The organism is Rhizobium sp. FG96 (genome assembly GCF_057808655.1).
Map to the genome: position 1 here is coordinate 115344 of NZ_JBMDIL010000013.1, position 99786 is coordinate 215129.

The window sequence follows — 99786 nt, forward strand, 5'->3', positions numbered from 1 at the left end:
GCCATGGGGATGAAGGTGGTGGACAATGTCACCGCGTTCTTCGAGGGCAGGGAGCCTGCGGATCGGGTAGTTTGAGGGTTTCGGTAGGCCGGTAGGCGTCGAGCAAGCTCGCCCCCCTCTGCCCTGCCGGGCATCTCCCCCACAGGTGGGGAGATGACTCGTGGCGTGCGCATCGCATTCATTGAACCAATGTGCTCTCAGCTTCGATTTCTGGATGGCAAGGCGAGCGGGTGCGCCCAGCCAATCTCCCCACCTGTGGGGGAGATGCCCGGCAGGGCAGAGGGGGGGCGAGCTTGCTCGAAGTCTAAGACTCAAGCGACCCCAACCTCACCCCTCATGCAACACATGCGCCGCCTTCACCGCGGCCGACGCCCGGTTTTCCACGCCGAGTTTCACATAAATCTGCTCCAGATGCTTGTTCACCGTCCGCGCCGAGAGCCCCAGGATCTCGCCGATATCGCGGTTGGCCTTGCCCTTGGCGATCCACAGCAGCACTTCCGACTCCCGCTGGGTCAGCGAAAAATGTTGGCGCAGCACCGCGTCGTCGCTGCGCTGGCTGATTGCCGTCAGGCGGAAGAGGTATTCGTCGGGGCCGATGGTGCCGAGGAAGGCGAGCTGGAGGGCGGGTTGGCCGGCGTGGCTGATCGAGAAGGCGGCGTCACGGCCGGTCGCCATGCGGTCCTTCATCCAGGCGGCGATATGGGCCGTGACGGTCGCGAGCGCATCGTCGCTGCCCATGGCGGCGTTGACGAGGCGGGTTGCCTGCGGGGTCGACCAGTGCACCTTGCCGTCGCCCTTCACCGCCAGCAGATGACGGCCGGCGGCGTCGAGGGCGACGCGGGCGCTTTGCGTCGAGCGGGCGTTGCGCAGGTGAACGCGGATGCGGGCGCGCAGCTCGTCGATATTGATCGGCTTCGTCAGATAGTCGACGCCGCCGGATTCCAGCGCGTGGACCACATGCTCGGTTTCCGTCAGCCCGGTCATGAAGATCACCGGCACCTGGCTGACGGCGGCGTTCTCTTTCAGCTTGCGGCAGGTCTCGAAGCCATCCATCGAGGGCATGACGGCATCGAGCAGGATGAGATCCGGCGTGATGCGCTCGACGATATTGAGTGCCGCCGAGCCGGAGGTGGCGATCAGCACGGAGAAGCCGGATTGCTCCAGCGCATCGGTGAGAAAGCCGAGCGCCTCGGGCGAGTCGTCGACCAGCAGCACGATATCGCGGGGGTGGGCCTGATCAGCCAATGGTTTCCACCTTTTCGTTGAACCGGTGCAGGAAAGTCATGCAGCCGTCGAGATCGAACGCCGCCACATAGGCGCGAAGTTCCTCGGTAAATGGCTGATTTGCCTCGTCCTTGGCAAGGTCGTTGAGCTTGGCTTCGATACCCCTGATGTAGCCGATTTCGCAGAGCCGCATCAGTTCCTCGACATGGGCGATGCCGGGGCTGACGAGCGGCGGTTTTGGCGGCGGAGCGGGCACCGCCGCCGTGTCCGCGTAGGTCCATTTCAGGCCGAGATGCAGCGCCAGCTTGTCGCGCAGCTGCCTGATGTCGACGGGCTTGCCGATCGCGTCATTATGGCTGTCATCGCTTTCGGCTGTCGCTGCGGCATCGCCGATATTGGCGGACAGCATGACGATAGGCGAGGTCTGGCCGTTTTCGCGCAGGCGCGAGGCGAGTTGCCAGCCGCTCATGCCGGGCATCGAGATATCGACCAGGAAGAGATCGGGCTGGATGCCCTCGATCAGCGTCAGGCAATCGGTGCCGCTGGCTGCCGTCAGCACGACGAAATCGAGCGGTGCCAGGATTTCCCGCATCATCTCGCGGTGATCCTCGTTGTCGTCGACGACGACGATGGTGCGGCGCGGGCCGTCGTAGCTGACGATCTTCTTCTCCTGCGGCGGCGCCGTCATCTCGCGCATGACGGCCGAGAGCATCAGGCGGACGCGGAAGGTCGAGCCCTGGTCCTTCTCGCTCGTCACCAGGATTTCGCCGCCGAGCGTATTGGTCAGAAGCCGGGTGATCGTCAGGCCGAGGCCGAGGCCCGGCATCGGGCGGATGCTGTCGGCCTCGCCGCGCTGGAAGGGTTCGTAGATGCGGCTCAAATCCTTCTCGGCGATGCCGCGGCCGGTATCTGAAACGGTGAAGGTCGCGACCTGGCTGCGATAGCCGACATCGAAGGTGACGCTGCCCTCGTCGGTGAACTTGATGGCGTTGGAGAGCAGGTTGACGAGGATCTGGCGCAGGCGCTTCTCATCGGTGCGCACGAATTGCGGCAGCGACGGCGTGCGGTCGTGAATGAAGGCGAGGCCCTTGGCCTGCGCCTGCGGACGGAACATGTCGACGATCTGGTCGAGGAAATCCTGAATGTTGATCTCGTTGGAATAGACCTGCAGGCGACCGGCCTCGATCTTTGAAATATCCAGCAGCCCGTCGATCAGACCGGAGAGATGCTCGGCCGAGCGGCGGATGACCTTGATCGAGGATTGGCGCGGCGGCGGGATGGTCTCGTCGCGCTCGAGGATCTGGGCATAGCCGAGCACGGCATTGAGCGGCGTGCGCAGCTCATGGCTGAGGCCGACGACATAGCGGCTCTTGGCGCGGTTGGCGGCTTCGGCGGTTTCCTTGGCGTTCTGCAGCGCAGCGTCGGTCTTCTTGTGGGCGGCGATCTCTTTCAGGAGCAGCGTGTTCTGGCGCGAGGATTCCTCCTCGGCGACGACGCGGCTGTCATGGGCGAGCACATAGAACCAGCAGACGACGCCGGCGATGACGGCGAAGACGAAGAAGACGATCAGGATGGTGCGGTTGACGACTTCGGCCGTCTCCGGCGAGGCGGAAGCCACCTGATGGGCAATCATCGCCAGGATCGCGCCGACCGCGGTCAGCGCCAGCACCACGGCGATGCCGTAGCGTCCCAAGCGGGTCGTCAGTTTCTGCACCACGGTTTCCGGCAGCACGGCCTTGGCGACGGTGCCGACCTGGGCATTCAGCCGCGCCTTCGGCTTGCACATGTCGTGGCAGCGGCTGTCGAGCGAACAGCAGAGCGAGCAGATCGGCGCGGCATAGGCAGGGCACCAGGCCATGTCCTCGGGCTCGAACGGGTGTTCGCAGACCGAGCAGGTGATGCTTGTCAGGTTCTTCCAGCTGTGGCGCGGCTTGCGGGCGAGGTAGAACTTGCCCTTGGTCGCCCAGGCGATCAGCGGCGAGGCGGTCAGCGCGATGACGAGGGTGATATAGGGCGCGAGCGAGGCGGCGATCGGGCCGAAGGCGCCGAAATGGGCGATCAGCGAAATGCCGGCCGAGAGCGTCATGGCGCCGAGGCCGACCGGGTTGATATCGTAGAGATGGGCGCGCTTGAACTCGATACCGGGAGGGGCGAGGCCAAGCGGCTTGTTGATGAAGAGATCGGCGGAGATCGTGCAGAGCCAGGCCATGGCGATGATCGAGAAGATGCCGAGCGTCTCCTCCAGCAGCCGGTAGATGCCGAGCTCCATCAGGAGGAGCGCGATCGCCACGTTGAAGATCAGCCAGATGACGCGGCCGGGATGGCTGTGGGTCAGGCGCGAGAAGAAGTTGGACCAGGCGAGCGAGCCCGCATAGGCGTTCATGACGTTGATCTTCAGCTGCGAAACGACGACGAAGGCGGCCATCAACAGCAGGGCGGCATTGTGCCAGGGGATCATGTAGCCGAAAGCGGTGAGATACATCTGCGCCGGATCGGCGGCGCGGTCGACGGGCACGCCGGCCGTGAAGGTCAGCACGACGAGAAAGGAACCGGCCAGGAGCTTCGGCGCGCCGATGATCACCCAGCCGGGGCCGGCGAGGAAGACGGCGAGGCGGTGGCGCCACTTGCGCTGCCCATCCGGCGGCAGGAAGCGCAGGAAGTCGGCCTGCTCGCCGATCTGCGACATCAGCGCCAGGATGACGGCGGAGGCGGCGCCGAATTCCACCAGGTTGAAATCGGCGACGGTGCCTGGCGGTCCCGAGGCATGGCGGATGCCGGCGAAGGCGCGCCAGACATCGAATTTCTCCCAGTCGAGAAAGGCGATGAAGATGAAGGGCAGGACGTTGAGGATGATCCAGAAGGGTTGGGTGACGAGCTGGAATCGGCTGATCAGCTTGACGCCGTGCGTCACGAGCGGGATCACCATCACGGCGCTGATGATATAGCCGATCCAGAGCGGAATGCCGAGCGTCAGCTCCAGCGCGCCGGACATGATCGAGGCCTCGATCGCAAACAGCATGAAGGTGAAGCTGGCATAGATCAGCGAGGTGATGGTCGAGCCGATATAGCCGAAGCTGGCGCCACGCGTCAGAAGGTCGATATCGACGCCGTGGCGGATCGCGTAGCGGCTGATCGGCAAGCCAATCATGAGCATGGCAATCGAGGCGACGATGATGGCGAAGAAGGCGTTGGTCGTGCCGTAGGAGAGCGTGATCGCCCCGCCGATCGCCTCCAGCGCCAGGAAGGAGATGGCGCCGATCGCCGTCTGCGAGATGCGCTGCGAGGAAAACTGTCTTGCGCTCTTTGCGGTGAAGCGCAGCGCATAGTCCTCCAGCGTCTGGTTCGCGACCCAGCGGTTATACTCGCGCCGGACCGGAATGATGCGTTGCCGCGCTGCCATGCTGCTCTGCCGGTCCCTTCGTTCCCCTTGTCACACTTCCGTAACATGGATGGCCGGAGCGCTTAAGAGTGCAGCGCAGCAATCGCGTGCAGATTTCGCCCCGGTGCCTACGTCATATTACGTATGTGTTTTTGCAGTGCAGCACCGGATAGTCCCCTAAGCAACAGTTAATTTTTGCCTTCCGGCCTGTTGTCGAACAAGAAGAGGGGATCACAAGATGAATCTGCGATCATACGTTTCAGGTGCCGTTCTCGGCGCCGTCATGTCGGCCACGGCCGCATTCCACGGAGCAGTTGCCGCCGACGACACGATCAAGGTCGGCGTTCTGCACTCGCTCTCCGGCACCATGGCCATCTCCGAGACGACGCTCAAGGACGCCATGCTGATGCTCATCGACGAGCAGAACAAGAAGGGCGGCCTTCTCGGCAAGAAGCTCGAAGCCGTCGTCGTCGACCCGGCTTCCGACTGGCCGCTGTTTGCCGAAAAGGCACGCGAGCTGATCGAAAAGGACAAGGTCGCGGCCGTTTTCGGTTGCTGGACCTCCTCGTCGCGCAAGTCGGTTCTGCCTGTTTTCGAAGAGCTGAACTCGATCCTGTTCTACCCGGTCCAGTACGAGGGTGAAGAATCCTCGCGCAACATCTTCTACACGGGTGCTGCTCCGAACCAGCAGGCGATCCCGGCGGTCGACTACCTGATGGAGAAGGAAGGCGTGAAGCGCTTCGTTCTCGAAGGCACCGACTACGTCTATCCGCGCACCACCAACAAGATCCTGGAAGCCTATCTGATCTCGAAGGGCATTCCGAAGGAAGACATCATCGTCAACTACACGCCGTTCGGCTTCTCCGACTGGCAGACGGAAGTCTCCAAGATCAAGGAATTCGGCGCCGCCGGCAAGAAGACCGCCGTCGTCTCGACGATCAACGGCGACGCCAACGTTCCGTTCTACAAGGAACTCGGCAACCAGGGCGTCAAGGCAACCGATATCCCCGTCGTCGCCTTCTCGGTCGGCGAAGAAGAACTTGCCGGTCTCGACACCAAACCGCTCGTCGGCCACCTCGCTGCCTGGAACTACTTCGAGTCGGTCGAAAGCCCGGCGAACAAGAAGTTCATCAAGGAATGGCACGCCTTCACGAAGAACGACAAGCGCGTGACCAACGACCCGATGGAAGCTGCCTATATCGGCTTCAACGCCTGGGTTAAGGCCGTTCAGGCCGCCGGCACGACCGACACCGACAAGGTTCTCGACACCATCATCGGCGTCTCCGTTCCGAACCTCTCCGGCGGCACGGCAACCGTCATGCCGAACCACCACATCACCAAGCCTGTCCTGATCGGCGAAATCCAGGCCGACGGCCAGTTTGAAATCGTGCAGCAGACGCCTGCCGTCGTCGGTGACGAATGGTCCGACTACCTGCCTGACTCCAAGGACCTGATCTCCGATTGGCGCAAGCCGATGAACTGCGGCAACTTCAACGTTGCGACCGGCAAGTGCGGCGGCAAGGGGTCTTGAGTTAGCCGATCCGATACCTGCCTGATGACTTCCGTCCGGATCCTATCTCCGGGCGGAAGCTCCGTCCCAAACGGTTGCTGCCCAAAAGGCCAACGATAGTCCAGGCGAGAAAGCCGATGTATCGCGCCCTCAAGCTTATCCTTCTTACCCTCTGCCTCGCGGCTCCGATGCTTGCATCGCCGCTGAAGGCGCAGGAAGACATTCATGCCCTCGTCAACGCGCTCGGCGAAGGCGATTTCGATCAGCGCGCCGAAGCCATCAAGGCGCTCGTTGCCTCCAAGGACCCGCATGTCGGCCAGATCCTGCAGCAGCTCAGCGACGGCCAGCTCTACGTGAATTCGGAAGAGGGCGGCCCGGTGCTGCTCCAGGGCGGCGCCGAGGACGAGCCGACCTTTTCCGATCCGATCAGCGGCGAAGCCGTCGATGGCGTCGACGCCGATTACATGTCGAAGGTGAAGATCAACAATTCCCTGCGCGGCGCGATCGCCAGCGCCATGAGCACGCTGACGCTGCTGAGCCCGGATCGTTCCGCGCGGCTTGCAGCGGCGCAAGGCCTGCTGCGCGATGCAGATCCCTCCAATCTCGAGCTTCTGAACTCCGCGCTTGCGGGCGAGAAGGATGCCGAGGTCAAGAACACGATGGAAGCCGCGCGCGCCGTGATGATGCTGAAAAGCGATGTCAGCGCCGAGGACAAGAAGGCCGCCATCGACACCATCGCCGCCCGCGGCGACCGCAACGCGCTGACGATCCTGACGACGGCGATGGAAACCGCACCCGATGATCTGAAGCCCGCCATCCAGTCGGATATCGATGGCATCAAGCGCAACCTGGCGGTCTGGGATGTGGTGCAGAACGTCTGGTACGGGCTGTCGCTCGGTTCCGTGCTGCTGCTGGCAGCCATTGGCCTTGCGATCACCTTCGGCGTCATGGGCGTCATCAACATGGCGCATGGCGAAATGGTGATGATTGGCGCCTACACGACCTATGTCGTGCAGGAATATATCACCGCCAACTTCCCCGAGATGGCCAATTACTCGCTGGCCTTCGCCGTGCCCGCCGCCTTCGTCTTCACCGGCTTCGTCGGACTGATCATCGAGCGCCTCGTCATCCGCTATCTCTACGGCCGGCCGCTGGAAACGCTGCTGGCCACCTGGGGCGTGTCGCTGATCCTGCAGCAGGCGGTGCGCACGATCTTCGGCCCGACCAACCGCGAGGTGCGCAATCCGAGCTGGATGTCGGGCGCTTTCGAGCTCGGCGGCCTGTCGATTACCTGGAACCGCCTCTGGATCATCGTCTTCTCGATGGCGGTGTTCGTGACGCTGCTGATGTTGCTCAAACGCTCCGCCTTCGGTCTGCAGATGCGCGCCGTCACCCAGAACCGCCGTATGGCCTCATCGATGGGGATCCGCACCGGCTGGGTCGATGCCTTCACCTTCGCGCTCGGCTCCGGCATTGCCGGCATGGCGGGCGTCGCACTCAGCCAGATCGACAACGTCTCGCCGAACCTCGGCCAGAGCTACATCATCGACAGCTTCATGGTCGTGGTCTTCGGCGGCGTCGGCAATCTCTGGGGCACGCTGGTCGGCGCTCTGTCGCTCGGCGTCGTCAACAAGTTCCTGGAACCCTTCGCCGGCGCCGTGCTCGGCAAGATCCTGGTGCTCGTCCTCATCATCCTCTTCATCCAGAAGCGTCCCCGCGGGCTCTTCGCACTCAAAGGAAGGGCGGTGGAAGCATGATTACGGCCTTCCTTATCCGGTCTCTCGATCGCAAGATCTCCATTGCCATCGCCATCCTGCTCATGGTCGCCGTCCTCGTTCCGGTTCTCAACCTGATGACCGACCCCGAGAACCCGCTGCACATCCCGACCTACATCATGGCGCTGTTCGGCAAGTATCTCACCTATGCGCTGCTGGCGCTGGCGCTCGATCTCGTCTGGGGCTTCTGCGGCATTCTCTCGCTCGGCCACGGCGCTTTCTTCGCGCTCGGCGGCTATGCGATGGGCATGTATCTGATGCGCCAGATCGGCTCGCGCGGCGTCTATGGCGATCCTGTTCTGCCCGATTTCATGGTGTTCCTGAACTGGAAGGAGCTGCCCTGGTTCTGGTACGGCTTCGACCAGTTCTGGTTTGCGGCGCTGATGGTTCTCCTCGTGCCCGGCCTGCTTGCCTTCGTCTTCGGCTGGTTCGCCTTCCGCTCACGCGTCAACGGCGTCTATCTCTCGATCATCACCCAGGCGATGACCTACGCGCTGCTGCTTGCCTTCTTCCGCAACGACATGGGCTTCGGCGGCAATAACGGCATGACCGACTTCAAGGAAATCCTTGGCTTCAGCGTTCAGGCCGACGGTACGCGCGCCAGCCTGTTTGCCGCGACCGCGATCTTCCTGGCGCTGTCGCTGATGATCTCCTCGGCGATCGTGCGCTCCAAGTTCGGCAAGGTGCTGGTCGGCGTGCGCGATGCTGAAAGCCGCACGCGCTTCCTCGGCTACCGCGTCGAGCATTTCAAGCTCTTCACCTTCGTCGTCTCGGCGATGATGGCGGGCATTGCGGGTGCGCTCTACGTGCCGCAGGTCGGCATCATCAATCCTGGCGAATTCGCGCCTGCAAACTCGATCGAAGTGGTCATCTGGACGGCTGTCGGCGGCCGGGCGACGCTGATCGGGCCGATCCTTGGCGCCATCCTCGTCAATGGCGGCAAGACGATCTTCACCGGCCTCTTCCCAGAGTTCTGGCTCTTTGCGCTCGGCGGTCTCTTCGTGCTCGTCACGCTGTTCCTGCCGAAGGGCATTGTCGGCACCATCGCCCAGTATTTCGGCCGCAAGAAGCCGCGGACGGAAGCGACGCCTCCCTCGCTCGAGGACGGCGTCGATGCGAAAATCCAGCCAGCGGAGTGAGCGCCGATGATCCCCGACGTCAAACCCAACAGCGTGCTCTATCTCGACGGCGTGTCGGTGTCCTTCGATGGCTTCAAGGCGCTGAATTCGCTGTCGATCGTCATCGAACCCGGTGAGCTGCGCGCCATCATCGGCCCGAACGGCGCCGGCAAGACGACGATGATGGATATCATCACCGGCAAGACGCGGCCCGACGAGGGCGCCGTCTTCTTCAACGGCCAGACCGACCTGACGAAGCTCGACGAGGCCGACATCGCCCAGCTCGGCATCGGCCGCAAGTTCCAGAAGCCGACGGTCTTCGAAAGCCACACGGTCTGGGACAATCTGGAACTGGCGCTGAACCGCCGCCGCGGCGTGTTCTCGACGCTGTTCTACCGGTTGTCGGCAGAAGACAAGGCACGCATCGAGGAAATCCTCGAGACCGTTCGTCTGACGCATCGTCGCGACGAGCTCGCCGCCAATCTCTCGCATGGGCAGAAGCAGTGGCTGGAGATCGGCATGCTGCTCGCCCAGGAGCCGAAGCTGCTGCTCGTCGACGAGCCGGTCGCCGGGATGACCGATGCCGAAACGGCGGAGACCGCGATCCTGCTCAAGGAAATCGCCAAGACCCGCTCGGTGGTCGTCGTCGAACACGACATGGGCTTCATCCGCGACCTCGGCGTCAAGGTGACGTGCCTGGCCGAAGGCTCGGTGCTGGCCGAGGGGTCGATCGATTTTGTCAGTTCCGATCCGAAGGTGATCGAGAACTATCTGGGGCGGTGAGGGATGAGCAAATTGTCTTCGAAGGCCAAAACCCCTCCCCAACCCCTCCCCACAAGGGGGAGGGGCTTAACCAAGGCGGCCTCTCCTTGCCAAGCTCTCCCGATCTTCAATGGGGTGATATTTTCTGAGGCGGCTGCGCCGTGTCAGTCCCTCCCCCTTGTGGGGAGGGGTTGGGGAGGGGTCTTTGCATCCGCACTTCGCCAGGAGACGGCATCATGCTGACAGTCGAAAACGCAAACCTCCACTACGGCGCGGCACAGGCGCTGCGCGGCATCTCGATCAAGGCCGAGATGGGCAAGATCACCTGCGTGCTTGGCCGCAACGGCGTCGGCAAGAGTTCACTGCTGCGCGCCGTCACCGGCCAGCATCCGCTGTCTGCGGGCAGCGTCACCTTCAACGAGACGAGGCTCAACGGCCTGCCGCCCTTTGCGCGGGCCAAGCAGGGCATCGGCTATGTGCCGCAGGGGCGCGAGATCTTTCCGCTGCTGACGGTGAAGGAAAATCTGGAGACCGGCTTTGCTCCGCTTGGCCGCCGCGACCGCAACATCCCCGATGACATCTTCAGTCTCTTCCCGGTGCTGAAGTCGATGCTGTCACGTCGCGGCGGCGATCTTTCCGGCGGGCAGCAACAGCAGCTGGCGATCGGCCGGGCCATGGTGACGCGGCCGAAGATCCTGGTGCTCGACGAGCCGACCGAGGGCATCCAGCCGTCGATCATCAAGGATATCGGCCGGGCGATCCGTTATCTCCGGGATTCCACCGGCATGGCGATCCTGCTGGTCGAGCAATATCTCGATTTCTGCCGCGAGCTTGCCGATTACGTCTACATCATGGACCGTGGCGAGATCGTCCATGAGGGTCTGGCCGAGACGCTGGATACCCCGGAGGCACGCCGCCATCTGACCGTCTGAGCGGCAAATGCCGCTTTTGCGGGCAATCCTGCCATCGACGATCGGCTGTCCGTCCTGCCGTTGCGGGCGGGATGGGCGGCATGAGAATTGCTTGCTTTCATTTGTTTGGACTTATTGAATGGCGGCGGCCGGTAACCGGCGGCTGTTTGCAGGGGATGGAATGACGAGCGCAGCGGCGACGACCAGACCGCAGAGAGCCGAGGGACGGGGACATCTGGCGGCGAGCATGCTGGATGGCCGCACGCGGCTGCGCGAGTTCTATCAGGAGGGGGCGGCAAAGATCCGCCTGCCTCAGACCTTCGACGCCTCGATGGAGGCCGTCATCATCAACACCGCGGGCGGGCTGACGGGCGGCGACCGGATAAACTGGAGCGTCGCGGCCGGGCCCGGCACCCGCATCGACGTCACCACACAGGCCTGCGAGAAGATTTACAAGGCATCGGCGGGCACTGCCGAAGTCACCACGCGCATCGAGGCCGGCGCCGGCGCCCGCGTCGACTGGCTGCCGCAGGAAACCATCCTCTTCGACCGCGCCTCGCTCTTCCGCCGCCTCGACGTCAATCTCGACGAGACCGCCGAGTTCCTGGCCGTCGAGGCGATCCTGCTCGGCCGCAAGGCGATGGGCGAGGCGATGGTGACAGGCCTCTTCCGCGACCGCTGGCGCATCCGCCGCGCCGGCCGGCTGATCCATGCGGAGGAACTGAAGCTCGAGGGCGAGGTATCGGCGCTGACGGCTAGGCAGCCGGTGCTCGGCGGGCAGGTGGCGTTCGCGACGCTTCTCTATGCCGGGCCGCTCGCCGAGAGCTATCTTGCCAGGGCGCGGCCGCTGCTTGAGGGGTACATGGCGGGCGCCAGCGCCTGGAGCGGCAAGCTCGTCATCCGCGCCGCGGCACCCGATGGCTTCGCGCTCAGAAAAATCCTGATCCCGGTCATATCGGCCTTGCGCAACGGCGCCCCGGTGCCGAAAGTCTGGAACCTGTAATTCAGCTGGAATGGAAGAACGATGAACCTCACTCCGAGAGAAAAAGACAAGCTGTTGATTTCCATGGCGGCGATGGTGGCGCAGCGGCGGCTCGATCGCGGCGTCAAGCTTAACTATCCGGAAGCGATCGCGCTGATCAGCGATTTCGTCGTCGAAGGTGCGCGCGACGGCCGCCCGGTCGCCGAGCTGATGGAGGCTGGTGCCCACGTCATCGGCCGTCACCAGGTGATGGAGGGCATCGCCGAGATGATCCACGACGTGCAGGTGGAAGCGACATTTCCTGACGGTACCAAGCTCGTCACCGTCCACGAACCGATCCGCTGAGCTGCGTGAGGAGGAAGACATGATCCCAGGCGAAATCATTGCCGCGAGCGGCGATATCGAACTCAACTCCGGCGCTCCGACCATCACGATCGATGTGTCGAATACCGGCGACCGGCCGGTGCAGGTCGGCAGCCACTATCATTTCGCGGAGACCAATGGCGGCTTGGCCTTCGAGCGCGAGAAGGCGCAGGGCATGCGCCTCGACATCCCGGCGGGCACTGCCGTGCGTTTCGAGCCGGGCCAGACCCGCTCGGTGACGCTGATCCCGCTCTCGGGCAAGCGCGAAGTCTACGGCTTCCGCCAGCTCGTCATGGGCAAGCTTTAAAACACAAGAAAATAACGGAAGACGGGAGGAAATGATGCGTTTGGTGATTGGCCTGCTGGCGCTCGCGGGCGGCGTGATGATGGCTTCGGGTGTGTTCGCGCAGGAGGAGACCGACTGCAAGAACCCTGAGACCCAGGCGGAGATGACGAGCTGCGAGCAGGATCGATATGGCGAGGCCGACAAGGCGCTGAACGCCCAGTGGAAGGAAACGCGGGCTGCCGCGGCTGCGACCGACGAGGGTCTGGACGAGAGCGATCGCGGCGCCGAGAAGGCGCTGCTGACGGCACAGCGTGCCTGGATCTCCTATCGCGATGCGCAATGCGAGGCCGAGGGCTTTCAGGCGCGCGGCGGGTCGATGGAGCCGATGCTGGTGGCCGGCTGCCTCGCCAATATGAGCGATAACCGCACGAAGGAGCTCAAGGCTCTGGCGGATGCAATGGGCGGCAATTGAGGTGGCACAGAAGGTGATGATCGTCGGCAACGGAGATGTGGGTGAGGAGGGACGCGCGGCGATCGCCGCCGCCGACTTCGTCATCCGTTTCAACGAATGCCGCTCCTACGCTTCGAGCCCCGGCCGAACCGATGTCGTCGCCGTCTGCAATACCGGCCGTCCCGGCAAGGCGATGACCGGCGATACCGGCTGGCGGACGTTGCCAGGCGTCGTCGAAGCCTCGGAAATCTGGTGCGTGCGCGATCCGGAAAAGTTTGCCGAAATGCGCGGCCCGCTCGCCGTCTCGCATCCCGAGCTCGACGATTTCTGCGACGATTACACGAGTCAGTTCAAAGCCTTCTGCAAGGAAGCTGGCAAACGGCATGTGGTCGTTGAGAAAGTGATTCATGAGGCGGTGGACGAGGCGCTCTCGGCCTATGGCCCGGCACCCTACGTCGTCCCCAGCACCGGCCTCATCGCCATCGCCGAAACCTTCCGCCGCTTCCCCGACGCCGAGACCGGCCTTGCCGGCTTCGGCCACGCCGGCTGGGACGGCCACCCCTTCGCCGCCGAACGCCAGCTCGTCGACCGCTACATCGCCGAAGGGCGGCTCGTTCGTTATGCCGCCGACCAGTCTCATTCTTCCTCCCAAGGAGCCTGACAGATGCCCCACAAGATCTCCCGCGCCGCTTATGCCAGCATGTTCGGACCGACCGTTGGCGACAAGGTGCGGCTTGCCGATACCGAGCTCTTCATCGAGATCGAGAAGGACTTCACCACCTATGGCGAAGAGGTGAAGTTCGGCGGCGGCAAGGTGATCCGGGATGGGATGGGGCAGAGCCAGGTGACGCGTGCCAATGGCGCAGTCGATACCGTTATCACCAATGCCGTGATCGTCGATCACACCGGCATCGTGAAGGCCGATATCGGGCTCAAGGGCGGGCGGATCGTGGCGATCGGCAAGGCGGGCAATCCGGATACGCAGCCGGGCGTCAATATCATCGTCGGCCCGGGCACGGAGGCGATTGCGGGCGAGGGCAAGATCGTCACGGCCGGTGGCATGGACAGCCATATCCATTTCATCTGCCCGCAGCAGATCGAGGAAGCGCTGATGTCGGGTCTCACCTGCATGCTGGGCGGCGGCACGGGCCCGGCGCATGGCACTCTGGCGACGACCTGCACGCCGGGACCCTGGCATATCGCCCGGATGATCGAGGCCGCCGATGCCTTCCCGATGAACCTTGCCTTCGCCGGCAAGGGCAATGCCTCGCTGCCCGGCGCGCTGGAGGAAATGGTGCTTGCCGGCGCTACCTCGCTGAAGCTGCATGAGGACTGGGGCACGACGCCCGGCGCCATCGACTGCTGCCTGACGGTTGCCGATCAGTATGACGTGCAGGTGATGATCCACACCGATACGCTGAACGAGAGCGGCTTCGTCGAGGATACGATCGGCGCCATCCGGGGCCGCACCATCCATGCCTTCCATACCGAAGGTGCGGGCGGCGGACATGCGCCTGACATCATCAAGATTTGCGGGCAGCCGAACGTTATCCCATCCTCGACCAACCCGACGCGACCCTATACGGTCAATACCATCGCCGAGCATCTCGACATGCTGATGGTCTGCCACCATCTGTCACCGTCGATCCCAGAGGATATCGCGTTTGCCGAAAGCCGCATCCGCAAGGAGACGATCGCTGCCGAAGACATTCTCCACGATATCGGCGCCTTCTCGATCATCTCGTCGGACAGCCAGGCCATGGGCCGCGTCGGCGAGGTGGCGATCCGCACCTGGCAGACCGCCGACAAGATGAAACGCCAGCGCGGTCGCCTGAAGGAAGAGACGGGCGAGAACGACAATTTCCGTGTGCGCCGCTACATCGCCAAATACACGATCAACCCGGCGATCGCCCACGGCCTCAGCCACGAGATCGGTTCGGTCGAAGTCGGCAAGCGCGCCGACCTCGTGCTCTGGAACCCGGCCTTCTTCGGCGTGAAGCCTGATATGGTGCTGCTCGGCGGCTCGATTGCGGCGGCGCCGATGGGCGATCCGAATGCCTCGATCCCGACACCGCAGCCGGTGCATTACCGTCCGATGTTTGCCTCCTACGGCAAGAGCCTGACGAACTCCTCGGTCACCTTCGTCTCCCAGGCGGCACTCGATGGCGGGCTGAAGGGCAGGCTCGGCGTTGCCAAGGATCTGCTCGCGGTGAAGAACACCCGCGGCGGAATCTCCAAGGCCTCGATGGTCCATAACAATCTGATGCCGCATATCGAGGTCGATCCCGAGACCTATGAAGTGCGGGCCGATGGCGAGCTCCTGACCTGCGAGCCGGCGACCGTTCTCCCGATGGCACAGCGCTACTTCCTGTTCTGAGCGTCGCCGTCTCGGGGAAGCAATTCGTTAACGCCGATTCTCTGCCCGGTTGTATTTAGCCGGGCAGATTTTTTTGGGTGGATTTGCGGCGTTGCCGACCCATCAAAATTTACTGATATAAATGTCGCATCAAACGCTTAATCAGTTTTTTATCAGTTCCGATTCAAGTTGAGCATTGCTGCAGCCTGCACGCGAAAATGCAAGTTTGTTAAATCGGGCAAATTCGATCAAATCTTAACGATCGGCTTAAGACCCCGGCAGCAAATGCATTCTAATCAAATGCCATGGGGTGCCGGGCTGGAGGTCGATTCGGATGAAAAGTTGGATGTCGCTCCAGACGGAGATGGGCAATTTTCAGCATCGCGCCACCATCATCAGCTTTGCGCTGAAGATGAGCTTTTCGGCCGTCATTCTTTCGGCGCTGATCATGCTGATCGTGCTGCCGCCGCTCTCCTATCTCGACCTTCTGCCGCTGTCGCTCGCCCATTCGCTGAGCCTCGGCATCGTCTTTGCCTGGATCGTCGGCGGGGCGGCCTGCGGGCTGCTGTCGCTGATCGCCGGTTTCGCGCTGCATCAGCTGACGGTCTCGCGGGCCGAGTTCGAAAAGCTGAGCCGCACCGACATGCTCTCCGGTCTCCTCAACCGGCGCGCCTTCACGGCGGCGCTGGCGGATGCCGATGGCGATGCCTCGCTCGTCATCTTCGACGTCGACCGCTTCAAGGCGATCAACGACCGCTTCGGCCATGCCTGCGGCGATGCGGTGATCATCGCCATCTCGGCCATCCTGGCGGCGGCCTTCAATGACGGCTCGGTTGTCGCGCGTCTCGGCGGCGAGGAGTTCGGCGTCATCGTCACCGGCTCGCCGCTGTCGGCCCGGCTGGAACAGGTAGAGCAGGTGAAGGCGCAGATCGCCCAGCAGCCTATCATCGCCGATGGCTGCAGCATCGCCATCACCATTTCGGCCGGCATCGCCGATCTGGAGACGGGGCGCAGCAAGGAGGCCGTCTATGCCTCGGCGGACAAGGCGCTCTATCTGGCAAAGGCGCTCGGCCGCAATCGCGTCATCCATGAGAGCGAGGGGCTGCATCATGCCTGGCACAGCCGCCTCGTCGAAAGCGGGCTCGGCGTGCAGGGCGATGCTGCCGATCACGACGAGCCGCAGCGCGCCTACGGCATTTAGCCACTGCGCGGATCCGCATTGGCGCTTGCGCGTCCTTCCGCTATTTTGCATGGTCGAAGTCCCATTGAAACGGACATGCCCATGCAACGCGTCACATCCTATCTCCCCGCCGGTACGCCGTCCTCCCACCCGATCGAGCAGGTGAAGCTGCCGCACGATCTGCGCCATCTCAGGCGCAAGCTGCTGCATCTGGAGAGCGGCGGCATGGTAATGCTCGACCTCAAGGACCCGGTGCTGTTTGCCAATGGCGATCTCCTGGTGCGCGATGACGGCGAGCTGATCGAGATTCTGGCGGCCGACGAGAAACTGTTCGAAGTGCGCGGCAAGGACCGGGTGCATCTGACCGAGCTTGCCTGGCATCTCGGCAACCGGCATCTGGCGGCGCAGATCGAGGAAGACCGCATCCTGATCCTGCGCGACCATGTGATCCGCACCATGCTGCAGGGTCTCGGCGCCCTCGTGCTCGATGTCAACGAGCCCTTCCAGCCGGCGCGCGGCGCCTATCATGGCCATGGACATGATCATCACGCTCATGACAACCACGATCACGGCCATCACCATTCTCACGACCATGACCACAAGCATGAGCATGGCCACGATCATGATCATGACCATCATGATCACGACCACAAGCATGGTGACGGGCACCATCACTCTCACGACTGAGCGGCGATGACGGAAGCGGATGATCTCCAGGCGCTGCTGCGCCTGATGGCGTGGCTGTCGCCGGCCTTCCCGGTCGGTTCCTTTGCCTATTCGGGCGGTCTGGAGCGCGCGGTCCACGATGGCCTCGTGACCGATGCCGCGGGCCTGGAAACCTGGATCTCGACGCTGCTGACGCACGGCAGCATCTGGAACGATGCGGTGATCTTCTCCGCCGCCTGGCGCGGGCAGGGGGATGCCGCCGAGATCGGTGATCTCGCTGCACTTGCCGAGGCGCTTGCCGGGTCGCGGGAGCGGCATCAGGAGACGATGTTGCTCGGCGATGCCTTTCTGACGGCAGCGCGGGCCTGGGCTGATCCTGTGTTCGACCGGCTGCCGCAACAGGCAGCCTATCCGGTTGCCGTCGGCGCGGTCGCGGGCGCCCATCAGGTTCCACTCGACAAGGCGCTGGCCGCCTTCCTGCATGCCTATGTCTCGCAGGCCGTCTCTGCCGGTATCCGCCTCGGCGTTGCCGGTCAGAAGGATGGCGTCGGCACGCTGGCGAAGCTCGAGCCGCTGATTGCCGGGGTTGCCCGGAAGGCGTCGGCGGCGACAACCGACGATCTCGGCTCGGCGGCCGTCCAGGCCGATATCTCTGCGCTGCGGCACGAGACCCAGAGCACCAGACTTTTCCGCTCGTAAGGCCGGCATCTGCGTCATTTGCCGGTGGCAGGCGTCATAGCCGGGCGCTATCATCGGGCGGATTGGAGTGACATATATGAAATCGAGAAACGGACCTCTCCGCGTCGGCATCGGCGGGCCTGTCGGCTCCGGCAAGACGGCGCTGACGGAGAAGCTCTGCAAAGCGATGCGCGACGATTATTCGGTCGCTGTCGTCACCAACGACATCTACACGACCGAAGATGCCGAGGCGCTGATGCGCATGCAGGCGCTGCCCTCCGAGCGCATCGTCGGCGTCGAAACCGGCGGCTGCCCGCATACCGCCATCCGCGAGGACGCGACGATCAATCTGCAGGCGATCGCCGGTCTCAATCAGCGCATCCCCGATCTCGACGTCGTCTTCATCGAATCCGGCGGCGACAATCTGGCCGCGACCTTCTCGCCTGACCTTGCCGATATCACCATCTACGTGATCTCGGTCTGCCAGGGCGAGGAAATCCCGCGCAAGGGCGGCCCGGGGATCACCAAGTCGGACCTTCTGGTCATCAACAAGAAGGACCTGGCGCCCTATGTCGGCGCCGATCTCGACGTCATGGACCGCGATGCGACGCGCATGCGCGCCACGCGCCCCTTCGTCTTCTCCGACATGAAGCGCGGCGACGGCATCGGCCCGATCGTCAGCTTCCTGAAGGAGCATGGTGGGCTCTGAGCCCGCCCCCTGCCGTCCAAATTGACGCGGCTTGCGGCCGGGCGTTGCATTGCGTCCGTGCTGCGGCTAGTTTGGCCGCGATGGGGATGGAGTGCCCCCGAAACCGCCGTGATGGCTGATGACTCCTACCGCGATTTAATCGACGGTGGGAGTGTGTCTACTGCCCGCCGAAACAATGAGGCGTGCATGTCACTCTATACCTGCTTGATCATCATGGCCGGAGGCGCCCTAGGCACCCTGGCGCGCTACCTGATTTCGGTGCTGGCGGCGCCGATCAGCGGCAACCTGCCCTGGGGCACGATCATCATCAACATCACCGGATCCTTCATCATCGGCCTGTTTGGTACGCTGACGCTGGCGCATGGCCGCTTTCCGGTTTCGGAAAACATGCGGCTCTTCGTGATGATCGGCCTCTGCGGCGGCTACACCACCTTCTCGTCCTTCAGCCTGCAGACGCTCGATCTGATGCGCTCGGGCGCGGTGACGCGGGCGGGGGTGAATATCGCCGCTTCGGTGGTGCTGTGTGTGGCCGCCGTTTCGGCGGGGCACCTGATTGCGTCCTATTTCAATGGCGGGGAGAAGCAGGTGGCGCAGTTGCGGGTGGAGGAGGAGGTGTAGGGGGCGTTGGAGGGCCTGTCCTGTGCTTGGTATGCCGTCAAACAGAACGGCATGACAAAATAAAAACGGCCGGGGAATACCCGGCCGTTTTGCTTAGAATTCAGCGAGACGCCTACTCCGCCGCAAACGGCGGTAGCCGCAGGACGTTCTTGCCGTTGCTGTTGGCGTTCTTCTGCTTGGCTTCCGGGTTCTCGATCGCGGTGACGCGGTCCTTGAGGGAGCCGACGGCGTCGGTCAGCTGCTCGCGGGACATGGCGAGCTGCTCTTCGTCCTTCTTGCCGACCAGGCGGCCGAACATCCAGCCGAGCAGGCGGGAGAGGTCGTCCATGATCAGGAAGAACGAGGGCACGACGACGAGCGACAGGACCGTCGAGACGATGATGCCGCCGATGACGGCGATTGCCATCGGTGCGCGGAACGAGCCGCCTTCGCCGACGCCGAGTGCGGAGGGCAGCATGCCAGCCGACATGGCGATCGAGGTCATGATGATCGGGCGGGCGCGCTTGCGGCCGGCTTCGACCATGGCTTCGACACGTTCCATGCCGTGCCGCTTCATCTCGATCGCGAAATCGACGAGCAGGATGGCGTTCTTGGTGACGATACCCATCAGCATCAGGATACCGATCAGCACCGGCATCGACAGCGCGTTCTGCGTGATGATCAGCGCCACTGCCACGCCGCCGATCGCAAGCGGCAGCGAGAACAGGATGGTGAAGGGCTGGATGACGTCCTTGAAGAGCAGGATCAGCACGACCAGAACCAGCATCAGGCCCATCAGCATGGCATTGCCGAAACTCTGGACCATTTCGCCCTGAACCTTGGCGTCACCGCTTTCGGCCAGATGCACGCTTTTCGGCAATTCGGTCGCCGCGACGATGCGCTTGAATTCGGCGCTCGCCGTATCGAGCGCCGTGCCGAAGGGCACGTCGGAGCCGATGGCCACGACGCGGTTGCGGTTGTTGCGCTTGATCGAGCTCGGGCCTTCCGAATAGTCGACATCGGCGACGCTGTAGAGCGGAACGCTGGCGCCGCTCGCCGTCTTGATCTTGATGGCGCGGATGGAGGCGAGATCGCGGCGGACATCGAGCGATGCCTGCACGCGGATCGGGATCTGCCGGTCGTCGAGCGAGATCTTGGCGAGGTTGGCGTCGATATCGCCGATGGTGGCGACGCGGACCGTCTCGGAGATCTGCTGCGGGGTGATGCCGAGGCGCGAGGCTTCGGCCATGCGCGGACGGATCTGCAGTTCCGGACGGGGCAGGGCGCCTTCCGAGGACACGTTCGCCAGGATCGGCGAGGCGCGCAGCTTCGATTCCAGCAGGCTGACGGCCTCGTTCAGATCATCCTCGTTGGAAGAGAGGAAGTTGAAGGAGAGGTCGCGCTCGGCGCGGTCGTTGACCTTGGAGATGCGCACGTCGGGGATATCGCGCACGGCGGCGAAGATATCCTTCTCGACATCCCACTGCGGACGCGTACGGCCGTGATCTTCCATCTTCGGCACGAGGTTGCCGATAACAGGCAGTCCGCCGAGGCCCTTGTTGACGAGGGTCTTCAGCAGCGAATGATCGATATTGCCGAGGATGACGCGAACGGTGGCGCGGCGCAGCTCCAGATCGCCCTTGGGCGAGGCGCCGCCGAGAACGAAAACGCTTTCGACGCCGTCGATCCCGCGCACGGCATCGTAGACCTTGGTGGAGGCGGCGGCAGTGTCTTCGAGCGTGGCGTTCGGCGGCAGTTCCACAGACAGGACGACACGCGAGGAATCGTCCGGCGGCATGAAGCTGCCGGGCACGCGGCTCAGCAGCATCATCGAGCCGATCAGGAAGGCGATGGCGCAGAGCAGCGTGGTGTAGCGCCAGTACCATTTGCGCGTCGTGCCCGTCACGAGACGGGTATAGCCGCGCATGATCCAGCCGTCATTGTCATGATGGTCTTCCATGCCGTCTTCGGCGCGCATCAGGTAGGCGGCCATCAGCGGGGTGATCAGACGCGCCACGACGAGCGAGAAGAAGACCGAGAAGGCGACCGTCAGGCCGAACTGGATGAAGTACTGGCCGGCAATGCCCGGCATGAAGGAAACGGGCACGAAGACGGCGATGATCGTGAAGCTGGTGGCGATGACGGCGAGGCCGATTTCGTCAGCGGCTTCAAGCGATGCCCTGTAGGGCGTCTTGCCCATCTTGATATGGCGGGCGATGTTCTCGATCTCGACGATCGCGTCGTCGACGAGAATACCGGTTGCCAGCGTCAGCGCCAGGAAGCTCACGAGATTCAGCGAGAACCCCATGATATCCATGATCCAGAAGGTCGGAATGGCCGACAGGGGGAGCGCCACGGCGGCGATCAGCGTCGCACGCCAGTTGCGCAGGAACAGGAAGACGACGATGACGGCGAGGATCGAGCCTTCGATCAGCGTATGAAGGGCCGCCTCGTAGTTGCCATAGGTGAAGTAGACGCTGTCGTCCACCATCTCGATCTTGACGTTCGGATTGGCCTTGCGGATCTCGTCGAGGCTGGTGGCGACGGTCTCGGCGACCGAGACTTCGCTGGCGCCCTTGGCGCGGAACACTGCGAAGGTGACCGTCTGCGTGCCGTTGAAGCGCGAGAAAGACTTCTGCTCCTCGTAGGTGTCGTCGATGCGGCCGAGTTCCGAGAGCTTCACGAAGCGGCCGTTCGGCAGGCTGATGGTGGTGGAATTGAGCTGCGAGACGTCGCGCGTGTCGCCGAGCGTACGGATCGTCTGCTCGTTGCCCGCCACCTGGCCGCGGCCCGAGCCGAGGTTGACGTTGGTGCCGCGCAGCTGCTGGTTCACGTCGGTCGCGGTGATGCCGTAGGCGTCGAGCTTGCCGGGATCGAGCGAGACGCGCACTTCACGGTCCGCACCGCCGTAACGGTCGATACGGCCAATGCCGGGCTGGCCCTGCAGGGCGCGCTTGACGGTGTCGTCGACGAACCACGAGAGCTCTTCCAGCGTCATGTTGGGGGAGGAGACGGCGAAGGTCTGGATCGCCTGTCCTTCGACATCGACCTTGCTGACGATCGGTTCCTCGATGCCGGCGGGAAGGTCGCTGCGGATCTTGTCGATCGCGTCCTTGGTGTCCTGAACGGCTTCGGCGGTCGGCTTCTCGATGCGGAAGACGACGACCGTCTGCGACTGGCCGTCGGTCACCGTCGACTGGATTTCATCGATGCCGCTGATCGAGGCGACAGCGTCCTCGACCTCCTTAGTCACCTGCATTTCGAGTTCGGCCGGCGAGGCACCGCTCTGGGTCACGGTGATCGAAACGACGGGAACGTCGATATTCGGGAAGCGGGTGATCGGCAGCTTGTAAAATGCCTGGATGCCCACGAAGAGCAGCAGCGCGAAAGCGAGCAGCGGCGCAATCGGATTTCGGATGGACCATGCAGAGAAATTCATGGATTAGCCCCGGTCAGTTCGATTGTGCCGATACGGCTTCGGTAACAGCTGTGATCTTGTCGCCGTCGCGAACGAAGGCGCCGGCCTTGGCGACAACGGTGTCGCCTTCCTTGAGGCCGTCGGCGATCTCGACGAAGCCGCCGTCCTGGATGCCGGTCGTGACCTTCACCTGCTTGACGATGCCATCCTCGACCTTTCTTGCGGTCGAGCCATCGCGGCCGGTGGTGACGGCAGACAGCGGCAGGGCGATATCGCTCTTCTCGGCGACGATGATCTCGGCGCTGGCATACATGCCGGAGCGTGCCGCGCTCTCGTCATCGATCGAGATGTGCACGAGGCCGAGGCGGGTTGCCTGATCGACGGTCGGAGAGACGATCCTCACCTTGCCCTCGATCTTCGTGCGGCTGCCCGACAGCGTGACGATGGCGCGCTGGCCGACCGCGATCTTCTGGATATCGGTTTCGGAGAGCTCGGCGACCAGTTCGATGGCGCTATCCTTGATGACGGTGAACATCGGATCGCCGTTGCCGGCGGCAATGGCGCCGATGCGGGCGTTCTTGGCGGAGATGACGCCGGAAACCGGGGTCTTCACATCCGTGCGCGCCAGCTTCAGATCGGCATCGGCGATCTGGCTGTCGGCGACCTTCAGATCGGCGATGGCAACTTCGATCGCCTGCTCGGCAGAGCTCACGCGGGCGTTGGCGGTGGCGGCGGCGGCATCGGCCTGCTCGACCTGCGCGGTGGAAACGGTGCCCTTCTTGCCCATTTCGGACGAACGGGTCTGCTGCAGACGGGCCTGCTCGGCGGTCGCCTTGGCTTCCAGAAGCTGGGCGCGCAGCTGGGCGAGGCTTGCCTCACCCTTGGCCTTGGTCGCCATCATTTGCGCCTTCTGCAACAGGAGGGCGTCTTCGTTCAGGGTCGCCAGCGTGCTGTTGGCTTCAACCTTGTCGCCGACATCGACGTTCAGCGCGCGGATCGAAAGACCTTCCACCTGCGGCTGAATATAAACTTCTTCGACCGGGCGGATGGTGCCGGTGCCGATCACGCGGTCAACGAGGGCGCGCTTCGTAGCGGTCGTGACGACGATAACGGGCAGGTTCTGCTGCGCCTTCGGCGGCTGGTTTTCCTGCGCAAACGCAACGGGCGCGGCAAGAATGCCGGCGATCAGGAGGGTGGAGGCGCGTAGTATTTCAAGCGTGCGTGCCATGCGTCATCATCCAGTTATGTCAAATGGTCGGCCAAAAACGCGCAGCTATGCTGCAGCTTGCGAACAGGCCATTCCCGTCTCTGTGCTCTCAGAGGTATTCCCGCATTATTTGCCGTCTCTCTTACAGAGAAGTCCCCCGAACGGCAAATCCGGTGATGTACGTGGTAGCGATTTGCGCAACGTACAAGACCGGCAGAAAATAATTCCCCGTGGGCGCACATTAATTACCGTTTACGTATAGATCAATCACCGGCTGGTTATGTTTGCATTCCGATGATTGATCGCAGCGTATAAGCCAAAGACGATTGAAGCAGGGCTGATCCGACATCGCCTCTCGAAAAAATCGCCGTTGATGCTTAAAAAGCAGAAAACGCGCGGATTTCTCCGCGCGTCCCCGTGATTTCAGACCGGCCGCTTACTTGGCTGCAGCGTCGGTGATGTCGTGCGTCCAGGCGCCCGACGGCTCCTTGCTGATGATCTTCTGGTCGAGAAGAGCCTTGGCCGTACGGTCGTAAAGCGTGGTGTCGAGCTTGCCGCTGCCGTCGCCGATCAGCTTGGCCACTTCGCCCATCATGCGCTTCTGGTGATTTTCGTCCTGGCCGCCGGCATCGACGACGATCCCGGCTGCTTCATCCGGGTTTTCGGTGGCGTATTTCCAGCCCTTCATCGAAGCCTTGACGAACTTGACCATCTTTTCCTTGAAGGCCGGGTCCTTCAGCTTGTCTTCCATGGCATAGAGGCCGTCTTCCAGGAGGTCGTTGCCCATGGCCGTGTAGTTGAAGACGGTGAGATCTTCCGGCTTCAGGCCGGCATCGATTGCCTGCCAGTATTCATTGTAGGTCATGACGGAGATGCAGTCGGCCTGCTTCTGCAGCAGCGGCTGCACGTCGAAGCTCTGCTTCAGGACGGTCACGCCATCGGCGCCGCCATCGGTCTTCAGGCCGAGCTTGTTCATCCAGGCGAAGAACGGATATTCGTTGCCGAAGAACCAGACGCCGAGTGTATGACCCTTGAAGTCGGCTTCGGTCTTCACCGGGCCATCCTTGCGGCAGATCATTTCCATGCCCGACTTCTGGTAGGGCTGGGCGATGTTGACGAGCGGAACACCCTTTTCGCGGGCAACCAGCGCGCCGCCCATCCAGTCGACGATCACGTCGGCGCCGCCGCCGGCAATGACCTGCTCGGGCGCGATGTCCGGGCCGCCCGGCTTGATATCGACGTCGAGGCCTTCTTCTTCGTAGTAACCCTTGTCCTTGGCGACGTAATAGCCGGCGAACTGGCTCTGCGTGACCCACTTCAGCTGCAGCGTCACCTTGTCGGCCGCCATCGCGTGAGCGGCGGCAAGCGACATGGCGCTCGCCATCATTGCAACCATCAACTTCTTCATTTTCTTTTTTCCCTCTGAAGTTATGCCCCAGACCCATTTGCGGGAATAAAGCGACGTCTAACCACCACGGATAGACGGATGCCAGAAAGTCACCGCCCGTTCGGCAAGGGCGACGACCCCGTAGAAAACCGAGCCAGCCACCGCCGCGACGGCGATTTCGGCCCAGACCATGTCGACATTCATGCGGCCGATCTCGGTAGAGATGCGGAAGCCCATGCCGACGATAGGGGTTCCGAAGAATTCCGCAACGATGGCACCGATCAGCGCCAGCGTCGAGTTGATCTTCAGTGCGTTGAAAATGAACGGCATTGCGGCCGGAAGCCGGAGCTTCAGGAGCGTCTGCCAATAGTCGGATGCGTAGGTGCGCATCAGGTCCCGTTCCATGGCGCCGGAGGCGGAAAGACCGGCCACCGTGTTCACCAGCATCGGGAAGAAGGTCATGATGATGACGACGGCGGCTTTCGACGGCCAGTCGAAGCCGAACCACATGACCATGATCGGTGCCACGCCGATGATCGGCAGCGCCGAGACCATATTGCCGATCGGCAAGAGGCCGCGGCGCAGGAAGGCGACACGATCGGCGAGGATCGCGACGATGAAGCCGGAGGCGCAGCCGACGACATAGCCGAACAGCACCGCCTTGAAGATCGTCTGGCGCACGTCCTCGCCGAGGATCGGCAGGGAGTTGACGATGCGCAGGCCGATGGAGCTCGGCGGCGGCAGGATGACGAAGGGGATGCCGCCGGCGCGGGTGGCCGCTTCCCAGAGGATCAGGATCCAGGCGCCGAAGATCGCCGGGATCAGGAGCCGCAGGAAGGATTTGCCGGTGTTCGAGACCGGCCGCACTTCCGACAGCAGGCTGACGGAGCGCCAGGCGAGCAGCCAGCAGGCGGCGATCAGCAGGAAGAAGGAGCGGGTCGCCAGCCCCTCGTTGCCTGCGATCCCCGACAAAAGCAGCCAGGCGGCATCGAAGGAGGCAAGCAGCAGCACCGTTGCCGAATAGAGCAACGGCAGCGCCGTCAGCGACAGGATGGCGGCGGCGGCGACCAGCAGGATGACGAGCGTCGTCGTCTGGCTACTGAAGGGAGCGGGGGCGGCTTCCGTCAGCAGCGGCAGAGAGAAGAGCGCTGCCAGACAGAGGATCAGCGCCAGTGCGCTTTGCCAGGAGAAGGTCAGGTACTTCATGCCGGCCTCCCGCCCATGGCGCGATCGACGATCCTGGCGGCGAGCCCGACGATGGCGACGAGGAGGGCCGCCAGCACCGAACCGGCGACGAGCGCGGCCCAGATATCGATCGTCTGGCTGTAATAGGAACCGGCGAGCAGCTTGGAGCCGATCCCGGCGACCGCACCGGTCGGCAGTTCGCCGACAATGGCGCCGACGAGGCTCGCGGCAATCGCCACCTTCATCGAGGTGAACAGGAAGGGCACGGAGGCGGGAACGCGCAGCTTCCAGAAGGTTTGTGCGGCGCTGGCATTATAGGTGCGCATCAGGTCGAGATACATGACCTCGGGCGACCGCAACCCCTTCACCATGCCGACGGCGACTGGGAAGAAGGAGAGATAGGTGGAGATCAGCGCCTTGGGGATCAGCCCGGTGATGTTGATCGAGCCGAGAACGACGATGACCATCGGCGCGATCGCCAGGATCGGCACCGTCTGCGAGGCGATGATCCACGGCATCAGGCTGCGGTCGAGCGCCTTGATATGAACGATGCCGACGGCGATCAGGATGCCGAGCACGGTGCCGAGCGCAAAGCCGAGCACCGTGGAGGATAGCGTGACGCCGGCATGATAGACGAGGCTGCGGTTGCTCGAGAGTTTTCTGAGAAACGTATTCTCGAAGACATTCTGCGCCACCTGATGCGGGGCGGGCAGGATCGGCTTCGGCTGGGAGAGTGTCGCGGAGATGAACTCGGAGGTCGTCGGCGTGATGTTGTTGCGCGTGTCCATGTCGCGCTGGAACGGCGCGTTCATGAAGACGGCGGCGACGTACCAGATGACGACGAGGGCCGCGAGAATGGTGAGGACGGGGCCGATCTTGTCCTTGAGGGTGTCGGGTTTCATGCGGCCTCCCGATGGGTTGGGAGGGTGGGGTTACCCCCCTCTGTCCTGCCGGACATCTCCCCCACAGGTGGGGAGATTAGCTGGGCGCACCCGCTCGCCACGAGTCGATCTCCCCCCTTGTGGGGGAGATGCCCGGCAGGGCAGAGGGGGGCAGCCGCGGACTGAAACATCAACTCACTCATAACTATGCCCCGCTCTCAAGCCATCGCGCACCCGATGGGCGATCTCCAGGAACTCCGGCGTCTCGCGGATATCGAGGGGGCGTTCCTTCGGCAGGGTCGAGTCGATGATATCGGTGACGCGGCCGGGGCGGGGGGACATGACGACGATCTTGGTGGAGAGGTAGACGGCCTCGGGGATCGAGTGGGTAACGAAGCAGATCGTCTTGTTGGTGCGCGACCAGAGCTTCAGGAGCGCGGCGTTCAGGTGGTCGCGGACGATTTCGTCCAGCGCCCCGAAGGGCTCGTCCATCAGGAGCAGATCGGCGTCGAAGGCGAGCGCGCGAGCGATCGAGGCGCGCTGCTGCATGCCGCCGGAAAGCTGCCAGGGGAATTTCTTGTCGAAGCCGACGAGCTCGACGAGTTCGAGCGCCTCGGAGATGCGCTTCTTCTGCTCGGCCTTGGAATAGCCCATGATTTCAAGGGGAAGGGCGATGTTCTTCTCGATCGTGCGCCAGGGATAGAGGGCGGCGGCCTGGAAGACATAACCGTAGGCGCGCGCCTTTCGAGCCTCTTCCGGCGTCATGCCGTTGACGCTGATTTCGCCCGAGGTCGTCTTCTCCAGATCGGCGATGACGCGCAGGAACGTCGTCTTGCCGCAGCCGGAGGGGCCGATGAAGGAGACGAAATCGCCCTTGTTGACATCGAGATTGACATTGCTCAGCGCATGCACCGGCCCGTCATTCGTCTGGAAGGTGAGACAGAGATCCTTGGCGGATACGACGGAGGCTGCTTGCATCGATAGGTTACCAGTCCTGTTTTCCCCGCAGCGGCGCGGTTTGCATGTTATGATGCTGCCCGGTTGCAAAGACCGCGGCAAAGTCCATGGAGGATGAGAATGGACGCGAAGTCAAAGCCCACCTGCCACATTGTTCGTCCCAGCCACGCCTATGACGGCAAGCAGGGGCTCAGCTATTTCGAGGGCATTGCCGCGGAGACGGTCGGCGCGAAAGGCATCTGCATGCATCTTCTGACGATTCCGCCCGGCGTGCGCGCCAAGGCGCATCTGCACGAGGCGCATGAAACGGCGATCTACATGCTCTCCGGCGAGGCTCATACCTGGTATGGCGACGAGCTGGAGCATCATGTTGTCGTCCATGCCGGCGAACTTTTCTACATCCCGGCCGGCGTTCCGCATCTGCCCGCCAATCTCAGCAGCACGCCCTGCACGGCGATCATCGCGCGGACAGATCCCAACGAGCAGGAGAGCGTCGTTCTGCTGCCGGAACTCGACAGCCGCGTGCCGGATTGAGCCTACTTGCATAGCGGCAGCGGCCCCCATTTGATGCCCGCATCCGAGGCAAGGCCGATCGTGTAGCCCTTGGGGCCGGAGGTGATCTTCGCCGTATCCTCGCTCTCGCCTTCCTCACCCTCGGCCTGGCAGGAGACCGTGGCGGTGAAATTCTTGCCCTCGGTCTTCACCAGCTTCTTGATCTCGCAATAGGAAGCGGCCGTGGTGATCGCCTCGGAGGTCAGCAGGAAGAAATTGTCGGAGCCGGTGCTCTCGCCCGACTTGGCATAGGCGCAGCCATCCTTGTTGCCGTAGCTGCCCTTGATCGGCAGCGTATCGGCCCATACTGCAGCAGGAAGCGCCGCGGTGGAGAGCGCGGCCAGGGAGACAATCGTCAAAATCACATGGCCGCGCATCGATGTCACACCCCGCTTGCCGGGATGCCGGTGCGTTCGACCTTGCGCGGAGCGGTCAGCTCCTTCCAGGTCGAGAGCGCCTTGTTGACCGCCTGGAAGGGTTCGCGCTTGACGAACTGGCCGTGGCCCTCTTGCGTCTTGATGGTCGACTCCTCGATGGCGACGACGCCGCGGGTCAGCGTATAGCGCGGCAGGCCGGTGACTTCCTTGCCCTCGAAGACGTTGTAATCGATCGCCGACTGCTGGCTCTTGGCCGAGATCGTCTTGGAGCGCTTCGGGTCCCAGACGACGATATCGGCATCGGCGCCGACGAGGATCGCGCCCTTCTTCGGATAGACGTTGAGGATCTTGGCGATGTTGGTGGAGGTGACCGCGACGAACTCGTTCATGGTGATGCGGCCGGTCGCGACGCCATAGGTCCAGAGCATCGGCATGCGGTCTTCGAGGCCGCCGGTGCCGTTCGGGATCTTGCGGAAGTCGCCGAGGCCGGTGCGCTTCTGGTCGGTCGTGAAGGCGCAGTGGTCGGTCGCCACCACCTGCAGCGAACCGGCGGAAAGGCCGGCCCAGAGTGAGTCCTGATGCTGCTTGTTGCGGAAGGGCGGGGACATAACGCGGCGGGCGGAGTGATCCCAGTCGCGGTTGAAATATTCGCTCTCGTCAAGTGTCAGGTGCTGGATCAGCGGCTCGCCATAGACGCGCATGCCGTTCTGGCGGGCGCGGCGGATCGCTTCATGGGCCTGTTCACAGGAGGTGTGGACGACATAGAGCGGCACGCCCGCCATGTCGGCAATGATGATGGCGCGATTGGTCGCTTCGCCTTCGACCGAGGCCGGGCGCGAATAGGCGTGTCCCTCGGGTCCATCATTGCCCTCATCCATCAGCTTCTGCTGCATGGCTGCGACAACATCGCCGTTTTCGGCATGGACGAGCGGCAGCGCGCCGAGTTCGGCGCAGCGTTGGAACGAGGCGAACATCTCGTCGTCGTTCACCATCAACGCGCCCTTGTAGGCCATGAAGTGCTTGAAGGTGTTGATGCCCTTTTCCTGCACGATGGTCTTCATGTCGTTGAAGACCTGCTCGCCCCACCAGGTGACGGACATGTGGAAGGAGTAGTCGCAATTGGCGCGGGTCGATTTGTTGTCCCAGCGCTTCAGCGCATCGAGCAGCGACTGGCCGGGATCGGGAAGGCAGAAATCGACGACCATCGTCGTGCCGCCGGCGAGAGCGGCGCGCGTGCCGCTTTCGAAGTCATCGGAGGAGTAGGTGCCCATGAAGGGCATTTCGAGATGCACATGCGGATCGATACCGCCGGGCATGACGTAGCAGCCGGAGGCGTCCAGCACTTCGTTGCCAGACAGGTTCGGCCCGATCTCGACGATCCTGCCACCCTCGATCTTAACGTCCGCCTTATAGGTCAGGTCAGCCGTGACGATGGTTCCACCCTTGATGACTGTGCTCATGATCGTTCCCTATTTTCTTTGTGAGACGAGGGACACCGTTCACGGTGCCGTCGCGCCGTGCCGAGCAGTTTAATCGCTTTCAGATGTCTCCCCGGACGAGAATCCCGGCAATGCTTGTTCAGGCCTCGACGAGACCGAGCCTGCGTTCGACGCGGTCAAGCCGTTCATCGATGCGATCCACGCGTCGCGAGATGCTGGCATATTGCTGTTCAAGGAAACCGATCCGTTCCTTGGTCTCGAGATGGTATTGGGTGTGGAGCGCAAGAGTTTCCTGCATCCGCTTGAGCGTCTCGTAGATAAGTTCGTTCGTGACCTTGTCGGACATTGCTCAATCCCTTCGATATGAAAATATAAGGGAGCATTCGTCATCCGGCAATCTCCGCCGTCTCCACCACCGCATGGAACAGCACGTCCGCGCCCGCGGTTGCCCACTCCTTGGAAATCTCTTCGGCCTCGTTGTGGCTGAGGCCGCCGACGCAGGGGCACATGACCATGGTGGAGGGCGCCACCTTGGCGGCCCAGCAGGCGTCGTGGCCGGCGCCGGAAATGATGTTCATGTGGGAGTAGCCGAGCTTTTCGGCGGCGTCACGGACGCGGCCGACGAGGACCGGGTCGAAGGTCACGGGGTCGAAATGGCCAACGGCCTCGACGGAGCAGCCGACGCCGAGCGCTTCGCAGATCTTGGCCGCTTCGGCCTCGATCTTGGCGCGCATGCGGTCGAGCTTTTCCTGGGAGGGCGTGCGGATGTCGACGGTGAAGACGACCTTGCCGGGCAGGACGTTGCGGGAATTCGGCGAGAAGAACACCTGGCCGACACCGCCGACGGCGCCGGGCTGTTCGCTCATGGCGACGCCCTGGACCATTTCCAGGATGCGCGACATGGCGAGACCGGCATTGACGCGCATGTTCATCGGCGTCGAGCCGGTATGGGCTTCGCGGCCGGTAAGGGTGAATTCCAGCCACCACAGGCCCTGACAGTGCGTCACGACGCCGATCTGCTTGTTTTCGGCTTCGAGGATCGGGCCCTGCTCGATGTGATATTCGAAATAGGCGTGCATCTTGCGGGCGCCGACTTCCTCGTCGCCGAGCCAGCCGATGCGCTTCAGCTCGTCGCCGTAAGTCTTACCCTCGGGGTCCTTGCGGCCATAGGCATAATCCATGCTGTGAACACCGGCGAAGACGCCGGACGCCAGCATGGCGGGCGCGAAGCGCGCGCCTTCCTCATTGGCCCAGTTGGTGACGACGATGGGGTGCTTGGTCTTGATGCCGAGGTCGTTCATCGTGCGCACGACCTCGAGGGCGGCGAGCACGCCGAGCACGCCGTCATACTTGCCGCCGGTCGGCTGGGTGTCGAGATGCGAGCCGACATAGACCGGCAGGGCATCGGGATCGGTGCCGGGGCGGGTCGCGAACATCGTGCCCATCTTGTCAACGCCCATGGTCATGCCCGCGGCATCGCACCATGTCTTGAAGAGGCTGCGGCCCTCGCCATCGGCGTCGGTCAGCGTCTGGCGGTTGTTGCCGCCGGCAATGCCGGGGCCGATCTTCGCCATGTCCATGAGACTGTCCCACAGACGGTCCCCGTTGACGCGCATGTTTTCGCCTGGTGCTGCCACCATATCTGAAAGTCCTCGCCTGTTTTCATCAGTCATGCCATCAGCATGTCCGGTCTGCTCCCTTGGTCAATTCCCGGCGCGATTATTTGTTTTCTTTGCGCTGGAAAATCCGCCGTTGCCTTTATTTTGCATCTGACGGATAATTTGACCGATTGGTAAACATTACAGCTTCCGTCGCTGGGCTCAAGACGTAAAACAGCAAAAATGCCGACAAAATTGCGGGTGGGGACCTGCTTCCGAAAACTTGATTGAAGCAGTTGAATTTGTGAGGGAAACGACAGCCATATGGCCATTCCGAGAGCAGCCAGGACGCAGCGCCGGACGCGCATCCAGGAAGAGAAGGAAGAGCAGATTCTCGAAGCGGCGCTCGACGTGTTTTCGGTCAGCGGCTTCCGTGGTTCCACGATCGACCAGATCGCCGCCGCTGCCGGCATGTCGAAGCCCAATCTCCTCTATTATTTCCGCACCAAGGAAGCGATGCACCGCGCGCTGATCGACCGGGTGCTCTACACCTGGCTGGAGCCGCTGCGCGCCTTCAATGCCGAGGGCAATCCGGAATCGGAAATCCGCAGCTATATTCGCCGCAAGCTTGAGATGGCGCGCGATTTTCCGCGCGAGAGCAGGCTCTTCGCCAACGAAGTGCTGCAGGGCGCGCCGCATATCGAGGACGAGCTGAAGGGGCCGCTGAAGAGCCTTGTCGACGAGAAGGCCGAGGTGATCCGCACTTGGGCCAAGGCCGGCAAGATCGCCAAATGCGATCCCTATCACCTGATCTTCTCGATCTGGTCGACCACGCAGCATTATGCCGACTTCGACGTGCAGGTCCGGGCCGTACTTGGCCAGGAGCATTCCGGTACCGGACGTTTCGAGGATGCCGCACGCTTTCTCGAACAGCTCTTCGTCGGCGGGCTGATGGTGCAGCCCGCCTGACGTTTCAGGCCTTCTTCAGCGGCATCATCTTGTCGAGCGCGGCTGCGACGCTTTCGATCGTATAGGGCTTCTGCAGGATATTGGCGCCGTTGAAGTTTCGAGTCACGGCCTCGCCGTAACCCGTTGCAAAGACGAGCGGCGTTCCTGCCTTCACCAGCTTTTCGGCAACCGGGAAACTGGTCTCTTCCCCGAGATTGACGTCGAGAACCGCCAGGTCGAAATGCCTTGTGGCGACGATATCGAGCGCCTGGGCAACGCTTGGCGCCAGCGCCACGTCCTTTGCCCCGAGCTGCAGGAAGATGTCCTCGCCGTCCATGGCGATGATCAGGTTGTCCTCGACGAGCAGGATGCTGCAGCCCTGCAGCGGCTTTTCGGAGATCGCCGTTGCTGCACGCGCGACAGGTTCCTCGCGGGTCTCCGGCAGGATCGAGACCGGCCCCTGGGCAAAGGTCACGTATTTCGCCGGAATGGTGAAATCGGCTTCCAGGCCCGACGGCGCGTAGCGTACTTCCGCCTTGCCGCCGAGATCGTAGGGGATCGAATGGCGGATGATCGTCGTGCCGAAGCCCTGGCGTTTCGGCGCCTTGACGGCGGGGCCGTCGGCCTCGCGCCATTCGATCAGCAGATTGCCCTTGGCATCCTTCTTCCAGGAGACGGCAACCGTGCCGCTATCGCAGAGGCTGCCATATTTGGCACTGTTGGTGACCAGTTCGTGGAAGACGAGCGCTGCGGTCGAGAAGGCCTGCGGCCCGAGCAAAACCTCGTCGCCGCGCATGATGACGCGGGCGGCATTCTTGCCGAGATAGGCGGCGGCTTCCGCCTGCAGCAACGAACGCAGCGAGGCCGGTGCCCAGTGATCCCTGGTGATCTGGTCATGGGCGCGCGACAGCGCCTGGACGCGGCCTTCCAGCTGGCCGACGAACTCGCCGATATCGCCATCGCCGGTGCGCGACTGGCGGATCAGGCCGCTGATCAGGCTGAGGATATTGCGGACGCGGTGGTTGAGCTCGGCGATCAGGATTTCCTGGCGCTCGTTTGCCTGCTGGCGCACGGCGCTCGCCTCATCGGCCAGGCGCAGGATCACCTCGATCAGCGTCACGCGGATCGTATCGGCCACCCGCTTTTCGGCTGCCGTGAACGGCTGCGAGCGGCCGCGAACGAGCTCCGACCAGCTCTCGAAGCTCTTGCGCGGTGTCAGCCGTGGGCCGTTCGGGCCATATTCGACCGGCTTGTGCGGATCGCCGGCCCAGCGGACGGTGCGGACGATCTCCTGGCGGAACAGGATGACGTAATCGCGCGGCGAGCGCGAGATCGGGATCGCCATCAGCCCGGCGACGGTGCCGTCGATGCCGGAATCCGGGAAGAATTCCTCGAGATGATCAGTGGTGAAGACGCGGCCGGAGGAGGTACGGTTCAGAACCCTGACCAGCCCCGCAAACTGCTCCTGCGAGGGCGCAAGGCCCGTCAGCGCCGAGCGGCCGTTGATCCACACACCGATGCCATCGGCAGGGATGGCGTCGGAGAGCGCATCGATCAGCCAGGTCGGATCGTCGAGCAGGCTGGCATTGTCTGCAACCGAGGTCAGCAACCGGTCGGCGATGCGCCGGGCCTTGGTCTCGAATTCCAGCGCGAGGCGCCGCTCGCGGCTTTCGAGACGCGAGGCGAACATCTGGCCGAACAGCTCTGATGTCGAGCGGCGCTCGAAGGAGGGCAGGCGGGCGGAATAATGGTGGCAGGCGAAGAGGCCCCAGAGCTTGCCGTCGACGATGATCGAGATCGACAGCGAGGCGCCGACGCTCATGTTCTTGAGATACTCGATATGGATCGGCGACACCGAGCGCAGGATCGACATCGAAAGATCGAGCGCGCGGCCGTGCTCGTCGACTTCAGGCTGGATGCCGACAGGCGTCGAGTTCACATCGGCGATGATGCGGAAGAGATTGCGCACATAAAGCGCACGGGCCTGAACCGGAATATCGGAGGCCGGGTAATGCAGACCGAGGAAGGAGCCGATGCCGGGCCGCGCCGCTTCCGCCACGACTTCGCCGGAACCCTTCTCGTCGAAGCGATACACCATGACGCGGTCGAAGCCGGTGAGTGCACGGGCCTGGCGGGCGCCTTCGCGGAAGAAGGCTTCCATCGTCTCGGCCTGGTCGAGGCGGGCCATCATGCTGCGGATCGACAATGTCGTTCCGCCCTGGCTGCCGTCCTGCGAAGGCTCGGCCTCGATCACCACCTGGCCGTCGCTGATATGCAGCGCCACGTCGAAGAGCGGGCCGCTTTCGGAAAACTGGATGCCGAACAGGCGCTCGACGATATCCGGTCCGCGAATGACGGCGAGGCGGTTGCGCAGCGTGTGCAGCGTCTGCGACATGATCACCTCGGACAGCGGGTGACCCAGCACATCCCTGTGGCTGACGCCGAGGAACTGCTCGAGATTTTCGGAGGCGCGGGAAATCAGCCAGTCGGGCGAGGAGACAAGCAGGAAACCGAACGGCTGGATGGCGCCGAGGCGGTGGATCGGTTCTCTGTCGCAATTGGTGAGGTCGACGCGGTCGAAGGTTTCGCTCACGAGGCGGCCATCTCCAGTTCCATCGCGGCTGCCTTGTGGAACAGGGCGAAGATGGCGCGGGCGGCTTCGACGGCGGTTGCCTCATCGGCGCCTGACGCATCCAGCATATCCATGAAGGCCTTCATGCCGCCCTTCGGGCCGAAGGGGCTGAGATAGGCGGCGGGTAATCCGTCGCCGACGGCCTTGGCCAGCATGGCGCCACCGAGCTTGGAGCCTTCGAGCACATAGACGGCGCCGAGAAGGCTCGCATCATCGGGCATATCGGGTGCCGCGAGCGAGGGCGGCAGCGGCGCGTTCAAGGCGGCGAGATCGTCCACCAGCAGATCGCGGCGGCGGCGCTCCTTCCAGTCGGGGATCAGCCGTTCGATGCCGGAATTCTCAAGGGCGATTTCGACAGCGGGAACGGCGCGCGCATGGGCCGACAGGAAAGCCCGGTAATCGGCTTCGCGCCCAAGATCGAACCGGCCAAAGAGAGCATCGACGTCAGCGTGGCAATCGCTGGTGCCCGCGCGCAGCGCGTTTCGAAGTGACATGATGACTGCTGTTCCGTTCGATCATAATCCGACATGCCGCATCATTGCAGCCCGGCTTTCAAGCGATATACGGCAGGCTTTCATGATTTCCAGTGAATAGGATAAAAAATTCAGGGACTTCGGTGGCTTGGTAAATTTCGCGGTTTCACTCCATGAGCCGCGGCAGGCGCTCGACGAGCGTGTCGATCGCCAGGCGCACCTTCGGCAGCATGACCGGCGAGCGCGGCCAGACGGCATGGGACTGGAAGACGACCGGGCGGACATCGGCGAGGACGCGGACGAGGCGGCCGGCTGCCACATGCTCGCGCACCATCCAACAGGGCAGCCAGACGAGGCCGGCGCCGTCGACGGCGAGATCGCAGATGGTGGCGAGATCGTCCATGCGCAGCCGGGACTGCGGCTGTACCCGCCTCCAGGGATCGTCATCAGCAGGGAAGACCCAGGTGCGGTGGCTGTCCTGCTTGCCGTAGATGATGCCGGTGTGGCGGGCGAGATCATCCAGCGTTTTCGGCGTGCCGTGTTTTTCGAGATAGGAAGGGGAGGCGCAGACCGTCAGCCGCTGGTGGGCGATCAGCCGCGCCATCATGTTCTCGTCGTCCTTCAGCGGTCCGTTGCGGATCGCCAGATCGTAGCCGTCGTCGAGCAGATCGACGATGCGGTCGTTGAAGGAGAGGTCGAGCTCCAGCTCCGGATGTTCGTCGAGCATCGAGACGAGGATCGGGGCGATGCATTGGCGTCCGAAGATCACCGGCATGGAGACGCGCAGCTTGCCGCGCACCGTGCGTTTGCCAGCCTCGAGCAGCGCCTCGCCGATCCGGATTTCCTCCAGCGCCTTCAGGCAGCGTTCGTAGAAGAACTGGCCCTCGTCGGTCAGGCTTTGTGCCCGGGTGGTGCGGTGAAAGAGGCGCACGCCGAGGCGCTCCTCCAGCCGGGCGATGGTCTTGCCGACTGCCGAGCGCGTCAGGTTGAGCCCGCTTGCCGCCGCCGAGAAGCCGCCGGCTTCCACGACTTCGACGAAGACGGAGATGCCGCCGAGCTTCTCCATGATTGTATCCTCTGTGGAGCCGATCTTGGGAATTTATATCGCAACTGCGGCGCCAAGTTCAACGATAGCATGGCTCTATTCGCTGAACAGGCAAAGGAGCAGATGCGATGACCAAGGCAAGGCAGTGGACGATCGACGGGATCGGCCCGAAGAACCTGAAGATATCGGAGGCGCGGACGGAGGATCCTGGGCACAATCAGGTTCTGGTGCGCACGGAGGCGGTATCGCTGAATTATCGCGACAAGCTGGTGCTGGAAACCGGCATGGGCCTGCCGCTGCAGTTTCCCTTCGTTCCGGCCTCCGACATGGCCGGTATCGTCGAGGCGGTCGGCCCCGGTGTGACGCGCTTCAAGCCGGGCGACCGGGTGATCTCGACCTTCTCTCCCGGCTGGATCGACGGCAAGAATCTTGGCGATGCGCGCAATCCGCCCTACCGCACGCTCGGCGGCATCTATCCCGGCGTGCTCTCGGATTATCTCACCTTCTCAGAGGACTGGTTCGCCAAGGCGCCGGATACGCTCGATGCGGCCGAAGCCAGCACCCTGCCCTGCGCCGGTCTGACGGCCTGGTTTGCGCTTGTCGAGCGCGGCAAGCTGAAGGCCGGGCAGAAGGTGCTGATCCAGGGGACGGGCGGTGTGGCGCTGTTCGGCGTGCAGATCGCCAAGGCGCATGGCGCCGAAGTCTTTGTCACGTCGGGCAGCACGGACAAGCTGGAGCGCGCCCGCGCCATCGGCGCCGATCACGGCCTCGGCCGGGAAAACTGGGTGGAGACGCTCTACGGCCTGACCAACGATTACGGCGCCGACCAGATTCTTGAAATCGCGGGCGGGACGAATTTCGGCGAGGCGCTGAAGGCCGTGGCGGTCGGCGGGCATATCCATGTCATCGGCGTGCTCGAGGGCTTCGAGATCTCCGGGCCGGTTGCGCCGCTGCTTTTGAAGTCGCCGACGGTGCAGGGCATCAGCGTCGGCCATCGCCGGGCGCTGGAGGATCTGGTGCGGGCGGTCGATATATCGGGCATCAAGCCGGTGATCGACAAGGCCTATGCCTTCGAGGACCTGCCGGAAGCGCTGGCGCATCTCGACCGCGGCCCCTTCGGCAAGATCGTCATCACCTTCTGAAACACCGGCTCCCGCGGATCAGCGGGAGCCTTTCATCAACTCGCAGGCTTGCTACTCCTGCAGGCAAGCGACCATGATGTTGCAATCACACATAAATGTTCTATCAATAAATCGCGTCTATCCAGAACGTGTCTCAATTGATTTTTATCACGGCATGATTGCCCGATCAGCTTACGCCACTGCCGCCATGAACGGTGGAACAGTGTGCTTGGGGGTCACTAATGACATCAATTTCTTCCAGTCCTAATTCCGCTCTTCTCATTCTTCAGGCCCAGTCGTCGGCCGCAACAGACAAGACCACGGCTGCCGCTCCGGACCTGGTGGCGACAGCCAATGGCCAGCCTTCGAAGCAGACGGTCGGCGTCAGCACCCAGCCGACGCAGGCAGAATCGAAGATTTCCGACGCCCTGTTCAGCGTCAACAATCGCTCCATCACGCAGATGAAGCTCGATCTGATCGAGCGCACCGGCGAGGAACTCGGCGTCAAGAAGGACGATTACGCCTCGACCGACGATTTCGTCGCGGCGATGAAGAAGGTCGTCACGAACATCAAGGCGCATAAGGGCTGGGAACAGGTTGTCGCCAAGATCGAAAAGGATCTCGGCCTCGACAAGCTCGGCGTCTCCCTGGAAGACGTGATCAACAGCGCGCGCGATCCCGAACAGGACGACAAGGTCACCGAAGCGCTGAAGAAGCAGGCCGGCATGGTCGACGAGAAGGAAGAAGATGCCGACAAGGCCGTGCTCTTGAAGCAGGACGAAGACGGCACCTACGCGCCCACCGAGGCTGCCCCGCAGAGCTGAGGCGGCCGGCCCAACATCTGAATAGCAACAGGCCCGCGGGTAGTCCCGCGGGCCTTTTCATTCGTCCTTGCCGCTCCCGCATGCAGATACGGGCGCGGCCCGCCATCATGCCGCAGCCGCTTCGCTCTCGAAGCTGAAGCCTTCGTCGGCCCAGCCGGTCATGCCGCCGATCATCACCTTCACCTGCTTGCCGAGGCGGGCGAGGCGAAGGGCTGCCTTGTCGGTGCCGTTGCAATGCGGCCCGGCGCAATAGACGACGAAGAGCGTGTCTTCGGGCCATTCGGCCATGCGATGGGCAGTCATCTTGCCATGCGGCAGGTTGATGGCGCCGGGGATGTGGGAGGCTGCGAACATCGCGGGCGAGCGGACGTCGAGCAGCACGAAATCGGCCTTGCCCGCGGCAAGCGATGCGCTGACGTCCCAGCAGTCGGTCTCGAAGGCGAGCTTGCGGGCGTAATAGGCGGCGGTGGCTTCCGGGGTGGCGGCCGGGGTTTCGCTGACGAAGCTTGGCATGGGCGTTTCCTTTCGTTCGGGTTGCGGCCCGTTATCGCCGATGCTATGGCTTGGCGAAATTGGCCAGAATGACGATGAGCGTAAAGATCATGCCAAATCCTGCCGGACCGGAAGTGGCGGTGCTTGCCTATGACGGTCTCTGCACCTTCGAATTCGGCATCGCCTACGAAGTCTTCGGCTTGGCGCGACCCGAAATGGGCGAGGGCTGGTACCGCTATTCGGTCTGCGGCATCGAGCCCGGGCCGCTGCGCGCGGCAGGAGGGCTGACGGTTGCGGCCGACCACGGGCTCGAGGTGCTGGAGAAGGCCGACCTGATCGTCGTGCCAGGCTGGCGATCGATCGACGCGCCGGTGCCTGACGATCTCATCGCTGCCCTTAGCGCCGCCCATCGGCGGGGCGCCCGCATCATGTCGCTCTGCTCGGGCGTCGCCGTGCTCGCCGCATCGGGCCTGCTTTCCGGCCGCCGGGCGACGACGCACTGGCGCTATGTCGGGGCGATTGCGGCACGCTATCCCGACATCGCCTTCGATGCCGGGGTTCTCTACATGGACGAGGGCAGTATCCTGACGGCGGCGGGAAGTGCCGCCGGTATCGATCTCTGCCTGCATGTGGTGCGCGGCGATTTCGGCGCTGACGCCGCCAACAGCGTGGCGCGGCGCCTCGTCCTGCCGCCGCATCGCGAGGGCGGACAGGCGCAGTTCATCCACGCGCCGGTGCCGCAGGCGCGCGAAGGCATCCGTCTCGGGCCGCTGATCGAGTGGATGCGCGAGCGCCTCGACGAGGACCAGCCGATCGGTCTCCTCGCTGATAAAGCCGGCATGAGCCAGCGCACGTTCCAGCGGCGTTTCGAAAAGACGACCGGCCTCAGCGTCGGCGAATGGCTGTTGAAGGAGCGGCTGCGCCATGCGCGGGAACTGCTGGAAAAGCAGGGTGCGGCATCGCTGGATGACATCGCTGCGGCGAGCGGATTCGGCACGGTCGCGACGATGCGGCACCATTTCCGCAAACGGCTGGGGACGAGCCCGGGGGCGTATCGGAAGACGTTTGCGGGAGTGGCTTAGAACCGGGCGCGGTAGGGCAGGACGTCGATATCCTTCTCGCGGCGCCGCGCCTGGGCGATATCGAAGCTGTTCTGCATCCGCATCAGCGTATCCATCGAGATGCCGAATGCCTTCTCGAACCGCAACGCCATCTCGGGCGAGAGCGATGCGCGTTCATTGAGCAACGCGGACAGGGCAGGCCGAGTGACGCCGAGGGCGCGCGCCGCATCGGTCACCGAGAGCTCCAGCTCTTCCAGAACTTCGTGCTTGAGAAAGTCCCCGGGATGCGCTGGGCTCTTCATGCGAATGCCAAGTGCTTCCGTCATTGGCCTCTCCTAGTGATAGTCCGATCCGTCCCGCGTAGGGTGTTGCTCAACGCGAGACGGCTTGGAAGAGCGAAATAAGTTCGCCACGTCACTCCCGCTCCCTAAAAGTAGTGGTCGCGGTGGATGCCGTCATAGTGGCCAGATTGCAGGCAACAGTTCTTGAAACCGTCTCCGCGAACCACAGGGACAGGGGTCGTTGCGGCCGAGCTTCTCGATCAGTTCGATATCGCCGTGGATGAACTGACGCCCAGTTTTGACGCAGGTTTCGGAGGGGTAGGATTTACGTCGCTTGGACGTGACCTCAAAAGCTGAGGCCGGTGAGGTGTTTGCGAGCCATGGCTGCCTCCTCTTGGTGGGACGCTGCGGTAGTGCAGCGGCACATCCTTAGCACCGATATGCCGGTAGGCAAAGCCGCGGCGGGAAATCCGCCGCGGCTTTGCGAATCTATTACTCCGCGGCCTGTCGCGCCATTGGGTTGTTCGGATGGGTCGTCCAGTTGGCGTAGGTGCTTTCGACGACCTTGCCGGTGCGTTCGTCCAGCGCGCCTGCCGGCAGGCCTTCCATGGTGATGCAGTTCTCGACCGGGCAGACGTTGACGCAGAGGTTGCAGCCGACGCACTCGTCTTCCATGACTTCGAAGTGGCGGACGCCGTCGACGAAGTTGGTGATCGCCTGGTGCGAGGTGTCCTCGCAGGCGATGTGACAGCGGCCGCACTTGATGCAGGCGTCCTGGTCGATCTTGGCCTTGGCGATGTAGTTCAGGTTCAGGTACTGCCAGTCGGAGACATTCGGGACGGCGCGACCGGTGATGTCGTCGAGGGTGCGGTGGCCCTTTTCGTCCATCCAGGCCGCGAGGCCGGAGATCATCTCGTCGACGATCTTGAAGCCGTAGGTCATCGCCGCGGTGCAGACCTGCACGTTGCCGGCGCCAAGCACCAGGAACTCGGCCGCATCGCGCCATGTCGTGACGCCGCCGATGCCGGAGATCGGCAGGCCCGACGTCTCAGGATCGCGGGCGATCTCGGCCACCATGTTGAGCGCGATCGGCTTGACGGCCGGGCCGCAATAGCCGCCGTGGCTGCCGCGCCCGTCGATCGACGGTTCCGGCGAGAAGGTGTCGAGATTGACCGAGGTAATCGAGTTGATCGTGTTGATCAGCGACACGGCGTCCGTGCCGCCTTGCTTGGCAGCGCGGGCAGGGCGGCGGATGTCGGTGATGTTGGGCGTCAGCTTGGTGATGACGGGCATGCGCGTGTACTGCTTGCACCAGCGCACGACCATCTCGATATATTCCGGCACCTGACCGACCGCAGCACCCATGCCGCGCTCGGACATGCCGTGCGGACAGCCGAAGTTCAGTTCGATGCCGTCGGCGCCGGTTTCTTCCACCAGCGGCAGGATCGCCTTCCAGCTCTCCTCCTCGCAGGGCACCATGATCGAGGCGATCAGGGCGCGGTCCGGCCAGTTCATCTTCACCTGCTTCATTTCCCGCAGGTTGGTCTGCAGGTCGCGGTCGGTGATCAGCTCGATATTGTTCAAACCGAGCAGGCGGCGGTCGGCGCCCCAGATCGCGCCATAGCGCGGGCCGTTGACATTGACGACGGGCGGGCCTTCCTCGCCGAGCGTCTTCCAGACCACGCCGCCCCAGCCCGCCTTGAAGGCGCGCTCGACGTTATAGGCCTTGTCGGTCGGCGGCGCGGAGGCGAGCCAGAACGGGTTCGGGGATTTGATGCCGACGAAATTATTGCGGAGATCAGCCATTGTTCATGCTCCCCTTCAGGCGACGGCGCCGGCCGGCTGCAACCCTGCAGCAAGCACGCGGTTGATGGATTCGGCGGCATCGCGGCCTTGCGCGACAGCCGAAACGGTGAGGTCGTCACCGCCGAGCACGCAGTCGCCGCCCGCCCAGACGCCCTCGATCGAGGTGCGGCCTTCGCCATCGATGGCGATGCGGCCGCCTTCGGTGCGCAGCGCGCCGAGGCCTGAGGCCTCGAAGGTCTGGCCGATCGCCTTGAAGATCTGGTCGGCGGCGATCACGCCGGTTTCGCCCGTCGTCACCAGCCGTCCTTCGGCAAGCGCGGTATATTCGACTTCGATACCGGCGACGGCGCCATTCTTGGCGACGATCGATTTCGGCGCCAGCCAGTGGCGGATGATGACGCCCTTGGAAGCCGCGAGATCCTGTTCGAACTCGGAGGCGTTCATGTGCTCCTTGCCGCGGCGGTAGCAGATCGTCACCTCCTCGGCGCCGAGCAGCTTGGCCTGCACGGCAGCGTCGATCGCCGTCATGCCGCCGCCGAGAACGACGACGCGGCGGCCGATCGCGACCGTGCCCTTGTCGCCGGATTGGCGCAGCTTGGCGATGAAATCGACGGCGTCCTCGACGCCGGGCAGGCTTTCGCCATCGACCTTCAGGGCGTTGACACCAGCAAGACCGATGCCGAGGAAGACGGCGTCATATTGCGCCTGGAGGTCCGACAGCGAGAAGTCGCGGCCGAGCAGCTGGCCGTTCTTCACCTCGATGCCGCCGATCGACAGGACGTAATCGACTTCCTTCTGGGCGAAGTCGTCGACCGACTTGTAGGTGGCGATACCATACTCGTTGAGGCCGCCGGATTTCGGCTTGGCGTCGTAGATCACGACGTCATGGCCCTTGACCGCCAGGCGGTGGGCGGCGGCGAGCCCGGCAGGACCGGCGCCGATGACGGCGATCTTCTTACCCGAGGAAGCGGCGCGGCTATAGAACTGCTTGCCTGCGTTCATCGCGGCGTCGGTCGCATAGCGCTGCAGACGGCCGATCTCCACGGGCTTTTCCTCTGCCGTGTTGCGCACGCAGGCCTGTTCGCAGAGCTCTTCGGTGGGACAGACGCGGGCGCACATGCCGCCCAGGATATTCTGGTCGAAGATCGTCTTGGCTGAACCGATCGGATTGCCGGTCGAGATCTGGCGGATGAACAGCGGAATGTCGATGGAGGTGGGACAGGCCGTCATGCACGGCGCGTCGTAGCAGAAATAACAGCGGTCGGAAGCGACCAGCGCCTCATGTTTGTCGAGGCGCGGATGCAGATCGGAAAAGTTGTCGTCATACTCGGCGGGCGAAAGCCGGCCAGCATGAATCCCAGTTTCCAGTCGTTCCATTGAAGTTCCCTCATTATTGGTAAACGGCTAGTGAGGGAAAGCGTAACTCAGGTCTAAAAATTTATCAAACGGTAAAATTTTGAGTGCTTATAGAGGTTATGCCACTGATTTTACATACCTATTCTCATCGGGATTTTGGCTGCGGCATCAGGGATTTCGCGGGGGTTTCACAGGCTCGACAAAAAAGATTCACAAAAGTCCACTTTTTTTCCGGACGGGTGGAACCAAAGGTTAACGCGCCCGTTATTGGGGTATCCTGATGATGATCGCATCGACCCAACATGCGCGCCCCCAACCCATCATCCGGATTTACTCACGGTCCCCTCCCGGTGAGTGAAAACAGCCAGTGCGCCGCCCTCGCACTGGCTGTTTTATTTTGTCCACACACAGTGCCGTCTTGGGGAGTAGAGCGCCCGGTCAGGCGCGCTTCAGGATTTCGAATTCGGTCTCGGGGATCAGCAATGTATATTCGATGCGGCCGGGTGTCAGCTTGAGCACTGCCTTGCCGTTCATCGATGAGGGCACGACGCGCTCGAGCACGGTCTTGCCGAAGCTGTTTTCGCTGAATTCGTGAACTTCCGTCCTGTTCGGCAGGGCCTCCGCCCAGGTCACTTCGATTGCCTTCCTGCCGTTGAGTTCAGCTTCGCGGCAGTTGAGCGTGATCGAGGCCGCACCGCCGGCAATGGCGCCGAAGGACGCGGAGTTGACGATCAGTTCGTGCAGCGCCAGGCCGAGATGGACGGCGGCATTGGGTGTCATATGGGCGTTGATGCCGAAGATCGGCATGGTGCCGGCGGTCTCCGGCCAGTAGGGGGCGAACTGCTTTTCGGCGAGCTCGAAGAGATAGGCGCCGCGCCAGCTGGAATCGGTGATCAGGTCCTGCGAATTGGAGAGCGACTGCAGGCGGCCGCGGAATTTCACCAGGAAACCATCGAGCGACAGCGTGTTGCGCGCCGTCTGCGTGGCAATGCCCTGGATGATGGCGAGCAGGTTTTTCGAGCGGTGCGAGAGTTCGCGCAGCAGCGACTTCAGCACCTTTTCGCGGTGACGGGTCTCGGTGACTTCGGAGAGGACCGAGAGAATGCCGTAAGTGCCGCCTTCGGCGACGCGCTGGACCTTGAGCTCGTAGCTGCGCATCTCGCCGTCGACATTGACCTCGACTTCGGCCGTCGTCGGCGCGCCGCCTTCGAGAACCTTAAGCTTCAGGGCGTGGAGATATTCGCCGTAAGCCAGGCCGAAGAGGTCGGCATCGGTCGCGCCGGGTCTGAAGAGATGCTGGAAATGAGCGGGCAGGTTCTCGGCGTAAGCGATTGCGAGCTGGGAGTCCTGAAAGAGAATCGAAATTCCGGCACTGCGAAGCGCCCGTTCCATCATCACGGCTTTGCCATCCATATGGGAGGCATTGCCGATTAATGGTTTCATCGTAGTCACCAAGCCGCCTTTCCTTATCCGTCTGGTGCAGCTGGAAAGAGGTTGCCAATTCAGCCGGTCCGTCCGCCGGTCAGTTTATGACCAAGCGTTGCAGAAACAGTTAAAGCTCCCGAAGCGCGCCAGTCAGGCTGGAACGCTTCGGCTTTTGCTTTGTTCCGTTATCCGGAAAACCCTTTTCAGGCGGCAACCTTGGTCGATTCATTGAAGAACAGCGCTTGGCTGATCAATGCCTTGACCATGTCGGGATTGAAGGGCTTCGTAACAAGGAACGTCGGTTCCGGACGTTCGCCGGTCAGCAGACGTTCGGGGAAGGCGGTGATGAAGATCACCGGTACGCTTGAGGTCTTCAGAATGTCGTTGACCGCATCGATGCCCGAGCTGCCGTCGGCAAGCTGGATGTCGGCAAGAACCATGCTCGGCTTGGTCTTGTTGTAGAGCGCGACGGCTTCCGTGTGGGTGCGGGCGATGCCGGTGACCTTGTGGCCAAGGCTTTCGACCATCTGCTCGATATCCATGGCGATCAGCGGTTCATCTTCGATGATCATGATGTCGGTCGCGACCTGGCGGGAGATTTCCTGCGAAGCGGTGTCGAGCAGGCTCATGACTTCCTTTTCCTCGACGTCGAGGATCAGGGCGATCTCGCCGACGCGGAAGTTCTCGACCGATGCGAGGATGAAGGCCTGGCGTGCCGCCGGCGAAACCTTGGCGAGGTTCACTGTCGCGCGCTGTTCCCATGCATAAGGCGAGGCCGGCTCGGGAATCTGGACTGCGGTGGAACCAAAAAGTTCGGTGAACAGTTTGTAGAGCGCGACGCGGTCGTTAGCGGTATCCGGGAAAATGGATATGTCGGCGATGATCGCTTCAAGCACTGCGGCAACATATGCATCGCCAGATGTCTGAGTGCCGGTGAGAGCGCGGGAATAGCGACGCAGATAAGGAAGGTGCGGCGCAATTCGAGTTGAAAGTGTCATTAATAACTCCCGTCTATAGGCCGGTAACTGGCTCTAATGGGTCAGAAACGTGAGACTATTAAAAAAGTTCCGGACAGTGCGGAACTTTTTTCAGGCGCCCGCATTATCCTGCCGACGAATAAGGGCATGCCGGTTTGAAGAATGTCATCTGCAGCGTTGCGGCATCAACTGTCCCCGGGACGGTCGGTGCTTTCCGTGTCTGCACCAAGACCTCGGGCGGCCCCTCACAACAGAGAGACAACAGACGAGAAGTGACGAGTTAATGACAACACAGCAGAACGAAGAGAGAGATCAACAACGGCTGGATGTGCGGGCGGGCGACATACTCGATCCCAACAACCAGATCGGCGTCAAATTGCGGTCGCTTTACGCTGCCGTCCAGGACGAAGCGATCCCGGACCGTTTTCTCGATCTGCTCGAAAAGCTCGACCAGGCCGAGATGATGGCTTCGGCCAAGATGGCGGAATAAGGTGGGCCCATGGAACAAGCGCAACCAAGCTTCAAGCGCGAACTCCTGGCAGCTCTGCCGAGCCTTCGCGCATTCGCAATCTCGCTGATCGGCCGCCACGACCGCGCGGATGATCTCGTGCAAGACACCATCATGAAGGCATGGGCCAAGCAGGACCACTTCGAGATGGGCACCAACATGAAGGCATGGCTCTTCACCATCCTGCGCAACGAGCTTTACAGCCAGATGCGCAAGAGCGGCCGCGAAATCCAGGACAGCGATGGCCTGTTCACCGAATCCATGGCGATGCACCCGTCGCAATACGGCGCGCTCGACCTGCAGGATTTCAAGAAGGCGCTTGAGCAGCTGCCGCCGGACCAGCGTGAAGCGATCATCCTGGTCGGTGCATCGGGCTTCTCTTACGAAGAGGCAGCCGAAATCTGCGAATGCGCTGTCGGCACGATCAAGAGCCGTGTCAACCGCGCCCGCCAGCGCCTCCAGGAGCTGCTGCAGATCTCGGGCGAGGCCGATTTCGGACCGGACGCGACATCCGCGCCGCTGACATCAAAGGCCTTCGCCTTCTAACCAAGGAATACTTGGGAGGAAAAAGCCGGCTGCCCCTCGTGGGCGCCGGCTTTTTTGTTTGTGGGGGAGTTTTCTGGGGCAGTGGGCGTAGCCCCCTCATCCGGCTGCCGCCACCGTCTCCCCGAGGGGAGAAGGGGAATGCCGCGCCGCCTCCGTCCCTTCTCCCCAGCGGGGAGAAGGTGGCCCGGTAGGGCTGGATGAGGGGGCTCTGGGCGCTGACGGTCAGCTATATTAGTCCCGCTTGGAGCCAACCAGGGTGGAGGCAACCAGTGCAGCCAGTACGCCCGCGGTCAACAACGGCTGCGAGCGAAGAAGGCCGATGCCGGCCGCTGCTGCGGATTCAAGCGCCAGGCGGCGCTCTTCAACGCGGCGCTTCTCCTGCGCATTGAGGATCGCCATGACGATAAGCGCGATGACGGCAATGAGCACTGCGCAGGCGGCGAGGAAGAGGGCGGCGCCGACCGGGCCGTAGATGCCCGCAAGCCAGATGGCACCCGCGGTCACCGCCAGCGCATAGGCTGTCAGCAGGAAAAGCGCGGCGATCGCAATGAAAATACCGTTGCGCTTGGTCCGCGCAACGGTACGGTGAACGCTGTTTCCCACCAGCATGCTGAGGATCGGGAAGAGCATCGAGCCTCCTAGCGGCGGGCGAGGAGGGCGAGCACGAGGCCGAAGGCGGCGGCCGCGCCGATCGTGGCGACCGGATGCTTGCGCACTGTGTCGCGGACTTCGCTGGCGCCGCGCAGATAGCCATCCTGCAGGTCGCGCAGCAGATCTTCGCTGCGGCCGACCAGCTCGTCGTAACCGGCAGAGGCCTGATAGCGGATCTTGTCGGACTGGCGGCGGGAATTCTTGGCGGCGATCTTGGTCAGCGCCTCGATCTCGTCGCGCAGATGCTCGATCTGGTCTTCGATCGTGCTCTCGATGCTGTGGAGCGTGCCGTTGCCCTTGCGGGAGCCGCGAACGGACTGGAGGATGGATGAAGCCATGATTTTTCTCCATGCTTTTGGGCGAACGGAAGCGCCGCCTGTTTAAACGCAGGTCAAGACCATTGCTGTTGGGAGAGTGCCCCGGCCATGACCCAAATCATCGACACGGAGAACGCGAATGGCGCGGAAAGGTTCCCTGCAGGAGCTCAGAGAGCGCTATGCGCCAGCACGAACGGCGTGCCATCAGCCGGCACCTGGTTGATGCGCAGCGCGCAGCCGAAGACGGAGCGCATGTTGTCGTCCGTCAGCACGTCTCGGACGCTGCCGGCCGCCGCCAGCCGCCCGGATTTCATCAGCACGATCTGATCGGCAAAGAGGGCCGTCAGGTTGAGATCGTGCATGACGGCGATGACGCCGCCGCCGGCTTCGCAGAACTGGCGCGCAAGCCGCATGATCGTCAGCTGATGGCTGATGTCGAGGCTGGAGACCGGTTCGTCGAGCAGCAGCCAGCAGGGCTTGCCGTGGGCGATCGGCTCGGCGATCTGGCAGAGGACGCGGGCGAGCTGGACGCGCTGCTGCTCGCCGCCGGAGAGTTCCTGATAGTAGCGGCCCTCGAAGCCGTGCAGGTCGACGGCGCCAAGGGCGCGGGCCGCAGTTTCCTCGGCTTTTTCGGGATGAAGATTGACGCCCGTGGTCAGGCCCATGCGGACGATTTCGCGGACGGTGAAGGGGAAGGAGATGGCGCTTGCCTGCGGAAGGACCCCGCGGATGGCGGCGAGCTTCCAGGGCGCCATGTCGCGCACTTCGGCGCCGTTGATCTTCACCGACCCCCTGGCGGCAAGCTCGCCGGAGACGGCTTTCATCGTCGTCGTCTTGCCGGAGCCGTTGGGACCAGCGATTGCCGTCAGCTCGCCGGCACGGGCCGTGAAGCTGACGCCGTGGACGATGGTCTTGCCCGACAGATCGACGGAAACATTGGAAAGCTCGATCATGGATGCGTTCTCAGAGGGCAAGCCGCGAGCGCTGGCGCAGCAGGATCCACAGGAAGAAGGGACCGCCGACAGCCGCGGTGATGATGCCGATCGGCAGTTCGGCCGGGGCGACGATGGTGCGCGCCAAGACGTCGGCAAAGATCAGCAGCGAACCGCCGAGCAGGGCGGAGGCGGGCAGCAGGTAGCGGTGATCGGGGCCGATCACCATGCGCAGCACATGTGGCACGACGATGCCGACGAACCCGATGCCGCCGCTGACGGCGACCGAGGCGCCGGTGGCGGCCGCGACGGTAACGATTGCGATATTCTTCAAGCGCTGAACCGGTACGCCCATGTGGAAGGCGGCGGCCTCGCCAAGCGTGATGGCGTTGAGGCCGCGGGCCATGAATGGGAGGACGACGAAGGAGAGCAGGATGATCGGCGCTGCTGCCGCGATCTTCATCCAGGTGGCGCCGGAGAGCGAGCCCATGCCCCAGAAGGTGAGGTCGCGCAGCTGCTGATCGTTCGCCATGTAGGTCAGAAGGCCGGTCAGGGCGCCTGTGAGAGCGCCGAGCGCGATGCCTGCGAGCAGCATGGTCCCGATCGAGGTCTGGCCGTTGCTGGTGGCGACCCTGTAAAGCAGCAGCGTGGTGGCGAGACCGCCGCCGAAGGCTGCGAGCGGCAGGGCATAGATGCCGAGCAGATTGAACAGCGGCATGGCGATGCCGCCGCCGAGCACGATCATGACCACGGCGCCGAAACCGGCGCCGGAGGAGACGCCGACGAGGCCGGGATCGGCGAGCGGATTGCGAAACAGGCCCTGCATCACCGCACCGGAGACGGCGAGCGAACCGCCGACCAGGAAGCCGAGAATGGCGCGCGGCATGCGGATATCGAAGATGATGATCCGGTCGCGCATGGTGAGCGCATCGGCCTGGCCGCCGAGATTGGCGATGACATCGAACATCGAAGCGTCCGATGCGCCGGTCGTTACCGAAAACAGCAGCGAGAAGACCGAGCCGACGACGAGCAGGGCGATGACCAGGACCGCGAGGCGGGCGCGATCGCCCGCCTGCTGCCGTTCGCGCAGCGCCGTGATCGAGAAGAGGGAGCGTCTTTCACCCGCCATCGCATCCTGCATTGCCATGTCAGCCGCCGTAGATCGCGGCGTTCAGTTCGCGCACCGCACTTGCCGTGCGCGGGCCGAAGCCGAGAAGATGCAGGCCGTCCATGCGGATGACCGCCTTGTTCTGGGCGGCGGGCGTCAGCGCGATCGCCGGCTGCTTGAAAAGATCGTCATTGGCTGCCGCATGGCCGCCCTCGCGGTCCATCATCAGGATCACGTCCGGTTTCGCCTCGATGATCGCCTCGTCGGTCAGCGGCTTGTAGCCCGGGAAGGTGCCAACGGCGTTGACGGCGCCTGCGAGGCTGATGATCCCGTCGGCGGCCGTGCCGGTGCCCGAGGCCATGATCTTTCCGCCCTGGGCGCTGAGGATGAAGAGCACGCGCTTGCGCTCGCCTTCCGGGCGCTTCTCGGCATCGGCGATCGCCGCGTCGAGATCGGCGCCGACCTTGGCTTCAAGCGCCTTGGCCTTGTCCTCGACGCCGAGCAGGGTGCCGACGCGATCGATCTTCTTCAGGATGCCTTCGCGGTCATAGGTGTTCGGCACGGTCTCGAAGGGAACGCTGGCGTTCTTCAGAACGGTCAGCGCTTCCGGCGGGCCGGCGCCCTCGACGGCGATGATCGCCGACGGGTTAACGGCGAGAATGCCTTCCGGCGAGAGCGCCCGCATGTAGCCGACGTCAGGCAGGTTCATCGCCGCTTCGGGATACATGCTGGTCGAGTCGCGGGCGATGATGCGGCCTTCTTCGCCGAGCGCATAGATGATCTCGGTGACATCGCCGCCGACGGAGACGACTCGCGAGGTGTCGAGCTTCTTCGGCTCGGCGGCATGGGCAGAGCGGACGAAGGAATAGCCGGGCGTGGCGACCGGCGACGGGATGAGCGGCAGGGCCATGACGGCCGCCGTCAGCGCCAGTTCCCAGAGGCGGATGCGGCGCAGGCTGGAGGGCATCTTCATCACCATGCTCCTTATGCGGCGACGCTTGCGGCGCGCGGCAGGTTCTCGATGATCTCGCGCCAGTCGCTGCGCTCGTCGGTGCCTTCCTTCCGCTTGCCGAAGAACTGGATGATCATCTCGCCCTTGGCATCGTAGGCTTCGAGCGAGGTGACATGGCCGTCCTTTGTCGGCTTGCGTACGGCCCAGGCCTCGGCGATGTGGTCCTGGCGCAGATGCAGGTGGAAGGTCGGGTCCATAATGTTGATCCACGGACCCATCGGCTGGACGTTGAAGATCGGGCCGGAATGGATCTGGACGATACCGTTATTGGCGACGAAGCACATGATCGGCAGGCCGGATTTCACCGAAGCGTGCAGCAGATCTGCCGTTGCCGAGGGATCGAGCTTCCAGGCGTAGTCGTCGCCGACAGTGCGCACGGCTGCCTGGCGGCCGATCTTCAGCTTGCGCAGCATGCCAAAGAATTCGTGGGTGTCGGTGAGCTTGCTCCAGTTGTCGCGCAGTTCGTCGCGGCTGACATCGCCGGTTTCATCTGCGCCGAAGCTTGCTTCCTGCTCGACGAATTCCTGCGACTGGTCCTCGAGCTTCAGCTCGGCGACGATGGCGTGATAGGCCTCGACATTGGACGACGGACGCAGGTGGACCTTATGGACCGCATTGCCGGTCTTGTCGAAATACTGGAGGCTGAGGCGCTCGGTATCGCCATCCTTCTTGGTGACCGCGAAGGCATGCGCCCAGCGGCTCGGGAAGACGCGCAGGTCGATATTCTCGCCGAGAACGATGGCGTTGTGCTGGCCGGTGGTGATGTTCTCGTAGAAGCCGATCTTCTCGTGCACGGCGCTTTCGTTGCGCGACAGAGCCATGACTTCGCCGAGGCTGGCGACGCGCTCCAAAAGCTTGTTGGCGCTGGCATCGATGCGGGTGGCGGAAATGCCGACTTCGGCGGCAACGAGGGCAGCCTCGGAGATCTTCAGCTGAGCAGCGATATCGCGCTCGCGCATCTTCGGATTCTCGGCGCGAAACGCACGAATTTCGGCCGGTGCCGGTCTGGTGTTCTCGGTCATGTTCTACCCTTACTTATTGAGAATGAGCTTGCCCTGACGGGTAATTTTCATGCGATAGACCACGCCCTCATGCCGGATCATGATCTCGTTCGCGCCGCGGAAGATGTCTCCGCTTTCGATCGTGCGCACTTCCGCCGCGTCTTTGACGAACGGCGCATGCTTAAAGGTGTCAGGCTTTTCAACCATCATTTCGGTTGGCAATTTCCGCTTGTGCCGCGGCTTGTTTTCCCGCGGCTCCGATACATTTATCTTGACTTTCATAGTCAGCATTTTTTAAAGACGCAATAGAAGAGTTATCAACTCAAGTTTTCGAAATCGCATGGAGAAGTGATGATGGCGGCACGCAGTTTTGCAGCGCTCGTGGCAGGCGGATTGATCGCGGCGGGAAGCGTTTTTCCGGCTTACGCGCAGGACGCCGCTGCTGCTGCTCCGGCCGCTCCCGCCAATGCTCTCGAGGTCGAGCTGAATGCGCTGGCGCCCTCGCAGAAGGGCTGCATGATGACCTTCGTGGCGCTGAACAAGCTGGCGGCCCCGGTCAACAAGATCTCCTTCGAGCTCGCCTTCTTCAACGACAAGAATGCCGTCGACAAGATTACCGTTCTCGACTTCCGCGATCTGCCGCAGGGCAAGAAGCGCGTGCGCCAGTTCGACATCCCGAACGTCAAGTGCGAGGCGGTGACCCGCATCCTGATCAACGACACGCCGGTCTGCGATGGCCCGGCTGCCGGCGAATGCATGAAGGGTCTGGTGACCCGGTCGCAGATTTCGGTTCCCTTCGAAGGGTAATGAATGCGCCGGGGATGAACCCCGGCGAGGCTTCAGTTTCCAACTGGCCGGGGCAGGCACATGGTAGTTTCAGCGAAATCCCAGTCACGGCAGGTGTTCTTTGCCGATCAGGAAGAGGGCGGGTCGAACGACAACCTGCCCGGCCTGCATCCCGGCCATGAAATGCCGGAGCTGCGCAACGCACCGCGCCAGCCCGCCGCCGAAGCCGTCGTCCACTATGCCCGCTTCGCCCAGATCGGCTCCTTCCCCGAGCATGCCAAGGGACCGAAAGCCGATGCCGCCGATGCGCCGGCAATGGATACGTCTGCGATCGAGAAGCAGGATGCGGCGGTCAAGCCCGTCAAGCGCAATGTCGTTGCGGCCTGCCTGACCTCATTTGCATTTCATGCGATCGTCTTCACCGCGCTTGCCATTGGTTTCGTTGTGACGCCGCATCAGCCGGAGGAAGAGGCTGGCGAGGCCGTCAGCGTCATCATTCTCGGCGATTCCGAAGCCGACCAGGCCTCGGCTGGTGATCCCGACCTGCAGGTCGAGCCGCAGCCCGAGGAAGTGGTGGCGGAAAGCGTGCAGCCGGAAACGGTTCAGCCAACGGAAGTGCAGCCGACTGAGGTGCAGCCCACGGAAACGGTGGAGGCCCAGCCGGTACAGCCGACACAGGAGGTAACCCGCGTTTCGCCGGAGACGGTGACTGCTGCCGAGCCCGAAGTGCTGACCTCCAACGTTCCGGCCGAAACATCCGTCGTCCAGCCGATGGCGACCGAAGTGCCGGAAGAGGTGAAGCCCGTGGAGCGGACGGAGGTGGCGCAAGCTGTGCCGGAGGCTATCCAGCCCGAGGAAGCGCCGACCCCGACGCCGAAGCCCAAGGCGGTGCCGCCGGTGGAGAAGCCGAAGGCCGAGAAGAAAGAGCCGCCGAAGAAGGTGGTGAAAAAGGTTGCCGGTTCGCAGGGCGAGAACAAGCAGGACTCGCGCCGCGGTGCCAATGACGGACAGGAAACGGCCAATTCCGACCAGAATTCGCGTTCGGCCGGTAGCTCCGGCGGGGCAGGCAGCGCTGCCGTCGCCAACTATCCGGGCAAGGTGCAGTCGCGCATCCGCCGCGCCGTGAGGGTGCCGTCGGAATACAAGCGCATGAGCGCCTCGATGAATGTTCGCGTAAGGTTGACGATCGGCGGCGACGGCTCGCTGACCGGCCTTTCGGTTGCCCGCAGCTCCGGTATTCCCGAGCTCGATCAGGCGGTTGTCTCTGGCGTTCAGCGGGCGTCTCCGTTCCCGCCGCTGCCGTCCGAATGGGGCAAGCCGAGCTGGACCTTTACCCAGGAAGTCCAGGTCACCGGCCGCTGAAATAAATATGACCAAAAGAGTCAACTTTATACTTTACTCTAAAAATCAAGTTTAATAAGGTCCCGCTTGCACACTGGAATCGTGTGACGATCAACGAGCGAACGGGTGGTAAATGGCTCGGAAGGCGAAGAAGGGATCCAACCGGGAAATCCGCGTCAGCGCGGATGCGGCAGCCGAGGCGCAGCCGTCGGGACGGTCCAAATTGGATGGCCGCAGTTTTCTCTATGTCGGCGGCCGGGATTGCCAGGTGGCACATCTTCGCGAGATCGCCAGCAGCTTCGGCGCCGAGCTCATCCATCATGACGGCGGCTTGCGCGAAGCGGTTTCCCGCATCGATACCGTTCTTCCCTCCGTCGACTGCGTGTTCTGCCCGATCGACTGTATCAGCCATGATGCCTGCGTGCGCGTGAAGACCGGCTGCAAGAAATTCGGCAAGGCCTTCATTCCGCTGCGCAGCGGCAGCAAGTCCAGCCTCGAGCGGGCCTTGAACACGATGAACGAACGAGACAATTCCCGATGAAAGACCAGCGCCCCGAGGGCTTCACGATGATCGGCCTGCACAAGCTCGCCGCACAGAATGGCGACGGCCTTGTGCCCGAGCTCTACGACCTGCTGATGAAGAATGCCGAGCGCGAGGCGCAGGCGGATAACGTCACCGAATTTCCCTATTGGGAGACGAGGATGCCGGGTGTCGAGCCGGAAAGGCCGCTCGGCCGCGAGGCTGCAAACGGCAACAACATCGTTGCCTTCGCCGCGCCGGTGCGCAAAAGCCGGAAGCGCTGAGGAGCCCGCATGTATATCGCAATGAACCGCTTCAAGGTTTCCAACGGTTTGGAAGCCGAATTCGAGGACGTCTGGCGCAACCGCGATTCCAGCCTGTCGCAGGTGCCCGGCTTCGTCGAATTCCGGCTGCTGCGCGGCAAGGCGAATGCGGAAGAGGGCTATACGCTGTTTTCCTCGCATACGCTGTGGGCGAGCGAGGAGGACTTCCTCAACTGGACGAAATCCGAGAATTTTCGCGCTGCCCATCGCAATGCGGGCGACCGCAAGGCGATGTACAAGGGGTCGCCGGTTTTCGAGGGTTTCAACGTGGTCGAGGGCATCTGAGCGATGGAAGACCCGCAGCGCGTCGAAGTCATTCCGATCCTGCCGTCTCTCGATATGGCGGAGACACTTGCCTTCTACCGCGATGAGCTGGGCTTTGCCGCGACCTACGAGACGGCGGATTATCTGATTGTCCGGCGCCAGGAGATGGAGCTGCATTTCCGGCTGACGGACGACCGCTCGCTCTGCGAACGCAGCTCCGTCTATATCCGCGGTGGGCGGATCGGCGCGCTGCATCAGGAATATTCCGGCAAGGGCGTGCCGCGCCTCAGCGCCCTCGAACTGCGCCCCTGGAACATGGAAGAGTTCTTCATCCACGATCCGCACGCCAACCTGCTGCGCTTCGCGCGCATTCCCGGCCGCTGAGTTCTGCCGACGACTGGGGTCCCACTGCGACCCCCGGGGTCCTTCTGCGACCCCTGGCCGCAATGAGCGGCGGCGAGGACGCGCTATGGTTTGGCCCATCGCCCGTGCTATCGTCATGATATGACGAAGCCTGTCCTATCCCTGCAACTTTTCTCGCTGCGCGAACTCGGATCGCTCGACGCCCAGCTTTCCGCGGCCGCGAAGGCCGGCTTCCAGTCCGTCGAGCCGCTCGGACATCAGTTGCAGGATGCAGCGGCGCTGAGCGAAGCGCTTGTGCGCCACGGCCTGACCTCTCCTACCGCCCATATCGGCCTCGAATTTCTGCAGAGCGAGCCGGCCCAGGTTGCCGATGCCTGCCGCGCCTGCGGCATCAGGGAGCTCTTCGTGCCGCAATCGGCCACCTTCCTGCCGCCGGAGACGACGGGCGGCTGGCAGCGCCTCGGCGCCGAACTCGGCCGTCTCGCGGAGCGCTATGCGGCAGACGGTATTTCGATCGGCTATCACAACAAGATGGCGGGTTTCTCGCTGCTGCCGACGGCGCGCTACGGCTTCGAGGTGATGTTCGAGGCAGCACGCGGCACGCCGCTCGTCTGGCAGGCCGATATCGCCTGGATTTCGCGGGCCGGCGTCAACCCGGCCGACTGGCTGCACCGCTACGCCAAGGTTCTGGTCTCCGCCCATGTGAAGGACCGCGCGCCTGAAGGCGCCAATGCCGACGAGGACGGCTGGGCCGATGTCGGCGCCGGCACGCTGATGTGGCCGTCGCTCTGGCGGCTGGCGCTGGCGAACGGGGCGCGGACGCTGGTGGTCGAGCACGACAGCCCGAAGCGGCCGTTTGAATTTGCGCAGACGAGTTTTGCCTATCTCAGCCGGTTTATGGCGCATTCGTGAAGGGGTGGGGTGCTCGTCACAGGGGTGAGGGAGGAGAAGGCGCTCGTTCACGTAACAGTTAGCCGCACCGCAAATATGGCCGGCGCATCGGTTTCGAATGTCAGAGCCAGCAGCCCCCTCATCCGGCTGCCGCCACCTTCTCCCCGAGGGGAGAAGGGATGTGTGGCGGCCGCCCGGCTCGACCGTCTTGCTCTGGAGGTGAGATGGGAGGGGTAGCGCGTTCCGTGGCGTTGACCGTGCTGGCGAAGGCGCGGAAGCCCAGCCCCAATCGCGACTTTCCCCTCTCCCCGACGGGGAGAGGGCTAGGGTGAGGGGGCCGCGGGCTCGACACTATCCGCCCGCCACTCTCAGAGCTCCAGCACCATCCCCACACGCCGCCCGGCATCCATACCGTTGGCGATCTCACCCTCCAGGATCGCCCACAAACCCGCGGGCATGTCAGCGGGTTCTTCAAACCCCATCGACCGGTAGAACTGATAATTGAACACGACAAAGCGGTCCGTCGTCAGCATCGCCGCCGACAGCTCACGCGCCCGCGCAATATCGATCGCCGCCAGCATCAGCGACCGGCCGATGCCCTTGCCGTGGAGGTGCCTGATCACGTCGACCTCGGCGATATAGAACATGCCGTCGATCTCCTCTGCGGCAAGGAAACCAACCGCCACATCACCGCCGTCCGCTGCAACGAGTAGCAGGCCGTCCGCCAGGTAAGCGCCGAGCTGCTGCAGCGAGAGCGGATGCGGCTCGCCCGGGAAGGGGACGCCGGCGTCGATGAGTGCGCCTGCGGCATCCATCTCGATGGCGCGGAGCGTTTCGAGCTCGCTCTCGCGTGCCGGGCGGATCGTCGTGGCGGTCATCGGGCCGGGCGGCGCAGGAAGCCGCCGATGGCGATCGCCAGCCAGCCGAGCATCATCGCCCAGCCGCCTGTTGGCGCCGCATAGGGGAAGAGGCCGTGGCCGGCGAAACGCAGCGAGACGAGGTCGCCGGAAAAGAGGGCGGTGCCCAGAATCATCAGCAAACCGGCCAGCCAGGCGGTTTTCAGCTTCTCGCCTGCGAGCGCCACGCCGAGCAAGGCGGGTGCGTGTGCCAGGCACATGGCGGAGGCCGAGGCGGCGAGGCTGGCATCGCCGCCGCCATGGGCGGCGACGGCGGCAAGGCCGACACCGGCGACGCCGAAGAGGCCGGCGAACAGGAAGAAGAGAGGTGCGATGCGGTGATTGTCGAGCATGCGCTCTATTCCTTGTTCTGCATGTGGAAGGCGAGCCGTTCGATCGGCGGCCAGATGATCTCGCGGAGTTTCGGATTGGCGATCGTCTCGTCCATCGCCCGGCGGAAGCAGAGCAGCCACTCGTCGCGTTCGACCGGGCCGATCTGCGCAACAAAATGGCGGCTGCGCAGGCGCGGATGGCCGCGCTTGTCGGTATAGAGCGGCGGGCCGCCGAGATATCCGGTCAGATATTCGTAGAATTTCTCTTCGCTGCCCTGAAGGCTCGGCGGGTGAACGGCCCGCACATGCCTTGCCTCCGGCAGCGTATCCATCAGCTCGTAGAAGCGGTGCGACAGCGCCTTTACCGTGTCGTCGCCACCGATCGCCTGATAGAGCGTGATTACCTCTTCAGCCACTGAACCATCCCTTGATACCCCGCATCTGTCATGCAACGGACAGGCGGCGAGCGCAACCTGACGGCTCCAAGGCGCGGCAATTCGCCCGGATGCCCGCATTCGCGGACACTTCCCCCGATTTTGATTGACAAAACCGTCCAGCCGGTATTTTTAGTGATCATGGCACTCGCACATCACCGCAAGAAACAACCCGAACTCGTCCGCCGGCAGCTGCTGGATGTCGCCGCGCGTCTGGCGACGGAGAATGGCATGGCGTCTGTGACGCTTGATGCGGTCTCCGGCGCGTCCGGCGTCAGCAAGGGCGGGCTGCTGCATCATTTCCCGACGAAGAATGCGCTGCTCGATGCCTTGTTTGAAAGCCTGCTCGAGCGGTTCGATGCCGATATCGAGGAGCGGATGCGGGTCGATCCTGTTTCGCATGGCCGCTTCACGCGCGCCTATCTGCTGGCTGTCGCCGATATCCAGGACGACCGCGAGGACTCGCGTCACTGGGCGCAGGTGACGATCGCCATGCTCGCCGAGCCGCGGCTTCGCCAGCGCTGGCGCGAATGGGTGCAGGCGCGGGCCGATGAATATGTCGGCACCGACTCCTCCGTCGATGCGCAGATCGTCCGCTTTGCGGCGGATGGGCTCTGGCTTTCGGATACGACGGAGAGCCACGATCTCGGCCCCGCCGAGCGCCGGGCGCTGATTGCGCGCCTCGCCGAACTGACCAAGCGATAATTCCAGGATTGAAGACCATGAACCCGGCTGCCGTCTATGCGCTGCTTTTCCTCGCGATCGTGCTCGAAGTCATCGGCACGACGGCGCTGCAGATGTCGCAGCAGTTCACGAAGCTGCTGCCAACTGCTGTGGTCGTCATCTGCTATGCGGCGGCCTTCTATGTGCTGTCGCTGACACTGAAATCGATCCCCGTCGGCATCGCCTATGCGATTTGGAGCGCTTTGGGAATCGTGCTGATTTCGGCCGTCGGGCTCATCTGTTTCAAGCAGCGCCTCGACCTTCCGGCGATGATCGGCCTCGGTCTCATCATCACCGGCGTGCTCGTCGTCAATCTCTTCTCCAAGTCCGTTTCGCACTGATTTCATTAGGGTTTGTGCGTATTCCTGCGCCGCATCACCGCGCGGAATTTTCCCCTTTGTCAAATTGCGGCCAAAGGTCTATGTCTTCTTGTGACTTGGAGGAGGCACGGCGCAGTTTTGGGCATTTTCCCAAAGCGCTTTGAATTCTTCTCGACCTGCCAGTTTTGACAACCCCGAAAGCCTAGAGGAGCACCAGCATGGCCATTCGTACCGTCGTCTGGGGAGAGAATATTCACGAGAATACCAACGAGATCGTCAGGGGGATCTACCCGGAGGGCATGCACACGACGATTGCCAAGGCGCTGAACAGCGACCCCGGCATCAATGCGACGACTGCAACGCTGCAGGAGGCCGAACATGGCTTGCCGCAGTCGCGGCTCGACGAGACCGACGTGCTGCTGTGGTGGGGCCACAAGGATCACGGCGCCGTTTCCGACGAGATCGTCGAGCGCGTTGCCAAGCGCGTCTGGGAGGGCATGGGCCTGATCGTTCTGCATTCCGGCCATTTCTCGAAGATTTTCAAGCGGCTGATGGGCACGCCCTGCGCGTTGAAATGGCGTGAGGCGGGCGAGCGCGAGCGGCTGTGGGTCATCAATCCGCGCCATCCGATCGCGGCCGGTCTCGACGAGAATTTCGTGCTCGAGAACGAAGAGATGTATGGCGAGCAGTTTTCGGTTCCCGAGCCGCTGGAAACGGTGTTCATCTCCTGGTTCCAGGGTGGCGAAGTGTTCCGCTCGGGCATGACCTGGCGCCGCGGCGCCGGCAACATCTTCTATTTCCGCCCGGGCCACGAAACCTACCCGACCTATCACGATGCCAACGTCAAGAAGGTGCTTATCAACGGCGTTAAATGGGCCCATAACCCGGCCGGCGCGTTGACTGCCATCCACGATGCTCCAAATGTGCCGGTTGAGAAGGCACTGGAGCCGATCGAAGAACGCGGCCCAAGATTGCACCAGGCCGGCGAAGCCGGTTACCGCTGAGGAGCATCCATGCGACTACTCGTTCTCGGAACGGGCGTGATGGCGAAGAACCAGCTCGACCACTTTACCCGCATTGACGGCGTGGAAGTGGTCGGCGCTGTCGATACCGACACCGTCCGCCTTGCGGCCTTCGCCGACAAGTTCAACATCGAAAAGCGTTTCCTGACCCTCGACGAGGCGATCGCCTGGGGCGAATTCGACGCGGCGACCAATGTCACGCCTGACAGGATCCACCACCCGACGACCATGGCGCTGATTGCGGCGGGCAAGCATGTCTTCTGTGAAAAACCGCTGGCGGAGAATTATCCGAAGGCGCTGGAGATGACGGAAGCCGCCGAGGCGGCCGGTGTCATCAACATGGTGAACCTCACCTATCGTAATGTCGCGCCGCTACAGCGCGCCCGCGAAATGGTTCTGTCGGGCGAGCTCGGCACGATCAAGCATGTGGAAGCGTCCTATCTGCAGAGCTGGCTGGTGTCGCGCGCCTGGGGCGACTGGCGCACGGAATCGACCTGGCTCTGGCGCCTGTCGACCGGCCACGGCTCGAACGGCGTGCTCGGCGATGTCGGCATCCACATTCTCGACTTCGCGGCCTATGGCGCGGCGACCGATATCGACCATGTCTTTGCCCGCCTGAAGACCTTCAACAAGGCGCCGGGCGGCCAGATCGGCGAATATATGCTGGATGCCAATGACAGCTTCACCATGTCGGTCGATTTCGCCAATGGTGCGCTCGGCGTCGTCCATGCCAGCCGCTGGGCGACGGGGCATCTGAACGAGCTGAAACTGCGCATCTATGGCGAGCGCGGCAGCCTGGAGGTCAACCACAATCCGAACGGCTCGTCGCTGCGCGGCTGCCTTGGAGACGATGTGGAGACGGCGACCTGGAGCGATATCGAGGTTCCCGCCGTGCCGACCAACTACCAGCGCTTCGCCGAAGCGGTGATGACAGGCGTCCAGCCCGATCCGAACTTCCGCCATGCCGCCAACCTTCAGAAGGTGATCGACCTCTCCGTCGTTACCGAGCGGGAACGGCGCGAGCTGAAGGTGTAATTTTCGGGGGCCGCAGCCTTGCTGTTGCGGCCCCTGCATCCCCCCGGCTGAATCCGTTTCTCCCGCCACCCGGTTCCGCGCTATTGTGGCGCATGGGCAAGCCGGTTGTCTCCTTCGGTCCATTCCGCATCGATGTCGCGACGGGTGATCTGGCGCGGGAGGGCAAGCCCATGGCGATCGGCCGGAAGAGCGCTCTCCTGCTGGCGGCACTTGCGGCGGAGGAGGGCAAGGCCGTCTCCAAGGCCGCGCTGATGGAATGCGGCTGGCCGGGTCTTGCCGTCGAAGAGGGCAATCTGACTGTGCAGATCGCATCGCTGCGCAAGGCGCTCGGCCAGCGCAACGATGGCACGGAATGGATCGTGACGATCCCGCGGCTCGGCTACCGGCTGGCGCTGGAAAGTGCCGTTGCCGCCGATGATCCGCATCCGCCCGCCGTTGCCGTCCTGCCCTTCGTCAATCTCGGCGCCGGCGCCGAGCAGGACTATTTCGCCGATGGCGTCGCGGCCGAGATCATCACGGCGCTGGCGCGGTTCCGCTCCTTTTCGGTGGTGTCGCGCAGTTCTTCCTTTGCCTATAAGGGCCGGGCCGTCGATATCCGCCAGGTGGCATCGGAGCTTGGCGTCCGCTATCTGCTCGAAGGCAGCGTCAGGCGCGACGGCGAGCGTATCCGGCTCGATGTCCAACTCATCGATGGCGTCACGGCGGGGCATCTCTGGGCCGAGCGCTTCGAGGATGTCATCGGCCATATCTTCGATTTTCAGGATCTGATCACCGAGCGCGTCGCCTCCACCGTCGAGCCGTCGATCGAGATTGCCGAGATGCAGCGCTCCCGCCGCGAGCGGCCGCAGAGCGTCGCCGTCTACGATCTTTATCTCCGGGCGCTTGCCGCCCTTCATGACGAGTCGATGGAGGGAAATGCGGCCGCCCATACGCTGCTGCAGCAGGCGCTGACGATCGAGCCGGACAATGCGATGCTTCTTTCCCACGCCGCCTGGGTGCTGGAACACCGGCACGCGATGGGCTGGCCGCCCTTTACCACAGATGATGCGGCCGAGAGCGTCGAGCTGGCGCGCCGCGCTTTGCAGTATTGCGCCGGCGATCCGCGGGTGATGACCCATTGCGGCATGGCGTTGCTGCAGGCGGGGCGTGATTACGAGGGCGGCGTCGCCGTGCTGGAGGCGGCTTTCGCGGCCAATCCCAATGATCTCATGGTCGCTGCCGCCTCGGGCATCGCCCTGCTTCATTGTGGCGATGCCGGCATTGGCGTCGAGCGTCTCCAGCGCGCAGTCGCCCTCGGCCCGCGCGATGCCGATGCCCGTTTCTCGCTGACGGGGCTTGCCATGGCGGCGCTGTTTCAGCGGGATTTCGAGGCGGCGATCTCCTGGGCGACGCGATCCCTGGCGCTGAATGCGCATTTCGATGCCACCTATTGGATGCTGATCTCCGCCCATGCCCATCGCGGCGAGCTCGGCGAGGCGCATCGCCATCTCGAAAGCCTGCGCCGGATCGCGCCCGGCGTCTCGCTCGCCAGTATCCGGGCGGGGCAGCCTGCGAAGGACCCGAGCCGGTTCGCCATCGTGCTGGAAGGCCTGGCGCTTGCCGGGCTGCAGGCGGAATAGCTTTTGCATCTTTTAGGAAGTTTTCACACGCGGTTTAAGGACCCGCGCGCCGCGCTGCCGCAGGATGATCTCACCATCAGGGGAGGTTTCCATGCTCTCGGCACTCAGCATCGTTTCGCTCGATCAGGGCAAGCTCTATGGCGATCGGATCCCGGTAGATGATCTGCCGGTGCTGCCCGCGCCGCCGCGTCTTTCGCTTCTTCGCCGCCTCGCTTTTCGCCTGCATCTCCGCAAACGAAAAGACCCCGCCGAAGCGGGGTCTGGAGCGTTGCCTGCAACCGGGATCGTTACTGGATGACCTGCACGACGCGGTGCGTCTGCGGCTCGACGATCACACGCTGGTTGTTGACCACCGTGTAGGCATATTTCGGATTTTCTGGCACCGGCATGACCTGAACTTCGGCCGGAAGCGGTTTGCCGACGACGATCGGCTGCTGGACGACCACGGCCTGCGGCGGGGCTGGCTGGGCCTCGACATAGGTGACGACCTCGCGCGGCGGCGGATCGATCACGGCACCGGCAACGGCGCCGGCGACACCACCCACGGCAGCGCCCACGGGACCGCCGACAATTGCACCCGTCACGGCACCACCGGCAGCGCCGGTCACAGCACCATCAGCCAGCGCATTCGTGGCCAGGGACGACAGCGCCAGCGCGCTGGACACAAGTAGGATCTTGTACATTTTCGTTTCTCCTTAGCTCGGTTTGCGGGGAGAAAACGATGCACGTTATCAGTTGTTCCCGGGCAGGAATCACGCTTTCCGCGTAGTGGTCACATGGCGTGAGCAACGGCCGAATTGCCTCAATGCACCCTGTCGGTTTCCACCGCCGCGGCCGGGAAGGCCGGTTCGAAGGGGAAGCGGCGGGTTTCGCCGTGGGGGGTGGTCTGCAGCGAGGCGGTCTTGCGGGCGCGCAGTTCTTCCTGAATGACGAGATCCATGCCGAGCTTGAAATTGCGGGTGCTGAAGCGGGCGGCGTGTTCGCGGATGGCGACGGGGTCGAAGGCTGCGGATTCTGCCTCGAAGGCGTGCACGGCCTCGATGATCGCCTCCGGCGTCTGCTCGTGGAAGAGCACGCCGCTGAGGCCGGGGACGACGGTTTCCAGCGCGCCGCCGCTGCCGAAGGCGATGACCGGGCGGCCGCTCGCCATGGTCTCGACGGGGATCAGGCCGAAATCCTCTTCGCCGGGGAAGATCAGTGCCTTGCAGCGGGCGAGCTTCTCCTTGAGCACGGGGAAGGGGGCGCGGCCGAGGAAGGTGATGGTCGGACCGGCAATTGCCTTGAGTGCAGCCAGTTCCTTGCCTTCGCCGATGACGACGAGATTGCGGCCCATCTTGGTGAAGGCGCGAACGGCGAGGTCGATGCGCTTGTAGGACACGAGCTGGCCGGCGCAGAGATAGAAGTCTCCGGTTTCAGTCGCGGGCGCGTAGTCGTCGACGGCAACCGGCGGATAGATGACGGTTGCCGAGCGGCCGTAATATTTGCCGATGCGGGCCCTGACGTGATGCGAATTGGCGACGAAGCGGTCGACGCGCATGCTGGTGCTGACATCCCATGAGCGCAGCAGCGGCGCCATCCACGGCAGCAGCATGCGCGAGGCGAGGCCGGCATTGGCGCGGTAGGAATGGTAGTGATCCCAGATATAGCGCATCGGCGAGTGGCAGTAGCAGACATGCGTCGAATGCGGCGGGGCGATGATGCCCTTGGCCGGGCCGGATTCGCTCGAGATGATCAGGTCGTAGCCGCTGAGATCAAGGCTTTCGAGGGCGAAGGGCATCAGCGGCAGCAGCGACTGGTAATGCTTCACCGCGCCCGGGATCTTCTGCAGGAAGGAAGAGGTCACCTTGTGGCGCTTGATCTTCTCGGAGACGCGGCTTTCGTCATAGACCAGCGTGAAGATGTCCGCTTCCGGATACATGTCGCAGAGCGCCTCGACGACCTTTTCGCCGCCGCGCATGGACACGAGCCAGTAATGAACGATTGCAACGCGCATGGATGTCCCCTCGATTGAAGCGGTGCCATCATCGGCGAAGGCGGGCGTGCGCCCTAGCGCTTCCATCGGTGGCCGGCGGATCAAATAGGGGTAGGGGGCTAGCCGAAAGTGTTATGCATTCTCAGGGCGTTAGACCCCAGCGGCAGCTGAATGCACGGCACGCAAAAAGAACCGGAGCGTTTGTGGCGCTCCGGCTCAATTTCCTGCGATATGAAACATTATTGAGCGAACTCGCGGATTTTGTAGGCGACTTCCGTGCGGTTCGTCGCATGCAGCTTCTTCATGATGTTGCGAATGTGAACCTTCACGGTGCTTTCGCAGAGGTTCATTTCATAAGCGATGATCTTGTTGGACTTGCCGCGGCGCAGAGCGTCGGCGACAGACATTTCGCGCGGCGTGAAGGAATGATCGCCGCATTTGGCTGCCGTGGTGCTGGAGGTGATCATCTCCTTGGCGGCGAGCAGGCTGCTGGCCGGAATGAAGACGCCGCCCGCACGAGCAAGTGCAATGGCTTCGGCGGCAACGCCGATACCGATGTTGGCCGGAATGTATCCCTTTGCTCCGCATTCCAGCGCCTTCAGCACCTGCTGGATCTCGTCGCCCTCTGCGCCGACGACAACCGGTACCGATGGAAATTTCTGAGTGAGCTTGGCAATCTTATCGCTCACATCCGGGTCCGAGACGTGCTTGCCGCCGATCATATAGAGGATCAGCGCCGGCTCGAACCGCATGCGCTTGCGCTGCCAGTCTTCGATCGAGGTCGCAGTGATGACCTTGAGGTCCTCGTCATATTCGGAAAGGCTGCGCGACAGGCATTCGCTCTGCAGCGAACGGGGATCCAGAAGAAGCACGTATTCCGGCAGGTCTTCCTGGGCGTCCGCCCGGGAGGATGAGGAAAAGTGCCTCAGGGAATCCGATGTGCGAAGAGAGATGAGGTGAGCTGCTGTGTCAGTTCGAATCTGATCACTTGTTGTTGTAAGACCTTCCATTTCACGCCCCTACATTGGTTGAACTCAATACTAAACGTGCAAGAGAAGTAAGCCCGAGAATTATTACTTAGCACTATGTGCTATGATTTATTAAATTCCTTGGCTCCGGAATTTATCTCTTGAATGTAATATGGATGAAGCCAAAAGCGGTGGCATTAACATAGGTTAAGGTTCTATTAAAATATCCAAAGTAGAAGTAATTAGCCCAGAAATGGCTATCCTACTTAATTCGTACTATTGATTTACCGTGGAATAATCTGCGGTTGTGATGACAAATAACTGTCGTCAAATTCGACAAGCTCTTCAAGCTTCCTGCGGTTCAGGAATTCGACGATCCCGTTTCTGAAAGAAACAAGTGCGTTGACGCGAAGATCTTTGAGGACACGGTTGATATGAACGGTCGAGAGGCCGACGGCGTCGCCGATATCGGACTGTGTCAGCGGGCACTGGAAACCATCCATGCCGGGGCGCTTCCGGTCAGGCCCGATACGGGCGGCAAGTTCAAGGAGAAGGTGGCCGGTGCGGGCCAGCGCGTCGCGGCGGCCGACATTGGCCAGGCGCTCGGACATCCGGGCGTGACAGCGCATCATCTCGGCCATCACGATGTCCTGGCCGGTGGTGCTGTCGAGATAGCGGGCCAGCGTCATGCCGCTGAGCTCGTAGAATTGAGTAGGCGAAATCGCTTCGATCATCTCACGGGCGATTGCCACCGATGGCGTCCAGATGATGTCGCCGGGGAGAATGAATTCGAGAATGACGCGCGTACCGTTGGGCAGCGATTTGCAAGATACGGCCCAGCCGCTCACAAGAATAAGCAGCGCCGCTTTTCTGGCTTCCGGGTCAAAGACGATATCGCCGTCGTCATAGGCGCGGTAACTCCCGCCCGATAGCGAAACTCTTTGCCCTTGTATTCTGACCAGCCCAAGATTTTCGTGGTCCGACCCTTCGTATATCGCCACGCCCCGCCTCCAGCAAACTTCGTGGTTCTCTTTCCCCTTAATTACCTTTTAACCATTAAATATGAGAAGATCGTAACATGAATATTTATCGTTGTCTCGCCGATGCCATTGTTGGTGGGGATAGATTTGCGGGAATGGTTATTTTCAATAGTGGTGCAGAATAATTCTCGTATTTATACACTCTGTGTCAATTTATTACGTTTTTTGGCCTTTGGACTCGCGTTAAAGTATTCATCGCCGCGCAAAATCGACCGCACGTTCAAAAGCGCAGATTTGGCTGAAGTCACTTGTTCGTGATGACGGGCCGGATCGATGCCTTCGCGCTCCGCGCTGGCGACCATCGCGGCGATCTCTGATGGGGTGGTTCCGGCGGCGGCAAAGAAGCCTGCGCGGTCCATCGCCTTGAAGAAACCTTCCACCTTTCCATCCCAGGAAATGCCGACGGCCGGGATCTGCATCGCATGTGCGGCAATGCAGGCATGCAGGCGGTGGGCGACGATGACGCTGTTTTCGGCAAGGATCGAAAGCAGCTGCTGCGGGTCCTGCGGGCGGCCGGCAAGTGCCAGCTCTCCTGCTGTGCCGATGCCGGCAGTTTCTGCCGCGGCGAACACCGCTTCCGCCAGCCGCTGGTCTTCGCTTGCGCCGTTGGAGAAGAGCGTGACGCGGTAGCCGGTGCCGGTCAGCTCGGCAATCAGCGCCAGGTAGTCGCCGACCGAGGTCACCGGAATGGCAGCGCCGGCGCGCGAGGCGTGGCGGGCGAGAATCTTCGGTTCGGTGACGCAGAGGCCGACATTGCCCTGGATGGGGGAGGCGGCAGGTGCGAGAGAGCCTGCCAGCAAGCCGGGATCGGGCTCGATCTCGGGAATGGGGCCGGTTGGGAAATGCTGCAGCCAGTTGCGGTATGCAAAGCCGTCACGCACCGAGAGATGCTTCAGGTTGGTGCCGAGCAGGCGGCCGAACAGCCGTTTTGCCGGTTCCGACCAGTGCGGGCCGACGCCGACGGCGTAGATCGCGAGCGGCTTCTTCGAGCGAGCGACGCAATCGAGCAGCGTGCCGACCTTCAGCGGGAAATTCAGGTCGTCGTCCTGGAAGAGGTTGCCGCCACCAAGAATGACGGCGTCCGCAGCGGCGATCTTCGCGTCCCACAGGCTGCGGCTCGCCTTCAAGGATTTTGCGAGCGCGCGGGTGACGACGGCGCGGCGCAGCGGGGCGGGCAGGTGCCGGAGGATATTGAGGATGAGCGCGCGGTTGCGGCTGGTGCCGACGGTGGTGCGCCCGGCGAGATCCAGCGTCTCCACCTCGTCGCCTTCGGCCCGCAGGGTCTCCTCGATGCAATCGGCCAGCAGGCCGTCGCCGAGATTCTCGCTGTATTTGACGTTGAAGACCAGGATTTTCATGAGCGGGCCTGTGCAGCATCCTGATGCGCGCCCGCAAAGCGTAATGCCGGATTGTTATGGGCCGGGCGGCTGACGGAGCGCGGCAGCGACAGGGCGGCAACGCCACCCGCCAGGATGTAGAAGGTCAGGCCGAGATCGTAGACGGTGCCCGATATGGTTGCCGTCACCAGCACGGCATAGAAGCCGAGCTTGGCGGCGCGCACGGCGGCGATGTCTTCGTTGCGTTCCGGATCATATTTCGGCAGCCGGGCGGTGAAGACGGCGATCGCGAAGATGACGAAGATCATCGTGCCCACGACGCCGAGATTGGAGAGCAGCACCAGCACGAAGCTCGAGGCGCGGGCGCTGCCAAGGCCGGCGCCGAAGCCGTAGGTGTTGACGAAGCTTTCATAGGCAACGGCATTCCACATGAAGCGCTCGCGGCCGGATTGGCTGTCGGCCTTGGAGAGCACCATTTCGTCGAGGAAGTCGTGGAGGCCGGCCGCCATGTCGGGCAGGGCGACGACGACGATGATGGCCACCAGCGGCAGGGCTGCCGCGCCGACGGTGATTGCCAGCGCATGGCGGCCGCGGATCGCCCGCAGCAGCAGGAAGGGCATCACCGCGGCAACGCCGACGAGGGCGGTCGCCGAGGTCGAGAGCAGCAGGGCCGCCAGCAGTGACAGCGCCAGGATGCCGGTGACGCGCGTGCGGATGCCGTCAAGCCACAGGCTTGAGATCGCGGCGAAGAACACCAGCGTGTAGTCGGCGAAGGCGGACGCCTCCGGGAACGTACCGGAAATACGCTTCAGGCCGCCTTTTTCGGCACCCGTCAGCAGCGCGTAATTGGCGGTGCGCACGAAGCCCATCAGCCATTCGGTGCGCGAATAATAGGTGAGGATATCGGCGAGGGCGAAGGCGAGGTTGATAGTGGTGGTGGCGATCAGCGCCGTCACCAGCGAGGTGGCGATCCCTTCGCGGCGGAACCAGGCGAATGTGCAGCCGAAGCAGAGCAGGCCGCCGATCGCATAGACCGTCTGCGTGATGTTGTTGGAGGAGAAGCGCAGCGGCGTGAGCGCAATGAAGCTGCGGGCGCCGACCTGCCGCTCGACGACCATGGTCTCGGCCATGCCGGCGAACAGGCGCGGGAAGAAGACTGCCGTCACCAGGCCGAATATGGTCAGCGTCAACAGGAAGAAGCCGATGCGTGGCGGCACGAAGGCCGCAAAGACCCGGCCTTCGCCGCAGCTCATGATGACGCGGGTGCAGAAGAAGACCAGAAACAGGTTGGGAACCAGCACCGATGCGCCGCCGAGGCCTGACAGGTTGAAGGCGGCGGCCGAGCCGAAGACGGTGGAGGCGAACATGAACAGGAACGACCAGACCGGCGGCATATAGAGTGCCGCCGCGCCAAGTACCAACGTCAGCAGTCCCATGATCTGAAAGTGCATGGAAGTCGTTGTCCCGCCCGATTTAGCAAAAGACTAGCATGCTCGGAACCGGCGCGTATTTACGCCCCGGACTACTTCTTTCGGGCAGGGCTTCGGCCGAACGTGGTTCTTCACCCGGTTTTGCGCTCTGCCTATCGTTCGCGGCATGTCAAAGCTATCGAAGACTTCTCGCAGTGATGAATTGACGGGCGGCCGGCGGCCTTTGCTGCTGGCGCTCTGTGCGGCCGCTCTCGCGATGGCCGCACCGGCGCCTGTTTTTGCCGAGGATGCGGCTGTAACCGGCGATACCGGTGACGGGCTCGATCTCGACAAGATGAAGATGACCTTCGCCGACGAGTTCGACGATCTCAGCGTTTCGGCCTGGGGGCCGGGAACGCGCTGGATTGCCCATACGCCGTGGTCGGGCGATTTCGGCGGCGCGCGCTTTGCCAATCCCAAGGACGGCTTTCCGTTCACCGTCGACGACGGCGTGCTGCGCATCGAATCCTCGAAGGACGGCAAGGGTGAGTGGCGCTCCGGCCTGCTTGCCTCCGTCGATCCGAAGGGCAATGGCTTCGCGCAGCAGTACGGATACTTCGAGACCCGAGCGCAGCTGCCGACCGGACCGGGTCTCTGGCCGGCCTTCTGGCTGATCGGCAAGGACCGCTCGAAATCGACCGCCGAGATCGACGTGATGGAATATTACGGCGACAAGCCCGACGGCTATTCCTCGACCGTTCACGTCTGGTACCGCAACGGCGACCACTATTCGAAATTCTCGCGCATCAACGCCTTCCTGAAGAACAAGCCCGGCGATTTTCATACCTATGGGGTGAAGATCGACGAGAAATACATCCGCATGTATTTCGACCGGCAGATGGTCTGGAAGACCGAGACGCGGCCGGAACACCAGCAGCCGATGTATGTGCTGCTCAATCTCGGCCTGGTCGACAATGTCACCAAGGCGAGCGCACCCGATCCATCGCATATGTATGTCGATTACGTGCATGTCTACGCGCTGCCGCAGCAGCCGTAATTTCCAGGTTTCACAAGCAATTGCGGGAGCGGCAGAGATGCCGCTCCCGGCGCATTTGCGGCCCTCCCGGGCAGGCTAATTCTTTCGGCTAGGTAGGGCACTACCGGATAGCCCCATGCGTCGGCTTTTCTACACCCTCTAGCGATTTGGAGGGCCGGTTTGGCGAAGGGGTCATCCCAATGATCATCTGGCGAAATCCCGCTGAAATGGGAAGGTCGCCACACGAATGCCGCGCAGCAGAAACCCGCCAGCAGACGACAAGGGGGAAGTGCAATGACGGGCCTAGCATATCCAGGGACGATCGAGAGAAGCGATACGGTCAGCTACGACCGCGACAAGGGATTGCCGGAGATCTTTCGCGCGCATGTGCAGAAGAATCCCTCGGCCACGGCATTGGTTTTCGGCAGCGTCTCGCTGACCTATCGCGAGCTCGACGAGCTCTCCGACAAGGTGGCCGTGACGCTGGAAGAACGGGGCGTCTCGAGGGGTGACGTCGTCGGTCTTCTTCTGCCGCGCAGCCTGGAAACGATCGTCTGCATGCTGGCCGCCCTCAAGGCGGGCGCCGCGTATCTGCCGCTCGATCCGGCCTATCCGGCCGAACATCTCGACTATGTTATCCGTGAATGCGCTCCGAAGGTGATCTTCGCCGAAGCGGCGTCGATCCAGAAGCTGGCGCTGATCCCGGGCCTTCCGAGCAAGGTTTTCGATGCACGGGCGGTTATCGCTGAAGCTTCCGCATCTCCGACGGTCCGCCCGGCCGCGCGGCCGGCCGGCGGCGACGTCGCCTATGTGATGTTCACCTCTGGCTCGACCGGCCGCCCGAAGGGTGTCGTCGTGGCGCATCGCGGCATTGCCAATCTGGTGCTGGAACAGGATTTCAATCCGCTCACCAGCAAGGATGTCGTGCTGCATGCGATGACGATCTCCTTCGATGCCTCGACATTGGAAATCTGGAGCGCGCTGCTGAACGGCTGCAAGCTGGTCGGCATGCCGGATCTGAACTTCTCGATCAGCCGCCTTTGCGACCTGATCGAAGAGCACGGCGTCACCTTCCATGCCTCGACGCCCGGCCTGTTCAATCTGCTCGCCGATTTCGGCCGTGACCGGGTTCAGTCGCTGCGCCATGTGCTGTTCGGCGGCGATGTCGCCTCGGTCGCCCATTCGCTGCGCTTCCTGCAGTCGCATCCGAACTGCCGCCTCACCAACGCCTACGGCCCGACCGAAGCGACGGTGCTGGTGACAGGCTATAATATCCCGGCCGATTTCAAGGGCACCGAAATGCCGATCGGCAAGGCGATCGGCAACACGCAGATCCTCATCCTCGACGATCATCTGCATGAAGTGCCTGTCGGCGAAGAGGGCCAGATCGCTCTCGCCGGCGAGGGGCTCGGCCTCGGCTATTTCAACCGGCCGGAGCTGACGCGCGAGCGCTTCGTCATGGTCGAGACCCGCGATGGTCCGGTCCGCTGCTACCTGACCGGCGATCTAGGCACGATGGATGCCGACGGCACCGTTCATTTCCACGGCCGCCGCGACCGCCAGGTGAAGATCAACGGCAAGCGCATCGAACTCGACGAGATCGAGACGGCGCTGCGCAACGATACGCGGCTTTCGGAAGCGGCCGTCGTCTGCCAGGTGATGGGACCGGAACTGAAGCAGATGATCGCCTTCCTCTGCCCGCGCGAGGATCTGCGCGGCAGGGACCAGGAGTTGACGCGCGATGTCATGGCGACGCTGCGCGGCCGCCTGCCGGCCTTCATGATCCCGAACTCGGCAATCGTCATCGATCAGATGCCGATGACCCGGGCCGGCAAGATCGATCGCTCGAAGCTTCTGGCTCCGGTTGTCGAGGCTGCGCCGAGCGCGATCGAGATTACTGCTGACACCGGCAGCGAGGCGATGCTGACGCGGCTGTGGCGCGATGCGCTGGGCAACAAGCCCGTCGATCTCGACACCAACTTCTTCGATCTCGGCGGCACCTCGCTGCAGCTGATGCAGATCCACGCCCGCATGGAGGCCGAGCTCGGCCGCCAGGTTCCGGTCGTCCAGCTCTTCAAGCACTCGACGATCCGCGAACTGTCGCGCTTCCTCGAGGGCAAACACGACAATTCGGGCCGGGACGCTGCGGCAGCCCTGCGCGCCGAACAGCAGCGCAACAATATGGCTCGGTTCCGGAGGAACACGAAATGACAGGGGATCGTGGGGGCGACGCCGGAGAAGCCTTGCCTGATGCAGGGCAGATCGCAATCGTCGGCATGTCGGGACGGTTTCCCGGAGCGAAGAACGTCGATGCGCTCTGGGACCTCGTCGCATCCGGCGAGAACAGCTTCTACAAGTACAAGCTGGATGAGCTCGAAGACTCCTTTACCGACGAGGAGAGGGCTCTTCCGAATTTCGTCCCGGCACGCCCGGCGCTCGCCGATGTCGACATGTTCGATGCCGATTTCTTCGGGATGTTCCCGAAGGAAGCCGCGGTCACCGATCCGCAGCACCGCATCTTCCTGGAGATCTGCTGGGAAGCGCTGGAAGACGCCGCCTACGACCCTGCCAAGTATGAAGGCCTGATCGGCGTCTTCGCGGGCGCCTCGATGCCGACCTACCTGATCAACAACGTGCTCCGCGACCGCCAGACGGCCGAGGAGATGACCTCGAACTACCAGATCGGCTTCTACCAGCAGATCGTCGGATCGCTGACCGACGCGCTCGCCACCCGCGTTGCCTACAAGCTCGATCTCCAGGGTCCGGCCTTCTCGCTGCAGTCGGCCTGCTCGACCTCGCTGCTTGCCGTCTCCCAGGCCTGCCAGAACCTGCTCACCTATAGCTGCGACATGGCGCTTGCCGGCGGCGTCTCCGTGACCCTGCCGCAGAAGCGCGGCTACATGTACCAGGAAGGCGGCATGGTCTCGCCGGATGGCGTCTGCCGCCCGTTCGATGCCGATGCCGCCGGAACCGTCTTTGCCAGCGGCGCCGGTGTGGTGGCGCTGAAGCGTCTCGAAGATGCGCTGCGCGACGGCGACCGCGTCTATGCCGTGATCCGCGGCTATGCCGTCAACAATGACGGCTCCGAAAAGGTCGGCTTCACGGCGCCCAGCATCGCCGGCCAGGCCAATGTTATCTCGGCAGCCATCGCCAATGCCGGTATCGAGCCTGAAACCATTGGCTATATCGAGTGCCACGGCACGGCCACGCCGCTCGGTGATCCGATCGAGTTCGGCGGCCTCAGCGAGGCCTTTTCCAGCATTTCCGGCCGCCGCCGCAATGTGGCGCTGAGCTCCGTCAAGGGCACGGTCGGCCATATGGATGCGGCTGCCGGTGTCTGCGGCCTGATCAAGACGGCGCTGGCGCTGAAGAATGCCAAGCTCCCGGGCATGCCGAACTACCGTTCGCCGAACCCGCGCATCGACCTTGCCAACAGCCCCTTCTACATCCTCAACGAAATGGCTGACTGGCCGGCCTCCGATACGCCCCGCCGGGCAGGTGTCAGCGCCTTCGGCGTCGGCGGCACCAATATTCACGTCGTGCTGCAGGAAGCGCCTGCCGTTGCCGAGGCGGCGGCGGCCCAGGGTCCGTTCATCGTGCCGCTCTCGGCCCGCACGCCTGAGGCGCTTGCCGCGATGCGCGGCAATCTGCGTGCCCATCTCGAAAGCAAGCCGGATGTGACGCTTGCCGATGCCGCCCACACGCTGCAGACCGGCCGCCGCACCTTCGCCCACAGAAGCGCCTTCGCCGCCATGAACCGCGACGACGCGATCGAGCGGCTGAAGTCCGAGCGCTACACGTCGATGACCGCCGAGGACACAGCGCCGCCGATCGCCTTCATGTTCCCGGGGCAGGGCGCGCAATATGTCGGCATGGGCGCTGCCCTCTATAGCCGCGAGCCGGAATTCACCCGCTGGATCGACCGTGGCGCCGAACTGCTGAAGATGACGCTGAATGCGGATCTGCGCGAATATATCTGCCATTCCGGCGCCGTGACGCAGACGATGATGGACGAGCAGCGCGAGACGCAAATCGCCCAGCCCTGCCTCTATCTCGTCGAGCATGCGCTGGCCCGCCTCTGGATGAGCCGCGGCGTGCGTCCCTTCGCGATGATCGGCCACAGCGTCGGCGAATTCGTTGCCGCGACGCTCGCCAATGTCATTTCCTTCGAAGACGGTCTTCGTCTGGTCGCCACCCGTGGCCGCCTGATGCAGAACCAGCCGCATGGGGCGATGGTCTCGGTGCGCTCCGATATCGAGACGGTCTCGGCGCATCTGCGCGAGGGTGTCGAGATCGCTGCCGTCAACGCGCCGAAGCTCTGCGTCATCTCCGGCACCTTTGCTGCTGTCGATGCCGCCTGCGCCTCGCTCGACAGCGCCGGTATCGCCTATAGCCGCCTGCATACGTCGCACGCCTTCCACTCGGCGATGATGGATGCGGCAGCCGATGCGCTGCGCGACGAGACCGCCCGCGTTACCTATGGCACGGCGACGCTTCCCTATATCTCCTGCGTCACCGGTGACTGGCAGACCGGCGAGCGGGGCACGTCGCCGGATTACTGGGCACGCCATTGCCGCGAAACCGTGCGCTTCGCCGCCGGCCTCGAAACGCTCTGCCGCGGTGTCAAGCCGGTACTGATGGAGATCGGCCCCGGCCGTGCGCTCTCGACCTTCGCCTCGCAGACGCTCGCCAAGGAAAATGTCGCGACGATCATCCAGTCGCTGCCCGAGCATGACCGCGCCGATGCGGCGCCGGAGACGCTCGGCGATGCCGTCGGCAAGCTCTGGATGGCCGGCTGCAACATCGACTGGTCGGCCTGGTCGCGCGGCGGCAGCAAGGTTCATCTGCCGACCTATCCCTTCCAGCGCAAGCGCCACTGGATCGACGCGCCGCCTTCGGCACGCCGCGCCGCGGCAGGCGCTGCTTCACAACCCGTTTCCGTACCCGTGGCAACCCCCGCCACCAGCATTCAAGAGCAACCTACCGGTGAGAGTAAACCAATGACCGTTGCATCCGTTGTCGATCGTGTTCCTGTCATCGAAGCTTCCCTGCTTCGGATTCTGAGCGACATTTCGGGCGAGTCGCTCAGTGCCAGCGATAGTTCCGCAACCTTCCTCGAACTCGGCTTCGATTCCCTTCTGATCGGCCAATTCGCCCAGAAGGTGGAGCGCGAATACAAGGTCAAGATCTCCTTCCGCGAGCTCTTGAGCAACATCCCCTCGATCGCCGATCTCGCCCGCCATCTCGACCGCGAGATGCCTGCCGACAAGGCGCCGGCCGCTGCCGCACCTGTCGCAGCTCAAGCCGCTGCTGCCGCTCCGGTCCAGGTGGTGTCGCAGCCGGTCATGCCGGTTGCCGCACCACGCATCAATCCGCTACCGGCGGCTTCCGGTACGGGCCTCGAAGCTCTGATGCAGTCGCAGCTGCAGGTCATGCAGTCGCTGTTTGCTCAGCAGATGGCGCTGATGCAGGGTGGCGTCTCCGAAGCCGCGCTGATGCCGGCGCAGGTCGTCGTGCCTGCCGCTCCTGCACCGCAGCCAGTCACTGAAGCCGCGCCCGCAGCGCCTGCCGCTGTTGCAGCACCCACTGCGCCGGAAGGCGAGGGTGGTGGCGATGCTCCGCAGGCCTCGCGCCGCATGAAGCTCTACAAGCCGGGCACCAAGAGCACGGTTTCCGAGCTGTCGCCGGAAAAACGCCAGTTCATCTCGGATCTTATTGCCGCCTATGAAACCAAGACGCGCCGGTCGAAGTCCTCGACCGCCCGCTATCGCCGCCGCCTTGCCGATCCGCGCACGGCCTCCGGCTTCCGCCCCGAATGGAAGGAAATGATCTTCCCGCTGGTCTGCGACCGCTCGAAGGGCTCGCGCCTCTGGGATATCGATGGCAACGAATATATCGATCTGGTCAACGGCTTCGGCCAGACGGCCTTCGGCCATGCGCCTGATTTCGTCGTCCGTGCCGTCAAGGATCAGGCCGATGACGGCTTTGCCATCGGCCCGCAGACGCCGCTTGCCGGTGAAGTCGCCGACGCGATCGCGACGCTGACCGGCCACGAGCGCGTCACCTTCTGCAATACCGGCTCGGAAGCGGTCATGGCGGCGATGCGCCTGGCGCGTGCCGTCACCGGCCGCGACAAGATCGTGGTGTTCTCCAACGACTATCACGGCCAGTTCGACGAAGTGCTGGTCAAGGGCCGCAACCGCGCCGACAATCCGTCGGCGATCCCGATTGCTTCGGGCATCCCGGCTGCTTCGGTCTCGAACATGGTCGTGCTGCGCTACGGCGCACCGGAGAGCCTCGACTATATCCGCGGCAATGCCGACGATATCGCCGCCGTCATCATCGAGCCGGTGCAGAGCCGCCATCCGGAACTGCGCCCGGTCGAGTTCGTCCGTTCGCTGCGCCAGATCGCCACCGATGCCGAATTCGCGCTGGTCTTCGACGAGGTCGTCACCGGCTTCCGCGTCGATCCGGGCGGCATGCAGGCGATCTGGGGCATCAAGGGCGACATGGCCACCTACGGCAAGGTCATCGGTGGCGGCATGCCGATCGGTGTCCTGACCGGCAATGCCCGCTTCATGGACGCTCTCGACGGCGGCCACTGGAATTATGGCGATGACTCGGTGCCGATGACGGCACCGACCTTCTTCGCCGGCACCTTCGTCCGCCATCCTCTGGTTCTTGCCGCCATGCGCGCGGTCATCGACCATATCAAGGGCGATGGTGCCATTCTTTATGATTGGGTCGCAGAACGCACCCAGGCGCTGATTGCCGAAATGAATGCCGATCTCGCCAAGCGCGGCATCAGCATGACGATCCACGGCTACAAGAGCTGGTTCATCACCGATTTCGGCGGTGAAGATCCGCTCGGCGCACTCGTCTATCCGCATATGCGCCTGAACGGCATCCATATCCAGGAAGGCTATCCCTGCTTCCTGACGACGGCGCATGTCGAGGAAGACTTCAACGCCATCGCGGCTGCCTTCCGCAAGGCGCTCGATGCCCTGCAAGGCGTCGGTATCCTCGCTCCGGCGGAACGCAAGACCAATGGTGTTTCCAACCCTTTCAAGTCTGAGGACAAGCCGCGGCTGCACTCGGCGCCGCTGACCGAGGCACAGAAGGAAGTCTGGCTCGCCGCCCAGGCCGGTGACGAGGCATCCTGCGCCTTCAACGAATCCTTCCTGCTGCGGCTCGAAGGCGATTTCGACCATGCGGTCTTCCAGCAGGCCGTCGATCGTGTCGCGGCACGCCACGATGCGCTGTCCATCAAGTTCTCGCGCACCGGCGAAAACTTCGAGTTCATTCCGGACTTCCGCCTCGAAGTGCCGCTGATCGACATGTCCGGCGACAGCGATCCGGAAGCCCGCCTGCAGGAAATCCTCGATGGCGAGGCGCGCACGCCCTTCGATCTCGTCGAGGGCTATCTCGCTCGCGCCGCGATCATCAAGCTCGCTGCGGACCAGCATGTCTTCGTCTTCACCGGTCACCACATCATCTGTGACGGCTGGTCGCTGAACATCTTCGTCAACGAGCTCTCGACCGTCTATTCGGCGATCAAGGAAGGCAAGGAGGCGGAGCTGCCGGCGGCCATGTCCTTCGCCACCTATGCGACGCAATATGCGCCGAATTCCGATACCGATCCGGCGACCGAAGCCTTCTGGCTCGATCAGTTCAAGACCATTCCCGAACTGCCCGAGTTGCCGCTCGACCGCCCGCGCCAGGAGCCGCGTACCTTTGCGGGCGGCACCTGCACCGGCTTCATTTCGAGCAAGCACTACAAGTCGCTGAAGAAGGCCGGTGCGAAGTCGGGAGCAACGCTGTTCTCGACGCTGCTCGCCGCCCTGCAGGTGATGGTCGCAAGGCTCTCCGGCCAGCAGGACATCGTCATCGCCATCCCGTCTGCCGGCCAGACGCTCGCCGGTGACGAGGTGCTCTTCGGCCACTGCGTCAACCTGCTGCCGCTGCGCCAGACCGTCGATGCGCATGAGAGCTTCCTGACGCATCTGAAGGCCACCCAGCAGCTGGTGTTCAAGGCCTTCGAAAACCAGGCCTATACCTACGGCACGCTGGTCAGGAAGCTCGGCGTCAAGCGCGACGCCCGCCGCCTGCCGCTGACGGAAATCCAGTTCAACCTGGAGCGTGTTGCCGGTGACGAAAGCTTCGGCGATCTGAAGGCGCAGATGGCGCCGAATGCCAAGGCCTTCTCCAACTTCGACCTGTTCTTCAACATGATCGAAGGCCGCGACAGCGTCCGCATCGACGTCGACTACAATGCCGATGTCTTCGACCGCGAAACGGTCGAGCGCTGGATCGGCCACTTCGACACGATGGTCAGCGCCCTTGCCGACGATCTGACGATGGCGATCGAACAGGTGCCGATGCTTTCGGCCGAAGAACGCTCGTGGCTGATCGGCGATCTCAACGATACGGCTTCCAGCTACGACCAGGAAGAACTCGCCGTCTCGCTCTTCGCCAAGCGTGCTGCCGAGCATCCCGATGCGACTGCCGTCCAGTACGGCGCCGAGACGATCAGCTACGGAGATCTCGAGGCCCGCTCGAACGCCCTGGCGCTGGAGATCCAGATGGCGGTGCCGCAGCCCGGCCAGCGCATCGCGCTGCTCTGCGACCGTTCGATCGCCATGGTCGTCGCCCTGCTGGCGATCATGAAATCCGGCCATGCCTATGTGCCCATGGATCCCGGCCATCCGGTCGAGCGCCTCAGCCAGACCATCGATGCCGCCCGTATCGGCGCGATGATTGCCGATAGCGACGAGATGGCGGCCCTTGCCGCCGGCGTTCCGGTCATTCGCCTCGACAAGACTCGGGATGCTGCGTCGCTGACGGAGGCGGTCCTAAAAAACTTGCCTGAGGCCAGTGCGGCCGCCTATGTCATCTTCACCTCGGGTTCGACCGGCGTGCCGAAAGGTGTCGAGGTTCCGCACCGGGCGCTGACCAACTTCCTCCTGTCGATGCAGCGCGAGCCGAAGTTCACGGCAGACGACAGCATCGTCGCGGTCACCACGATCTCCTTCGATATCGCCGCACTCGAGCTCTACCTGCCGCTGATCTCCGGCGGCAAGGTGATCATCGCCGACCGCCAGACGGTGCAGGATGGCTTTGCGCTGGTCGATCTCGTCAACAAGAGCGGGGCAACCGTCCTGCAGGCAACGCCGACCCTCTGGCAGATGCTGGTCGAGGCCGGGCTGAAGAACCAGCCTTCGCTGAGGATGCTCTGCGGCGGCGAGCCGATGCCGAAGGACCTGGCCCGGACGCTGTTGACGATCGGTGGCGAGCTCTGGAACATGTACGGCCCGACCGAAACCACCATCTGGTCCTCGGTCGAGCAGGTCACCGATGCGGCCAAGCCGATCACCATCGGCCACCCGATCGCCAATACCCAGCTCTATATCCTCGACGAGAGCAACCAGATCGCGCCGATCGGCGTCACCGGCGAGCTCTGCATCGGCGGCGACGGCCTGGCGAACGGCTACTTCGACCGGCTCGATCTCACCGAGAAGGCCTTCGTTCCCGTCGCCTTCGACCAGGGCAAGCCACACCGCCTCTACAGGACGGGCGATGTCGGCAAGCGGCTGGTGGATGGTTCGCTGCAGCTGCTCGGCCGCCGCGACCAGCAGATCAAGCTCAGAGGCTTCCGCATCGAACTCGGCGACATCGAATCCGTCGTCGCCCAGGTACCGGGGATCGCGCAATGCGCCGTGGTTCTTGCCGAGAACGAGAAGGGCGACAAGTCGCTGGTCGCCTATGTCGTCCCGGCCGCAGGAGCAAGTGAACCGTCGCCCGCCGAACTCGCCGCTCATGCCAAGGCGAAGCTGCCGGGCTACATGGTTCCCGCCTTCTGGGTACCTGAAACCCAGCTGCCGCAGACCGCAAACGGCAAGCTCGACCGCAAGACGCTGAAGCTGCGCGGCCTGCCGAAGCGCGAAACGCAGATCATCACCGTCAAGCCGCGGACCGACATGGAGGCCAAGCTGCTCGCCATCTGGCAGGAAGTGCTGAACCTCCCTGACGTCGGCGTCGAGGACAATCTCTACGCACTTGGCACCGACTCGCTCGCCATCTTCCGCATCGCTGCCCGCATGCTGGATGCCGGCCTGCCGCTCGAAGCCAAGCACCTGCTGCGCCATCCGTCGATCGCCGAACTTGCGGCCTTCGCCGAGGAGCAGAACACGATGAGCCAGACAGCGGCTCAGTATCACGTTCCGTCGCTGAAGGACTTCCGTAACGGCGCTCGCCGCAACGGGCTGGGGAGAGCATCATGAGCGTATTCGAAAAGACACCGTCACAGCCGGAAGACGACCAGGAGATCATCGGCGAGTTTCCCTGCACGCAGACACAGCTGCGCTGCTGGATCCTGAACCAGCTCAATCCCGGCAATCCCGGCCTGAACGTGGCGGTTCGCTGGGAGATCCGCGGAAACTTCAAGGCGGCAACGCTGGAAGCGGCCTTCCGCAAGATCATCCAGCGCCATGAGGTGCTGCGCACCAGGATCATCGAGAAGGACGGCCGTCCCTACCAGCAGGTGGTCCAGAGCGTCGATTTCAAGATGCCGGTCATCGACCTGCGCAACATGACGCCGGAAACCCGCAAGAGCCGCGTGCCGTCGATCGGCGAGGAAACGGCGCGGGTGCCCTTCGATCTCGGCAAGGCCGGACTGTTCCGCGTCACGCTGCTGATGATGGAAAACGATGTCGGCGTGCTCCTGATCACCGCGCATCAGAGCTGCTTCGACGGCTGGTCGATCCGTGTGCTTGGCCGCGAGCTCGGCGAGATCGCCGCCGCCATCGATGCCGGGCGCACACCCGACGTACCGGAACTGGCGCTTCAATATGGCGACTACGCGCTCTGGCAGGCCGAATATCTGGAAAGCTACGGTTTCGAGACCGAGAGCACCTTCTGGCGCGAGAAGCTGACCGATGTGCCCTATTTCGAAGTGCAGCCGGACCGCCCGCGCGGTCCGGTCAAGACCACCAATGCCGACCTGATCTCGATCCTGCAGCCGATGGATTTCGGCGACAGGATCGATGCCGCCGCCCGCAAGGCGCGCGTCTCGCTCTACAGTTATGGTGCGGCCGTCATCAGCGCCATGCTCCACCGGTTAACCGGCGACAAGTGCGTGCTGTTCGGCTCGAATGTCGCGGGACGCGAGGATACCGATCTCGAAAACCTGATCGGCGTCTTCATCAACACGCTGGTGCTGAAATACGACATCGGCGGCGATCCGACCTTTACCGAGCATGTGCATGCGGCAAACGAGATGCTGGAAGGCGTTCTCGCCCATCAGCGCATGCCGTTCAACGAGCTTGTAGGGATGATCAATCCGCCGCGTGATCCATCGCGCAATCCGCTGATCTCGGTCAATTTCAACCTGTCGAAAGCCTTCCTCGAAGACCGCCGTTATGGCGAGTTCGAACTGATCAGCGCGCCGTCGCAGTCGCCTGGCGTGATCTACGACCTGAGCTTCATGATGGTCGGCCGCCCGAGCGGCTGGCGCATGTCGATCGAGTACAATACCGACCTGTTCGACCGTGCGACGATCGAGACCTTCCTGCGCTACTGGAAGGAAACCTATGACGCGGTGCTTGCCGATCCGGAGGTTCACCTCTCGGCATTGACGGTGCCGCTGCGCGCCGGCTCGCCGGCGGAGGCCCGCCGTCTCGATCCTGGCAGTGTCGAGGGCGTGCTGCGTTCGCATCCGGCTGTCGGCGAAGCCGCGGTCATATCGGCCGGTGGCGAGACCGGCTCGGTTGCCTTCATCGTGCCGTCGCCGACCTGCGACGAGGCGCTCGACCAGTTGCCTGCGCTGTTGATGCGCCATCTCGAAGCGCAAGTTCCGGCGGCGAAATTGCCGAAGGAAATCAGCGTCCTGATGCGGCTTCCGAAGATGGCTGACGGTTCGGTCGATCGCTCTGCGCTCCGCCTGCCGGCGAAGGCGCCAGCCGCGCCGGTCGCTGCGGCAAAGCCTAAGAACACAGCTTCGTTGAAAGCCGATCCGGAGAAGATGGCGGCGGTTGCGGCGATCTGGAAGCAGGTGCTGAACGTGCCTTCCGTCGAGCCCGGCAGCGATTTCTTCGCGCTCGGTGGCCACTCGCTGCTGGCGCTGCGCATGCTCTCGGCGGTTCGCGAGAAATTCGAGGAGAAGCCCAATCTCGAGCTGCTCTTCCGCGAACCGACGCTGGAGCGCTTCACGGGCGCGGTGTTCGGTGTCTCCCAGGCGGCGCCCGCCAAGGCGGAACCGGTGGAAGCACCGGCCGTAGTCCCCGGCAATCCCTGGGAACTGATGACCTGCAAGCAGGGGAGCGGGGCCTCCGCGGTCTATACGCTGAACCACCCGTTCCTTTACTACAAGCTCGCTGGGGCGCTTCCCGAGAGCACGCCCGTCTACAACGTCAACATGTTCAATGCGCGTCTCGACGATGCGCTTGCCGGCAAGTCCTTCGAGGAGATCGCCGCCCTGGCGATCGAGGCGATGGAAATCCCGCCGCAGGTGACCTCTGTTGCGATCGTCGGCCTCTGCGTCAATGGCATCCTCGCCTTCGAGATCGCCCGGCAGCTGCGCGAGGCGGGCAAGGAGGTGCAGTTCACCGCGATGATCGACGCCTGGGCACCGGGTTACTTCCGGGCGCAGCCGAAGCTGACGCAGAAGCGCTGGAACATGGAACGGCGCGTCAAGCGGTCGATCTACTTCACGCAGAAGGTGCTCGGCGGCCGCATGCGGCTGATCGACTATCTCAAGGAGTTCAACCTGACACTTGGCCTGCTGCGTTTCTTCGGTGTCCGCAAGGGCGAGTATTCGCCCGAGGAAGTCGCCAACGAAGCGGTAACCGGCCTGCTGGTCCGCGCCTCGCGGCAATACAAGCCGGCGCAGACGCAGGATCCGTCGATCGTCTTCCTGCGCAGCGAGGCGCATCACCCACGCGCCGCCAAGCTGCGCTTCGGCTGGGGGGATGCGGTCGCCAAGGATACGGCGGTTGTGAGCCTCAGCGGCTGGCATGAAGACTCGCTCGGCAGCGACGGCATCCGCGAGCTCGCCTCGGCGATCTCGAAGAAACTGGAATCCCAGAGCGCACAATGAACCGCAACCCGGTGATACGGAGCGACGACATGGAACAAGACAGACCGCTGAGGATCGGCGTTCTGGCCGGAACCAAGGATGCGCTGGAAAACTGGCAGCTGGCCATCCTCGACCGGATCAAGGCCGACAAGCGCTTCGTGCTGGAAACGGTCATCGTCCATGACCGTCCGGAGGGCGAGGCGCGAGCCTCCAGGCTGTTCCGGCTGCAATGGCAGATCGAGAACCGCCTGCTTGCCCGCCAGCCGAAATACCTGCCCGGCACCTTCCAGGCGCAGGACCAGCGCTTCGACGTGATGCACGCGATGGCCGACGAGGCGGCGCGGGGCAATTATGTATCGAGACTGGCGTCGGAGCTCGGCCTCGACCTGATCGTGCGGATGACGCCCGCCAGCCTGCCGGCATCGGTGGCGAACCTTCTGCCGCTCGGTGTCTGGTCGTTCAATTTCCTGGACGAGTGCTCGGCCGATGGCAGCTGGTTCGGTTACCGCGATCTGCTGACCAAGGCGCCGGCGACCGAGCTCGTGCTTTCGGCCGATCGAGGCGCTGCCGGCAAGGTGACGATCGCCGCCTGCAGCTTCAACATCAAGATTTCAGCCGCCCGCAACACCGCCTTCATCAAGGAGCGGGCGGTGACGCTGCTGCTGCGCGAGCTGCGCAAGGCGGCGGCGGGCGAGCTTTCGACCGTGCCCGGCCGCCTGCGCAATCCGGCGCCGCCGCCGAGGCTATCGACCGTCATGCGCTATGGCGCGGCACTCGGCCTGCATCTCTTCGAGCGTGCCGCCGCGGCCGCCGGGCGGCGCATGCATCTGCGCGCTGCCGTCTGGACGCTCTATACCGGGCACGGCAAGATCGACGACTTCGATCCGTCGCAATCGATCGAGGTGCCGCCGACCAAGGACGACATCAAGGCCGATCCCTTCCTCTTCGAACACGAGGGCAACTGCTACCTGTTCTACGAGTCCTATTCGACCGGAGGGCACAAGGCGCATATTTCCGTCGGCCGCTTCGAGGACGACCGGTTGGTGCCTGTTGGTATCGCGCTGAATTGCGAGCATCATCTCTCCTATCCCTATGTCTTCCGGGATGGTCACGACATCTTCATGATGCCGGAGACGCATGCGACCAAGCGTGTCGAAATCTGGCGCTGCGTCGAGTTTCCGCTGAAATGGGAGCTTTACTCGACGGCGCTGGAAGGACAATCCGCGGCCGACAACATGCTCGTCCGGCATGGCGGCAAGTGGTGGCTGTTCAGCAATCTCTCCGACTATCACGCCTATGAGGATCACTGTAGCGAGCTCTATATCTACGAGGTCGACGGCCCCGATCTGAAGGGGCTGAAGCCACACCGGCACAATCCCGTCGTGCTCGGCAGTGTCGCGGCGCGCAATGGCGGACGGATGTTCGAGTGCGACGGCCATCTCTACCGGCCCTCGCAGCGCAATACCAACGGCATCTACGGCTATGGCCTCAACATCATGGAGATCGACGAGCTGAGCCCGGAGGCCTATCGCGAGCGCTGCGTGCGCGTCATCACACCCGATTTCAAGACCGGGCTGCATGGCTGCCATCATTTCGATGAGGCTGGTGGGCGCTACATACTGGATGCGCGGCTGACGGCGTAGACCAGTGGGTCTATGAGCTCGTCGAGGCTGCGCCAGCGCAGCTCCGGCGAGCCGCCGCGGGTGAAAACCGCAAGTGCGGCGGCAAAGCCTGCCGCCGGCGCCAGGTTGAAGAGCTTCCAGTTTTCCGGACCTGAGGGATCTGAGTCCAGTCGCGTAAGGAGAGGGGCGGGTTCCGTTCCGATCGAGACGTCGAAGGATTGCAGCGGCAGGGAGAGCCCTTCGCCATGCGCCTTGACGAAAGCCTCCTTGCGCGTCCAGCAGCGGAAGAAGCCTTCGAGATACTCGGCTTGTGGGAGGACCGAGAGGTCGCGGCGTTCGGCATCCGAGAAGAAATAGCCGGCGACATCTTCCTTCAGCGGCGCCACCCGTTCAATATCGGCCCCGATCGTATAGCGGTCCGAAACCGCCAGCAGCGCCAGGCCGGCGCTGTGACTGAGGTTGAACTGAAGGTCCGTGGCATGGACATCGTCGAGCGACGGCTTGCCGTAGCCGTTATAGGTGAAGCGGACATGGCCCGGGGCGACGTCAAGATAGCTTGCGAGGATCTGCCGCAGGCGGCCGCGGCCGGCGATGTAGCGGTTGCGGTCGGCATCGAAGACGAAGCTGGCGGCTCGCGCCCGCTCGTCTTCGCCGAGATGCGGTCCAAGGCTTCGCAGCTGATGCAGCGGCGGCTCGATATCGAACAGCCAGAGGTCGATGATACCGTCGCTGCCGCCCGCGTCAGGTCGCATAGGCGAGCTGTCCGCCGGCCGGGCGCTGCTGCACCATGCGCTTGGCAAGATGCGCCATCAGCATCAGCGGATAGTTTTCGCCGAGGCTGATGCGGCAGGTGCGCCGCAGGATATCCAGCGACTGGGTGCAGGTGTCGCCGCCGTAATCGACGGCCTTGTCGGCCCAGTTATAAGGGTTCATGGCCGGGTGGGCGGTACGCTTCTGCAGGATCGGCTGCCAGTTGGTGAAGACGTGGCGGCTGGAATCGTAAAGGCGGTAGACGCCGCGCTTGTGCTCGGCGGCAAAGCGCTTGGCATCGTCCTCGGTGTCGAAGATCACATGCAGGCCGGCGGCGGCGGCGATGTCATTATGCGGGCCGACGCGCATGACGTCGCTATGCGAGAGGATCTCGGCCATCACGTCGTAGCGGCGGCGCATCTTGGCGATCATCGGGTCGAGCTTGCTCAGCTGGACGTTCAGCATCGCGCCCTGGATCTGGTTGGCCTTGAAGTTGACGCCGAGGATCGGCGGTTCCTTGATGAATTCGAGGTGGCCGCGGAAGAGCGCGCCGATATCGTGGAACATGCGGGCGCGGGCAAAGAGCGTGTGGTCGCCGGTCGCCAGCGCCCCGCCTTCGCCGATGTTGATGTTCTTGAACTGGTTGAAACTATAGGCCGAGGCATGGCCGAAGGAGCCGGTGCGCTTGCCCTTGTAGGTCAGGCCGACGGCCTGGCAGGCATCCTCGATGACGATGAGATTATGCTCCTTGGCGATGCGCATGATGGCATCCATGTCGCAGACCATGTTCGACATGTGCACCGGGATGATCGCCTTGGTGCGCGGGGTGATCTTGCGCAGGATATCGGCCGGATCCATCGTCAGCGTGTGGTCGATATCGACGAGCACGGGAACGGCGCCGGCGGCGAGCGGTGCGGCTGCCGTGGCGATCCAGGTATAGGCGGGAACCAGAACTTCGTCGCCCGGGCCGATGCCGGCGGCGGCGACGGCCGAGATCAGCGCTGCCGTGCCGTTGCACATGGTCAGCGCATGGGCGACGCCGAATTTCTCGCAGAAATCCGTTTCGAAGCGCTTCAGAGGCCCTCCGGTGTCATCGCTGTAGCGGGCAAGCTTTCCGGACAGCATTACCGGCGCAAGCGCCAGCCATTCACGAACTCCGACACGGGCCATTGGTCAAGTCTCCTGCGCTCCCAATCCGCGGCGCTCCTGCCGCGCGACGTCGAACCTTAAAACGGAGCGTCGGGCCGTTCAGCATATCCTTCCGGCTTAGGTGAGGGCGGTGTGGGGTGGCGGACTATCCGAAGTCGGTAGGCGATCTAATCGGCTGGACCTCATTGGACGATTTAGCCGCGTTTGCAGTCTTGCTATCAAGGAGGGCAAGATATTGAAGGGGAAAAGGCTTTGAGCATTCTCGACCTCAGATCCATGCCTGTCCACACGCTGCTGCAGGCGGATGTCGCAATCATCGGCGCCGGCCCTGCGGGACTGACCATCGCGCGCGAACTGTCGCGCAAGGCCGACGTCCTCGTGCTCGACAGCGGCGGCCTTTCCTACGAGCCAGGACCGCAGATTCTGAACGCGGTTGAGAATACCGGCGAGCCCTCCGGCGATCGTCGCGCGCCGGAAGGACGCGGCTATAATGGCAGTCTCTCTTGGCTGAACGACATCCCGGCCTTCGAGCTGCGCAATCGCATGCTCGGCGGCAGCACCCATACGTGGGTCGGCAAATGCGCGGCTTTCGACGAGATGGATTTCGCGCTCAGGCCCTGGCTCAGGCTCTCCGGCTGGCCGTTCGAGCGCAGCGAGCTGATGCCGCATCTCGACCGTGGCGCCGAGCTCCTCAATCTCGGCCCGAACGTCTATGACGCCGGGCTGCATGCGCTGCTGAGGACCGCGCCCGAGAAGCTCAATTTCGACGACCGGACGCTGCGCTATTTCTTCTGGCAGTTCAGCCATGAGCGGCAGAAGCGCGGCGAGCCGATGCGCTTTGCCAATGTGGCGCGCAGTCTGGCGCTATCAGGGACGAAATTCCTCACCAATGCCAATGTGACGGAGATCCGCGCCGAGCAGCGCGGACATCATTCGCTCTCGGTTGCCAGCCCCGAGGGCAATATGGCGACGGTCAGGACGAAGATGGTGGTGCTCTGCTGCGGCGGCGTCGAAAATGCCCGGCTGCTGCTCGCCTCCAACTCGATGTCCTCAGCCGGTCTCGGCAATGCGCGCGGCACGGTCGGGCGCTATCTCGCCGATCACCCGCGCACCACGCTGATGCGATTCCGCAAGAGCAGCGATATCGATGCCGTCGCCCGGCACTTCAATTTCTACGGTCTGAAGCATGACGGAGCGCCGCATTTCTATCTGCGCGGCCTGTCGCTCAGCCCGATGATCCAGGCGCGCGAGGGGCTGACCAATTGCGCCGCCTATCCGGTGCAGATCCATGCGGCCGACGATCCCTGGGCGGCGCTGAAGCGTCTGGCTAAGGGCGAGGGCAAGCGCGCGCTCGGCGATCTCATGACGGTGCTCGGTTCACCGGGCATGCTGACCTCGGGTGCCTATCAGCGCCTCGTCAAGCTGCGTGGCCTGCCGCATCGCTCGGCGGAGCTGCGCTTCGACGTGATGGCCGAGCAGCAATTGGATCCGGAGAGCCGCGTGACGCTATCGGAGAAGCTCGACCGCTTCGGCAAGCCGATCGCCCGCGTCAACTGGAAGATCGGCGAGACGGAGATCGAAAGCATCGCAAGGCTGGCGCAGACGATGTCGGCCGAGTTCCGCCGCCTCGGTCTGCCGGAGCCGGAGCTCGCAGACTGGATCGCCGCCGGCGACCCGTCGGCCGCTGCCTTCATGGACATGGCGCACCCCTCCTGCACGACGCGCATGGGCAGCGATCCCGCGACCAGCGTCGTTGATGGCAATTCGATGGTTCATGGGGTCGAGGGGCTCTATGTGGCCGGAAGCTCGGTCTTCCCGACAGCCGGGCATGCGAACCCGACGCTGATGCTGGTGGCGCTGTCGATGCGGCTTGCCGACCACCTGCAGGAGCGTCTCGCCGAAGAGCGGCGTCCGCTGCCGGGCTCGCAGCCCTCGCGGCAGGTGAGCTAAAAAAGCACCCGCCATCTTGCGATGGCGGGCTCAGTTCTCACCACTTACTCAGTCAAATCTTGCGGAAGTAGAAGCCGGCGCTTTCGGTCCTGCCGAGTTCGGGATGGGTGTCGATCCGTGTCGAGAGCGAGGGGATCGCCCAGCGGTCGACGAGCTCGTATCCGAGGCCGGTGACGTGCTGCAGGAATTCGGCTTCGTTGCGGATCTGGTAGGGCACCCTGGCGCGGCCGATCTGTTCCAGCGTCACGACGGTCGGTCCCTTGCGCAGGGCGACCTTGTTCAGAAGGATATGCTTCGGCGCTTCCGGCATCTCGCCGATCAGCTTGCCGAGCGGCACGTCGAGATACTGCATCAGGCCCGAGCCGAGGAAGAGCGGCGTCGGTCCGGCATCGGCCATCCTGTCGACGAAGGAGAGCCGGGTCAGCTGGTCCTTGTCGGCGAGCTTCTGGCCGGCGCGGACGATGGCCGGCAGGTCGTAGACCACCCAGCGGAAATTCTCGCCGAGCGGCAGATGCGAGCGGAAGGCGCGATATTTGGTGCCCATGTGACCGCCGGCATCGACGAGGCTGCCGGTCTCGCGCACGAGGTCGCGCATCCAGAAGAGGACGGGATAATCCCAGGCGGCGAGGCGGCACATCTGCTCGAAGGCGACGGGCGCGATCTCATCGTGATCGTAGCCCGCAAGGGCGCCGTTTTTGGCTGCGGCAAGCGCTTCCTGATAGCTTGAATAGGCGCCGGTAAAGCGGCGCGGGATAGGAAGAAAATAGCGCAGGCGCCCGCTCAGGGCCTGCAGTGGTACCACGAATTTCTCAGCACGCCGTCTTGCGTCACGCAAAGTCGATGTGCGGCCTTTCAGCGTTACAGTCGTCATCGGCTTTCCCCCGGTGTTGATGAATGGGCATTAGCTTTTCGGATGGTCTTTCACCTCCCAGATCGGAACGACGCCGCCATGGATACGATGCATCACCCCCAGTGCTGCAAAGTATGTGACGGCGCCCGAGAGCACCTGAAAAGAGATCATCTCGATGCGGGTCATCGCCGTTGCTTCGCCGATGTAGCCGAAGGCATAGACGATGGCCGACATCGCAAGGATCGCGACGAATACGTAGCCGCAATCGCTGAACACGCGCTTCCAGTCGAGGCCGCCGTAGCGGCCCTGCAGATGCGTGGAAATCTTCAGGCTGATCAGTGCCGCGACGCACTGGCCGAAGGCGGCGGCTTCGACGCCGAAGGGCGCTGCGGCGACGATCAGGCCGATGGCGACGACGCCGTTCAGCAGCATCAGCCGCGGCATGCGGGCAATGTTTCCGGTGATCGACAGCAGCGGCTCGGTGACATAGCCCGGGATCAGCAGAACCTGCTTGATCGCAAGGATCGAGACGAGCGCTGCCGTCGGCGCCCAGGCATCGCCGAGCGCGATATCGACGAGGGCGGGCGAGACCAGCGCCAGGCCGATGTACACGGGGGCCGAGACGATCATCAGCGCCGTCATGAAATGCGTGGCGGTCCGGCCGAGCTCCTCGAAGCGCAGTGCGTCGTTCTGCTGGTTGCGGATCTTGCGGAAGGCGGTCCAGGCGAGCATACGCGCCGGTTCGCCGAGAAGCTCCGATATGGCGCCGACGATGCGCTCGGCGGCGCGGTAGTAACCTGCTTCCGCAAGGCCGAGGAAGCTGCCGAGCGCCAGCGTTCCGGAATAGGAGCGCAGATAGAAGATGATGCGGTTCGACAGGATGTGGCGCGAGAACTCGAGAATTTCCAACAGGAAGGCGCGGGTCAGGTGGACGCGCGGATACCAGCGCACGACGATCTGCGATCCGATCAGGCAGGCGGTCTGCATCACCAGGCGGCCGACGATCAGCGAGGCGACATGGAAGCCGACATGCAGGCCGGCGATGGTGACGGCGAGGCCGAGACATTCGGCGATGATGCGGATGATCGACTGCTGCTTCAGCTGGCCGCGATTGACGAGCAGCCCGTCATAGACGACCGAGAGCGAGGAAGGCAGGAACCAGCAGCTATAGAGCGCGATCAGCACACCGAGCCAGGGATCGCCCCAATAATGCAGGATGATCGACAACGCGAAACCGACGCCCGTGCAGAGTAGGCCGGAGATGACGGCGATCGTGCCGATCTGGTCGAGCTCGTCGCCGGTGCAATGCGACTTCATCACATATTCGCCCCAGCCGCCCTCGGCGCAGAGCACGAGAAGGATGGCTATGGCGGAACTATAGGCATAGAAGCCGAATTGCGCCGATTCCAGAACGCGGGCGGCGATCAGGAAGGCGAGCAGCTGTGCGACCTGCGAGACGATCTTTGCCGTCAGCGTCCACAGACCGGCACCAACAAAGGCGGGCATCTTGATCCGCTTTGATTTTCCGGGCTTTTCCGGCCGTTTGTTGCTGTCTTCCTCCCCAATCATCTCAGCAAACCCCGGCAGAAATTGAACCAGGAGGCGGCTGCGGTGTTATTAGGGAAAGCTTGGATGACATGCTACGGCGGCTGCCAACGCGGAAACAATCGTTGGACAAGGCTGGCGCGGTATGCGATTTCCGGCAGGACGGAGAGCTTGTACTGAGTCGGCTGCCGAGACGGTAGGGAGACAATGTCATGGTCACAGAGTCAAAGGCGGCACGAAATTCTGCATATGCGCAGAACGCAGCCAGCTTCGGTGATCTGTCCGAAAATGCCGCTTCCGGGCAGCAGGCGCCGGATACCCGGCCGTCGTTCCTGAAATACAAACTCCGTTGGGGCTTGGCGCTTTTCTGCCTCGCCTTCTGGGTCGTTCTCGCCGCCATTTTCATTTGGTGAGCCGCTCTTTCTCGTTCTGAGCGAAAAACACGACACCCACCGTCTTCCAGAGAATGCCGATATCCGTGGTGAAGGAACAGGTGCGATAGTAGTCGAGATCGTACTGGACGCGTTCCTCGTATGACGTGTCCTGACGGCGGTTGACCTGCCACATGCCGGTAAGCCCCGGTGTCATCGACAGGTAGACATGCGCATTGGCGCCGTAGCGCTCGATTTCCTCGGCGATGATCGGGCGCGGGCCGACAAGGCTCATCTCGCCGCGCAGCACGTTGATCAGCTGCGGCAGCTCGTCGGCGCTGGTCATGCGCAGAAGCTTGCCGAGCCAGTGGACACGCGGGTCGTTCATCAGCTTCTGGGTTTCCTGCCACTCGGCGCGGCGCACCGGATCGGTCGCCAGGATTTCGGCCAGCCGTTCGGCGGCATCGGTGCGCATGGAGCGAAATTTCAGGCAGCGGAATGGGCGGCCATAGCGGCCGACGCGGGTATGGCTGAAGGAAATCGGGCGGCCGTCGACGATGAGCAATGCGATGACGATCAGGATCAGGGCCGGCGCGAGAAACAGCAAGCCGCCACCGGCAAGCAGGATGTCGAGCGTGCGCTTCAGCCGGTAGCCGGCAGCAACGACGCGGGTCTCCGGCGTGGCCTGATCGCCGCGGGCAAAGCCGTCGAAAGCAGATAACATGTCAAACCCCATTTACCCTTGAACCCATCGTGAGGTTGCCAGCGCATCCAGCCATTTACAATTCATCCAGAGGGTAGTCGGCTAGTCAGATAGAGGTAAGCCGGAGCGTCCAATCGTTGCCTTGCCGGGCCGAATTACCCAGCAAGTGCAGCTTGTTGACCGGGGTGGGCGCGTTCGAGGATTTCGTCGTAGAGCTCGAAAAGCGCTTCCGCCCAGGAGAGCGAGGTATGCGCCATGCTGCCGCGCTGGCGCAGGCAATTCTCGCTCATTGCGCGAACCATGGCGTCGTCGCCGGCAAGCCTGGTCATGGCGGCGGCTAGCGCCGCTATATTGCCGTTCTCGAAGGGCAGGCCGCAGCCGAGCTCGGCGATCTCGCGGGCAAGCAGTGCCGCCTGCGGAATGATCACCGGAATGCCGCTCGCGACCGCTTCGACGGCTGCGAGGCCGAAAGGCTCCGGCACGCGCGAGGAGATGACGATGCAGCGCGCGGCGGTGACGAGTGCGGCGATCTCGTCCTTGTTCTTCCAGCCATGCAGGACGACTTCGGGATAATCGCGCTCGAGAACGGCGCGCCCGGCGCCGTCGCCGATGACATGCAGCGGAACATTGGCAAGCCGCGCCGCCTTGGCGGCATCCTCGAAACCCTTTTCGGGTTCCAGTCTTCCGATGAAGAAGAACGGCTTGTTGGCGGCCGGGCTCGGCGGCGCATGCAGGAAGGGCTCCACCGGATTGCGGATGGTGCGGATATATTCCGCATTGATGCCGGCGCGGGTGAAATATTCATGCATGTGCTGGTGCACGATGACGATATTGGCGGGCGTATAGCGCGTCGGGAAGAAGTGCTCGCGGATCAGATGGCGCGTCGAGCGCCAGACCTTTTCGTGATAGCCGCGCTTGTCGCATTGCGTCGTCAGGCAGCGCGCCGACATCGGCGTCAGATTGCAGACCCGGTGGCTCTGGTAATTGGCATAGCCGCCATTCGGGCAGGAGAGGAAATAGTCGTGCGCATGCAGGACGACGCGGGACCGGACGCGCCACAGCGCCCGGAAGATCGACGGCGACAGGATCTTCGACCAGCCATGGACATGATAGATGGTGCCGGGCGAATCCGTGCGGGCGATGACGGTGCGCAGGCTGTCATAGGCGGCCTGATTGTAGAGGCCGCCGATCGTTGCCGTCAGCTTGCCCTGGTTGACCAGCGGCTGGCCGCCGACGCCGACCATCTCGGCGGTGCCGATGGCGGCGCCAATGGTGTCGCCGGCGAAATAGGTCACCGGAATGCCGCGTTCGCGGATCAGCTCGGCGGAGAGAACGGCGAGGTTGGATGCGCCGCCAACCCGCTCTGAACGATCGTTGATGATGACGACGCGATCGGGCTGGTGGTGTCGCATCCGGTCAATCCATACTCTCGATACGCCGCGGGGTGAGCCTGCCGCGCACCAGGTCGAAGAGCGCGATCATGTTGCCCTTCAGGCGGCCGCGGCGGTCGACCCAGGGTTCCGGACGTAGGCACTTGGCGACGTTGGCGGCGAGATTGCGGCCGATCTGGACGGCGCCGTAGCGGGTGCCCATCGTCTGCTTGCGCATCAGGTAGATCGGATTGGCGATCTGCGAGTAGCCGAGTTTCATACCGGCGGTACGGGCGACCTTGACGCCGAGATGCACGCCCTCGAGGCAATCGGCCGAGACGACGCCGCCATATTCGGCGATGCGGCGGCTGAAATCGACATCCTCAAGCCAGCCATAAGCCGGCAGGTTCTCGTCGAAGCGGATCTGGCCGGCGCTGACGGCCGACATGCGGATCGCCATGTTGCAGCCATAGGCATTGTAGATCGGGCTGATGGTCATCGGCAGGTTGGACGCCTGGCGGGCGCGATCGCTGACGAGCTTAAGGCCGTCATGAACCGAGATGCCGGGGCCGATGATGCCGTCTGCCAGGACCTTGCCGGTGCACATGGCGACATCGGGGTTGGTCTGGAAGATCGATTCCAGCCGCTCGACATAATTCGGCACCATGATGAAATCGTCGTCGAGGAAGAGGATGACGTCGGCATCGTCGGCATTTGCGACGATCTCGTTGCGCTGGCGGCAGAGGCCGCGCTCGGAAATGATGATGCGGACAGGGCAGGCAAGCGAGGCGAGCGAAACCTGATCGATATCGCTGGTCGAGGTGACGCAGACGATGACTTCATCGGGCTGGCGCGTCTGCTTGGAGATCTGCGGCAGGATCGCCGAGAGGATGTCGCGGCGGCCGGAGCTGGCGATGCCGATCGTCATCTTCAGCGGCGAGGTCGTGGCGCGGCTGATGATCGCCGGCACCGACGATACGGTGCGGCTCGGCGCCGATGGCGGTGCCGGCTTCAGCAAGCGGTGGCGGCCGGTGACCGGCTTGGTCTTTTCCGGTCCGAGCTGTGTCGTCACGATGCCGAGCAGGTTGATGCGGCTGGTGGCGAATTCGGCCAGCGCATTCTGGATGCGCTCGGCCGTCATCGGATTGCCGTTGCCGAGCACCAGCAGGACACCGTCCATGAAGCTGCAGATCTGGCGCGTATCGGCCGAACCCTCGAAGGGCGACATGTCGACGATGACGATCTTGAACTTGCGGCGCAGCGCCTCGATTTCCTGGCGCAGTGCCATCAGGTGGCCGAAACGCTGGTGCGGACCGGCGGTGCGCAGGATATCGGGGACGATGACGGTCGACAGCGCGCCTTCGCCATCCGTTACCGGTTCGGCCTCGGCGTTGGGGCGATTGCCCTTGCGCGGCGCGGCGTAGTCGGGGCCAAGCACCTTGAGCCCGAAAGACTGGCCGCTATCGGCGGCGATCGCGCTCAGCCGGGCGCTGATGAAATCGGCATCGACGAGAACGACGTTGCTGCCTTCATGCTTGTAGACCTGCGCCAGGTTGACGGCGAGCGTCGTCTTGCCGGTATTCGGGGCGATCGAGGTGATGCCGATGACGGTCGAGTTGTTGGAGCGGAAGGCGGCGTCGATCGATCCGCGGATGCTGCGCAACGCCTCGGTGAAGCGCGAGTAGGGTGCGTCGAGGACGCGGCGATAGGCGACGTCGATCGCAACAGGCGAGACCGCAGCGGCAAGATCGCCCTCGCGGGAGATCAGCGGGATGGTGCCAAGCGAATTGATGCCGAGCTCGTTGCGCAGGCGGCCGACGACATTGAGGCGGCGGCGGTAGCCATCGCTGAACAGCGCCATGCCGAGGCCGCCGGCGAGACCGAGCATGCCGGTCAGCGGAATGATCAGGCTCGGCTTCGGCCAGTTCTTCGAAAGCGGCGCGGTTGCGGCCGTGACGATACGGGCGTTGCCGATCGGGAAGGACTGGCGCTGGATGGCGCCGGTCACCTGCTGCAGGATGGTCTCATAGATCCGGCGGTAGGTGGTCGCCTGGCTTTCCATCTCGGTCAGTTCGACGCGGGCGAGGTTCTTGTCGGTCCCGGCGGCGGTCAGCGTATCCAGCTGGTTCTTCAACAGCTGCTCGCGGCCCTTGGCCACTTCGAGATTGGTCGCGTAGAGCGACTGGATGCGCGAATATTCGTCGTCGATCGCCTTCTTCAGACCGGCGACCTCATCCTGCGCGGCGACGACGGCGGGATTGCCGGCGTCGTAGCGGCTCATCAGGTTGTTGAGCTTCGACACCGAGATGCTCAGGTCTTCCTGGAGCTTCTGGATGCGCGGATTGTTGACCGCTTCCTGCACCGTCGTATCCGGCGCCTCGCCGCTCTTCAGGCGGGAGATGGCGTCGTATTTGGCGGCCTCGGCCGCCGTCTGGGTGCGGGCGGCGAGTTCCTGAGTGCTGATTTCGGAGAGCTGCTGCTGGTCGAGCGAGGAGGTGGCGTTGATTTCCATGATGCCGTTCTTGGCGCGGAATTCCTCGGCCTGCATGGCGGTCTCGCGGGCCTTGCGGCCGACTTCGATCAGGCGGCTTTCCAGCCACTTGGCGCCGCTCTGTGCGGCGGCGGCACGCTCGGCAAGGCCGGAGCGGATATAGGCATCGGCGATCGCATTGGCGACGCGGGCGGCCTTTTCGGGGTCGGTCGAGCTGTAGCCGATTTCGAGAATGTAGGACTGGCCGACGCGGGTGACGGTGACGCGCGACAGGAAGGACGCCATGGTCCGGCGCATCAGCGCTTCCTCGGGCGTCTCGGTGGCTGATTCCGTTGCGGCCTCGGGCTTGCGGAAGCCGTGGATGATCTCCTTGATCCCCTGTGTGATCGCGCCGCGCCAGGAGGTGCCGCCGATGATTTCAGGATCATGGTCGAGCTTCAGCTTGGCGATGACGTCGCGGGCGATCGATTCCGACTTGACGATTTCCACCTGGCTGGCGATTTCGGCGGCTTCGATGATGATCGTGCCGCTGAAGGCGTCCTGCGAGGCGATGCGGCCCTGTTCCGGGTCCATGACGAGGCGGGTCGTTGCCGAGAACATCGGCTCGGTGCTGAAGATATAGAGCCCGCCGGCGACAACGCCGATCGCGGTGCAGATCGCCAGGCGGGAGGCATGGCGTTTCAGGAACCGCCAGATATCGCGGAAGGAGATATATTCGCGCTGCGCCTCATCGAAACCATGATGGTTGCCGGGAACGATTTTGCCGATCTCTTGAATGACCATGTCTATCCTCGCTGAGCTCCCTAAGGCGTTTGTTTTTGTTCAGGCTCGAGGGCGGAAACGACCGTCCCCTGGAGGCTGGATGACACGTTGTAGCGAACGTCCAGAACGTCGCCGGGCTGGAGTTCTTCGGTTTCGGCGACTTCGCTCGTCGTCGGAATGTCGGCCGCGCTGCGTGTCAGCCAGAATTCCAGCGGCTGCAGGTCGACGGCTTTCAGGCTCTGGTAGCGGGAGACGGATGCACCGGCGATCTGCAGCAGCTGCAGCGTCGTGGTGCGTTTCAGCTTGGTGTCTTCGATATCGGCTTCGGTCGCCTGCAGCTCCTGGCCGGCTTCCGTCGTGCGTTGGCTCTTCAGGGTTTCGGCATCGCGCTTGGTTTCGCTGAGCTTCTGCTTGGCCTGCATCGAGGCGACGACGAGGTCGAGCTTGCTGCCCTGCATTTCGGCGACCGTGCGCTCCAGCGAGGTCTTGCGCGAGGTCGTCAGGATCTTGGTGTCGACGAGCTTGGAAATGTCGGTCAGTTCGTCCTGGGCGATGGTGACCTGGCGGTCCTGCGTCGCCATCTTCTCGTCGAGCACGCTGATTTCGCTGGTCAGCAGCGTTTCGAGCTCGCTTGCCGACTGCAGTGCGCGGTTCAACGCATCGGCGCGGGCGGTAAACAGCGCCGTCTCGCTCTGGATGATCTGGCCGATGATCGGATCCTGGCTGGCTGCGGCGATCTCCGGCGGGAATTCGATTGCGTCCTTGCCGGAAAACTCGGCCATCAGGCGGGCGCGCTTGGCCATCTGCTGCTTCAGCTGCAGTTCCAGGCGGCCGAGATCGCCGGCATAACGAATCTGCTCGGCATCGGAATATTCGCCCTGCGGGCTGCTGCGGCGCTCCTTGCCGCCGGCGAGCGCCATTGCCTGCTTGACGGTGAGGCCCGGGCGGAACTCGAATTCGCCGGCGCGCTCCACTGAGCCGCTGACATAGATCATCGGATATTTGACCACTTCGACCGAGGCGGTCGGCGCGGTGGCAAGGCCGGTGATGCGCTTCAGGTTGGTGCCGATCAGCTGCGAGATCTCGTCGACGGTCTTGTCCTCGACATTCAGCTGGCCGATCATCGGGATGAAGATGTTGCCGGCCGGCGTGACGGTGAACTCGCCGTTCAGCGCCGTCCATTCCTTGTAGTCGCCGGTGGCCGCGACCCATTCGACGACGCTGACCTTGAGGTGGGTTTCCGGGCGGACCTGGTAGGCAGCGCCGGCGAGCGCTGCCGCTGGCATTGCTGCGGAACACAGTAGCAGGGTGGCGCCCACAACCCTCGCGGACAAGGTTCCGCGCCCCTTTGCGCCTATCGTCATGTTACGGCCTCACGGTTCGCATGGCCTGGCGGACGGCCGCCGGGCATAGTGTCAGGGATGATCAGACGAAACGGTGGCGAGTAAAATCCCCTGGAGGCGGTAGGTGCAGTTAGTCCTTTTGGCCGCAGGCGGTAGCTCGCGCGCACATGAGGGCGTGCGTGATGAGACCAGTGATGATCATTTCGGCTTATCGGGATGGGGAGGGGCTGGTTCAGCCTTGGAGGCGGCGCGGGCAGGGGCCGCGCCAGCCACTCTCCTTGCGTGGCAACGAAACCGGGCTCGCTCCGTGTTTCGAAGCGAGCCCTTCCGCAAGGAGCCAGGTCGCGGGATGTAGTCCGCGAGTATTAGCTGCCGCATTTGGAATTGGTTCTACTCGCTACTGTCCCCGATCCCATCAGCAGGATGCCATATCAGCGAGCGAAATCAATTAATCCCTTTGGGCTAAGGCAAAACCGCCACAGCGGCCGATGAATCGGCGCTGCGAGCGGTGGTTCGGAGGGTTCAGCTGCCCCTGGTGGCGGCGACCGTATCAGCCTTGGCTTCGGAGGAGGGTTTGGCCCCTGCGGGCGCATAACCACCGCCGATGGCGACGTTGAGCGAGACGTAGTCCTTGGCCATCTGCTGGACGGCAGCAGCCAGGCTTGCCTGGGCGGTCGAGACGTTGCGCTGCGAGTCGAGAACGTCGAGCAGCG

At 63.2% G+C, this 99786-nt stretch carries 90 protein-coding genes, 1 pseudogene and 1 riboswitch (1 of these 92 cut by a window edge); of the genes and pseudogenes, 44 read left to right on the forward strand and 47 right to left on the reverse strand.

The genetic code is table 11. The features are described from left to right. On the forward strand, positions 1–75 hold the 3' portion of the coding sequence (locus ACODR6_RS23915) for a 2-hydroxyacid dehydrogenase (RefSeq protein ID WP_489024808.1). Its footprint begins 894 nt before the window's first position; only the last 75 of its 969 coding nucleotides appear in the window; the start codon falls outside the window, past its left edge; the stop codon is at positions 73–75. Positions 76–327: 252 nt separating this feature from the next. Here ACODR6_RS23915 and ACODR6_RS23920 read toward each other — a convergent pair whose 3' ends face one another. Further along, entirely contained in the window at positions 328–1245 is a 918-nt protein-coding gene (locus ACODR6_RS23920) for a response regulator (protein WP_489024810.1), read from the reverse strand. Then, positions 1238–4624 (reverse strand): hybrid sensor histidine kinase/response regulator, encoded by a 3387-nt coding sequence (locus tag ACODR6_RS23925; RefSeq protein ID WP_489024812.1) that lies wholly within the window; start codon positions 4622–4624, stop codon positions 1238–1240. Before ACODR6_RS23925 ends, ACODR6_RS23920 begins: the two co-directional genes overlap by 8 nt. A gap of 217 nt (positions 4625–4841) precedes the next feature. On the opposite strand from ACODR6_RS23925, the gene urtA reads away from it, so the two are divergent. The 16 genes from urtA to crcB all read left to right on the forward strand — a co-directional run bounded on the left by urtA (position 4842) and on the right by crcB (position 18968). After that, positions 4842–6134: an urea ABC transporter substrate-binding protein gene (gene urtA / locus ACODR6_RS23930; RefSeq protein ID WP_112711422.1), complete on the forward strand. Its 1293-nt coding sequence runs from the start codon at positions 4842–4844 to the stop codon at positions 6132–6134. Between the two features lie 116 nt (positions 6135–6250). After that, the gene (urtB, locus tag ACODR6_RS23935) at positions 6251–7870 is read left to right on the forward strand and encodes an urea ABC transporter permease subunit UrtB (protein WP_489024815.1); all 1620 of its coding nucleotides are present in this window, start codon (positions 6251–6253) and stop codon (positions 7868–7870) included. Further along, positions 7867–9027 (forward strand): urea ABC transporter permease subunit UrtC, encoded by a 1161-nt coding sequence (gene urtC / locus ACODR6_RS23940; RefSeq protein ID WP_489024817.1) that lies wholly within the window; start codon positions 7867–7869, stop codon positions 9025–9027. The genes urtB and urtC overlap by 4 nt, the downstream gene beginning before the upstream one ends. A 6-nt stretch (positions 9028–9033) precedes the next feature. Further along, positions 9034–9789, forward strand: coding sequence for an urea ABC transporter ATP-binding protein UrtD (gene urtD, locus ACODR6_RS23945; RefSeq protein ID WP_203428188.1), 756 nt, complete (start codon positions 9034–9036; stop codon positions 9787–9789). Positions 9790–10004: 215 nt separating this feature from the next. Then, positions 10005–10700, forward strand: a complete 696-nt coding sequence (gene urtE / locus ACODR6_RS23950) for an urea ABC transporter ATP-binding subunit UrtE (RefSeq protein WP_413710084.1) — start codon at positions 10005–10007, stop codon at positions 10698–10700. Between the two features lie 160 nt (positions 10701–10860). Then, positions 10861–11682: an urease accessory protein UreD gene (locus tag ACODR6_RS23955; protein WP_489024820.1), complete on the forward strand. Its 822-nt coding sequence runs from the start codon at positions 10861–10863 to the stop codon at positions 11680–11682. 21 nt (positions 11683–11703) lie between these two features. Then, positions 11704–12006, forward strand: coding sequence for an urease subunit gamma (locus ACODR6_RS23960; protein ID WP_112711417.1), 303 nt, complete (start codon positions 11704–11706; stop codon positions 12004–12006). 19 nt (positions 12007–12025) lie between these two features. Further along, complete coding sequence (locus tag ACODR6_RS23965; protein ID WP_199627652.1) at positions 12026–12331, forward strand: urease subunit beta; 306 nt, start codon at positions 12026–12028, stop codon at positions 12329–12331. A 34-nt stretch (positions 12332–12365) separates the two neighbouring features. Beyond that, a complete protein-coding gene (locus ACODR6_RS23970) occupies positions 12366–12782 on the forward strand; it encodes a lysozyme inhibitor LprI family protein (protein ID WP_489024823.1) in 417 nt (138 codons plus the stop codon). A gap of 16 nt (positions 12783–12798) precedes the next feature. Continuing rightward, positions 12799–13422 carry a Urease operon accessory protein gene (locus ACODR6_RS23975; protein WP_489024902.1) on the forward strand — a complete coding sequence of 208 codons (624 nt, stop codon included), beginning with the start codon at positions 12799–12801 and terminating at the stop codon, positions 13420–13422. Positions 13423–13425: 3 nt separating this feature from the next. Next, complete coding sequence (gene ureC / locus ACODR6_RS23980) at positions 13426–15138, forward strand: urease subunit alpha (RefSeq protein ID WP_199627641.1); 1713 nt, start codon at positions 13426–13428, stop codon at positions 15136–15138. Between the two features lie 313 nt (positions 15139–15451). Next, positions 15452–16318, forward strand: coding sequence for a GGDEF domain-containing protein (locus tag ACODR6_RS23985; RefSeq protein ID WP_489024825.1), 867 nt, complete (start codon positions 15452–15454; stop codon positions 16316–16318). An 81-nt stretch (positions 16319–16399) separates the two neighbouring features. Then, positions 16400–16984 (forward strand): urease accessory protein UreE, encoded by a 585-nt coding sequence (locus ACODR6_RS23990; RefSeq protein ID WP_489024827.1) that lies wholly within the window; start codon positions 16400–16402, stop codon positions 16982–16984. 6 nt (positions 16985–16990) lie between these two features. Continuing rightward, a complete protein-coding gene (locus tag ACODR6_RS23995) occupies positions 16991–17662 on the forward strand; it encodes an urease accessory protein UreF (protein WP_489024828.1) in 672 nt (223 codons plus the stop codon). A gap of 76 nt (positions 17663–17738) precedes the next feature. Then, on the forward strand, positions 17739–18350 hold the full coding sequence (gene ureG, locus ACODR6_RS24000; protein WP_112711412.1) for an urease accessory protein UreG: 612 nt from the start codon (positions 17739–17741) through the stop codon (positions 18348–18350). A 73-nt stretch (positions 18351–18423) separates the two neighbouring features. Beyond that, positions 18424–18485, forward strand: a riboswitch (Fluoride riboswitch). A 51-nt stretch (positions 18486–18536) separates the two neighbouring features. After that, positions 18537–18968 carry a fluoride efflux transporter CrcB gene (gene crcB, locus ACODR6_RS24005; RefSeq protein WP_112711411.1) on the forward strand — a complete coding sequence of 144 codons (432 nt, stop codon included), beginning with the start codon at positions 18537–18539 and terminating at the stop codon, positions 18966–18968. A 112-nt stretch (positions 18969–19080) separates the two neighbouring features. On the opposite strand, the gene ACODR6_RS24010 is transcribed toward crcB, so the two are convergent. From ACODR6_RS24010 to ACODR6_RS24035, 6 genes are all read right to left on the reverse strand, one after another. Continuing rightward, entirely contained in the window at positions 19081–22386 is a 3306-nt protein-coding gene (locus tag ACODR6_RS24010; protein ID WP_112711410.1) for an efflux RND transporter permease subunit, read from the reverse strand. A 13-nt stretch (positions 22387–22399) separates the two neighbouring features. Next, positions 22400–23593, reverse strand: coding sequence for an efflux RND transporter periplasmic adaptor subunit (locus ACODR6_RS24015; protein ID WP_489024829.1), 1194 nt, complete (start codon positions 23591–23593; stop codon positions 22400–22402). A 415-nt stretch (positions 23594–24008) separates the two neighbouring features. Then, on the reverse strand, positions 24009–24980 hold the full coding sequence (locus ACODR6_RS24020) for an ABC transporter substrate-binding protein (RefSeq protein WP_112711408.1): 972 nt from the start codon (positions 24978–24980) through the stop codon (positions 24009–24011). Positions 24981–25037: 57 nt separating this feature from the next. Then, complete coding sequence (locus tag ACODR6_RS24025; RefSeq protein ID WP_489024830.1) at positions 25038–26165, reverse strand: ABC transporter permease; 1128 nt, start codon at positions 26163–26165, stop codon at positions 25038–25040. Further along, positions 26162–27046, reverse strand: a complete 885-nt coding sequence (locus ACODR6_RS24030) for an ABC transporter permease (RefSeq protein WP_112711406.1) — start codon at positions 27044–27046, stop codon at positions 26162–26164. The genes ACODR6_RS24025 and ACODR6_RS24030 overlap by 4 nt, the downstream gene beginning before the upstream one ends. A 174-nt stretch (positions 27047–27220) precedes the next feature. Beyond that, positions 27221–28003 (reverse strand): ABC transporter ATP-binding protein, encoded by a 783-nt coding sequence (locus tag ACODR6_RS24035; RefSeq protein ID WP_489024831.1) that lies wholly within the window; start codon positions 28001–28003, stop codon positions 27221–27223. A gap of 99 nt (positions 28004–28102) precedes the next feature. On the opposite strand from ACODR6_RS24035, the gene ACODR6_RS24040 reads away from it, so the two are divergent. Next, a complete protein-coding gene (locus ACODR6_RS24040; protein ID WP_112711404.1) occupies positions 28103–28516 on the forward strand; it encodes a cupin domain-containing protein in 414 nt (137 codons plus the stop codon). Between the two features lie 2 nt (positions 28517–28518). On the opposite strand, the gene ACODR6_RS24045 is transcribed toward ACODR6_RS24040, so the two are convergent. From ACODR6_RS24045 to ACODR6_RS24060, 4 genes are all read right to left on the reverse strand, one after another. Continuing rightward, positions 28519–28899 (reverse strand): hypothetical protein, encoded by a 381-nt coding sequence (locus tag ACODR6_RS24045; protein WP_489024903.1) that lies wholly within the window; start codon positions 28897–28899, stop codon positions 28519–28521. Between the two features lie 17 nt (positions 28900–28916). Next, positions 28917–30371, reverse strand: coding sequence for a dihydropyrimidinase (hydA, locus tag ACODR6_RS24050; protein WP_489024832.1), 1455 nt, complete (start codon positions 30369–30371; stop codon positions 28917–28919). Positions 30372–30489: 118 nt separating this feature from the next. Continuing rightward, a complete protein-coding gene (locus ACODR6_RS24055) occupies positions 30490–30696 on the reverse strand; it encodes a hypothetical protein (protein WP_112711402.1) in 207 nt (68 codons plus the stop codon). 40 nt (positions 30697–30736) lie between these two features. Then, positions 30737–31990 carry a Zn-dependent hydrolase gene (locus ACODR6_RS24060; protein WP_489024833.1) on the reverse strand — a complete coding sequence of 418 codons (1254 nt, stop codon included), beginning with the start codon at positions 31988–31990 and terminating at the stop codon, positions 30737–30739. Between the two features lie 282 nt (positions 31991–32272). Here ACODR6_RS24060 and ACODR6_RS24065 point away from each other — a divergent pair, with 282 nt between their 5' ends. Next, positions 32273–32917, forward strand: coding sequence for a TetR family transcriptional regulator C-terminal domain-containing protein (locus ACODR6_RS24065; RefSeq protein WP_130283934.1), 645 nt, complete (start codon positions 32273–32275; stop codon positions 32915–32917). A gap of 4 nt (positions 32918–32921) precedes the next feature. Here the strand turns inward: ACODR6_RS24065 and ACODR6_RS24070 are convergent, their stop codons facing one another. From ACODR6_RS24070 to ACODR6_RS24080, 3 genes are all read right to left on the reverse strand, one after another. After that, a complete protein-coding gene (locus ACODR6_RS24070; protein ID WP_489024834.1) occupies positions 32922–35489 on the reverse strand; it encodes an HWE histidine kinase domain-containing protein in 2568 nt (855 codons plus the stop codon). Beyond that, positions 35486–36022, reverse strand: coding sequence for a biliverdin-producing heme oxygenase (locus ACODR6_RS24075; RefSeq protein WP_489024835.1), 537 nt, complete (start codon positions 36020–36022; stop codon positions 35486–35488). The genes ACODR6_RS24070 and ACODR6_RS24075 overlap by 4 nt, the downstream gene beginning before the upstream one ends. Before the next feature lie 145 nt (positions 36023–36167). Next, positions 36168–37067 (reverse strand): LysR family transcriptional regulator, encoded by a 900-nt coding sequence (locus tag ACODR6_RS24080; RefSeq protein ID WP_489024836.1) that lies wholly within the window; start codon positions 37065–37067, stop codon positions 36168–36170. Positions 37068–37174: 107 nt separating this feature from the next. Here ACODR6_RS24080 and ACODR6_RS24085 point away from each other — a divergent pair, with 107 nt between their 5' ends. After that, positions 37175–38188 (forward strand): zinc-dependent alcohol dehydrogenase family protein, encoded by a 1014-nt coding sequence (locus tag ACODR6_RS24085; RefSeq protein WP_489024837.1) that lies wholly within the window; start codon positions 37175–37177, stop codon positions 38186–38188. 221 nt (positions 38189–38409) lie between these two features. After that, complete coding sequence (locus ACODR6_RS24090; RefSeq protein WP_489024838.1) at positions 38410–38991, forward strand: hypothetical protein; 582 nt, start codon at positions 38410–38412, stop codon at positions 38989–38991. Positions 38992–39096: 105 nt separating this feature from the next. On the opposite strand, the gene ACODR6_RS24095 is transcribed toward ACODR6_RS24090, so the two are convergent. Beyond that, positions 39097–39504 (reverse strand): rhodanese-like domain-containing protein, encoded by a 408-nt coding sequence (locus ACODR6_RS24095; RefSeq protein ID WP_489024839.1) that lies wholly within the window; start codon positions 39502–39504, stop codon positions 39097–39099. Positions 39505–39572: 68 nt separating this feature from the next. On the opposite strand from ACODR6_RS24095, the gene ftrA reads away from it, so the two are divergent. Next, a complete protein-coding gene (ftrA, locus tag ACODR6_RS24100; protein ID WP_489024840.1) occupies positions 39573–40565 on the forward strand; it encodes a transcriptional regulator FtrA in 993 nt (330 codons plus the stop codon). Here the strand turns inward: ftrA and ACODR6_RS24105 are convergent. The 6 genes from ACODR6_RS24105 to ACODR6_RS24130 form a co-directional block, all read right to left on the reverse strand. Next, the gene (locus ACODR6_RS24105; protein WP_489024841.1) at positions 40562–40870 is read right to left on the reverse strand and encodes a HigA family addiction module antitoxin; all 309 of its coding nucleotides are present in this window, start codon (positions 40868–40870) and stop codon (positions 40562–40564) included. The genes ftrA and ACODR6_RS24105 overlap by 4 nt on opposite strands. A 129-nt stretch (positions 40871–40999) precedes the next feature. Further along, positions 41000–41107: an SEC-C metal-binding domain-containing protein gene (locus ACODR6_RS24110; protein ID WP_348652517.1), complete on the reverse strand. Its 108-nt coding sequence runs from the start codon at positions 41105–41107 to the stop codon at positions 41000–41002. Between the two features lie 210 nt (positions 41108–41317). Continuing rightward, positions 41318–42631, reverse strand: coding sequence for an NAD-dependent dihydropyrimidine dehydrogenase subunit PreA (preA, locus tag ACODR6_RS24115; protein WP_112711389.1), 1314 nt, complete (start codon positions 42629–42631; stop codon positions 41318–41320). A 15-nt stretch (positions 42632–42646) separates the two neighbouring features. After that, a complete protein-coding gene (locus tag ACODR6_RS24120; protein WP_203428214.1) occupies positions 42647–44008 on the reverse strand; it encodes an NAD(P)-dependent oxidoreductase in 1362 nt (453 codons plus the stop codon). A gap of 417 nt (positions 44009–44425) precedes the next feature. Next, positions 44426–45430 carry a sensor histidine kinase gene (locus tag ACODR6_RS24125; protein WP_246777445.1) on the reverse strand — a complete coding sequence of 335 codons (1005 nt, stop codon included), beginning with the start codon at positions 45428–45430 and terminating at the stop codon, positions 44426–44428. A 185-nt stretch (positions 45431–45615) separates the two neighbouring features. After that, the gene (locus ACODR6_RS24130) at positions 45616–46410 is read right to left on the reverse strand and encodes a response regulator (RefSeq protein WP_130283921.1); all 795 of its coding nucleotides are present in this window, start codon (positions 46408–46410) and stop codon (positions 45616–45618) included. 262 nt (positions 46411–46672) lie between these two features. On the opposite strand from ACODR6_RS24130, the gene ACODR6_RS24135 reads away from it, so the two are divergent. Together ACODR6_RS24135 and ACODR6_RS24140 are read left to right on the forward strand one after the other, a co-directional pair. Continuing rightward, positions 46673–46879: a NepR family anti-sigma factor gene (locus tag ACODR6_RS24135; protein WP_112711386.1), complete on the forward strand. Its 207-nt coding sequence runs from the start codon at positions 46673–46675 to the stop codon at positions 46877–46879. Positions 46880–46888: 9 nt separating this feature from the next. Continuing rightward, positions 46889–47443 (forward strand): RNA polymerase sigma factor, encoded by a 555-nt coding sequence (locus tag ACODR6_RS24140; protein ID WP_112711385.1) that lies wholly within the window; start codon positions 46889–46891, stop codon positions 47441–47443. Positions 47444–47674: 231 nt separating this feature from the next. On the opposite strand, the gene ACODR6_RS24145 is transcribed toward ACODR6_RS24140, so the two are convergent. From ACODR6_RS24145 to hemP, 7 genes are all read right to left on the reverse strand, one after another. Then, positions 47675–48073, reverse strand: a complete 399-nt coding sequence (locus ACODR6_RS24145; protein ID WP_112711384.1) for a hypothetical protein — start codon at positions 48071–48073, stop codon at positions 47675–47677. Between the two features lie 8 nt (positions 48074–48081). Next, complete coding sequence (locus tag ACODR6_RS24150; protein ID WP_112711383.1) at positions 48082–48432, reverse strand: ElaB/YgaM/YqjD family protein; 351 nt, start codon at positions 48430–48432, stop codon at positions 48082–48084. Positions 48433–48578: 146 nt separating this feature from the next. Further along, positions 48579–49385, reverse strand: coding sequence for a heme ABC transporter ATP-binding protein (locus ACODR6_RS24155; RefSeq protein ID WP_489024845.1), 807 nt, complete (start codon positions 49383–49385; stop codon positions 48579–48581). Next, a complete protein-coding gene (locus ACODR6_RS24160) occupies positions 49375–50490 on the reverse strand; it encodes a FecCD family ABC transporter permease (RefSeq protein ID WP_203428216.1) in 1116 nt (371 codons plus the stop codon). Before ACODR6_RS24160 ends, ACODR6_RS24155 begins: the two co-directional genes overlap by 11 nt. A gap of 1 nt (position 50491) precedes the next feature. Next, positions 50492–51424, reverse strand: coding sequence for a heme/hemin ABC transporter substrate-binding protein (locus tag ACODR6_RS24165; RefSeq protein ID WP_489024847.1), 933 nt, complete (start codon positions 51422–51424; stop codon positions 50492–50494). Positions 51425–51435: 11 nt separating this feature from the next. Continuing rightward, positions 51436–52485 (reverse strand): hemin-degrading factor, encoded by a 1050-nt coding sequence (locus ACODR6_RS24170; protein WP_489024849.1) that lies wholly within the window; start codon positions 52483–52485, stop codon positions 51436–51438. 9 nt (positions 52486–52494) lie between these two features. Continuing rightward, positions 52495–52674, reverse strand: a complete 180-nt coding sequence (gene hemP / locus ACODR6_RS24175) for a hemin uptake protein HemP (protein ID WP_112711378.1) — start codon at positions 52672–52674, stop codon at positions 52495–52497. 141 nt (positions 52675–52815) lie between these two features. On the opposite strand from hemP, the gene ACODR6_RS24180 reads away from it, so the two are divergent. From ACODR6_RS24180 to ACODR6_RS24210, 7 genes are all read left to right on the forward strand, one after another. Next, complete coding sequence (locus tag ACODR6_RS24180) at positions 52816–53271, forward strand: hypothetical protein (RefSeq protein WP_489024851.1); 456 nt, start codon at positions 52816–52818, stop codon at positions 53269–53271. 60 nt (positions 53272–53331) lie between these two features. Further along, a complete protein-coding gene (locus ACODR6_RS24185; protein WP_203428219.1) occupies positions 53332–54612 on the forward strand; it encodes an energy transducer TonB family protein in 1281 nt (426 codons plus the stop codon). Positions 54613–54724: 112 nt separating this feature from the next. Continuing rightward, positions 54725–55132, forward strand: a complete 408-nt coding sequence (locus ACODR6_RS24190; protein WP_112711375.1) for a DUF2325 domain-containing protein — start codon at positions 54725–54727, stop codon at positions 55130–55132. Beyond that, positions 55129–55395, forward strand: coding sequence for a hypothetical protein (locus tag ACODR6_RS24195; protein WP_489024854.1), 267 nt, complete (start codon positions 55129–55131; stop codon positions 55393–55395). The genes ACODR6_RS24190 and ACODR6_RS24195 overlap by 4 nt, the downstream gene beginning before the upstream one ends. Before the next feature lie 9 nt (positions 55396–55404). Further along, positions 55405–55719 (forward strand): heme-degrading protein HmuQ, encoded by a 315-nt coding sequence (hmuQ, locus tag ACODR6_RS24200; protein WP_489024855.1) that lies wholly within the window; start codon positions 55405–55407, stop codon positions 55717–55719. A 3-nt stretch (positions 55720–55722) separates the two neighbouring features. Further along, a complete protein-coding gene (locus ACODR6_RS24205; RefSeq protein WP_489024857.1) occupies positions 55723–56082 on the forward strand; it encodes a bleomycin resistance protein in 360 nt (119 codons plus the stop codon). Positions 56083–56202: 120 nt separating this feature from the next. Continuing rightward, the gene (locus ACODR6_RS24210) at positions 56203–56973 is read left to right on the forward strand and encodes a sugar phosphate isomerase/epimerase family protein (RefSeq protein WP_203428222.1); all 771 of its coding nucleotides are present in this window, start codon (positions 56203–56205) and stop codon (positions 56971–56973) included. A 347-nt stretch (positions 56974–57320) separates the two neighbouring features. Here ACODR6_RS24210 and ACODR6_RS24215 read toward each other — a convergent pair whose 3' ends face one another. Genes ACODR6_RS24215 through ACODR6_RS24225 form a run of 3 tightly spaced genes read right to left on the reverse strand, consistent with a single transcriptional unit; the run spans position 57321 to position 58596 of the window. After that, positions 57321–57830 (reverse strand): GNAT family N-acetyltransferase, encoded by a 510-nt coding sequence (locus ACODR6_RS24215; protein ID WP_489024859.1) that lies wholly within the window; start codon positions 57828–57830, stop codon positions 57321–57323. Beyond that, entirely contained in the window at positions 57827–58201 is a 375-nt protein-coding gene (locus ACODR6_RS24220; protein ID WP_489024861.1) for a DUF423 domain-containing protein, read from the reverse strand. The genes ACODR6_RS24215 and ACODR6_RS24220 overlap by 4 nt, the downstream gene beginning before the upstream one ends. Before the next feature lie 5 nt (positions 58202–58206). Continuing rightward, on the reverse strand, positions 58207–58596 hold the full coding sequence (locus ACODR6_RS24225; protein WP_489024863.1) for a group II truncated hemoglobin: 390 nt from the start codon (positions 58594–58596) through the stop codon (positions 58207–58209). Between the two features lie 159 nt (positions 58597–58755). Here ACODR6_RS24225 and ACODR6_RS24230 point away from each other — a divergent pair, with 159 nt between their 5' ends. The 6 genes from ACODR6_RS24230 (at position 58756) to ACODR6_RS24255 (ending at position 63631) form a co-directional block, all read left to right on the forward strand. Next, a complete protein-coding gene (locus ACODR6_RS24230) occupies positions 58756–59319 on the forward strand; it encodes a TetR/AcrR family transcriptional regulator (RefSeq protein WP_489024865.1) in 564 nt (187 codons plus the stop codon). Between the two features lie 17 nt (positions 59320–59336). Continuing rightward, positions 59337–59678 (forward strand): SMR family transporter, encoded by a 342-nt coding sequence (locus ACODR6_RS24235; protein WP_489024867.1) that lies wholly within the window; start codon positions 59337–59339, stop codon positions 59676–59678. Between the two features lie 197 nt (positions 59679–59875). Further along, positions 59876–60661 (forward strand): ThuA domain-containing protein, encoded by a 786-nt coding sequence (locus ACODR6_RS24240; protein ID WP_130283894.1) that lies wholly within the window; start codon positions 59876–59878, stop codon positions 60659–60661. Between the two features lie 9 nt (positions 60662–60670). Beyond that, positions 60671–61714, forward strand: coding sequence for a Gfo/Idh/MocA family protein (locus tag ACODR6_RS24245; RefSeq protein ID WP_130283893.1), 1044 nt, complete (start codon positions 60671–60673; stop codon positions 61712–61714). 92 nt (positions 61715–61806) lie between these two features. Beyond that, positions 61807–63333 carry a winged helix-turn-helix domain-containing protein gene (locus ACODR6_RS24250; protein WP_489024869.1) on the forward strand — a complete coding sequence of 509 codons (1527 nt, stop codon included), beginning with the start codon at positions 61807–61809 and terminating at the stop codon, positions 63331–63333. Positions 63334–63424: 91 nt separating this feature from the next. Further along, on the forward strand, positions 63425–63631 hold the full coding sequence (locus ACODR6_RS24255; protein WP_489024871.1) for a hypothetical protein: 207 nt from the start codon (positions 63425–63427) through the stop codon (positions 63629–63631). Here ACODR6_RS24255 and ACODR6_RS24260 read toward each other — a convergent pair. The 6 genes from ACODR6_RS24260 to ACODR6_RS24285 all read right to left on the reverse strand — a co-directional run bounded on the left by ACODR6_RS24260 (position 63621) and on the right by ACODR6_RS24285 (position 70101). After that, the gene (locus ACODR6_RS24260) at positions 63621–64016 is read right to left on the reverse strand and encodes a DUF1236 domain-containing protein (RefSeq protein WP_112711361.1); all 396 of its coding nucleotides are present in this window, start codon (positions 64014–64016) and stop codon (positions 63621–63623) included. The genes ACODR6_RS24255 and ACODR6_RS24260 overlap by 11 nt on opposite strands. 119 nt (positions 64017–64135) lie before the next feature. Then, complete coding sequence (locus ACODR6_RS24265; protein ID WP_489024872.1) at positions 64136–65326, reverse strand: glycosyltransferase; 1191 nt, start codon at positions 65324–65326, stop codon at positions 64136–64138. Between the two features lie 218 nt (positions 65327–65544). Beyond that, positions 65545–66177, reverse strand: a complete 633-nt coding sequence (locus ACODR6_RS24270; protein ID WP_246777447.1) for a response regulator transcription factor — start codon at positions 66175–66177, stop codon at positions 65545–65547. Positions 66178–66557: 380 nt separating this feature from the next. Further along, a complete protein-coding gene (locus tag ACODR6_RS24275) occupies positions 66558–67274 on the reverse strand; it encodes a Crp/Fnr family transcriptional regulator (protein WP_489024874.1) in 717 nt (238 codons plus the stop codon). Positions 67275–67447: 173 nt separating this feature from the next. Then, on the reverse strand, positions 67448–68671 hold the full coding sequence (locus ACODR6_RS24280) for a polysaccharide pyruvyl transferase family protein (RefSeq protein ID WP_489024876.1): 1224 nt from the start codon (positions 68669–68671) through the stop codon (positions 67448–67450). Continuing rightward, positions 68668–70101, reverse strand: a complete 1434-nt coding sequence (locus ACODR6_RS24285) for a hypothetical protein (protein WP_489024878.1) — start codon at positions 70099–70101, stop codon at positions 68668–68670. The genes ACODR6_RS24280 and ACODR6_RS24285 overlap by 4 nt, the downstream gene beginning before the upstream one ends. Positions 70102–70282: 181 nt before the next feature. On the opposite strand from ACODR6_RS24285, the gene ACODR6_RS24290 reads away from it, so the two are divergent. The 5 genes from ACODR6_RS24290 (at position 70283) to ACODR6_RS24310 (ending at position 85810) form a co-directional block, all read left to right on the forward strand. Next, a complete protein-coding gene (locus tag ACODR6_RS24290) occupies positions 70283–71116 on the forward strand; it encodes a glycoside hydrolase family 16 protein (RefSeq protein ID WP_246777449.1) in 834 nt (277 codons plus the stop codon). Between the two features lie 273 nt (positions 71117–71389). Continuing rightward, positions 71390–73306: a non-ribosomal peptide synthetase gene (locus tag ACODR6_RS24295; protein ID WP_489024880.1), complete on the forward strand. Its 1917-nt coding sequence runs from the start codon at positions 71390–71392 to the stop codon at positions 73304–73306. Continuing rightward, positions 73303–81375, forward strand: coding sequence for an amino acid adenylation domain-containing protein (locus ACODR6_RS24300; RefSeq protein WP_489024882.1), 8073 nt, complete (start codon positions 73303–73305; stop codon positions 81373–81375). The genes ACODR6_RS24295 and ACODR6_RS24300 overlap by 4 nt, the downstream gene beginning before the upstream one ends. Beyond that, on the forward strand, positions 81372–84188 hold the full coding sequence (locus ACODR6_RS24305) for a condensation domain-containing protein (RefSeq protein WP_489024883.1): 2817 nt from the start codon (positions 81372–81374) through the stop codon (positions 84186–84188). The genes ACODR6_RS24300 and ACODR6_RS24305 overlap by 4 nt, the downstream gene beginning before the upstream one ends. A gap of 29 nt (positions 84189–84217) precedes the next feature. Then, positions 84218–85810 (forward strand): glucosamine inositolphosphorylceramide transferase family protein, encoded by a 1593-nt coding sequence (locus ACODR6_RS24310; protein ID WP_489024885.1) that lies wholly within the window; start codon positions 84218–84220, stop codon positions 85808–85810. On the opposite strand, the gene ACODR6_RS24315 is transcribed toward ACODR6_RS24310, so the two are convergent. Both ACODR6_RS24315 and ACODR6_RS24320 read right to left on the reverse strand, forming a co-directional pair. Beyond that, on the reverse strand, positions 85780–86541 hold the full coding sequence (locus tag ACODR6_RS24315; RefSeq protein WP_489024887.1) for a 4'-phosphopantetheinyl transferase family protein: 762 nt from the start codon (positions 86539–86541) through the stop codon (positions 85780–85782). The two genes, ACODR6_RS24310 and ACODR6_RS24315, sit on opposite strands and share 31 nt — an antisense overlap. Then, positions 86531–87709: a DegT/DnrJ/EryC1/StrS family aminotransferase gene (locus tag ACODR6_RS24320; RefSeq protein WP_413710039.1), complete on the reverse strand. Its 1179-nt coding sequence runs from the start codon at positions 87707–87709 to the stop codon at positions 86531–86533. The genes ACODR6_RS24315 and ACODR6_RS24320 overlap by 11 nt, the downstream gene beginning before the upstream one ends. 231 nt (positions 87710–87940) lie before the next feature. Here ACODR6_RS24320 and ACODR6_RS24325 point away from each other — a divergent pair, with 231 nt between their 5' ends. Next, positions 87941–89638, forward strand: a complete 1698-nt coding sequence (locus tag ACODR6_RS24325; RefSeq protein ID WP_489024889.1) for an FAD-dependent oxidoreductase — start codon at positions 87941–87943, stop codon at positions 89636–89638. Positions 89639–89690: 52 nt separating this feature from the next. Here ACODR6_RS24325 and ACODR6_RS24330 read toward each other — a convergent pair whose 3' ends face one another. Then, positions 89691–90509 (reverse strand): methyltransferase, TIGR04325 family, encoded by an 819-nt coding sequence (locus ACODR6_RS24330; protein ID WP_112711351.1) that lies wholly within the window; start codon positions 90507–90509, stop codon positions 89691–89693. A gap of 30 nt (positions 90510–90539) precedes the next feature. After that, complete coding sequence (locus ACODR6_RS24335) at positions 90540–91994, reverse strand: oligosaccharide flippase family protein (RefSeq protein ID WP_489024891.1); 1455 nt, start codon at positions 91992–91994, stop codon at positions 90540–90542. Between the two features lie 251 nt (positions 91995–92245). Here ACODR6_RS24335 and ACODR6_RS24340 point away from each other — a divergent pair, with 251 nt between their 5' ends. Continuing rightward, on the forward strand, positions 92246–92446 hold the full coding sequence (locus ACODR6_RS24340; protein ID WP_203428239.1) for a hypothetical protein: 201 nt from the start codon (positions 92246–92248) through the stop codon (positions 92444–92446). Here the strand turns inward: ACODR6_RS24340 and ACODR6_RS24345 are convergent. From ACODR6_RS24345 to ACODR6_RS24365, 5 genes and pseudogenes are all read right to left on the reverse strand, one after another. Next, entirely contained in the window at positions 92436–93128 is a 693-nt protein-coding gene (locus ACODR6_RS24345) for a sugar transferase (protein ID WP_112711348.1), read from the reverse strand. The two genes, ACODR6_RS24340 and ACODR6_RS24345, sit on opposite strands and share 11 nt — an antisense overlap. A 134-nt stretch (positions 93129–93262) precedes the next feature. Then, on the reverse strand, positions 93263–94519 hold the full coding sequence (locus ACODR6_RS24350; protein WP_489024893.1) for a glycosyltransferase family 4 protein: 1257 nt from the start codon (positions 94517–94519) through the stop codon (positions 93263–93265). Between the two features lie 4 nt (positions 94520–94523). Then, on the reverse strand, positions 94524–97751 hold the full coding sequence (locus ACODR6_RS24355; RefSeq protein WP_489024895.1) for a glycosyltransferase: 3228 nt from the start codon (positions 97749–97751) through the stop codon (positions 94524–94526). Positions 97752–97771: 20 nt separating this feature from the next. Next, positions 97772–99016, reverse strand: a complete 1245-nt coding sequence (locus ACODR6_RS24360) for a polysaccharide biosynthesis/export family protein (protein WP_489024897.1) — start codon at positions 99014–99016, stop codon at positions 97772–97774. Positions 99017–99595: 579 nt separating this feature from the next. Beyond that, a pseudogene (locus tag ACODR6_RS24365) lies at positions 99596–99786 on the reverse strand (efflux transporter outer membrane subunit); the annotation flags it as partial.

Coding starts and splice junctions, on each gene's coding strand:
- ACODR6_RS23925 (WP_489024812.1), bottom strand. CDS start 4,624: ATGGCAGCGCGGCAACGCATCATTCCGGTCCGGCGCGAGTATAACCGC.
- urtA (WP_112711422.1), top strand. CDS start 4,842: ATGAATCTGCGATCATACGTTTCAGGTGCCGTTCTCGGCGCCGTCATG.
- urtB (WP_489024815.1), top strand. CDS start 6,251: ATGTATCGCGCCCTCAAGCTTATCCTTCTTACCCTCTGCCTCGCGGCT.
- urtC (WP_489024817.1), top strand. CDS start 7,867: ATGATTACGGCCTTCCTTATCCGGTCTCTCGATCGCAAGATCTCCATT.
- urtD (WP_203428188.1), top strand. CDS start 9,034: ATGATCCCCGACGTCAAACCCAACAGCGTGCTCTATCTCGACGGCGTG.
- urtE (WP_413710084.1), top strand. CDS start 10,005: ATGCTGACAGTCGAAAACGCAAACCTCCACTACGGCGCGGCACAGGCG.
- ACODR6_RS23955 (WP_489024820.1), top strand. CDS start 10,861: ATGACGAGCGCAGCGGCGACGACCAGACCGCAGAGAGCCGAGGGACGG.
- ACODR6_RS23960 (WP_112711417.1), top strand. CDS start 11,704: ATGAACCTCACTCCGAGAGAAAAAGACAAGCTGTTGATTTCCATGGCG.
- ACODR6_RS23965 (WP_199627652.1), top strand. CDS start 12,026: ATGATCCCAGGCGAAATCATTGCCGCGAGCGGCGATATCGAACTCAAC.
- ACODR6_RS23970 (WP_489024823.1), top strand. CDS start 12,366: ATGCGTTTGGTGATTGGCCTGCTGGCGCTCGCGGGCGGCGTGATGATG.
- ACODR6_RS23975 (WP_489024902.1), top strand. CDS start 12,799: ATGATCGTCGGCAACGGAGATGTGGGTGAGGAGGGACGCGCGGCGATC.
- ureC (WP_199627641.1), top strand. CDS start 13,426: ATGCCCCACAAGATCTCCCGCGCCGCTTATGCCAGCATGTTCGGACCG.
- ACODR6_RS23985 (WP_489024825.1), top strand. CDS start 15,452: ATGAAAAGTTGGATGTCGCTCCAGACGGAGATGGGCAATTTTCAGCAT.
- ACODR6_RS23990 (WP_489024827.1), top strand. CDS start 16,400: ATGCAACGCGTCACATCCTATCTCCCCGCCGGTACGCCGTCCTCCCAC.
- ACODR6_RS23995 (WP_489024828.1), top strand. CDS start 16,991: ATGACGGAAGCGGATGATCTCCAGGCGCTGCTGCGCCTGATGGCGTGG.
- ureG (WP_112711412.1), top strand. CDS start 17,739: ATGAAATCGAGAAACGGACCTCTCCGCGTCGGCATCGGCGGGCCTGTC.
- crcB (WP_112711411.1), top strand. CDS start 18,537: ATGTCACTCTATACCTGCTTGATCATCATGGCCGGAGGCGCCCTAGGC.
- ACODR6_RS24010 (WP_112711410.1), bottom strand. CDS start 22,386: ATGAATTTCTCTGCATGGTCCATCCGAAATCCGATTGCGCCGCTGCTC.
- ACODR6_RS24015 (WP_489024829.1), bottom strand. CDS start 23,593: ATGGCACGCACGCTTGAAATACTACGCGCCTCCACCCTCCTGATCGCC.
- ACODR6_RS24020 (WP_112711408.1), bottom strand. CDS start 24,980: ATGAAGAAGTTGATGGTTGCAATGATGGCGAGCGCCATGTCGCTTGCC.
- ACODR6_RS24025 (WP_489024830.1), bottom strand. CDS start 26,165: ATGAAGTACCTGACCTTCTCCTGGCAAAGCGCACTGGCGCTGATCCTC.
- ACODR6_RS24030 (WP_112711406.1), bottom strand. CDS start 27,046: ATGAAACCCGACACCCTCAAGGACAAGATCGGCCCCGTCCTCACCATT.
- ACODR6_RS24035 (WP_489024831.1), bottom strand. CDS start 28,003: ATGCAAGCAGCCTCCGTCGTATCCGCCAAGGATCTCTGTCTCACCTTC.
- ACODR6_RS24040 (WP_112711404.1), top strand. CDS start 28,103: ATGGACGCGAAGTCAAAGCCCACCTGCCACATTGTTCGTCCCAGCCAC.
- hydA (WP_489024832.1), bottom strand. CDS start 30,371: ATGAGCACAGTCATCAAGGGTGGAACCATCGTCACGGCTGACCTGACC.
- ACODR6_RS24055 (WP_112711402.1), bottom strand. CDS start 30,696: ATGTCCGACAAGGTCACGAACGAACTTATCTACGAGACGCTCAAGCGG.
- ACODR6_RS24060 (WP_489024833.1), bottom strand. CDS start 31,990: ATGGTGGCAGCACCAGGCGAAAACATGCGCGTCAACGGGGACCGTCTG.
- ACODR6_RS24065 (WP_130283934.1), top strand. CDS start 32,273: ATGGCCATTCCGAGAGCAGCCAGGACGCAGCGCCGGACGCGCATCCAG.
- ACODR6_RS24075 (WP_489024835.1), bottom strand. CDS start 36,022: ATGTCACTTCGAAACGCGCTGCGCGCGGGCACCAGCGATTGCCACGCT.
- ACODR6_RS24080 (WP_489024836.1), bottom strand. CDS start 37,067: ATGGAGAAGCTCGGCGGCATCTCCGTCTTCGTCGAAGTCGTGGAAGCC.
- ACODR6_RS24085 (WP_489024837.1), top strand. CDS start 37,175: ATGACCAAGGCAAGGCAGTGGACGATCGACGGGATCGGCCCGAAGAAC.
- ACODR6_RS24090 (WP_489024838.1), top strand. CDS start 38,410: ATGACATCAATTTCTTCCAGTCCTAATTCCGCTCTTCTCATTCTTCAG.
- ACODR6_RS24095 (WP_489024839.1), bottom strand. CDS start 39,504: ATGCCAAGCTTCGTCAGCGAAACCCCGGCCGCCACCCCGGAAGCCACC.
- ftrA (WP_489024840.1), top strand. CDS start 39,573: ATGACGATGAGCGTAAAGATCATGCCAAATCCTGCCGGACCGGAAGTG.
- ACODR6_RS24105 (WP_489024841.1), bottom strand. CDS start 40,870: ATGACGGAAGCACTTGGCATTCGCATGAAGAGCCCAGCGCATCCCGGG.
- preA (WP_112711389.1), bottom strand. CDS start 42,631: ATGGCTGATCTCCGCAATAATTTCGTCGGCATCAAATCCCCGAACCCG.
- ACODR6_RS24120 (WP_203428214.1), bottom strand. CDS start 44,008: ATGGAACGACTGGAAACTGGGATTCATGCTGGCCGGCTTTCGCCCGCC.
- ACODR6_RS24125 (WP_246777445.1), bottom strand. CDS start 45,430: ATGAAACCATTAATCGGCAATGCCTCCCATATGGATGGCAAAGCCGTG.
- ACODR6_RS24130 (WP_130283921.1), bottom strand. CDS start 46,410: ATGACACTTTCAACTCGAATTGCGCCGCACCTTCCTTATCTGCGTCGC.
- ACODR6_RS24135 (WP_112711386.1), top strand. CDS start 46,673: ATGACAACACAGCAGAACGAAGAGAGAGATCAACAACGGCTGGATGTG.
- ACODR6_RS24140 (WP_112711385.1), top strand. CDS start 46,889: ATGGAACAAGCGCAACCAAGCTTCAAGCGCGAACTCCTGGCAGCTCTG.
- ACODR6_RS24145 (WP_112711384.1), bottom strand. CDS start 48,073: ATGCTCTTCCCGATCCTCAGCATGCTGGTGGGAAACAGCGTTCACCGT.
- ACODR6_RS24150 (WP_112711383.1), bottom strand. CDS start 48,432: ATGGCTTCATCCATCCTCCAGTCCGTTCGCGGCTCCCGCAAGGGCAAC.
- ACODR6_RS24160 (WP_203428216.1), bottom strand. CDS start 50,490: ATGGCAATGCAGGATGCGATGGCGGGTGAAAGACGCTCCCTCTTCTCG.
- ACODR6_RS24165 (WP_489024847.1), bottom strand. CDS start 51,424: ATGAAGATGCCCTCCAGCCTGCGCCGCATCCGCCTCTGGGAACTGGCG.
- ACODR6_RS24170 (WP_489024849.1), bottom strand. CDS start 52,485: ATGACCGAGAACACCAGACCGGCACCGGCCGAAATTCGTGCGTTTCGC.
- hemP (WP_112711378.1), bottom strand. CDS start 52,674: ATGATGGTTGAAAAGCCTGACACCTTTAAGCATGCGCCGTTCGTCAAA.
- ACODR6_RS24180 (WP_489024851.1), top strand. CDS start 52,816: ATGATGGCGGCACGCAGTTTTGCAGCGCTCGTGGCAGGCGGATTGATC.
- ACODR6_RS24185 (WP_203428219.1), top strand. CDS start 53,332: ATGGTAGTTTCAGCGAAATCCCAGTCACGGCAGGTGTTCTTTGCCGAT.
- ACODR6_RS24190 (WP_112711375.1), top strand. CDS start 54,725: ATGGCTCGGAAGGCGAAGAAGGGATCCAACCGGGAAATCCGCGTCAGC.
- ACODR6_RS24195 (WP_489024854.1), top strand. CDS start 55,129: ATGAAAGACCAGCGCCCCGAGGGCTTCACGATGATCGGCCTGCACAAG.
- hmuQ (WP_489024855.1), top strand. CDS start 55,405: ATGTATATCGCAATGAACCGCTTCAAGGTTTCCAACGGTTTGGAAGCC.
- ACODR6_RS24205 (WP_489024857.1), top strand. CDS start 55,723: ATGGAAGACCCGCAGCGCGTCGAAGTCATTCCGATCCTGCCGTCTCTC.
- ACODR6_RS24210 (WP_203428222.1), top strand. CDS start 56,203: ATGACGAAGCCTGTCCTATCCCTGCAACTTTTCTCGCTGCGCGAACTC.
- ACODR6_RS24215 (WP_489024859.1), bottom strand. CDS start 57,830: ATGACCGCCACGACGATCCGCCCGGCACGCGAGAGCGAGCTCGAAACG.
- ACODR6_RS24220 (WP_489024861.1), bottom strand. CDS start 58,201: ATGCTCGACAATCACCGCATCGCACCTCTCTTCTTCCTGTTCGCCGGC.
- ACODR6_RS24230 (WP_489024865.1), top strand. CDS start 58,756: ATGGCACTCGCACATCACCGCAAGAAACAACCCGAACTCGTCCGCCGG.
- ACODR6_RS24235 (WP_489024867.1), top strand. CDS start 59,337: ATGAACCCGGCTGCCGTCTATGCGCTGCTTTTCCTCGCGATCGTGCTC.
- ACODR6_RS24240 (WP_130283894.1), top strand. CDS start 59,876: ATGGCCATTCGTACCGTCGTCTGGGGAGAGAATATTCACGAGAATACC.
- ACODR6_RS24245 (WP_130283893.1), top strand. CDS start 60,671: ATGCGACTACTCGTTCTCGGAACGGGCGTGATGGCGAAGAACCAGCTC.
- ACODR6_RS24250 (WP_489024869.1), top strand. CDS start 61,807: ATGGGCAAGCCGGTTGTCTCCTTCGGTCCATTCCGCATCGATGTCGCG.
- ACODR6_RS24255 (WP_489024871.1), top strand. CDS start 63,425: ATGCTCTCGGCACTCAGCATCGTTTCGCTCGATCAGGGCAAGCTCTAT.
- ACODR6_RS24260 (WP_112711361.1), bottom strand. CDS start 64,016: ATGTACAAGATCCTACTTGTGTCCAGCGCGCTGGCGCTGTCGTCCCTG.
- ACODR6_RS24265 (WP_489024872.1), bottom strand. CDS start 65,326: ATGCGCGTTGCAATCGTTCATTACTGGCTCGTGTCCATGCGCGGCGGC.
- ACODR6_RS24280 (WP_489024876.1), bottom strand. CDS start 68,671: ATGAAAATCCTGGTCTTCAACGTCAAATACAGCGAGAATCTCGGCGAC.
- ACODR6_RS24285 (WP_489024878.1), bottom strand. CDS start 70,101: ATGCACTTTCAGATCATGGGACTGCTGACGTTGGTACTTGGCGCGGCG.
- ACODR6_RS24295 (WP_489024880.1), top strand. CDS start 71,390: ATGACGGGCCTAGCATATCCAGGGACGATCGAGAGAAGCGATACGGTC.
- ACODR6_RS24300 (WP_489024882.1), top strand. CDS start 73,303: ATGACAGGGGATCGTGGGGGCGACGCCGGAGAAGCCTTGCCTGATGCA.
- ACODR6_RS24305 (WP_489024883.1), top strand. CDS start 81,372: ATGAGCGTATTCGAAAAGACACCGTCACAGCCGGAAGACGACCAGGAG.
- ACODR6_RS24310 (WP_489024885.1), top strand. CDS start 84,218: ATGGAACAAGACAGACCGCTGAGGATCGGCGTTCTGGCCGGAACCAAG.
- ACODR6_RS24315 (WP_489024887.1), bottom strand. CDS start 86,541: ATGCGACCTGACGCGGGCGGCAGCGACGGTATCATCGACCTCTGGCTG.
- ACODR6_RS24320 (WP_413710039.1), bottom strand. CDS start 87,709: ATGGCCCGTGTCGGAGTTCGTGAATGGCTGGCGCTTGCGCCGGTAATG.
- ACODR6_RS24330 (WP_112711351.1), bottom strand. CDS start 90,509: ATGACGACTGTAACGCTGAAAGGCCGCACATCGACTTTGCGTGACGCA.
- ACODR6_RS24335 (WP_489024891.1), bottom strand. CDS start 91,994: ATGCCCGCCTTTGTTGGTGCCGGTCTGTGGACGCTGACGGCAAAGATC.
- ACODR6_RS24340 (WP_203428239.1), top strand. CDS start 92,246: ATGGTCACAGAGTCAAAGGCGGCACGAAATTCTGCATATGCGCAGAAC.
- ACODR6_RS24345 (WP_112711348.1), bottom strand. CDS start 93,128: ATGTTATCTGCTTTCGACGGCTTTGCCCGCGGCGATCAGGCCACGCCG.
- ACODR6_RS24350 (WP_489024893.1), bottom strand. CDS start 94,519: ATGCGACACCACCAGCCCGATCGCGTCGTCATCATCAACGATCGTTCA.
- ACODR6_RS24355 (WP_489024895.1), bottom strand. CDS start 97,751: ATGGTCATTCAAGAGATCGGCAAAATCGTTCCCGGCAACCATCATGGT.
- ACODR6_RS24360 (WP_489024897.1), bottom strand. CDS start 99,016: ATGCCAGCGGCAGCGCTCGCCGGCGCTGCCTACCAGGTCCGCCCGGAA.